This is a genomic window from Marinobacter adhaerens HP15 (assembly GCF_000166295.1).
GTDB classification, from domain to species: Bacteria; Pseudomonadota; Gammaproteobacteria; order Pseudomonadales; family Oleiphilaceae; genus Marinobacter; species Marinobacter adhaerens.
On record NC_017506.1, the window covers coordinates 1,018,322 to 1,133,664 of the forward strand.

General features: G+C 56.2%; 96 protein-coding genes, 1 tRNA gene and 2 pseudogenes (2 of these 99 running past the window's edge). 63 read left to right on the plus strand and 36 right to left on the minus strand.

The features are described from left to right. From HP15_RS05020 to HP15_RS05035, 4 genes are all read left to right on the plus strand, one after another. Positions 1–242 carry the 3' portion of a 3-hydroxyacyl-CoA dehydrogenase gene (locus tag HP15_RS05020; RefSeq protein WP_014576485.1) on the plus strand. The gene continues 520 nt to the left of window position 1, outside the view, so 242 of the gene's 762 nt are visible here — the last part of the coding sequence; the start codon falls outside the window, past its left edge; it ends in the stop codon at positions 240–242. A 24-nt stretch (positions 243–266) separates the two neighbouring features. Continuing rightward, positions 267–1,418 carry an acyl-CoA dehydrogenase family protein gene (locus HP15_RS05025; RefSeq protein WP_014576486.1) on the plus strand — a complete coding sequence of 384 codons (1,152 nt, stop codon included), beginning with the start codon at positions 267–269 and terminating at the stop codon, positions 1,416–1,418. Between the two features lie 16 nt (positions 1,419–1,434). After that, positions 1,435–2,616 carry a thiolase family protein gene (locus HP15_RS05030; protein WP_041645081.1) on the plus strand — a complete coding sequence of 394 codons (1,182 nt, stop codon included), beginning with the start codon at positions 1,435–1,437 and terminating at the stop codon, positions 2,614–2,616. Positions 2,617–3,035: 419 nt separating this feature from the next. Then, positions 3,036–4,373, plus strand: coding sequence for a sodium-dependent transporter (locus HP15_RS05035; RefSeq protein ID WP_014576488.1), 1,338 nt, complete (start codon positions 3,036–3,038; stop codon positions 4,371–4,373). On the opposite strand, the gene HP15_RS05040 is transcribed toward HP15_RS05035, so the two are convergent. Beyond that, complete coding sequence (locus tag HP15_RS05040) at positions 4,360–6,276, minus strand: sigma 54-interacting transcriptional regulator (RefSeq protein ID WP_014576489.1); 1,917 nt, start codon at positions 6,274–6,276, stop codon at positions 4,360–4,362. The two genes, HP15_RS05035 and HP15_RS05040, sit on opposite strands and share 14 nt — an antisense overlap. Before the next feature lie 312 nt (positions 6,277–6,588). Here HP15_RS05040 and HP15_RS05045 point away from each other — a divergent pair, with 312 nt between their 5' ends. The 4 genes from HP15_RS05045 to cynS are packed head-to-tail and all read left to right on the plus strand — an operon-like array spanning position 6,589 to position 10,275. Further along, positions 6,589–8,010, plus strand: a complete 1,422-nt coding sequence (locus HP15_RS05045; protein ID WP_014576490.1) for an ABC transporter substrate-binding protein — start codon at positions 6,589–6,591, stop codon at positions 8,008–8,010. Between the two features lie 2 nt (positions 8,011–8,012). After that, positions 8,013–8,840, plus strand: coding sequence for a nitrate ABC transporter permease (gene ntrB, locus HP15_RS05050; RefSeq protein ID WP_008170590.1), 828 nt, complete (start codon positions 8,013–8,015; stop codon positions 8,838–8,840). Positions 8,841–8,895: 55 nt separating this feature from the next. Continuing rightward, positions 8,896–9,804 carry an ABC transporter ATP-binding protein gene (locus tag HP15_RS05055; protein WP_014576491.1) on the plus strand — a complete coding sequence of 303 codons (909 nt, stop codon included), beginning with the start codon at positions 8,896–8,898 and terminating at the stop codon, positions 9,802–9,804. Between the two features lie 27 nt (positions 9,805–9,831). Beyond that, the gene (cynS, locus tag HP15_RS05060) at positions 9,832–10,275 is read left to right on the plus strand and encodes a cyanase (RefSeq protein WP_012138527.1); all 444 of its coding nucleotides are present in this window, start codon (positions 9,832–9,834) and stop codon (positions 10,273–10,275) included. A 395-nt stretch (positions 10,276–10,670) separates the two neighbouring features. Here cynS and HP15_RS05065 read toward each other — a convergent pair whose 3' ends face one another. Next, positions 10,671–10,949, minus strand: a complete 279-nt coding sequence (locus tag HP15_RS05065; protein ID WP_014576492.1) for an ACT domain-containing protein — start codon at positions 10,947–10,949, stop codon at positions 10,671–10,673. Next, positions 10,946–12,646 (minus strand): acetolactate synthase 2 catalytic subunit, encoded by a 1,701-nt coding sequence (gene ilvG, locus HP15_RS05070; protein WP_014576493.1) that lies wholly within the window; start codon positions 12,644–12,646, stop codon positions 10,946–10,948. Before ilvG ends, HP15_RS05065 begins: the two co-directional genes overlap by 4 nt. A 310-nt stretch (positions 12,647–12,956) precedes the next feature. On the opposite strand from ilvG, the gene HP15_RS05075 reads away from it, so the two are divergent. Then, positions 12,957–14,039, plus strand: a complete 1,083-nt coding sequence (locus tag HP15_RS05075; RefSeq protein ID WP_041645083.1) for an efflux RND transporter periplasmic adaptor subunit — start codon at positions 12,957–12,959, stop codon at positions 14,037–14,039. A gap of 5 nt (positions 14,040–14,044) precedes the next feature. After that, the gene (locus tag HP15_RS05080; RefSeq protein WP_014576495.1) at positions 14,045–17,128 is read left to right on the plus strand and encodes an efflux RND transporter permease subunit; all 3,084 of its coding nucleotides are present in this window, start codon (positions 14,045–14,047) and stop codon (positions 17,126–17,128) included. On the opposite strand, the gene HP15_RS05085 is transcribed toward HP15_RS05080, so the two are convergent. Then, entirely contained in the window at positions 17,125–18,750 is a 1,626-nt protein-coding gene (locus tag HP15_RS05085; protein WP_014576496.1) for a methyl-accepting chemotaxis protein, read from the minus strand. The two genes, HP15_RS05080 and HP15_RS05085, sit on opposite strands and share 4 nt — an antisense overlap. A 154-nt stretch (positions 18,751–18,904) precedes the next feature. On the opposite strand from HP15_RS05085, the gene HP15_RS05090 reads away from it, so the two are divergent. Then, positions 18,905–19,648 (plus strand): pseudouridine synthase, encoded by a 744-nt coding sequence (locus HP15_RS05090; protein WP_014576497.1) that lies wholly within the window; start codon positions 18,905–18,907, stop codon positions 19,646–19,648. On the opposite strand, the gene HP15_RS05095 is transcribed toward HP15_RS05090, so the two are convergent. Together HP15_RS05095 and HP15_RS05100 are read right to left on the minus strand one after the other, a co-directional pair. Next, positions 19,633–21,489, minus strand: coding sequence for a putative bifunctional diguanylate cyclase/phosphodiesterase (locus HP15_RS05095; RefSeq protein WP_014576498.1), 1,857 nt, complete (start codon positions 21,487–21,489; stop codon positions 19,633–19,635). The genes HP15_RS05090 and HP15_RS05095 overlap by 16 nt on opposite strands. Before the next feature lie 125 nt (positions 21,490–21,614). Beyond that, positions 21,615–23,111 carry an amidase gene (locus tag HP15_RS05100; protein ID WP_014576499.1) on the minus strand — a complete coding sequence of 499 codons (1,497 nt, stop codon included), beginning with the start codon at positions 23,109–23,111 and terminating at the stop codon, positions 21,615–21,617. Between the two features lie 162 nt (positions 23,112–23,273). Here HP15_RS05100 and HP15_RS05105 point away from each other — a divergent pair, with 162 nt between their 5' ends. After that, on the plus strand, positions 23,274–23,882 hold the full coding sequence (locus HP15_RS05105; protein WP_041645084.1) for a methyltransferase family protein: 609 nt from the start codon (positions 23,274–23,276) through the stop codon (positions 23,880–23,882). Positions 23,883–23,902: 20 nt separating this feature from the next. Here the strand turns inward: HP15_RS05105 and djlA are convergent, their stop codons facing one another. Then, positions 23,903–24,682, minus strand: a complete 780-nt coding sequence (djlA, locus tag HP15_RS05110; protein ID WP_014576502.1) for a co-chaperone DjlA — start codon at positions 24,680–24,682, stop codon at positions 23,903–23,905. A 49-nt stretch (positions 24,683–24,731) separates the two neighbouring features. Continuing rightward, positions 24,732–27,557, minus strand: a complete 2,826-nt coding sequence (locus HP15_RS05115; RefSeq protein ID WP_014576503.1) for an HD domain-containing phosphohydrolase — start codon at positions 27,555–27,557, stop codon at positions 24,732–24,734. A 111-nt stretch (positions 27,558–27,668) separates the two neighbouring features. On the opposite strand from HP15_RS05115, the gene alkB reads away from it, so the two are divergent. Continuing rightward, entirely contained in the window at positions 27,669–28,319 is a 651-nt protein-coding gene (gene alkB, locus HP15_RS05120; RefSeq protein WP_014576504.1) for a DNA oxidative demethylase AlkB, read from the plus strand. Between the two features lie 4 nt (positions 28,320–28,323). On the opposite strand, the gene HP15_RS05125 is transcribed toward alkB, so the two are convergent. Next, positions 28,324–29,604, minus strand: coding sequence for an MgtC/SapB family protein (locus HP15_RS05125; protein ID WP_014576505.1), 1,281 nt, complete (start codon positions 29,602–29,604; stop codon positions 28,324–28,326). A 164-nt stretch (positions 29,605–29,768) separates the two neighbouring features. Between HP15_RS05125 and HP15_RS05130 the strand changes: the two genes are divergently transcribed. After that, positions 29,769–31,256 (plus strand): SulP family inorganic anion transporter, encoded by a 1,488-nt coding sequence (locus tag HP15_RS05130; RefSeq protein WP_008170564.1) that lies wholly within the window; start codon positions 29,769–29,771, stop codon positions 31,254–31,256. A gap of 1 nt (position 31,257) precedes the next feature. Beyond that, positions 31,258–32,184, plus strand: a complete 927-nt coding sequence (locus tag HP15_RS05135; protein WP_014576506.1) for a universal stress protein — start codon at positions 31,258–31,260, stop codon at positions 32,182–32,184. Here the strand turns inward: HP15_RS05135 and HP15_RS05140 are convergent. From HP15_RS05140 to HP15_RS05155, 4 genes are all read right to left on the minus strand, one after another. Continuing rightward, positions 32,181–33,047: a patatin-like phospholipase family protein gene (locus HP15_RS05140; RefSeq protein ID WP_014576507.1), complete on the minus strand. Its 867-nt coding sequence runs from the start codon at positions 33,045–33,047 to the stop codon at positions 32,181–32,183. The two genes, HP15_RS05135 and HP15_RS05140, sit on opposite strands and share 4 nt — an antisense overlap. A 92-nt stretch (positions 33,048–33,139) precedes the next feature. Continuing rightward, positions 33,140–34,321 carry a BaiN/RdsA family NAD(P)/FAD-dependent oxidoreductase gene (locus HP15_RS05145; RefSeq protein WP_014576508.1) on the minus strand — a complete coding sequence of 394 codons (1,182 nt, stop codon included), beginning with the start codon at positions 34,319–34,321 and terminating at the stop codon, positions 33,140–33,142. A gap of 150 nt (positions 34,322–34,471) precedes the next feature. Next, positions 34,472–35,527, minus strand: a complete 1,056-nt coding sequence (locus HP15_RS05150; protein ID WP_041645086.1) for an NAD(P)-dependent alcohol dehydrogenase — start codon at positions 35,525–35,527, stop codon at positions 34,472–34,474. A 105-nt stretch (positions 35,528–35,632) separates the two neighbouring features. After that, entirely contained in the window at positions 35,633–36,436 is an 804-nt protein-coding gene (locus tag HP15_RS05155; RefSeq protein ID WP_014576510.1) for a PhzF family phenazine biosynthesis protein, read from the minus strand. Positions 36,437–36,677: 241 nt separating this feature from the next. On the opposite strand from HP15_RS05155, the gene HP15_RS05160 reads away from it, so the two are divergent. Then, positions 36,678–38,093 (plus strand): aminotransferase-like domain-containing protein, encoded by a 1,416-nt coding sequence (locus HP15_RS05160; protein ID WP_041645088.1) that lies wholly within the window; start codon positions 36,678–36,680, stop codon positions 38,091–38,093. 6 nt (positions 38,094–38,099) lie between these two features. Here HP15_RS05160 and HP15_RS05165 read toward each other — a convergent pair whose 3' ends face one another. Then, positions 38,100–38,756: a response regulator transcription factor gene (locus HP15_RS05165; RefSeq protein WP_014576512.1), complete on the minus strand. Its 657-nt coding sequence runs from the start codon at positions 38,754–38,756 to the stop codon at positions 38,100–38,102. Beyond that, a complete protein-coding gene (locus HP15_RS05170; RefSeq protein ID WP_014576513.1) occupies positions 38,749–40,263 on the minus strand; it encodes a PAS domain-containing sensor histidine kinase in 1,515 nt (504 codons plus the stop codon). The genes HP15_RS05165 and HP15_RS05170 overlap by 8 nt, the downstream gene beginning before the upstream one ends. A gap of 152 nt (positions 40,264–40,415) precedes the next feature. Between HP15_RS05170 and HP15_RS05175 the strand changes: the two genes are divergently transcribed. The 6 genes from HP15_RS05175 (at position 40,416) to HP15_RS05205 (ending at position 47,537) form a co-directional block, all read left to right on the plus strand. Continuing rightward, positions 40,416–42,044 carry an acyl-CoA synthetase gene (locus HP15_RS05175; RefSeq protein ID WP_014576514.1) on the plus strand — a complete coding sequence of 543 codons (1,629 nt, stop codon included), beginning with the start codon at positions 40,416–40,418 and terminating at the stop codon, positions 42,042–42,044. Positions 42,045–42,141: 97 nt separating this feature from the next. Next, the gene (locus tag HP15_RS05180; protein ID WP_041645090.1) at positions 42,142–43,518 is read left to right on the plus strand and encodes a solute carrier family 23 protein; all 1,377 of its coding nucleotides are present in this window, start codon (positions 42,142–42,144) and stop codon (positions 43,516–43,518) included. Between the two features lie 255 nt (positions 43,519–43,773). Next, positions 43,774–44,607: a metal-dependent hydrolase gene (locus HP15_RS05190; RefSeq protein ID WP_014576516.1), complete on the plus strand. Its 834-nt coding sequence runs from the start codon at positions 43,774–43,776 to the stop codon at positions 44,605–44,607. A 110-nt stretch (positions 44,608–44,717) separates the two neighbouring features. After that, complete coding sequence (locus tag HP15_RS05195; RefSeq protein ID WP_014576517.1) at positions 44,718–45,668, plus strand: DegV family protein; 951 nt, start codon at positions 44,718–44,720, stop codon at positions 45,666–45,668. Positions 45,669–45,807: 139 nt separating this feature from the next. Further along, positions 45,808–46,842 carry a hypothetical protein gene (locus HP15_RS05200; protein ID WP_041645094.1) on the plus strand — a complete coding sequence of 345 codons (1,035 nt, stop codon included), beginning with the start codon at positions 45,808–45,810 and terminating at the stop codon, positions 46,840–46,842. A 56-nt stretch (positions 46,843–46,898) separates the two neighbouring features. After that, positions 46,899–47,537 carry a LysE family translocator gene (locus HP15_RS05205; protein ID WP_014576519.1) on the plus strand — a complete coding sequence of 213 codons (639 nt, stop codon included), beginning with the start codon at positions 46,899–46,901 and terminating at the stop codon, positions 47,535–47,537. Between the two features lie 71 nt (positions 47,538–47,608). On the opposite strand, the gene fdxA is transcribed toward HP15_RS05205, so the two are convergent. Then, a complete protein-coding gene (gene fdxA, locus HP15_RS05210) occupies positions 47,609–47,932 on the minus strand; it encodes a ferredoxin FdxA (RefSeq protein WP_008170541.1) in 324 nt (107 codons plus the stop codon). A 150-nt stretch (positions 47,933–48,082) separates the two neighbouring features. After that, a complete protein-coding gene (mutS, locus tag HP15_RS05215) occupies positions 48,083–50,713 on the minus strand; it encodes a DNA mismatch repair protein MutS (RefSeq protein ID WP_014576521.1) in 2,631 nt (876 codons plus the stop codon). 81 nt (positions 50,714–50,794) lie between these two features. Here mutS and pncC point away from each other — a divergent pair, with 81 nt between their 5' ends. Together pncC and recA are read left to right on the plus strand one after the other, a co-directional pair. Beyond that, positions 50,795–51,295, plus strand: a complete 501-nt coding sequence (pncC, locus tag HP15_RS05220) for a nicotinamide-nucleotide amidase (RefSeq protein WP_014576522.1) — start codon at positions 50,795–50,797, stop codon at positions 51,293–51,295. Positions 51,296–51,459: 164 nt separating this feature from the next. Then, positions 51,460–52,506, plus strand: a complete 1,047-nt coding sequence (recA, locus tag HP15_RS05225; protein WP_014576523.1) for a recombinase RecA — start codon at positions 51,460–51,462, stop codon at positions 52,504–52,506. Here the strand turns inward: recA and HP15_RS05230 are convergent. Next, entirely contained in the window at positions 52,503–52,952 is a 450-nt protein-coding gene (locus HP15_RS05230) for a hypothetical protein (protein ID WP_041645096.1), read from the minus strand. The two genes, recA and HP15_RS05230, sit on opposite strands and share 4 nt — an antisense overlap. 51 nt (positions 52,953–53,003) lie before the next feature. Here HP15_RS05230 and HP15_RS05235 point away from each other — a divergent pair, with 51 nt between their 5' ends. Further along, on the plus strand, positions 53,004–53,474 hold the full coding sequence (locus tag HP15_RS05235) for a flavodoxin family protein (RefSeq protein WP_014576525.1): 471 nt from the start codon (positions 53,004–53,006) through the stop codon (positions 53,472–53,474). Positions 53,475–53,489: 15 nt separating this feature from the next. Here HP15_RS05235 and HP15_RS05240 read toward each other — a convergent pair whose 3' ends face one another. Continuing rightward, positions 53,490–53,867, minus strand: a complete 378-nt coding sequence (locus tag HP15_RS05240; RefSeq protein ID WP_008170530.1) for a PilZ domain-containing protein — start codon at positions 53,865–53,867, stop codon at positions 53,490–53,492. A 217-nt stretch (positions 53,868–54,084) separates the two neighbouring features. Between HP15_RS05240 and HP15_RS22985 the strand changes: the two are divergent. From HP15_RS22985 to HP15_RS05255, 3 genes and pseudogenes are all read left to right on the plus strand, one after another. Beyond that, positions 54,085–56,492: pseudogene (locus HP15_RS22985) on the plus strand (AAA family ATPase). 39 nt (positions 56,493–56,531) lie between these two features. Next, entirely contained in the window at positions 56,532–57,158 is a 627-nt protein-coding gene (gene fixJ / locus HP15_RS05250) for a response regulator FixJ (RefSeq protein WP_008170525.1), read from the plus strand. A gap of 45 nt (positions 57,159–57,203) precedes the next feature. Further along, positions 57,204–58,781, plus strand: a complete 1,578-nt coding sequence (locus tag HP15_RS05255) for an ATP-binding response regulator (protein WP_014576527.1) — start codon at positions 57,204–57,206, stop codon at positions 58,779–58,781. Here HP15_RS05255 and HP15_RS22560 read toward each other — a convergent pair. Together HP15_RS22560 and HP15_RS05260 are read right to left on the minus strand one after the other, a co-directional pair. Beyond that, a complete protein-coding gene (locus HP15_RS22560; RefSeq protein ID WP_227499703.1) occupies positions 58,778–59,104 on the minus strand; it encodes a MaoC/PaaZ C-terminal domain-containing protein in 327 nt (108 codons plus the stop codon). The two genes, HP15_RS05255 and HP15_RS22560, sit on opposite strands and share 4 nt — an antisense overlap. Beyond that, positions 59,032–59,652 carry a hypothetical protein gene (locus HP15_RS05260; protein ID WP_227499704.1) on the minus strand — a complete coding sequence of 207 codons (621 nt, stop codon included), beginning with the start codon at positions 59,650–59,652 and terminating at the stop codon, positions 59,032–59,034. Before HP15_RS05260 ends, HP15_RS22560 begins: the two co-directional genes overlap by 73 nt. A gap of 285 nt (positions 59,653–59,937) precedes the next feature. Between HP15_RS05260 and HP15_RS05265 the strand changes: the two genes are divergently transcribed. Together HP15_RS05265 and HP15_RS05270 are read left to right on the plus strand one after the other, a co-directional pair. Then, positions 59,938–60,969 (plus strand): AraC family transcriptional regulator, encoded by a 1,032-nt coding sequence (locus HP15_RS05265; protein ID WP_008170520.1) that lies wholly within the window; start codon positions 59,938–59,940, stop codon positions 60,967–60,969. A 138-nt stretch (positions 60,970–61,107) separates the two neighbouring features. Continuing rightward, positions 61,108–61,184, plus strand: a tRNA-Asp gene (locus HP15_RS05270). Between the two features lie 251 nt (positions 61,185–61,435). On the opposite strand, the gene HP15_RS05275 is transcribed toward HP15_RS05270, so the two are convergent. After that, positions 61,436–62,485: an AraC family transcriptional regulator gene (locus HP15_RS05275; protein WP_014576530.1), complete on the minus strand. Its 1,050-nt coding sequence runs from the start codon at positions 62,483–62,485 to the stop codon at positions 61,436–61,438. Between the two features lie 154 nt (positions 62,486–62,639). Between HP15_RS05275 and HP15_RS05280 the strand changes: the two genes are divergently transcribed. From HP15_RS05280 to HP15_RS05380, 21 genes are all read left to right on the plus strand, one after another. Then, positions 62,640–64,709, plus strand: a complete 2,070-nt coding sequence (locus HP15_RS05280; protein ID WP_014576531.1) for an NADPH-dependent 2,4-dienoyl-CoA reductase — start codon at positions 62,640–62,642, stop codon at positions 64,707–64,709. A gap of 267 nt (positions 64,710–64,976) precedes the next feature. After that, complete coding sequence (locus tag HP15_RS05285; RefSeq protein ID WP_227499705.1) at positions 64,977–66,161, plus strand: hypothetical protein; 1,185 nt, start codon at positions 64,977–64,979, stop codon at positions 66,159–66,161. Between the two features lie 111 nt (positions 66,162–66,272). After that, entirely contained in the window at positions 66,273–67,157 is an 885-nt protein-coding gene (locus HP15_RS05290; RefSeq protein ID WP_008170512.1) for an NAD(+) kinase, read from the plus strand. A 2-nt stretch (positions 67,158–67,159) separates the two neighbouring features. Beyond that, positions 67,160–68,173 (plus strand): metallophosphoesterase, encoded by a 1,014-nt coding sequence (locus HP15_RS05295; protein WP_008170510.1) that lies wholly within the window; start codon positions 67,160–67,162, stop codon positions 68,171–68,173. 43 nt (positions 68,174–68,216) lie between these two features. After that, positions 68,217–69,080 (plus strand): rhomboid family intramembrane serine protease, encoded by an 864-nt coding sequence (locus tag HP15_RS05300; RefSeq protein ID WP_041645099.1) that lies wholly within the window; start codon positions 68,217–68,219, stop codon positions 69,078–69,080. Positions 69,081–69,245: 165 nt separating this feature from the next. Beyond that, positions 69,246–69,536, plus strand: coding sequence for a YeaC family protein (locus HP15_RS05305; RefSeq protein ID WP_008170505.1), 291 nt, complete (start codon positions 69,246–69,248; stop codon positions 69,534–69,536). Continuing rightward, on the plus strand, positions 69,533–70,372 hold the full coding sequence (locus HP15_RS05310) for a DUF2797 domain-containing protein (protein ID WP_008170503.1): 840 nt from the start codon (positions 69,533–69,535) through the stop codon (positions 70,370–70,372). The genes HP15_RS05305 and HP15_RS05310 overlap by 4 nt, the downstream gene beginning before the upstream one ends. Positions 70,373–70,454: 82 nt before the next feature. Beyond that, positions 70,455–73,097, plus strand: a complete 2,643-nt coding sequence (pepN, locus tag HP15_RS05315; RefSeq protein WP_014576535.1) for an aminopeptidase N — start codon at positions 70,455–70,457, stop codon at positions 73,095–73,097. Between the two features lie 136 nt (positions 73,098–73,233). Further along, entirely contained in the window at positions 73,234–74,622 is a 1,389-nt protein-coding gene (locus HP15_RS05320; RefSeq protein ID WP_014576536.1) for a DUF1329 domain-containing protein, read from the plus strand. A gap of 148 nt (positions 74,623–74,770) precedes the next feature. Further along, positions 74,771–75,919 (plus strand): WD40/YVTN/BNR-like repeat-containing protein, encoded by a 1,149-nt coding sequence (locus HP15_RS05325; protein ID WP_227499706.1) that lies wholly within the window; start codon positions 74,771–74,773, stop codon positions 75,917–75,919. A gap of 46 nt (positions 75,920–75,965) precedes the next feature. After that, complete coding sequence (locus HP15_RS05330; protein WP_014576538.1) at positions 75,966–78,350, plus strand: efflux RND transporter permease subunit; 2,385 nt, start codon at positions 75,966–75,968, stop codon at positions 78,348–78,350. Between the two features lie 184 nt (positions 78,351–78,534). After that, a complete protein-coding gene (locus HP15_RS05335; RefSeq protein ID WP_008170494.1) occupies positions 78,535–79,518 on the plus strand; it encodes a TAXI family TRAP transporter solute-binding subunit in 984 nt (327 codons plus the stop codon). Between the two features lie 81 nt (positions 79,519–79,599). Then, positions 79,600–82,203: a TRAP transporter permease gene (locus HP15_RS05340; RefSeq protein WP_014576539.1), complete on the plus strand. Its 2,604-nt coding sequence runs from the start codon at positions 79,600–79,602 to the stop codon at positions 82,201–82,203. Positions 82,204–82,357: 154 nt separating this feature from the next. Then, positions 82,358–84,283 carry a threonine--tRNA ligase gene (gene thrS / locus HP15_RS05345; RefSeq protein WP_014576540.1) on the plus strand — a complete coding sequence of 642 codons (1,926 nt, stop codon included), beginning with the start codon at positions 82,358–82,360 and terminating at the stop codon, positions 84,281–84,283. Continuing rightward, positions 84,280–84,825, plus strand: coding sequence for a translation initiation factor IF-3 (gene infC / locus HP15_RS05350; protein WP_081449820.1), 546 nt, complete (start codon positions 84,280–84,282; stop codon positions 84,823–84,825). The genes thrS and infC overlap by 4 nt, the downstream gene beginning before the upstream one ends. 95 nt (positions 84,826–84,920) lie before the next feature. Beyond that, a complete protein-coding gene (rpmI, locus tag HP15_RS05355; RefSeq protein ID WP_007151842.1) occupies positions 84,921–85,112 on the plus strand; it encodes a 50S ribosomal protein L35 in 192 nt (63 codons plus the stop codon). Positions 85,113–85,162: 50 nt separating this feature from the next. Then, complete coding sequence (gene rplT / locus HP15_RS05360) at positions 85,163–85,516, plus strand: 50S ribosomal protein L20 (protein WP_008170485.1); 354 nt, start codon at positions 85,163–85,165, stop codon at positions 85,514–85,516. 151 nt (positions 85,517–85,667) lie between these two features. After that, positions 85,668–86,666: a phenylalanine--tRNA ligase subunit alpha gene (gene pheS / locus HP15_RS05365; RefSeq protein WP_014576543.1), complete on the plus strand. Its 999-nt coding sequence runs from the start codon at positions 85,668–85,670 to the stop codon at positions 86,664–86,666. Between the two features lie 60 nt (positions 86,667–86,726). Further along, a complete protein-coding gene (gene pheT, locus HP15_RS05370; protein ID WP_014576544.1) occupies positions 86,727–89,099 on the plus strand; it encodes a phenylalanine--tRNA ligase subunit beta in 2,373 nt (790 codons plus the stop codon). 3 nt (positions 89,100–89,102) lie between these two features. Next, positions 89,103–89,405, plus strand: a complete 303-nt coding sequence (ihfA, locus tag HP15_RS05375) for an integration host factor subunit alpha (protein ID WP_007151838.1) — start codon at positions 89,103–89,105, stop codon at positions 89,403–89,405. Continuing rightward, positions 89,386–89,751: a MerR family transcriptional regulator gene (locus tag HP15_RS05380; protein ID WP_008170477.1), complete on the plus strand. Its 366-nt coding sequence runs from the start codon at positions 89,386–89,388 to the stop codon at positions 89,749–89,751. Before ihfA ends, HP15_RS05380 begins: the two co-directional genes overlap by 20 nt. A 66-nt stretch (positions 89,752–89,817) precedes the next feature. On the opposite strand, the gene HP15_RS05385 is transcribed toward HP15_RS05380, so the two are convergent. Then, a complete protein-coding gene (locus HP15_RS05385; protein WP_041645105.1) occupies positions 89,818–90,006 on the minus strand; it encodes a YgaP family membrane protein in 189 nt (62 codons plus the stop codon). Positions 90,007–90,136: 130 nt separating this feature from the next. Between HP15_RS05385 and HP15_RS05390 the strand changes: the two genes are divergently transcribed. The 3 genes from HP15_RS05390 to HP15_RS05400 all read left to right on the plus strand — a co-directional run bounded on the left by HP15_RS05390 (position 90,137) and on the right by HP15_RS05400 (position 93,514). Beyond that, positions 90,137–90,757 (plus strand): Crp/Fnr family transcriptional regulator, encoded by a 621-nt coding sequence (locus HP15_RS05390; RefSeq protein WP_227499707.1) that lies wholly within the window; start codon positions 90,137–90,139, stop codon positions 90,755–90,757. A 276-nt stretch (positions 90,758–91,033) separates the two neighbouring features. Then, entirely contained in the window at positions 91,034–92,383 is a 1,350-nt protein-coding gene (locus HP15_RS05395; RefSeq protein ID WP_014576547.1) for a tyrosine-type recombinase/integrase, read from the plus strand. Next, positions 92,384–93,514, plus strand: coding sequence for a hypothetical protein (locus HP15_RS05400; protein WP_014576548.1), 1,131 nt, complete (start codon positions 92,384–92,386; stop codon positions 93,512–93,514). A gap of 38 nt (positions 93,515–93,552) precedes the next feature. Here the strand turns inward: HP15_RS05400 and HP15_RS21645 are convergent, their stop codons facing one another. The 5 genes from HP15_RS21645 to HP15_RS05425 all read right to left on the minus strand — a co-directional run bounded on the left by HP15_RS21645 (position 93,553) and on the right by HP15_RS05425 (position 96,440). Next, the gene (locus HP15_RS21645; protein ID WP_014576549.1) at positions 93,553–94,515 is read right to left on the minus strand and encodes a YagK/YfjJ domain-containing protein; all 963 of its coding nucleotides are present in this window, start codon (positions 94,513–94,515) and stop codon (positions 93,553–93,555) included. Between the two features lie 165 nt (positions 94,516–94,680). Continuing rightward, complete coding sequence (locus HP15_RS22820) at positions 94,681–95,184, minus strand: DUF3987 domain-containing protein (RefSeq protein ID WP_041645108.1); 504 nt, start codon at positions 95,182–95,184, stop codon at positions 94,681–94,683. Continuing rightward, complete coding sequence (locus tag HP15_RS22825) at positions 95,159–95,707, minus strand: DUF3987 domain-containing protein (protein ID WP_041645109.1); 549 nt, start codon at positions 95,705–95,707, stop codon at positions 95,159–95,161. Before HP15_RS22825 ends, HP15_RS22820 begins: the two co-directional genes overlap by 26 nt. Next, positions 95,688–96,188, minus strand: coding sequence for a DUF3987 domain-containing protein (locus HP15_RS22830; protein ID WP_041645111.1), 501 nt, complete (start codon positions 96,186–96,188; stop codon positions 95,688–95,690). The genes HP15_RS22825 and HP15_RS22830 overlap by 20 nt, the downstream gene beginning before the upstream one ends. Positions 96,189–96,212: 24 nt before the next feature. Then, a complete protein-coding gene (locus HP15_RS05425; protein ID WP_014576553.1) occupies positions 96,213–96,440 on the minus strand; it encodes a helix-turn-helix transcriptional regulator in 228 nt (75 codons plus the stop codon). Between the two features lie 277 nt (positions 96,441–96,717). Here HP15_RS05425 and HP15_RS05430 point away from each other — a divergent pair, with 277 nt between their 5' ends. The 5 genes and pseudogenes from HP15_RS05430 to HP15_RS05455 form a co-directional block, all read left to right on the plus strand. Further along, positions 96,718–97,062 (plus strand): hypothetical protein, encoded by a 345-nt coding sequence (locus HP15_RS05430; RefSeq protein WP_014576554.1) that lies wholly within the window; start codon positions 96,718–96,720, stop codon positions 97,060–97,062. Between the two features lie 141 nt (positions 97,063–97,203). Further along, entirely contained in the window at positions 97,204–98,166 is a 963-nt protein-coding gene (locus tag HP15_RS05435; RefSeq protein WP_014576555.1) for a DUF932 domain-containing protein, read from the plus strand. An 86-nt stretch (positions 98,167–98,252) separates the two neighbouring features. Further along, the gene (locus tag HP15_RS05440; RefSeq protein ID WP_169702136.1) at positions 98,253–99,254 is read left to right on the plus strand and encodes a YqaJ viral recombinase family nuclease; all 1,002 of its coding nucleotides are present in this window, start codon (positions 98,253–98,255) and stop codon (positions 99,252–99,254) included. Positions 99,255–99,316: 62 nt separating this feature from the next. Further along, positions 99,317–100,225 carry a recombination directionality factor gene (locus HP15_RS05445; RefSeq protein ID WP_014576557.1) on the plus strand — a complete coding sequence of 303 codons (909 nt, stop codon included), beginning with the start codon at positions 99,317–99,319 and terminating at the stop codon, positions 100,223–100,225. A 117-nt stretch (positions 100,226–100,342) separates the two neighbouring features. Then, positions 100,343–101,338: pseudogene (locus HP15_RS05455) on the plus strand (IS3 family transposase); the annotation flags it as partial. A gap of 219 nt (positions 101,339–101,557) precedes the next feature. Here the strand turns inward: HP15_RS05455 and HP15_RS05460 are convergent. The 7 genes from HP15_RS05460 to HP15_RS05490 form a co-directional block, all read right to left on the minus strand. After that, complete coding sequence (locus HP15_RS05460; protein ID WP_014576560.1) at positions 101,558–102,790, minus strand: benzoate/H(+) symporter BenE family transporter; 1,233 nt, start codon at positions 102,788–102,790, stop codon at positions 101,558–101,560. A 704-nt stretch (positions 102,791–103,494) separates the two neighbouring features. Next, positions 103,495–104,493, minus strand: a complete 999-nt coding sequence (locus HP15_RS05465) for a hypothetical protein (RefSeq protein WP_041645112.1) — start codon at positions 104,491–104,493, stop codon at positions 103,495–103,497. A 95-nt stretch (positions 104,494–104,588) separates the two neighbouring features. Then, the gene (locus tag HP15_RS05470) at positions 104,589–105,302 is read right to left on the minus strand and encodes an ABC transporter ATP-binding protein (RefSeq protein WP_014576562.1); all 714 of its coding nucleotides are present in this window, start codon (positions 105,300–105,302) and stop codon (positions 104,589–104,591) included. Next, complete coding sequence (locus HP15_RS05475) at positions 105,299–106,066, minus strand: ABC transporter ATP-binding protein (RefSeq protein ID WP_014576563.1); 768 nt, start codon at positions 106,064–106,066, stop codon at positions 105,299–105,301. The genes HP15_RS05470 and HP15_RS05475 overlap by 4 nt, the downstream gene beginning before the upstream one ends. A 2-nt stretch (positions 106,067–106,068) precedes the next feature. Further along, positions 106,069–107,025: a branched-chain amino acid ABC transporter permease gene (locus HP15_RS05480; protein ID WP_014576564.1), complete on the minus strand. Its 957-nt coding sequence runs from the start codon at positions 107,023–107,025 to the stop codon at positions 106,069–106,071. Between the two features lie 12 nt (positions 107,026–107,037). Next, positions 107,038–107,901, minus strand: a complete 864-nt coding sequence (locus tag HP15_RS05485) for a branched-chain amino acid ABC transporter permease (protein ID WP_014576565.1) — start codon at positions 107,899–107,901, stop codon at positions 107,038–107,040. Between the two features lie 106 nt (positions 107,902–108,007). Next, on the minus strand, positions 108,008–109,177 hold the full coding sequence (locus HP15_RS05490) for an ABC transporter substrate-binding protein (protein WP_041645113.1): 1,170 nt from the start codon (positions 109,175–109,177) through the stop codon (positions 108,008–108,010). A 272-nt stretch (positions 109,178–109,449) separates the two neighbouring features. Between HP15_RS05490 and HP15_RS05500 the strand changes: the two genes are divergently transcribed. Beyond that, a protein-coding gene (locus tag HP15_RS05500; RefSeq protein ID WP_167352725.1) for an IS3 family transposase occupies positions 109,450–110,585 on the plus strand; the annotation gives its coding sequence in 2 pieces (ribosomal slippage) (positions 109,450–109,693 and positions 109,693–110,585; 1,137 coding nt in all). A gap of 597 nt (positions 110,586–111,182) precedes the next feature. Next, on the plus strand, positions 111,183–111,458 hold the full coding sequence (locus HP15_RS22295; protein WP_141697243.1) for a hypothetical protein: 276 nt from the start codon (positions 111,183–111,185) through the stop codon (positions 111,456–111,458). On the opposite strand, the gene HP15_RS05505 is transcribed toward HP15_RS22295, so the two are convergent. Beyond that, complete coding sequence (locus HP15_RS05505; protein WP_014576569.1) at positions 111,430–112,395, minus strand: AraC family transcriptional regulator; 966 nt, start codon at positions 112,393–112,395, stop codon at positions 111,430–111,432. The two genes, HP15_RS22295 and HP15_RS05505, sit on opposite strands and share 29 nt — an antisense overlap. Before the next feature lie 299 nt (positions 112,396–112,694). On the opposite strand from HP15_RS05505, the gene HP15_RS23120 reads away from it, so the two are divergent. Together HP15_RS23120 and HP15_RS05515 are read left to right on the plus strand one after the other, a co-directional pair. Beyond that, the gene (locus HP15_RS23120; protein ID WP_439531896.1) at positions 112,695–113,279 is read left to right on the plus strand and encodes a hypothetical protein; all 585 of its coding nucleotides are present in this window, start codon (positions 112,695–112,697) and stop codon (positions 113,277–113,279) included. Positions 113,280–114,427: 1,148 nt separating this feature from the next. Further along, a protein-coding gene (locus HP15_RS05515) for a Rieske 2Fe-2S domain-containing protein (protein ID WP_014576572.1) crosses the window boundary here: on the plus strand, positions 114,428–115,343 show its 5' portion. Its footprint extends 329 nt past the window's final position; only the first 916 of its 1,245 coding nucleotides appear in the window; it begins with the start codon at positions 114,428–114,430; the stop codon falls past the right edge of the window.

Here is a 115,343-nt window from a genome sequence, read left to right on the forward strand (position 1 = left end):
CTCGTGAGCTGGCTCGCGAAGGCATCCGTGTAAATACGATTGCACCGGGCCTGTTCATGACGCCCATGATGGCGGGTATGCCCGAGGAAGTTCAGGAAAGCCTGGCGGCCACGCTGCCGTTCCCGAAGCGCCTCGGCAAGCCGGAAGAATTCGGCATGATGGTTGACCAGATGGTGCGCAACCCGATTCTCAACGGCGAAGTGATTCGTCTGGACTGCGCGCTTCGCATGGCGCCCAAGTAAAGCATTCAGTTGCAGGAGACATACATGACCGTGTCTGTTGATAAAGAAGAACTGGCGATGTTCCGGGATTCCGTTATCAAGGTCCTGGAAAAAGAAGTGACGCCGCACTACGAAGCCTGGGAAAAATCCGGGCTGGTTCCCCGCGAGCTCTGGAACACCCTGGGCAACGCCGGGATGCTCTGCGTGGATGTACCCGAAGAGTGGGGTGGCATAGGTGCGCCTTTCCAGTTCTCCGTGGTGGTGGGTGAAGAGCTGGCCCGCATGGGATTCGGCGCGCTGTCCACCAACGTGATGGTGCACTCGGACATCGTGGCTCCCTACCTGAGCCACATGGGTAATGAAGAGCAACGGCAGCAGTGGCTGCCCAAGCTGGTCTCCGGCGAAGCCGTTGGCGCCATTGCCATGACCGAGCCCGGCGCAGGCAGTGACCTGCAGGCGATCCGCACCAGCGCGGTGAAAGATGGCGATGAGTACATCCTTAACGGCTCCAAGACCTTCATCACCAACGGTCAGCATGCCGATATGGTCATCGTTGCCGCGAAAACCGATCCGAAGGCTGGCGCCCGGGGCATCAGTCTGTTCCTGGTGGATACCTCACTGCCTGGCTTCAGCAAAGGCCGCAATCTGGACAAGATCGGCCAACATTCCGGGGATACTTCCGAGCTGTTCTTCTCCGACATGCGCATCCCGGCTTCCGCGCTTCTTGGCGAAGAGGGGCAGGGGTTTGTGTACCTGATGAAGGAGCTGCCCCGGGAGCGGCTGGTGATTGGCGCCCTTGGCGTGGCTGCCGCCCGTGGCTCCCTGGATCTGACCATTGCCTACGCCCAGGAGCGGGAACTGTTCGGACAGAAACTGGCCCAACTGCAGAACACCCGCTTTGAAATCGCGCGCATGGAAACCGACTACCGGGTGAACAAGGCGTTCGTGGACCAGTGCATCGACCAGTACGACCTGGGCGAACTGGACGCGCCAACCGCCTCCATGGCCAAGTACAGCGCCACAGAAATGCAGTGCCGCGTGGCCGATGGCTGCCTGCAGCTGTTCGGCGGTTACGGTTACACCACCGAGTACCCGATTTCCCGAGCCTTTATCGACGCGCGGGTGCAGCGAATCTATGGCGGCACCTCGGAAGTCATGAAAGAAATCATTGCCCGCTCTGTGCTGGGCAAAGCCTGATCAAGTGAGGAAAACCATGAGCAACAACGACGTAGTGATTGCAGGATCAGCGCGCACCCCCATGGGTGGCATGATGGGCTCCCTCAGCTCCGTGCGCTCCCCGGATCTGGGCGCCATCTCCATCAAGGCGGCCATTGAACGCTCCGGCCTACAGCCTGCGGATGTGCAGGAAGTGATCATGGGCTGCGTGCTGCCAGCAGGCCTCGGCCAGGCCCCGGCCCGCCAGGCTTCCCGCGCCTCCGGCATTCCCGATAGCTCCGGCTGCACCACCATCAACAAGATGTGCGGCTCCGGTATGCAGGCCGTGATCATGGCTCACGACCAGATCAAGGCCGGTACCAATAACATCATGATCGCCGGCGGCATGGAAAACATGAGCCAGGCGCCGTACCTGCTGCCCAAGGCCCGCGGTGGTATGCGCATGGGCCACGGTCAGGTAATGGACAGCATGTTCCTGGATGGTCTGGAAGACGCCTACGAAGGCGGCCTGATGGGTGTCTTCGCACAGCGCACCGCTGATAAATACGACATCAGCCGCCAGGCCATGGACGAATTTGCCATCGGCTCCCTGCAGAAATCCCTGGCAGCCATCGAAAACGGCTGGTTCCGGGACGAGATTGTCCCGGTCACCGTTTCTGGTCGTGGCGGCGACACCGAAGTCGACACCGACGAGCAGCCGGGCAACGCCAAACCGGAGAAAATCCCGCACCTGAAGCCGGCCTTCGCCAAAGACGGCTCCGTGACTGCCGCCAACTCAAGTTCCATTAGCGATGGCGCCTCCGCCCTTGTGCTGGCCTCCGCCGCCGAAGCCGACGCCCGTGGCCTGACACCCCAGGCCCGCATCGTGGCCCACGCCACCCACGCACGTCTGCCGGCCGAGTTCACCCTTGCGCCCATCGGTTCCATCGAGAAGGTGCTGAAGAAAGCCGGCTGGAGCGTGGACGACGTGGATCTCTTCGAGATCAACGAAGCCTTTGCTGTGGTGACCCTGGCAGCCATCAACGAGCTGAAACTGCCGGCTGACAAGGTCAACGTCCACGGTGGCGCCTGTGCCCTGGGGCATCCGATCGGTTCTTCCGGTTCGCGGATTATCGTTACCCTGATCAATGCCCTGAAGCAGCGTGGTCTGAAGCGCGGTGTGGCTTCGTTGTGTATTGGTGGTGGCGAGGGGACTGCCGTTGCCATCGAGTTGATTTGATCGGTTCTTGTTGTAGCCTGCCCGGCTAGGGGCGGGCTGCGGGGTGGCCGGTGAATTTTTCTTGGAAAAAGAACTCGCTTCGCTCAGACACCTTTTTCCGGCGAAAAATCCACCGGTCACCCCGCGCCGAGATACTCTCGAGATATCGCGATTTTCAAAATCTTGCTTTCTCTTTTTTGAAGAAGTGCATTCCTTAGTCCGAAGGACGGTGGTGGGGGTACCTTTTCTGGCGGGAAAAAATGTCTGAGCGAAGCGAGTTGTTTTTCCCAGAAGAAAAGGTACCCCCACTTCCGGCCATCCCCCAAGGCAGAAGTCTCACCATCCCAGAAAGCCTGACTTGATATCAGTCATGCGACCAACTCGATGATTTGCTAGCCTTCAATGCATTGAAATTCCCCGGCATTGGAGAAAGACCCCCCGTGCGAAAGCGCCACGAGTTTATTGAGGAATCCCGCAAACAGTGGAGTTCCGAGCCTGCGTTTGTGGCTTCGATGGCCGCAGCGGCTGTGGGGCTCGGGAACCTGTGGCGGTTTCCGTACATGGTGGGGGAGAACGGTGGTGGCGCTTTTGTGGTGGCTTATCTGCTGGCGCTGATTGTGGTGGTTTTGCCCATCATGATTCTGGAAGTGTCGGCGGGGCGTCTTTCCAAGGGTAGTACGGTTCAGACCTACCGGCAGGTGAACCGCTTCGGCGTGGTGTATGGCTGGTTTGTGGTGCTGATCACCGTTGCCATTACCAGCTATTACCTCGTGATCACCGGTTGGACCCTGGGTTATGCAGTGGATGCGGCAACAAACAACCTCCAGGTTTTTGATGACTTTACCGCGGGGTACAACTCGCTTTGGTATTTTTTCGCGGTCACTGTGGTGGGGGCGATCATCCTGGCCAAGGATGTAACAGCGATCGAGCTGTTGTCGAAGATCCTGATGCCGGTGTTGATCGTTGTGATGATCGGGCTGGTGATTCTGGCCAGCCGCACATCCGGCTGGGAGCAGACCAAGGATTTCTTTTTCCAGGTGGACTGGAGTCGCCTCACGGACGGCAAGCTCTGGGCGTTTGCCTTCGGCCAGGCGTTCTATTCTCTGGCGATTGGCCAGGGTTACCTGGTGACCTATGGCAGCTTTATTCCCCGACAGACTCACGTGCCCCGGGCCTGTCTGATTGTTGCTGGCACGGAGACCAGTGTGGCGCTGCTGGCGGGCTGGATGATCTTTCCGTTTGTGTTCAGCCTGGGTATGGAGCCGACCGAGGGCAGTCAGCTGGCGTTTGTGACCATGCCGCGGGTGTTTGAGGATATGGCTGGCGGCTACTGGGTGGGTACGCTGTTTTTCAGCCTGTTTTTCATGGCGGCATTCAGTTCGAGCCTCGCCGGGCTGAAGGTGATGATTGCGGCGGTGGCGGAAGAGTTTCGGCTCAGCAATGGCAAGGCTGTGAGTCTTGTTACCCTAATGATGCTGGTGCTTGGAACGGCATCCGCACTGAGCTTCACGCCGCTGGAATGGAATATTGCCGGTGAGCCGGTGCTGGATGTGATCGACCGGGTGGCCGGGGGTAATGTGATTATTTTCTCCGGGGTGTTGGGCGCCGCTTTGTTCTGCTGGTTTATTCCGCCCGAGAAAATCCGGACGGTGTTGGGTACCCAGAGCCGTTGGTGGGAGTGGCGGATCTACCTGATTGGCCGCTATCTGCCGCTGGTGATGCTGTTCTGGATTGTGGTGACCTACGCCCTGAACCAGGTGGGCATTACTCCGGCCTGACCTGGAATTCTCTCGGTTCGATCTTCAGCTTTTTCAGGCGCGAGGTCAGCGTGGTTGGTTTGATGCCAAGCATGGCGGCCGCGCCGTCGTCACCAAAGACCCGGCCACTGCTCATGGTAAGGGCCCGGGTGAGGTTCTGTTTCTCCAGCTCCCGCAGCTCCTGTTCCGTCATCAAGTCACCGCTGTAATGTCTCGCCGGGGCCACTTCTGCCGGGGTGGTTCGTGCAGCGGATTCCGGCCCCGGCAGGTCCAGATCCAGCCGACCGTCTGAGGTGATTACCTGGCGCTCGATCACGTTCTCCAGCTCCCGCACATTGCCGGGCCAGTGGTAGGCTTTCAGAGTTTCAACGTCACGCTCTTTCAGGGCCAGCTGCGGTCTGTTGAACTTCTGGCAGGCCCGGTTCAGAAACTCCTGGGCGAGGATGGGAATATCCTCCAGGCGCCGGCGCAAAGGCACGGACTCGATGGGGAACACGTTCAGGCGAAAATAGAGATCTTCCCGGAACGTTTTCTCCTGGACTTCCGATTTCAGGTCCCGGTTGGTGGCGGCAATCACACGAACATCCACCGCCCGGGTGTTGTTTTCGCCCACACGCTCGAATTGCTGATCCTGCAGCACCCGGAGCAGTTTGCCCTGAAGTTCCAGCGGGATTTCACCCACTTCGTCCAGGAAGAGCGTGCCGCCATCGGCCAGTTCAAACCGGCCCACGCGGTCGCTGACGGCACCGGTGAAGGCGCCCTTGATGTGGCCGAAGAACTCGCTCTCGAACAGATCCTTGGGGATGGCCGCACAGTTCACCCGAATTAGCGGGCGGTCTCTGCGGCTGCTGGACTGGTGGATGGCACGGGCGATCAGCTCCTTGCCTGTGCCGGATTCACCGGTGATCAGCACGTTGGCATCGGTGGGCGCCACCATGCCGATCCGTCGCACGATGGCTTTGATTGCCTCGCTCTGGCCAAAGATTTCGTGGAAATGATACTCGGCGCTGAGCTCCTCCTGTAAATAGGCATTCTCCATTTCCAGCCGGTGTTTGAGGGTCTCCACTTCCTCCAGCGCTTTCTGCAGCTCCTTCTGGGCCTCCTGCCGTGCCGATATGTCCCGGAATACCACCACTGCGCCTACCGGATGCCCGTTATCCAGAATCGGCGTGCTGGTGTATTCCACCGGGAAGCCGCTGCCATCCTTGCGCCAGAACCAGTCTTCGCCCACGCGCTTCACGCTGGCATCGCGGAAGGCGGCGTAGATCGGGCAGTCCTTGAGTGGGTAAAGGCTGCCATCGGCATGGGAGTGGTGCACCACGCGATGCAGAACCCGACCCATAAGCTCGTCAATTCGCCATCCCAGCATGCGCTCGGCGGCGGGGTTTGCGAAGGTGCCGCGCCCCTCGGCATCCACCCCGTAGATGCCTTCCCCGACAGCATGAAGAATCAGCTGGTTTTCCCGCTCCATGTCCTTGAACAGCTCTTCCACCCGCCGCCATTCAAGCAGGCCGCCCCGATGGTAGTGGTTGGCATCGTGGCGTTCCCGAAGGGTTCGCAGCTGCCGTCTGTCCCTCAGTAACAGCAGCACATTCTGGGTTTCCGCCTCGCCAACTCTGGATGAGGAGATCTCCAGTTCCACGGTATGGCCGTCCCGGTGCTGGAGAAAGAAGTCGCGGCTCCAGCCGTGGCTGCGAAAGAGGGTTTCCTCGGTGAAGGCAATCAGTTGGGGGCGCTGGTCGGTGAACAGGTGGGTGCATGGCGTTCCGACGAGGGATTGCCGGTCGGAGCCGATCATTCGGCCCATGGCGCTGTTGGCGGACAGAATCAGGTCCCTGCCTGCATCTACCAGCAGGGCAGCCTCTGGCAGGTGGTCGATCCAGTTTCCGGTAAGTTCCGGGGCATTGATGGCTTCTGTAATCATGGCGATGTCCTGGGGTCAGTCCGGGAAAACAAAACAAACCCTGTGCCAACTACGAAAAATCGCAGTTAAGACTACGAGAAATCGTGTATTACGAAAGTTCGTAGTCGTTCCGTTTGCAGGTGTTTTAATTTTATTTAAATAAAAACAGTCAGTTAAAAAATAACCGGACTTGGCACAAACCGTGCGATAGCTCTCTCAGAACGCGGAGCCGACCCGACCATTTTCAGCCTCGGGCCCGAGCCGCACCTTTGTTGCACCGTGAGAGTGCAGAAATAACCCAAAACTTAGGTCCCAAACCCAGGAGAGTGCGCCATGACTACGAAAAGCCTTGGAAACCCGTTCGACGGTGACAAGTCCCTGATTCATGCCAAGACCTGCGGCTGCCCCGAGTGCAAACCCGGCGACAGCACCCCGTCGATTTCCCTCGATCTAAAGCCCTCTACCGGCCAGCAGGCAGTTGCTGACGAGCATCTGGATTCAGAAGCGATGATGGATCGCGCCATCGAGGGCGCGGTGGTGCGCTCGGTGTTTGGTCACAACGAACACAGCCGGCGCGCCTTCATGAAAATGATGGGCGCGGGCACCGCGGCGGCGGTTCTGGGCAGCGTGTTCCCGATGGAGAAGGCCAAGGCCGCAGTGAAGGAGTCGCTGGGCAAGCTCGAGAAGACCAAGCTGAACGTTGGTTTTGTGCCGATCACCTGCGCCACGCCTATCATCATGGCCCACCCGATGGGCTTTTATGAGCGTTACGGCCTGGATGTGACCGTTACCAAGACCGCAGGTTGGGCGGTGGCCCGGGACAAGTCCCTGGCCGGCGAATACGACGCCTCACATATGCTTACTCCGATGCCCCTGGCCATGACCATGGGCGCGGGCTCCACACCGGAGCCGTTCATCATGCCGGCCGTTGAGAACATCAATGGCCAGGCCATCGTGCTGCACGTCGACCACAAGGACAAGCGCGACCCGAAACAGTGGAAAGGCTTCAAGTTTGGCGTGCCGTTCGAGTACTCCATGCACAACTTCCTGTTGCGTTACTACCTGGCCGAGAACGGTATCGACCCGGACAAAGATGTGCAGATCCGAGTGGTCCCGCCACCCGAGATGGTTGCCAACCTCCGCGCCGGTAACCTGGATGGCTACCTGTCACCGGATCCGTTCAACCAGCGTGCTGTTTGGGAGAAGGTGGGCTTCATCCACATGCTGACCAAGGACATCTGGGAAGGCCACCCTTGCTGCGCCTTTGCCTGCAGCAAGCAGTTCGCGACCCAGAACCCGAACACCTACGGCGCCCTGTTGCGCGCCATCATCGACGCGACGCAGTACTCCAACAATCCGGATAACCGTAAGGAAATCTCCGAAGCTATCGCACCGAAGAACTACCTGAACCAGCCGGTACCGGTGATTCAGCAGGTGCTGACCGGCTACTACGCCGATGGCCTTGGCGAGGTAAAAGACGTGCCGGACCGCATCGACTTCGACCCGTTCCCGTGGCACTCCATGGGCGTGTGGATCCTCACCCAGATGAAGCGCTGGGGTTATATCGAGGGTGATGTGGACTACAAAGGCATTGCCGAGCAGGTCTACCTGGCGAGCGAGACCGGCAAGATCATGGAAGAACTGGGTTACACCGCTCCGGACAAGACCTACAAGACCCACACCATCATGGGCAAGACGTTCGATTCTGATCGTGCCGAAGAATACGCACGCAGCTTCGACATCGGGAGGGTGTAACCATGGCTTCCCTGAACGTCCGGGCAGCACTGCTGTCGGTGTCGTTCCTGATTCTGGCCCTGGGGCTCTGGGAAATGGCAACCCAGCCCCCGGAGGCCCAGACAGGACTGACCGAATACGAAATGCTGATGGGTGGTGTGGAGCAGGAATCCCGCGTGCCGCCACCCTCGGCGGTGATCAAGCTGGCCTGGGCGGAGTTGTCCGATCCGTTCTATGACGCCGGCGCCAACGACAAGGGTATCGGCATCCAGCTGGCCTATTCGGTGTACCGGGTACTGACCGGCTACTTGGCGGCCATGGCCATTGCGCTGCCCGTCGGGTTCCTGATCGGCATGTCGCCGCTGATGTACAAGGCTCTGAACCCGTACATCCAGGTGTTGCGGCCGATTTCGCCGCTGGCCTGGATGCCCCTGGCCCTGTTCATCATCCAGGACTCGGATGCCTCGGCGATCTTCGTGATCTTTATCTGCTCGATCTGGCCAATGCTTCTGAACACCGCCTTTGGCGTGGCCAACGTTAGGCAGGACTGGGTCAACGTGGCCCGCACCCACGAACTCGGGCCCCTGCGCACCGCTATTACCGTGATCCTGCCGGCCGCCGCACCCACGATCCTGACCGGTATGCGGATCTCGATCGGCATCGCCTGGCTGGTCATCGTGGCCGCAGAAATGCTCGTGGGCGGTACCGGCATTGGCTATTACGTGTGGAACGAATGGAACAACCTGGATCTGGCCAGTGTGATCTTCTCCATCCTGATGATCGGGGTGGTGGGCATGCTGCTCGACCTGGCCCTGGGCAAGGCCCAGAAACTGGTGGAATACAAAGAATGAGCGGTCCGGCACCGGTTTCCGGTGCCGGCCTCAACCCTCCGAACGGAGACCTGTTATGAGTAAATCATTCCTGGAAGTTGATGGCCTGTCCAAAGTCTACCCGGACGGCCAGGGCGGTGAGCTCACCGTCTTCGAGGATATCCGCTTTGCCCTGGAGAAAGGTGAGTTTGTTTGCATCATCGGCCACTCCGGTTGCGGTAAATCCACCATCCTGAACGTGCTGGCAGGCCTGGACGAAGCCAGCGCCGGCAACGTGGTGATGAACGGCAAGGAAATCAAAGGCCCCGGCCTTGAGCGCGGCGTGGTGTTCCAGAACTACAGCCTGCTGCCCTGGAAAACCACCCTGAACAACATCGTCTTCGCCGTACGTGCCCGTTGGCCCGAGTGGTCCAAGGAAAAGGTGAAAGAGCACAGCGAACGCTACCTGAAGATGGTCGGCCTGGACCACGCACTGAATCGCAAGCCGTCCCAGCTGTCCGGCGGTATGCGCCAGCGGGTAAGTATCGCCCGCGCCTTCGCCACCCAGCCGGAACTCCTGCTGTTGGATGAGCCGTTCGGTGCGCTGGATGCGCTCACCCGGGGCGTGATTCAGGACGAACTGGTGAAAATCTGGGAAGAAACCCGCCAGACCGTGTTCATGATCACCCACGATGTCGACGAAGCGATTCTGCTGTCCGACCGCATTTTCCTGATGTCCAACGGCCCCAATGCACGAATCGCGGAAAGCGTGAAAGTGGACATTCCGCACCCGCGGGCCCGTGCCACCATCTTCCAGAACCCGGCCTATCACAAGACCCGGGACTACCTGGTGGACTTCCTGGTCAACCGCAGCGGCTCGGCCCTGCCGGAAAAAGACGGTACCCCGAAAATCGTGGAACCCGCCCAAGGCGTTGCCCAGTCAGGGCCGGCGTCTGACGAATCTGAAACCGAATCCGAAACTGCCGCCCGTGCGGTGAATGCCTGACGTCAAAACCGAAGAGAGGAAACAGCCATGATGAACAAAGAACTGATGACCGCAAAAATCCTGGAAGCCAAAGTTTCCAAGGGTATGACCTGGGAATCCATCGCCGAAACCATCGGCATGTCTCCGGTATTCACCACCTCAGCAGCCCTGGGTATGAACAGCCTCACCGAAGACAAGGCCTTCGCCCTGTGCGAAATCCTCGGTCTTGATAAGCCGGTGGCAGAGGCCCTGCAGGTATGCCCCAAAAAAGCCTGGGACGGTGCCGTTCCGCAGGATCCGCTGATCTACCGTTTGTACGAGGTGGTGGGCGTTTACGGCGATACCATGAAAGAACTGATCCATGAAAAATTCGGCGACGGCATCATGAGTGCCATCGATTTCACCATGGACATCGAGAAGGAAGAGAATCCGAAGGGCGACCGTGTTGTGGTTACCATGAACGGGAAGTTCCTGCCTTACAAAGCCTGGTAATCATTTCGCCAGAAACTTCGGAGGGCCCGCCTTTGTAGCCTGTTGGTTGAGGGGCGGGCCTGCGGGGTGGCAGGTGGAGTTTTTCTTGGAAAAAGCAACTCGCTGCGCTCAGACATCTTTTTCCGGCGAAAAATCCACCTACCACCCCGCGCCGACGTGCAACTCAGGTTCACCGGCTTAAAGACGTTGTGTTTTCTCTTTTCTGCAGAAATATCGTTGCTGCCCGTCGGTAGGGGGTGGGGGTATTTTTTCTGACAGGGAAAAGGTGTCTGAGCGCAGCGAGTTCTTTTCCCCGAAGAAAAAATACCGCCACCCGCGTACCTGCCCGCCAGACCGAAGGCTACAAAAAGACTCTGCCCGCCAAATCTCAGGCTGCACGGATCACAACTCCGAGCTTAGGCCGAACGAGAACGAGCGACAGAACCAGCCGCGAGGGCAACCTCGGCAACGGTGTGAAGCTTCTCCAGTTGCGACTGCAACATGGCAATCGGCCGCGTACCCTCCAGCGTCAGCGCGATATTCAAATGCTCGCCGGCGGTTTCGACGGCCATGGTGGCAATCCGGAAGCCGCGGATGCGGACTACCTGGCAGAGCCGCTCCAGGGCGGCGGCTTCGTAGGTCATCCGGCAGTTGATGGTATAGCTGGGTGTCGAAGGTTGGCTCTGCGGGTTCATGCAACTTGCTCCTTGCTGGTTTTGGCGGTGCGGGCGGTTTCGTCGATCATGTCGGTATTGCTGGCGCCGGGTTTTACGATGGGCCAGACGTTCTCTTCACGGCTGATGGCAACGTGCAGCAGCATCGGGCCGTTGTAGGCCAGGATGGTTTCAATGCCGCGGCGGATCTGGTCGGTGCGTTCGATGTACAGGGCCGGGATGTCGAAGGCCCGGGCCATGGCAACGAAGTCGGGGTTGTCGTCCAGGTTAATCTGGCTTTCCCGGTTGTTGTAGAACAGCTCCTGCTGCTGGCGGACCATGCCCAGGCACTGGTTGTCCATGACGATCAGTTTTACCGGCAGATTGTAGCGGCGGATGGTAGCCAGTTCCTGAGCGTTCATCATGAAAGAGCCATCGCCGGTGACGTTGATGACGGTGCTGTTGCGATCCGCAAACTGGGCGCCGATGGCAGCAGGCAGGCCGAAGCCCATGGTGCCGAGGCCGCCGCTGGTCAGGTGATGGCGCGGGTGATCGAAGTCGTAGTGCTGGGCTACCCACATCTGGTGCTGGCCAACGTCGCAGGCGATCACGGTGTCGTCCGGGGCAATCCGGGAGAGTTGGCGGATAAACGCTGGGCCAGTTATTGGCGCCAGGGGCTCTTCGTTGTCGGCGGCGTGGAAGCCGCCTGTGGTGTACCAACTGCGGCACTGTTTCTGCCACTCACTGATGGCCAGTGGGTCGGCGTGCAATTCGCCCGCCAATGATTTCAGGATGTGGTTCAGATCACCGCGGATGGCCAGATCGGCATCGCGCAATTTGTTGATCTCGGCGGCATCGGCATCAATGTGGATCATCCTGGCATTGGGTGCAAAGCCGTCCAGTTTGCCGGTGGCGCGATCGTCCAGGCGGGCGCCGATGACCAGCAGCAGGTCGCACTCGTCGACGGCCTTGTTGGCGGCCCGGGAGCCGTGCATGCCCAGCATGCCGAGGTTGTAGGGGTTGTGTTTGCCGGGGTTGCCAATGCCCTTCAGCGTGACAACCGCCGGCAGGGCTGAGGACTCCGCAAAGGCCCGGAAGTTCTCCTCGGCGTGGCCCAGGCTGATACCTCCACCACTGTACAGCAGGGGCTTGCGAGCGGCGCGCAGCATCGCCAGGGCTTCCTTCAGGTCTGGCGAAGCCGGCTCATAGGGCTGAGCCTGGGGGAAGGGTGCATCGGCCACGTCGCTCAGCAACAGGTCCTTGGGGATATCAATCCAGACCGGTCCGGGGCGACCGCTCTGGGCCAGCTCGATCGCCTCTTCCATGATGATTGGCAGGCTGTCCGCATCATTGATCAGGTAACTGTGCTTTACGATACCCAGGGTCATGCCCAGTACGTCGGTTTCCTGGAAGGCGTCGGTGCCGATCAGGCCAGACGGCACCTGGCCGGTGATGACCAGCATGGGAATGGAATCCCGGTGGGCATTGGCAACACCGGTGATCAGGTTGGTGGCGCCGGGACCGGACGTGGCAATGCATACGCCCAGCTTGCCGCTGGCCCGGGCATAGCCATCGGCCGCCAGGGCGCATCCCTGCTCGTGGCGGCACAGCACGTGCTCCACGCCCACATCGTCCACCAGCGCGTCGTATAGCGGCATGATGCAGCCGCCCGGATACCCGAAGACCGTGCTGATGTTATGGCGGTGGAACGCTTCAAGAATGTGCTGTGCGCCGTTCATGGTCGTTTTTCCCTTTTCTTTTGCCGTAAAAAAGAAACCCCCGGGACCTTTCGGTGCCGGGGGTTTCTGGTGTCTTGTCAGGTTTGTCGCTATCTCACCCGCTTGTCCACGCAGAAGCCCCCGGACGGTACCACGACCACCAGGACTAGCTTCACAAGGACAATCACTGCGTTGAGATTCATAAAATCGACAGTCTGCTCTGAATTCGTAAAAAGATTCTGTGTAGAATCTACCCCACGTTTTTAGCCGGATGCAACCGTTAATTGCCGGTTTTTTCTGCCACCCTCGATTCAGGAACAGTGAGCATTCAATGACGAAAGCAAAATGGGGTTCTCTCGGACTGTCACTTCTGATCGTGATTGCGCTGGTAATCTGGATGGCGACTGGCGAGGTGAAGGTGGCCAGTGACGAGGCGCCGGAGCGTCAGGACAGCGGCGATGACCAGCTCACGACCGTGCAGGTGGAAACGCTTTCGGCACGGCTCCACGAGCCGGGGCTTATGCTCCAGGGCCAGCTGGAACCCTGGAGTTCGGTGATGCTGAGCGCCCAGGTGCCCGGGCGGGTGGAGTCCCTGGCAGTCGGGCTTGGAGAGCAGGTCCGGGAAGGCCAGACATTGCTTACGATTGCCGATGAAGGAAGGAGTGCAGCCGTTTTGCGCTGGCAGTCCCGGGTTCGGAAACTGGAGGCGGATCTTGCAGCCGCTCGCCGGCTGCGGGCCAGCAATCTTGCGGCGGAATCCGAGGTCCTGGCTCTGGAAAGCGAACTGGCTGCGGCCAATGCCGAGCTGACCAGCGCCCGCCAGGCAATCAGCCATCTCACCCCGGAGGCGCCATTTGACGGCACCATTAATCGCAAGTCGGTGGATACCGGTGATCTGGTGCAGGTGGGGTCACCTTTGTTTCAGCTGGTAAGGGTGGATCGCCTGAAAGCCACGGCGCAGATTCCCCAGCAGTCGGTGGGTGATGTGGCAACCGGCCAGGCGGTTCGTGTGGACCTGCTGGATGGCAGCCGTCTCTCGGGCATCGTGACTTTTGTGGCCAGCGCCGCCTCTCCGGAAACCCGGAGTTTTGCCGTGGAAATCGCGGTGGAGAATCCGGATCGCAAACGAGTGGCTGGCGGCAGCGCCAGCCTGCGGGTGGCACTGCCCGAGGTTAAGGCGATGTTTATCTCACCTGCCTATTTGTCACTGGGTGACGACGGTCGTCCCGGAGTGAAGTACGTGAACGGCGAGAACCGTGTTGAGTTCGGCGAAGTGAAACTACTCAGCGTGTCTACCGATGGTGCCTGGGTGACCGGTTTGCCGGATGAGATCCGTCTGATTACCCGGGGCGGTGGATTCGTGAGCACCGGCGAGCAGGTCGTGCCGGTCGACGCCGCTGAAGACAGGGGCTAGACCGCATGCGCGCACTGATCTTTGCCGCCATCGACCGCAGCCGGACCACCTTGCTGACGCTGCTGTTCCTGATTCTCGGGGGGATTGCCGCGTTTCAGACCATCCCCAAGGAAGCCAACCCCGACGTCACCATTCCGATGATCTATGTCTCCATGACCCTGGACGGAATCAGCCCGGAGGACGCCGAGCGCCTCCTTGTCCGTCCCATGGAGCAGGAATTGCGTTCCCTGGAAGGCATCAAGGAAATGCGGGGTACGGCCTCTGAAGGGCATGCCTCGGTGATGCTGGAGTTCGATGCCGGATTTGATCCGGACAAAGCGCTGCAGGACGTTCGCGAGAAAGTGGATACCGCTCGCACCAAGCTGCCTCAGGAAGCAGATGAGCCGAGGGTGAACGAAATCAACGTGTCCCTGTTCCCGGTGTTATCCGTCGGTCTGTCCGGGCCACTGTCGGAGCGCGAGCTGATCACCATCGCCCGCCGGTTCCAGGATGCCATTGAGTCCATTCCGGAAGTGCTTGAGGTGGAGATTGGCGGCGATCGGGAAGACCTGCTGGAAATCGTGGTCGATCCCCAGGTTCTGGAGAGCTACGGCATCGATTTTGACCAGTTGGCGTCCCTCGTAACCCGCAACAACCAGCTGGTCGCTGCAGGCTCCCTCGATACCGGCAACGGCCGCATGGCCCTGAAAGTGCCCGGCGTGATCGAGACCATCGAAGATGTGATGTCCATGCCGGTGAAGGTGGATGGCGACACGGTCGTTACGTTTGGCGACGTGGCCATGCTCCAGCGCACCTTCAAGGATCCGACCGGTTTTGCCCGCATCAATGGCGAGCCGGCGCTGGTGCTGGAGGTGTCCAAGCGTTCGGGCGCCAACATTATCGAGACCATTGCCCAGGTTCGCGAATTGATCGATGAGGCCAGGCCTCAGTTGCCGGACTCGCTGGAAATCCGCTACATCATGGATCAGTCCGAAGAGGTGCGCGATATCCTCAGTGATCTGCTGAACAACGTGCTTACCGCCATCGTGCTCGTTCTGATTGTGGTGATCGCCGCCATGGGACCGCGTTCTGCGGTGATGGTCGGGCTGACCATTCCGGGGGCGTTCCTGACCGGGATCCTGGTGATCTGGAGCATGGGGCTCACGCTCAATATCGTGGTGCTGTTCAGCCTGATTCTGGTAGCGGGCATGCTGGTGGATGGCGCCATCGTGGTCTCGGAGCTGGCGGACCGGAACCTGTCGGAAGGGCAGACGGTCAAGCATGCCTGGGCCGAGGCAGCCAGCCGTATGGCCTGGCCCATTATTGCCTCTACGGCAACCACGTTGGCGGTGTTCGTGCCGTTGCTGTTCTGGCCGGGCGTGGTGGGGGAGTTTATGAAGTTCCTGCCACTCACGGTGATCATCTGCCTGATTGCTTCCCTGGCCATGGCGCTGGTGTTCCTGCCCGTCCTGGGCAGCACCAGCGGCGGGCGCCGGGCGCGGCAGGGGAATTCGTCGGGGCGCCTGATGGAGGGTTATCGACGGGTACTGGGACTGCTACTTCGTTCACCGGGGCTGACGTTGATTGGTGTGCTGTGCGTGATCGCCGTGATCTACGCCGCGTATGCCCGCTTTAACCATGGGGTCGAGTTCTTCCCCAGTGTTGAGCCGGATTCCGCCCAGGTTCAGGTGAGGGCGAGGGGTGATCTCTCAGTGTGGGAGCGGGATGCCATTGTGCGTGAAGTGGAGCAGCGGTTGCGTGGCATGCCCGAGGTGAAGGCCCTGTACGCCCGCTCAATGGTACAGACCAGCTCGCAACTGGCGCCAGATGTCATCGGCGTTCTGCAATTCCAGTTTACCGACTGGTTCACCCGGCGACCCGCCAGTGCGATTCTCGACGATTTCCGCGACATGACCTCCGATATCGCGGGCGTTGAGCTGGAATTTCGCAAACAGGAAGGTGGGCCTGCCGAAGGCAAGCCGATCGAGCTGCAGGTGAGCAGCCGCGAAGCGAACAGTCTCAATGGCTACGTGGACGAAATCAAAGACCGCATGCGTGAGCTCGGTGGGTTCGTGGACATCGAAGACGACCGCAGCCTTCCGGGGATTGAGTGGCGGCTGCAGGTTGACCGGGAAGCCGCCGCTCGCTTCGGTACCGATGTGCTGGGTATCGGCAGTGCCGTGCGCTTGGTGACCAACGGGTTGAAACTGGCCACCTATCGCCCGGAAGACGTGCGGGATGAAGTGGACATCGTGGTGCGCGTGCCGAACAACTGGAGGGAGCTGGATCATCTGCAGCGCCAGACCATTCATACCTCCCGGGGCCAGGTGCCGCTCTCTGAATTCGTCGATCTTCGTCCGGGCGACAAAACCAACAGTATTGTCCGGGTGGACGGCCAGCGCACGGTAACCATCAAATCCGATCTGGCTCAGGGTCGCCGCGTGGATGAGCTGCTGCGGGCCCTGCAGGCCGAGATGCCGGAACCGCCAGAGGGAATTTCGGTGAAGTTTGCCGGCGAGAACGAGGATCAGCAGCAGGCATCCAACTTCCTTGCGACGGCCTTCCTGGTAGCCATCGGTCTCATGCTGTTGATACTGGTGACCCAGTTCAATTCGTTGTACCAGACCTTCCTGATTCTCTCGGCGATTGTGCTCTCCACCGCCGGGGTGCTGCTTGGCCTTCTGGTAAACGGTCAGTCGTTCGGCATTGTGATGGTGGGCATGGGTACGATTGCCCTGGCAGGCATCGTGGTAAACAACAACATCATTCTGATTGATACCTACAACCAGATGCGCAAGGACGGGGTTGAGGCCTACGAGGCCGCCCTGGAAACCGGTTGCCTTCGCCTGAGGCCGGTGCTGCTGACGGCCATCACCACTGTGCTGGGATTGATGCCCATGGTCCTCGGCGTCAATGTGGACCTGCTGACGCCCTCCCTGGGCCTTGGTGCGCCATCAACCCAGTGGTGGACCCAGCTGTCCAGTGCCATCGCGGGGGGATTGGCGTTTGCTACGGTGCTGACGCTGTTGCTCACACCTGCATTGCTGGTGCTGGGTAACCGGGCCGGTCAGGCTTTCGGGAGACTGACCAGCCGATTCCGAACTACTTAATGCTTGATCCGGCCCGCCAGTTCCTGGGCCCGGGCAGCCATGGCTTCCAGTTCAGGTACCGTGCGCAGGTTGTTTTCAGCAGCCTGGTGCATGGCTTCGGAGGTTTCGGCCACATCCGTGACATTGCGGTTGATGTCTTCACAGACACTGGTCTGTTCTTCGGCCGCTGTAGCGACCTGGGTTGTTGCGTCGTTGATGCTGCCCATGCGCCGGTTGATTTCGGCCAGGGTGGCGCGTACGGCTTCAACGGCCTCGCTGCTTTCCTGGGCTACAACGCCTGAGGCCTGCATGAACTCGGTGGCGTCCCGCGAAGCCCCACTGATGGCGCCGATGATCTGGTCGATTTCCACGGTGGCTTCCTGGGTCTTGGCAGCCAGGTTCCGGACTTCATCGGCAACGACCGCGAATCCGCGACCTGCGTCGCCGGCCCGGGCCGCCTCAATGGCGGCGTTCAGGGCCAGCAGGTTGGTCTGGTCTGCAATTTCCCGGATAACCTGCATAACGTCGCCGACCTTTTTACCATCATTGGCGAGTTGGTTGACGGTTTCGGCCGAGTTCCGGATCTGGTCGGTCAGACGCCGCATGCTGTCTACCGCCTTGTTGATCTGCGAATCCGCTGTAGCCGTCTCGTCGGATGTCTGGCTCACTTCGGTGGCTACCGAGGCAGCATGACTGGCCACATCTTCCGCGGTGGCAGACATTTCGTTCATGGCTGTCGCAATCTGCTCGATGCGCTGGTGGGCCAGGTCAGACTGGCTGACGACACTGTCGGCGTTCTGGCGGATCAACTCGCCGGTATCGTTCAGTTGCCTGGCGTTCTCGCTCAGTTGGCTTCCGGTATCGCTGAGGAAGCGGTGCAGGCTTCGGGCGGCGTCGGCCAATTGCCCCAATTCGTCAGCCCGCTGCATGGTTACAGGATCCGAAAGATCACCGTCGCCCAGTCGGGAGATCTGCGAGGTGAGCTTCTGTGCGGGCCGGACCACACCTGACAACAGGATCATTATCAGCGCGATGGTACCCAGAATGATGGCGGCGATCAGAAGACCCGCCACCAGCCAGCTACGCTCGGTGACAACGGTGTTCAGGGTTCGGGCCCGGTCAAGGCTATCTTCACGGACTGCGGTTGCGGCATCTACAATCAGTCTGGCAGGTTCACGGTCGATCCCCTGTACCGCGGCATCGCCTGCGTTCGGATCAAAGCCTGAGCGTGTGAACGCCTCGAATCCCTCACGATAGGCACGCCCCATCGTCTGGTGTGCCTGTTTGAAGTCGGACATCAGTGACTTTGCCTGTGGCTCCTGAATTCGGGGAATCAGGTCATCAAGCTGGCTCTGTATTGATGCTTCGCGCTGCTGAAATCGGCCCCAGTATTTGTCCAGTTGTTCCGGGTCGGCTCCGCGGATCAGGACGTTCTTCCACTCCTGGACCTGGGTCTTGAAGTCAGACAGCACGTCCTGGGCTTCCAGGGCGTTAACCATTCTGGTGCTGACAAGACTGTTAAAGTCATCTTTGACTTTCAGAGAGAAATTCAGGTAAACCACCGCCACCGCAGCGACGATAAGGTTCGCCGTTAAAACGACGAGAAGAACCCGGTTAAGAATGCTTTTCGAGTACCAGTTCATCAGCTATTCCTGGGAGCTATCGATGGTAAGGGTGTGTCGCTAGTGTATACGTAGCGTTAGTTGATTAGGTTATCTACTTTGGTATCGGCTAGAGAAGCGGGCTCTTGAATGCAATTGGCCGACTTGAATATGAAGCTTTTATGACATCTACATTATGAGCAACCCACTAACCGTTCTTTACCGGGACGAACACCTTCTGGCTGTCCACAAACCAGCCGGGCTGTTGGTTCACCGGAGCCCTATCGACAAACACGAAACCGAGTTTGCCCTGCAATATGCCCGGGCGCTGAATGGTGGGCAGCACGTTTACCCGGTGCACCGCCTGGACCGTCCAACCTCCGGCGTCCTGGTGTTTGCCAGGGACAGCGACACTGCCCGCACGCTGGGTATGGCGCTGATGGCCGGTGAGGTGACGAAAACCTATCTGGCGATGGTGCGTGGCTGGCCGCCGGAACACGGGGAGATTGATCATCCCTTGCGAGAGGAACCGGAGGATCGACGGCTGAAAGGGGAAGAGCAGCCGGTGCGGGACGCTCTCACTTATTACCGCACGCTGACGACGACCGAGATACCAGTGGAGATCGAGAAATATCCGAGCAGTCGCTACGCCGTTGTTGAACTGAACCCGAAAACCGGCCGAAAGCACCAGTTGCGCAGGCATATGAAACACATCAACCACCCGATCATTGGCGATGCCAATCACGGTCGGGGCCGCCACAACCGCTATTTTGCAGAGCGATTCGGCCAGGGGCGGTTGATGCTGGCCGCAACCCGGATGGCATTCCAGCACCCGGTTTCGGGTAAACCACTGACCATTAGCGCCGCGCCTGAGGCGAGCTTTCTGGAGGTGTTATCGCTTTTCCCGGGATTTGACGTACGGGATCACTCGGAAAAGTAGCGCTTGATAAACTCTGGGTAGGGAAGCGGTTTACTGTAACGGTAGCCCTGAAGGTAGTCGCAGCCTTTCTCGAACAGCCAGCTTTCATGGGCTTCGCTCTCCACACCTTCTGCAACGACAGAAAGGCCAAGCCCCCTGGCCAGGCCAATGATCGACAGGGTGATAGCGCAATCGTTTTCGTCATCCGGAAGGTTGTTGATGAACGAGCGGTCGATCTTGATGCGGGAGAAGGGCAGGCTTTTGAGCCGGGACAGCGATGAGTACCCGGTGCCAAAGTCGTCGATAGCGAGCTCGGCGCCGGCGTGTACCAGCTGTTCCAGAACCCGACCGATGACACTGAAATCACCCTGGATGGAGTCTTCGGTCACCTCAAACTGCAGGGCACTGACCGGCATGCCCTGGTTGCCGCAGATCTCTTTTACCAGCTCTGGCAACTCTGGGACCAATATCTGCTCTGCCGACAGGTTGACGGATATCGTTGGTAATGGCGTATTCCGGTCTTTTGCCTCACGCCAATGGGCGCAGACGTTTTTCAGCACACAGGCGCCCAGCTCATACATCAGGCCGGCGCTGCGCGCCACGTCCAGAAATTCAATCGGTGACAGCCAGCCACGTTGCGGGTGCTGCCAGCGAACCAGGGCCTCGGCGCTTTCCAGCTGTGTTCCCGTGCGGTCCATGATTGGCTGGTAGAAGACATCGAGGCCGCTGGTTCTGAGTGTTTCCCGCAGCTCGCTCTCGAGCGCAAACCGGGAGCGGGCTGTCATCTGGATTTCCGAATCGAACAGGGTCGAACGGTCCCCGCCCTGCCGCTTCGCGTGGTACATCGCAGCCTCTGCACCTCTGAGCAGTTCTTCTGACTCGTGGCAATCGCCCGGGAAGTGACAGATGCCCACACTGGCACTGACATTCAGATCCTGATCGGACACCCGGATCGACTGGCGAATACGGCTGTGGATCTCCCGGATCACCTCGTCCAGAAAGCTCGGCTGGGTGTAGTTGCGAATAACCAGGGCAAATTCATCCCCTCCAATGCGCGCCAGAAAGTCCTTACCCGCCAACTGGATTTCTTTCAGGCGCTGTCCGATATCGGCGATGACCTGATCCCCCGCCTGAGGGCCAAGGCCATCGTTGATGGTTTTCAGGCGGTCAACGTCAATCCAGAGCAGTGCAAGACTGCCGGTGCCCCGGCCTTTGATCTTGCGCACCAGGTGGTTCAGCCGGTCACGCAGTGAATCTATGTTGGCAAGTCCGGTTAGAGAATCGTAGCGACTGACGTATTCCAGCGCCCGCTTGGATCTCAGCCATGCCTCGTGAGTGTTCATCAGGCTTATGGTGTCTGCAATGGCAGCTGACAGAGAAATGTCCGGGACCGACCAGTCACGGCGCACACTTGATTCCAGGCAGACAACCCCGCTGAGTTGTTCGCCGTCGAAAATCGGCGCGTCTAACATGGAATGAATGTTCTGCACGGACAGATAATCGCGGTCGAAGGAACGGGTACGGATATCATTGCGGGCGTCCTCCACGGCAATGACTCGTTCTTCGGTGATGGCGCGGAAGTAGTCAGGGTGGTCTGAGCGAAACAGGTTGAACTCTGAGCCATTCTGCGCGATGCAGCTATTGCGGCCGGGCAGCTCTTTGTCGTGAAGCCACTCGCAGGTGATCCGGTCCCGTTCCGGAGGGAAAAGCCAGACACTCGCCCGTTTCACGCCCAATAGCCGGGTGCACAGCTCCATGAGGGCTGCCAGCTTCCGGGGGCGGGGCATCTCGATAAAGCTGGTATTGTGGCTCAGCTCCATCAGTGCCTTGTGGTGGGTCACGAGGACTTCACTGTCACGCATGGCCGGGCTCAATAAATTGTCCTTCTTAGAATTACGAACGGCCTTGGCTCTCGGTTTGGATACTTGATCAGGTTACGTCTAAGTTCTTTAAAGAATATGGCAGCTGTTTTTATAAGTGTCCAACTTCAAACGGGATTGGCCAGTGAGTCCCTGGTGTTTTGTTCCCTACTGCCAAGATTGTTCCGGTTGAAATCGCAAAGCAGCGGCCAGGGATGGTTGGCTTCCAGAGTGAAGGCGATATCCAGCAACGTGCGTTCGCCTCCGTGCCGCCCCATAAACTGAACGGACACGGGCAGTTGATCGGGCGTGTGGCCCATGGGCAGTGAGATTGCCGGTGCGCCCGTGGCGTTTGCCAGAGGGGTGAAGCTCACATACTCGCGCAGCCGTTCGAACAGGGTGTCAAAAGGCACAGCGGGGCTCAGATGGCCAAGGGCGGGTGTGGTGTGGCCGAGTACCGGCGTGAGCACGGCATCAAATCCGGCCATGGCATGTGCATAGTCGTGCCAGGAACGCTTGAGCCGCCAGAGAGCAGTTGGCAGGCGCCAGAACTGTCGCCGGAACATCCTGTCGAGGCCGTTGGTCAGGCCGTCCGTTTTGTGTTTGTCGAAGGCCGGGTGAAGCAGTTTCCTGCCGTTGGCCCTGATGCCGAAGGCAAGCAGTGCCCAGTACAGGGCAAAGTCATCAGGGAAGGTGCTGTGCACCGGAACGGGCACTGGCTCAATGCGGTGGCCCATTTTTTCCAGCCTGAGCGCCGTTTCTTCGACAGTCCGTCGGGTGATGTCATCGGTTTTGTGACCATTGATTGAATCCAGCACCAGTCCGATTCTCAAAGGACGACCGGAGGGGCCCTCCATTTTTCCAATGGCCGGCAGGCCGGGATTGCGGAAATAGGTCTCGGCCTGCTCGAAAAAATTAGCGGTATCCCGTACCGAGCGCGTCACCACGCCCTCGCTGATAATGTTGATCGGCAGGGAGGCCGCCGCTTCGTTGTCTATCAATCGTCCTCGTGTGGGCTTAAGGCCGACCAGGCCGCAGCAGGCGGCCGGAATCCGTATGGAGCCTCCGCCGTCATTCGCGTGGGCAATGGGTACCACGCCGGCCGCCACCAGGGCCGCTGAACCGCCTGAGGAGGCTCCAGAGGAATAGGCCAGGTTCCACGGGTTACAGGTTGCCGGCGCGTGTGCTGGCTCGGTTGTGGCGTTGAATCCGAATTCCGGGAGGGTGCTTTTACCTAGGCACAGAAAACCCTGGGCAAGCAACTGGCGGGCAAATGGACTGGTATCGGATGCAGGAACGCTGGGCACGGCCAGGGAGCCGTGCCGCGTGGTCATGCCCGACACGTTGGTGTTGTCTTTGATAAGTGTTGGAACACCGCGGAACAGGGGAAAGGAACCGGTCTGGTCGGCGGCATCAAGCTTTGAAGCAGTCCGGATCGCCTGGTCGTAATTCGCCGAGGCCAGACCGTGAAGGAGCGGTTCGACCGCCTGTGCGCGAGCGATAGCGGTTTGAGTGAGTTCGGTGACCGATATTTCCCGGCGGCGGACCCGTTCGGCAAGGGCAGTGGCGTCATCGCAACCTATCGCGTCGTTTCTGAAACTGTGGCAGGACTGCGGGGCGCTCATGGCCAGACTCTCCTTGAAAGTGATTCCACGACTCTACTGCATTTGAAAACGTGATGACATGTCATTTTAGGTAGGGTGAGTGGTCGGCGGCTAGCACAGGGCCTTTTCACAGACCTCTTCAAATAATAAGCTGTCGGCCTGAAAACGTTGTAAGCGATCCTGATGGAATTTATTGAACCCCTCGTACGCCACTTTCTCGGCATTTTCTTTCTGATGATCGGTCTGCAGTTTGCTGGCCGAAGCCTCGGGCTGTATCAGAGAATGCGCTTTTCGCACATTAACTATGGTGAGCGAGGGAGTGCGCCCTGGTGGCACCGGCAAACCTTCAATGTGTTTCGGGCGTTCATTCTCGGCGTCTGCGTGGTGCGGATTTTTGCGGATATCGACCCCTGGCTGGGCGTGTTCGGCCCGCTCTATGTATGGCCGATTTTGCTGGTTGGTATGCTCCTCCTGATTGGCTCATTTACTACGGTGAACTATCTGCAGGCCTACATGCATGAGGACTGGCGCTCTGGTATCGATCCTCGGAAGGATGAGCGCAAACTGCTCACAGGCGGGCCATTTGGCCGTTCCCGTAATCCCCTGTTCCTGGCTGTGATGGCTGGGCAACTCGGTTTTTTCCTGGCCTTGCCCAGTGTGTTTTCCCTGGTATGCCTGGTGGCCGGTGTACTGGTGATCACCCGCCAGGCCCGGGAGGAGGAGAAGGCGCTGGCGGATAAATTTGGCGAGGACTACGAGCGTTATCGCGTGCGGGTACCGCGCTGGTTCTGACCCGGTGACGGCAGAGGGCCTTACGCAGATTTTTTCCGGGCTTCCTTGATCACATCGTAGGCATGACTGATTTCGCGGGTGCGTTCCTCTGCCATCTCCCGCATGCTCTCGGGCAATCCCCGGCCCGCAAGTTTATCCGGGTGGTTCTCACTCATCAGCTTACGGTAGGCCTTCTTGAGCTCATCATCACTGGCGGAAGGCGATACCCCAAGAACCTTGTAGGCATCGCTGATCTGATCAGCGGAGGAGGGCTGGCCAGCACCGGCCCGGTTGGTGTGGGCCCCACGGAGCATGGCTTCGAGCTGGTCCACCTGGCTCTCCGGTAACCCCAGCCCACGGGCGATTTTTACCAGCATTTCGTGTTCGGCCGGGTGCACCTTGCCGTCCGCAGCTACGGCTGATACCTGAACCTGCAGGAACATCTGGAGAAACGCGGGTTGGCGTCCGCTGGCCTGGAGGAACCGGTTAAGTTCGGCATCCAGGTCGAAATCCGGCTCTTTACCACGGTTGAAGGCGGTTTTGGCTTTGGCTTTCTGTTCTTCATTCAGGCGGAAGCGAACGAACATGGCTTCGGCCATCTGGATTTCATCCCTGGATACCACGCCGTCTACCTTGCACAGGGCACCCATCACCGCAAAAACCGATTCAATAAAACCGGACTGAATGCTCTGGAGCTTGCCAATCAGGCGGCGCTTGAGAAGGTTCAAGAGAAAGGCGCCAATCGCCGCACCTATGAGAAAGCCCGGGAATTTGCCAAAGGCGTAGCCAATCAGACCGCCAATTATGATTGCAAACAGCATTAATAAGTCCTTAACAGGAATGAATCAGCCCATAGAATATACGTGTTTTTCAGCCCGGCTTCATGAACAGGCTTTCATCGACGTGATCGATCTGCCCGGGCTGCAGGTGCTGACGGGCATAGCGCTTATAGGTCCCTGACCGGATGAACAGCTCGAATACCGCGCGATCAATGTGTTCTTCTTCAACCATCCGACCCATGATGGTGAGGGATTCTGTGAGGGTTTTGCCTTGCTTGTAGGGGCGGTCGACAGCCGTCAATGCCTCGAACACATCCGCTACCGCCATGACCTTCTCGGGGATTCCCATCTCGGCCGCCGTCAGGCCGCAGGGATAGCCCTGGCCGTCCATGCGTTCGTGATGGGTGCCGGCCAGTCTCGGAACATTGGCCAGCCGGTCTGGCAGTGGCAGGGCGTCGAGCATGCAGATGGTTTGCACGATGTGTTCATTGATCTTGAAGCGCTCCTCGTCGGTCAGCGTCCCTTTGGCCACGGTTAGGTTGTGTAGCTCGCCACGGTTATAGGCGAACTCCGGCAATTCCATATCGAACCCCCAGCGGTTTCTCGGGTCTTCCTTTCTGACCGGGGGAATATGCTCTCCCCAGGGCCGGAGGTGTTCCGGTTTGTCGGCAAGCAGCGTTTCGGTGCAGGGCAGTGGCCGTTCCGGACAACCCTCAAGGGCATTTTTCTCGTCCGGAGACAGGCCGAGGCGGTCGCTGAAATGCCGCACCCAGGTTTGCTCGCCAATGCTGCGGATCTTCTCGATACTTTCGTCGGCCATGAACTCACCGCCCTGGTTGGCCGTTGCTATAAAATCGAATTCCTCCTGCAATCGGGCCTGGGTAGCCTGGCGTTCCTCGTCGGCGGGCGCCTCGTCGTCGCCAGCGAGTCTCCGTTTGAGAAAGCGGATTTCGGCATCCCGGTGCAGCACTTCGAATCGGGTGCGGATCTCGTGGATGCGGTTATGAATGGTCTCCAGCTTGACCGCCTTGTCGACCACATACTCCGGGCTGGTGATCTTGCCACAGTCATGAAGCCAGGCCGCGATATGGAATTCCTGCAGCTGCTCTTCAGTCATGGTGAACGAATCGAAGGCCTGGTCGTTGCTGGCGATGGCCTCATCTACCAGCATCTGGGCGAGCTTGGGTACCCGCTCGCAGTGGCCGCCGGTATAGGGGGATTTTGCGTCAATGGCATTGGCCACCAGCCGGATGATGCCTTCGAGAAGTGCTTGCTGGCTTTCGATAAGTTCCCGTGTTTCGATGGCCACGGCGGCGGAACCGGCAATTTCATCCACGAAGACGATCAGATCGTCACTCAACTGGGTGTGGTCGCCCACCTCCATCTCGATCGCCAGGACGCCGATCAGCTGTTTCCGACGGTTGCGAAGAACGGCGAACACCGGGTGCCCCGGGATGTGCTGCCGAAGCAAACGGATGATGTCGTTGTCATCTTGATTCGCTTGCACATTCGAGATGGTGTCCGGCAGTTGCAGATCCTGTTTGACAGCAAGAGAAAGCTGGTTCTTCTGGCTCGTGAACAGGTAAATACCGCCGCGCTCCTGTCCGACTATGTGGATAATCTGTTCGAGGATGTCCCGAAGCAGATGGTTCAGATCCTGGCCCCGGTTCAGCACGGTGGCGATGCTCTGGAAACTGCGGATGGTTTTCGCCATGTCATCCAGCGCAACACTCAGTTGGCGGGCTTCCCGGATGTTCGAGTCAGATTTGACCGGCGTGTCGAAGCGGAACCGCGACAACCGGCTCACCTGATCGGTCAGGTGCTCCAGTGGGCGACCTACCTGCCGCCCGAGGAACCATCCGATCACCAGCAACACAATAGCAATGAGTCCGGCGATAACCGTTTGTCTGGCCAATGCCGCCCAGACCTCGGCCAGCAGTTCGTCCGAGGGTATTGCCACGGCGATGGTCAGCCCCTCCTGTTCCAGTGCACCGAGGGGCTCGGTCATTGCATACCAGTCTTTTCCGTCAACGCTGAAGCTTGTGACAGGGCTGCCCTCCTTGCGATCCCCGACCCGATCCAGAGCTTTGGAAATTGCCGGTCCGGGCTCTTTTGCATCGCCCGAATCGGCCAGCACTTCCCGATCCCGGTTAACAATGGCTATCCGGGTGTTCGGTGTCTGGCGGAGTTCTGCCAACTGGGTGCTCAGGTCGGTCACGGTCACATCAATGCCGAAAATCGTACCCTGCTCCCCGGTTTCTTCCGATGCCCGACGGGACAGCGTGATGCCGGTTTCCCGGGTGGTAAAGAACGCGTAGGGCGCGGAAAGCTCCGTGGCATCCGATGCCTGGGCAGCATTGAACCAGGGCCGGGTACGCGGATCGTAGTTGTATTCCGGTACCGGGCGTTCTTCAATCACTTGCATGTCGGCATTGAAGAAATACCATTGACCCGGTGTTTGATTGCCCCCGTGGGTAATCGTCTGCAGCAGAAAACGGGTTTCTTCGGGGGCATCAGGAAACTGCAGTATTCCGGAACTGCGAACCTTGCGCAGGAGAACAAAGTCTCCGTTCTGGTAACCGGCATAAACGGCGCTGACAATGTCGCTGCTGGTAAGTATGTCGGCCAGAACCGGCAGCCGGTCAAGGCGCCGGGGCAGCGTATTGGCGCCTGCGAGGCTGTCGTGGCTGAGCACCGCAAGGGCAGTGGATGGTGGCGCGGTGATGGCCTGTATCCGGTCGTCAACACTGATAGCCAGTTGGCGGGCGGTGGCGCCAGCCGCGGACACTTTGGCTGCCTCCATGCCCCGGAAACTCTGACCGATCAGCACAATGGTAAGAACCAGCATACCGAGCGTAATGGCTGATGCAATCAGAAGGGCCAGGGAAATCTGGGCAGCCTGGCGTTTTCGATGCATGAATGATCCTTACCGGTGTGGATTGGCGTAAGACGGCGGAGAAGACCTGTTTAGTAAAAGACTAGTCGCTGCCTGGCACTTTTTCCGTTTATTCAGGGGGAATCGGTAGTTATGACTCAGGACCTGTTTGGCGAACAGCCACCGGAACAGACAGTCGAGCCTCTGGTGGATGGCGCGGTGGTGCTGCGGCAGTTCGCGCTCCCGAACGCCGAATCACTCATGGCCGACATTGAAACGGTTACCTCAGAAGCGCCGTTCAGACACATGAAGACCCCCGGTGGCCATGCCATGTCTGCGGCCATGAGCTGCTGCGGGGATCTTGGCTGGGTTACCGATAGACGGGGTTACCGGTATCAGGCGGAGGATCCGGAATCCGGCCGGCCTTGGCCCGCCATGCCTGCGGCTTTCCGGGAACTGGCCAGAAGCGCCGCCGAAACCGCTGGTTTTGAGGGATTTGAACCGGACGCCTGTCTGATCAACCGATACCAGCCCGGGGCAAAAATGGGGCTGCATCAGGACAAGGACGAGCAGGACTTCACGCAGCCCATCGTGTCGGTTTCTCTGGGCCTGCCGATGGTGTTCCAGTTTGGTGGTCTCAAACGCAGCGAACGCCCCATCCGCGTGCCACTTGCCCATGGTGACGTTGTGGTCTGGGGCGGCCCGGCCCGGATGCGTTATCACGGCGTGCTGACCCTCAAAGCGGGGGAGCACCCGCTAACAGGCGGGTATCGTTACAATCTGACGTTCCGTCGGGCCAGGTAAGGGATTACTGCAGCCAGGCGACCAGAAGCCCGGCTGCCAGAGAAAGCACCATCGGCCCCCCGACCAGCAGCCCGATCTGGCGATTGCCGACAAACCCGGCCAGCGCCGATTTCACGAGGTTGTTGGTGGCAGCGGCGATCACAATGCCGATGACTGCTGTTCCCATGGCCAGGCTGTTGTTGGACATGCGGGTCAGGGAGAGGGTAATTGCGTCCACATCCGCGATACCCGAGGTGGCTGCCAGGAAATAGATGCCCGCATCACCCAGCCAGTTGCCGAGGAACTCGCCCATCAGCAGGATGGCTGTAAGCAACGCGCCAAAAACCAGGGCCGAGCTTAGATCCAGCGGGTTCTGGTTGAGGGTTGGTTGGCTTACCTGGAGCTCTCGATCATTTTTCCGCCAGATAACGAGCGCGGGCCCGTAGAGCAGGGCGGTCATCACAAGCACGGGCCAGATCAGACTGGGCAACAGATCGGGATTGATCACCAGGCAATAAACCAGGATGCGGGGGAACATAGTGCCGCACGCAATCAGGATACCGGTGGCGAACTGGGCGTTGAGCTGCGGAGTTTTCGAGGCCTGGCGGGCAAAGTGCAGGGTGAGGGCAGTGGACGAGCTCAACCCGGCGAACAGACTGGTAAACAGGATGCCTTTGCGGGTGCCGGCGACCCGTATGGCGAAATAGCCGACAAAGGAAATGGAGGCGATCATCACCACCATCCACCAGATTTCCCTGGGGTTGAGAACGCCGCCAGGGCCCATCTTTTCGTTCGGCAATAACGGCAGCATGACCACGGAAATCAGCAGCAGTTTCAGGGCGGCATCCAGTTCATGTTCCTTCAGTTTGTTCACCCACCCATGAATTTCCTGCTTGTTGTCCAGGATGATAGCGGTCACAACAGCGGCTGCTGTGGCGATAACCGGGTCCACAGCCACCGCCACTGCCCCGAAACAGAAGGTCAGAACCATGCCAACCATGCCTGTAATACTGAAGTTGCGGATATGCTCCAGCCGCTCGCTGTAAGCCACGATGGCCATGGCCACCACACTGACCAGGAGCACGGGAAATGCCCACTCCGTGATTTCCCGGGCCAGTAACGCGGAAATACCGCCAAGCAGGCCCACCAGAGCAAAGGTGCGGATACCGGCAATTCGCTCGCCGGATTTCTGTTCCCGGGCGTCCCAGCCCCGCTCGAGGCCGATGATGGCGCCAAGCAGAAGAGCAACGGCGAGATTCAGGGTGGTCTGGTTTCCAGCGAGAAACTGGGCGGCAACGTCGTCCATGGGGCGATGCAAGCTCCTGTAAATCAATGATGTTCTGATAATAGCAGTAGAGGGCGCCGGTCGTTAGACGTCTAAGAACTTACCGCTAGCGACCTTACTTTCCTGTAAGGGGGCTGATAAGCTTCGCGACCTTTGAATTCGTAGCAAGCTGGAACCCCGAAATCATGGTGAATTCCCTTAAAGCCAACTGGCTTTCGAACATTCGTGGCGATGTGCTCGCCGGTATCGTTGTGGCGCTGGCACTGATTCCCGAGGCCATTGCCTTCTCCATCATAGCCGGAGTCGATCCCAAGGTGGGGCTGTATGCCTCCTTCTGTATTGCCGTGATCATCGCTTTCGTGGGCGGGCGCCCCGGGATGATTTCTGCCGCAACCGCAGCCATGGCGGTGTTGATGGTGACGCTGGTGAAAGAGCATGGCCTGCAGTACCTGCTGGCCGCAACCCTGATGACAGGCGTGCTGCAGCTGATTGCCGGTTATCTGAAGCTTGGCAGCCTGATGCGCTTCGTCTCTCGCTCGGTGGTGACCGGTTTCGTGAACGCCCTGGCCATTCTCATCTTTATGGCACAGTTGCCCGAGCTGACCAACGTCACCTGGCACGTTTACGCAATGACAGCCGCGGGTCTGGGAATTATCTATCTGTTTCCCCTGCTACCCGTTGTGGGCAAGGTTCTGCCTTCGCCCCTGGTGTGCATCGTCGTTCTGACAGCCGTTGCCGTGGTTACCGGAATGGACATCCGGACGGTTGGGGACATGGGCGATCTGCCGGATACCCTGCCGGTATTCCTGTGGCCGGACGTGCCTCTGAACCTGGAAACCCTGATGATCATCCTGCCGTACTCGATTCCGCTGGCCATTGTGGGGCTGTTGGAATCCATGATGACGGCCACCATCGTGGACGACCTGACGGACACTACCAGTGACCGTAACCGTGAATGCAAGGGTCAGGGCATTGCCAACATCGGCTCCGGCCTGATCGGTGGTATGGCCGGCTGTGCCATGATCGGCCAGTCCATTATCAACGTGAAATCCGGCGGCCGGACCCGGCTTTCCACCCTCACGGCCGGTCTTTTCCTGCTGGTTATGGTGCTGCTATTGGACAGCGTGTTGGTCCAGATCCCCATGGCGGCCCTCGTAGCGGTGATGATTATGGTGTCGATTGGTACCTTCTCCTGGGATTCGATTCGCAATCTGCGTGAGCATCCGCTTTCCACCAACATCGTGATGCTGGTAACCGTTATTGTCGTCGTTGCCACCCATAACCTGGCCTTCGGTGTTCTGGCCGGCGTGCTGCTGGCGGCGTTGTTCTTTGCCAACAAGGTGGGCCACTACATGCTGGTGACCTCCGAGCTGGATGAAACCACCGACACCCGCACCTACCGCGTTGTGGGTCAGGTGTTCTTCAGCTCCTCGGAAAAATTCATGGAATCCTTTGATTTCAAGGAAGCAGTCGATAATGTGGTGATCGACCTGAGTCGCGCGCATTTCTGGGATATCACCGCAGTGGGTGCCCTGGACAAGGCCGTGATCAAGTTCCGCCGTGAAGGCTCGGAGGTTGAGGTGATCGGTCTGAATGAAGCCAGTGCCACGATCGTTGACCGCTTCGGCGTGCACGACAAGCCGGACGCTGTCGATCAGCTGATGGGGCACTGACATGACACAGACCAGGGAATCCAACAGCGATCGCAGTCAGAATAAAAATCACAAGGATCATGAAGGCGAGGTTGAGATGTTACGATTAGTTGCCTGTATTGATGGCTCCCAGGCCGCTCCCGCAGTTTGCGATTACGCCAGCTGGGCCAGCAAGCACATGGAAACCCCCATGATGCTGTTGCACGTGCTTGATGAAGAGCGTTATCCGGCAGAGCCGGATCTGGCCGGAAGCATCGGCCTTGGCAGTCGTGAACAGCTGTTGGAGGATCTCGCAGAACTGGATCGAAAACGCGCCAAACTGGCCCTCGAACACGGGCATCACATGCTGGATGAAGCCCAAAAGCGGGTTGGCGAAGCTGGCATCTCAGACGTGGTGCAGAGGCAGCGACATGGGGACCTGACCGAGTCCCTGCTGGCGCTGGAGAATCAGACCCGGCTGCTGGTCATGGGGCTGCACGGTGAGAGCAGCTCGGAGCGTGACACTCACATTGGCAGCCAGCTGGAGACGGTGATTCGCAGCATGCATCGCCCGATTCTCCTGGTGCCGGATGAGTACACCCAGCCTCGCAGTGCCATGCTGGCATTCGACGGCAGTGCCACGGCTTTCAAGGGTGTGGAATTGCTGGCCGGCAGCCCGGTTCTCAAAGGCATGCCATTGCATCTGGTGATGGTTGGAGCGGATACCAATGACCGTTGGGAGCAGCTCAAAAAAGCCGAGAAAATGCTGGCAGGGCTGGAATCCGAGATCACTCTGGCGATCCGCGCCGGTGATGTGGAACCCACATTGCACGCTTACCAGGAAGAACATGATATCGACATTCTGGTGATGGGCGCCTACGGGCACTCTCGCATCCGTCAGTTCCTGGTGGGCAGTACAACCACCAGGATGCTGGAAACCGCCAGAAAGCCCCTGGTCGTCCTTCGCTAGGCCACTTCCTGGGCCAATTCCGCAAGATAGGCCATCGCGGCGCGGTGGCCTTGCTGATACCCCAGATCCAGTTTGTTGAGATCGGTCGTCAAACGGCTTACCGGAAAATCTTCCGGTGGCGCAATGATCCGAAGCCGGCAGTCGTCTGGCGGATTTTGAATGAACGACAGCGTCTCGTTGTATCGTTCGCCCCGATGGATCAGTGCCTCGGCAAGTCCCGGTTGCTCCCGAAACATACGCCTGGTGAGCGCCGGAAACGCCAACGGCTTTTTCTCATAGCCCAGCGGCCGGGATAGCACGACGGTGATGTCCCGCGCACCCCGGCGGTAGGCCTCTACAACCGGAATGGAATCAGCGATTCCGCCATCACTCATGGGCTCGTTGTCGACGCTCGGATAGTCACGGTAGGCCAGGGGAATGGAGCATGAGGCCGTGAGCACATCGTGGATGTTGTGATCGTCGACGCAAAAATACCGGGCCTCGCCCGTCATGACCGATGTGGTTGCTACCCAGAGTTTGGTGCTGCCAGACAGGTAATGGGCCAGATCAAGTGGCACCTCCTGGTAGGACTGGTGCCAGAGCCAGTTAACATCGCACAAATGCCCGCCCTGGAAGAATCGCCCCCAGTTTATAAACTCCGGCCGACAGGCGTGGTCTGTAATCACCCTGTGATTCCGGCCGTGATGGCCGCAGAGGTAACCAATCAGGTTGGTTGAACCGGCGGAGACGCCCCAGGCTTCGGTGAAAGGCTGGTACCGCTTTTCGAGAAAGGCATCAAGTACACCCGCGGCGAAGATGCCGCGCATGGCGCCGCCTTCGACGACAAGGGCGTTGCTGGTGGTGTTATTGGTATTCTGGAGCATCCGTTCCCCCTGTCTGTCGTGTTCTCCGGTAAGGCCAATACATGGACTCAGGTTACCAGTTCTACGGCCGGATTGTGGAGTCGGATGAACGTTCAGGCGCTGCTGCCGGCCGCCACACCGGATGCCCAGGCCCACTGGAAGTTGTGCCCACCGAGGTGTCCGGTGACATCGACTACCTCACCGATAAAATACAGGTTTGGACGTTCCAGCACCGCCATGGTCTTGGATGACAGCTGGCGCGTATCGACGCCACCAAGGGTAACCTCTGCCGTTCGGTAGCCTTCGGTTCCAGCCGGCTTGATCGACCATTGGCCCAGAACGTCGGCAACCTGTTCAATATCGCTGTTCTTGTAGCCCTGCAACGGGCCGGTCCAGCCGTGTAGTTCGTTAAAGGCCTGGGCAAACCGTTTTGGCAGGTGCTGGGCCAGGTAGTGCCCAACGGTGGATTGTGGCCGGGTTTTCCGCAGATTCAAAAGGTCGTCCTTGATCTGACAGGCCGGCAGCAGGTTGATGGCCAGGCTGTCGCCCGGCTCCCAGAAACTGGAAATCTGGAGCATGGCCGGGCCGCTGAGCCCGCGATGGGTGACCAGCATGGGTTCCCGGAAGTGCTGGTCGTGGCATTGGACATCGACAGGGCAGCTGACACCGGACAATGGTGCGAGCTGTTCTTTCAATTCCGGCTGCAGGGTAAAGGGCACAAGTCCAGCGCGGGTAGGAAGGATTTCCAGGCCGAACTGCTCGGCTACCCGGTAGCCAAACGCTGTGGCGCCCATGGTAGGAATCGACAGGCCTCCGGTGGCGATCACCAGGGATTCACAGGTGAGGTCACCGGAGCCGACGCGCAAGCGGTAGCCGCTGTCGGTTTCGGTGATGCGGTCGACCGCTGTCTTCATTCTCACGTTCGCGCCCGCCCACTCACATTCGGTTAGCAGCATATTGAGGATGTCCTTGGCGCTGTCCTTGCAGAACAACTGACCCGGGGCTTTTTCCTCATGCTCTATGCCGTGGCGATCCACCAGTTCCAGAAAGTCCTGGGGGGTATAGCGCTTTAACGCAGAAATGCAGTAGTGCGGGTTATCCGAAAGGAGGTTGGCCGGCGTACTGTTCAGGTTTGTGAAATTGCAGCGCCCGCCGCCGGACATCAGGATTTTCTTGCCGGGTTTATTGGCGTGGTCCAACACCAGCACGCTGCGGCCGCGATAGCCAGCAGTGGCCGCGCACATCAGGCCTGCTGCGCCAGCGCCGATAATAATGACATCGTAGTGTGAAGGCATGGGGTAACCACAAACCGGGTACGAACATTGAGTGGGCGAATTATACGGATATGGGGGGCTGGCGTCTGTGGTGCCGGGGTAACCACGTATGAAGTGGCGGGATGAGAAGGAGTCGGAGACCGGGCCCGTGAGGCCCGGTCTCCTGTGCAGTTACCCGTTTTTCAGGGTTTGCATATCGATCACGAAGCGATACTTCACATCGCCTTTTTTCATGCGCTCGTAGGCCTCATTGAGGTTGTTTATGTCGAGCATCTCGACGTCGCAGCTGACGTCGTGCTCTGCGCAGAAATCCAGAACTTCCTGGGTTTCCGGCATGCCACCGATCAGCGACCCGGCCAGAACTCGGCGCTTGAATACCAGGGCGCCAGCCTCTACCGGTGGCTCTACCGGCTCCAGCAGGCCAACCAGTATGTGAGTGCCATCGTGCTTCAGGCAGTTGAGGTAAGGGTTCAGATCGTGCTGGACTGGAACCGTGTCCAGCATGAAATCAAAGTTTTCAGCGGCTGCGGCCATCTGATCTTCATCGGTGGAGATCACTACATGATCGGCACCCTGCTTTTTCGCTTCCGGAACCTTGCTCTCGGAGCGGGTGAAAATGGTCACCTCCGCGCCAAGTGCCCGGGCGAATTTAACACCCATGTGACCGAGACCGCCCATGCCGATGACACCGACCTTATGGCCCGCTTTGACGCCATAATGGCGCAGCGGCGAGTAGGTGGTGATGCCGGCGCAAAGCAGAGGCGCAGCGGCCTTGATATCCAGCTTTTCCGGAATGCGAACGACAAACCGTTCGCTGACGGTGATACGCTCGGAATAGCCGCCAAAGGTGATGGAGTGATCGTGGCGGTCCTGGCCGTTGTAGGTGGAAGTCATGCCTTCGCTGCAGTACTGCTCCAAACCTGCTTCACAAGCTGAGCAGGTACGGCAGGAATCCACCATGCACCCGACGCCGACGACATCGCCTACGTTAAAGCTTTTGACCTCGGGGCCAACGGCCGTGACCCGCCCCACAATTTCGTGGCCGGGGACAACCGGATACTCGGTGATCCCCCAGTCGTTTTGTGCAAAATGAATGTCGGTATGGCAGACCCCGCAGTAGTCGATCTCGATCGCAACGTCATCGGGACGTGGATCCCGGCGGTCTATGGTATGAGGTGCCATGCCGGACGTTGGTGACTGTGCTGCAAATGCTTTGGTCGCTGTCATCACTTCGCCTCTGATTAAGAATTGAGGATAAGTTTACGAAACTGACCGTCAGAGCTATCACCGGCGACCATGTCGGTTTTTTCATTTGCACTCTGCAAGTGTGCCTCACAAATGAATGGCGCCTTCCATAAAGAAGGCTGCCTGGCCGGCAATGTCGACGCGATCCCCCTTTGACTCGCAGCGAAGTACACCGCCCCGGGCAGAAATCTGCCGAGCCTCAAGCTCGGTTTTGCCCAGTTGTTCGGACCAGTAAGGCACCAGCACGCTGTGAATGGAACCGGTAACCGGGTCCTCATCAATGCCGGCGCCAGGCGCGAAATAGCGGCTGACAAAATCGCAGTTGTTGCCAGGTGCGGTGATGATCAGCCCCTGGTTGCCCAGTTGCTTTAATTTGCGCAGATCCGGTTGCGCAGACCGCACAGCGTCTTCGTCCTTCAGGACCACCATGTAATTGGTGTCGTTTGGAACAAAAAACGCTGTATCAGGCGCGCTTTCCAGAGCTTCCCGAATCAGGGCCGGCGTGGGCTGTTTCTCGTAGGCCAGATTCGGGAAATCGAGTACCAGCCAGCCGTCGTCGGATTGCCGGACGGAGAGTGGGCCGCTTTTGGAACGTAAACGGATTTGCTCTCTGTCCCAGCCGAGTTTGTTGAAGATGATCCAGGCGCTGGCCAGGGTGGCATGGCCGCACAGTGGTACCTCTGTGCCCGGAGTAAACCAGCGGATATGGAAATCCGCGTCCTCGCCGGCCGGAAGAGGCACGAAAAAGGCTGTTTCGGAGAGGTTGTTCTCCGCGGCAAGCGAGAGCATGAGGTTATCTGGCAGCCACTGGTCCAGCGGCATGACCGCGGCCGGGTTGCCACCGAACACCTCGCTGGTGAACGCATCAACCTGATAGATGGGTAAAGTCACGGTCTCTTCTCCTATTTTAAAGCGCTGGCCTGTTTGGAAATATCATCTGATTTCGAGCCTATTGTAGGAAAAGATCTGACTGCCATAACAGATTCAGATAATCTGGTTTTGAACCGGTACAGAATGCATTTGGTGAGATCTGTATTGGTCATATCGGAAGCAATCTGTACTGCACCGAACAGCTCGGGTTCTGGTGCAATAGATCATTATCACGATGAAGCTTCGCAGGCGAGGGCGGGCAATGGGCATTCTCTACAACCAGGTCGCGGATCAGCTTCAGGGGCTGATTCATGAAGGCGTGTACCGGGACGGCGAACGGCTACCGGGCGTGCGACAGTTGAGCCGGCAGTTCGGGGTTAGCATCTCGACCATCCTCCAGGCACACCAGACGCTGGAGGCGCGGGGTTTTCTGCAGGCCCGTGAACGTAGCGGCTACTTCGTACGGCTGCCCACTGTGGACGCCCCCGAGCCTGTTATGCGCCGGCACCGAAGCCGTCCGGTTCCAGTCAGTGCCAGGGAGATGGCCCTGGACCTGTGCGCGGACGAACAGAAGCGCATGGTACCGCTGGCCACGGCGATCCCCCACCCGGATTACCTGCCGCTCCGCCAGATCCAGCACAGCACGCTCTGGGCGGCACGCCGGGGTCTGGAAACCCTGGACTATGCCTTTCCCGGCAAGGAATCGTTCCGCCGGCAGATCGCCCAGCGGATGGCCACCCTCGGTGTGCCGGTGACGCCAGACGACGTACTTGCCACCAATGGCGCCCAGGAGGCGATCATACTGGCGCTGAGAGCGGTAACCCAGCCCGGAGATATTGTGGCCGTAGAATCGCCGTCTTTCCCGGGCATTCTTCAGGCTCTGGAAGTGGTCGGGCTGAAGGTCATTGAAATTCCAACGCATCCTTCCGAGGGTCTGAGCCTTGAAGGCCTGCAACTGGCCCTGGAACAGTGGCCCCTGAAAGCCTGTGTGGTCGTGACCAATCACAGCAACCCCATGGGCGCGCAAATGTCCGACGAGCGCAAGAAGCAGCTGGTCTCGATGCTGGCGGCAGCGGCTGTTCCGCTGATCGAGGACGACATCTACGGCGACCTTCATCACACCGGGGACCGGCCGAAACCGGCCAAGGCCTTTGATCGGGCGGACAATGTGATTTATTGCAGTTCGTTTTCAAAGACTATTTCACCGGGCCTCCGGCTGGGCTGGATGGTGCCGGGGCGGCATATGGCCAGCGCCAGGCAGCACAAGTATTTCGTTAATCTGGCCACGTCATCGATTCCACAGATGGCGGTAGCGCATTTTCTGGAGCAGGGCGGCTATGATCGCTACCTCCGTTCAGCCCGGCAGCACTATCGCGAAGCCACCGAACGGATGCGGACTGCTGTGGCCAGGGCCTTCCCGGAAGGTACGGCAGTGAGCCGTCCCCAGGGTGGGTTTGTGCTATGGGTCCAGTTGCCCGACGGCGTTTCCGGCACCGAGGTTTACCACAGGGCCAGGGCGGAGGATATCAACGTGGCGCCGGGGCTGATGTTCTCAACCGCCGACAAATACGACAATTGCCTGAGACTGAACAGCGCCAACCCCTGGAGTGAGCGCATCGAGCATGCCGTGGCCAGGCTGGGTGTGCTGGCGCACGACGTCCAGTCTGAGGCGCGTTAGTGCCGTTCAGGTTTTCTCGCCACGCATGTCCAGCGGATCGAGAAGGCCGGCGGCAATGGCGGTGCCGGTCACATCCGGCAAGCGATCGGCGCCCAGGCGTTTCATGACTCGTGCCCGGTAGAGATCAATCGTCTTGACACTGACATCCAGCTGTTCTGCGATTTCCCGGCTCGTGTAGCCCTGGGCCAGTGGCAGGAACACGTCCCGTTCACGGCGGGTGAGGGTGGCCAGCAGGGCTTCGGTTGCCTCATCACCCTGCAACTGTGGAGCGGACTGCTGATGTTCCTGCAGCGCCTGTTGGACGCTGTCCAGGAGCAGTTGTTCATTGAACGGCTTCTCGATGAAATCGAAGGCCCCGGACTTGAACGCCCTCACCACAATGGGAACGTCGGCGTGCCCGGAGACAAAGATGATCGGCAGGTCCAGCCCCCGCTTCTGAAGCTCCTCCTGAACGTTCAGGCCGCCCAGCCCGGGCATCCGCACATCCAGAACCACGCAGCCCGCTTTCTTGTTGCCAACCGCATCCAGGAATTTCCGGCCGTCGCTGTAGGCTTCCACGTTCAAGCCGACCGATTCCAGCAACCACTGGGTGGATTCCAGCATGCCGGCGTCGTCGTCAACCACATAGACGGTGGTGGCTTCCGGTGTCGCTTGATCACTCATCTGGCTGCATCTCCGTGTTCGGGGTTCTGTTCTTGTGGCCCGGGCTGGCCGGGAAGCGGCAGATCAGGGAGAGTCCGCCCGTTGCTGCCGGCCTGGCGTCCAGGAAGCCTCCAAAGCCTTCGATAATCGAACGGCTCATCGAGAGCCCCAGGCCAAGCCCCTGGGGCTTGCTGGTATAGAACGGCTGGAACATCTGGCGAATGCCCTGCGCGTCGAGCCCCGGGCCTTCGTCGATGACCTCAATCAGGGTTTCGTTCTGATCGTTAATGCAGGTCGTTATGGCGATCTGCGAGTGTGGGCCGGGGTTATCCTCACCGCGAGCCTCAACAGTGGCTTCGATACCGTTGCGGATCAGATTGATCAGCACCTGTTCCAGCAGCACCGGGTCGGCGGTGATGACGGGCGCACAACAGGCCAGATTCTCTCGGATCTGCACCTTGTTTTTCTCGGCCTCCCATTGGCAAAGACGGGCGACATTGCTGACGACTTCGTTCAGTGCGATTGGTGCGGTCCGCTTCTGGCCCTTGCGCAGGAAGGCTCGCAAACGTTTGATGACCTCCGAGGCCCGGTTGGCGTGGTGAACAATCTTCTGGAGGCCGTCGTCCACTCGATCGAGGCATTCGGGATTGGTTCGGGCGCTTTTGAGATAGCGCTGGCTGGCGCTGGCAAAGTTCACGATGGTGGCCAATGGCTGGTTCATCTCGTGGGCAATGCTTGAGGCAAGCTCCCCCAGAGTGGCGAGCCTGGCGGTGTGGGCGAGTTCGTCGGCCAGCCTGCGGTTGTTCTCCTCGGACTCTACCCGGGCGGTGATATCCCGGGATACGCTGATGACCTCAATCACAGCGCCAGTGTAGGTTTCCCGAATGGCCCTGCTGGCAATCTCGAACCAGCGGCGGGAACCGTCCCGGTGAATAATCTCCAGAGTCATGGTGGCGTAGCCGTCGTCCCGTAGCTGGTTGCGGGTTTCAGCCAGCTTCTGAACCACCTGATCGCCCCGGAAAATTTCTTCCAGGGGCTTACCCCTCAGTTCTTCCGGCCAGTAGCCCAGCAGCCGCCAGGATGCGGGCGTGGCATCGATAAACCGTCCGTCCGGGGCATGGCGGGAAATGAGGTCGGTGGTGTTCTCGGTAATCAGCCGGTAAAGACGGTTGGAGCGGGTCGCTTCTTCCCGGTTGATGATTTCGTCTGTAGCGTCTTTGGCCCGCGCCAGAACCGTCGAGCTCCCGATATCGGGGACGAACGTCCACACCAGGAAACGCTCGGTGGTGTCTGCCGGAATTCTGGCTTCCACATTCTCGATCGATCGTTCCTGCTCCAGGGACGACTTCACAAGCGCCTGAACGTTGACCGGCAGCAGATGGAACAGCGAGGTCAGGTTGGCGTTCTGGCAAAGATGATGGCTGGCCAGGTTGCCCTCCAGAACGCTGCCTGTCGCATCCAGGATCAAACCGGGTTGCGGGTCGGCGTCATGCAAACTAAATACACTTGGAGTGGAAAAATCGTTCATGGCTTATCTTTATAGTAAAATAACTATAATACGTTGGTATAGTTTCTAGTGTTTTTGCTATCCAATACTATTCTGACCAGCCCGAAGTATAGCTAGTTTAGCGATATTCCTGAATACGCCATAAGAACAACAGTACTCAAGAGGACCACGCAATGACCTCGATATTTGATCAAGGCCTGGCGCCCGTCGACGCCAACTACGCCGTCCAATCTCCCGTTGATTTCATCGAACGTACCGCCACGGTTTACCCGGAGTATCCCGCCGTCATTCACGGGGCCATCCGTTACAACTGGGCGCAGACCTACGAACGTTGCCGCCGTCTGGCATCAGCCCTCAAAGGGCGCGGCATCGGACGCGGTGATACCGTTGCCGTCATGCTTCCGAATATTCCCGCGATGGTGGAAGCCCATTTCGGGGTGCCCATGATTGGCGCGGTGCTGAACACCCTGAACGTTCGCCTGGACGCTGAGGCCATCGCCTTCATGCTGGATCACGGTGAGGCCAAGGTTGTGATTGCCGACCGGGAGTTCGGTGAGGTGATCAGGGACGCCGTCAGCCGGCTGGACACCAAGCCGCTGGTGATTGATGTGGACGATCCCGAGTATGGCGAGGGTGTTCAGGTCAGCGATCTGGACTACGAGGCGTTCCTTCAGGAAGGGGATCCGACATTCCAGTGGAGCTTCCCGGAGAACGAGTGGGATGCGATCTCTCTGAACTACACCTCCGGCACTACCGGCAATCCAAAAGGTGTGGTCTATCATCACCGTGGCGCCTACATCAATGCCATCGGCAACCAGACAGTCTGGTCCATGGACATGCACCCGGTGTACCTGTGGACCTTGCCGATGTTCCATTGCAACGGTTGGTGTTTCCCCTGGACCATCACCGCCATGGCCGGCACTCACGTCTGCCTGCGCCGGGTTGATCCCGAGAAGATTCTGCAGCTGATCCGGGATCATCAGGTTACCCACATGTGTGGCGCCCCGATTGTGCTTAACGCATTGCTGAACGTGCCGGAATCCGCCAAGGCCGGCATTGATCACGACGTGAAGTCCATGACAGCAGGCGCGGCACCCCCCGCCCAGGTCATTGGTGCCATCGAGGAAATGGGCATCCAGGTGACTCACGTTTACGGTCTGACCGAAGTCTATGGCCCGGTAACCGTTTGTGCCTGGAAATCCGAGTGGGATGCGCTGCCACTGCATGATCGTGCCCGGAAAAAGGCCCGTCAGGGCGTTCGTTATCACACTCTGGCAGGCACGATGGTCGGCGACCCGAACACCATGGAGCCAGTGCCCAAAGACGGCAAAACCATCGGTGAGATTTTCCTGCGCGGCAATACGGTGATGAAGGGCTATCTGAAGAACCCCAAAGCCACCGAAGAGGCCTTCCGGGGTGGCTGGTTCCACACCGGGGACCTGGCTGTATGGCACGAAGACGGCTACATGGAGATCAAGGACCGGCTGAAGGACATCATCATCTCCGGTGGTGAGAACATTTCCACCATTGAGGTTGAGGATACCCTTTACCGCCACCCGGCTGTGCTTGAGGCAGCTGTGGTTGCCCGGCCGGACGAAAAGTGGGGCGAAACCCCCTGCGCCTTTGTGACTCTGAAGCCGGAAGCCGGTGATGTCAGCGAAGAAGACATCATCAACTTCTGCCGCGAGCATCTGGCCCGGTTCAAGGTACCGAAGACCATCGTCTTCTCGGAGCTGCCCAAAACCTCCACGGGTAAGATCCAGAAGTTCGTGCTGAGGGACCAGGCCAAAGAACTGGACTGATTCCCCGATCGGCTGCGCCGGCCCCGGCGCAGCCGAATTAAACCTGAAAAAACAACGCTGTCAGGCACACGCGCCGCGTGAGCCCGGAGACCTTTTTATGCAAATGTTTCACCGAAAGAACGGGGAAGAGCAGCCGTTCTGGCCGGCCGGTCCCTTCAAGGTTCGTCTGCCGTTCGTTCATTACCGCTGGGAGTTCGCGGAGATGGTGCAGGCTCTGATCATGTTCGTGGTCAGCCTGGCCATGATTCCCCTTCTTGAGAAATACCTGGGTGTGCCCTACGACGTGGCTCTGGCCTACGTGGTGATCTGTGGTATCGGTTTCATGCTGCCGGCACTGCTGGGTGTTCCCCTGGTGCCGGGCTGGATTACGCCAGGGATTCCTGTGGTTCTGCTGTTCCTGAGCGACTACGAGCCGGGCCCCGAGGCGATTCAGGCGCTGTTCGCGCTGCAGTTCCTGGTGTTCATTATCTTCCTGGTTCTGGGTATTACCCGCCTGGGCAGCAAACTGGTGGAGCTGATTCCCCGTTCCATGAAAGGCGGGATTATCATCGGTGCCGGTATCGCCGCCCTGATGGGTGAGATTGAGGCAGGCGGCCGCCTCGCCAACACGCCGATCTCCCTGATCATCGGTGGCCTGGTGTGCCTCTACCTGATGTTCTCGGTATCGTTCAAAGGTTTTGTGGAAAGCAATTCAATCGCCCGCAAGATTGCCAACTACGGCATGGTGCCGGGTATGGTGGTTGCGATCCTGGTTGGCTTTGCCACTGGCGAATACGAGGTGCCCAATGTGGAGTGGGGCATCACCAAACCCGCGTTTGACGAGCTGTGGAACTACCTGCCGTTCGCCGTCGGATTCCCGGATGCCAACGTCTTCCTGTACGCCATTCCCACGGCGGTGATCGCCTACGTGATTGCCTTCGGCGATATCGTGGTCGGCCAGTCATTGATGAACCGCGTTGATCATCTGCGCAAAGACGAAGATATCGATAACAGCATCGACCGGGTGCATCTGGTAACCGCTATCCGCAATGGTGGCCACGCGTTCTTCGCACCCTATCCGGGGCTGGCGGGCCCGATCTGGACGGCTGTCACTGCCACCATGGCCGAGCGCTACAAGTACGGTCGTAACGCCATGGACTCCATCTACAGTGGCGGCGGTACTTTCTGGATTACGGGTTTTATTGCCCTTTTCGTTCTGCCGCTGGTGAGCTTCTTCCAACCGGTGCTGCCGATTGCCCTGTCACTGACACTGCTGCTGACCGGCTATATCTGCCTGATGGTAGGGCTGGAGCAGCTGGAGAATAACACCGAGCGTGGCATTGCCGGCACCATGGGCGTTGTTCTGGCCGTCTATGGCGCTGGCTGGGGCCTGGCCACCGGCGCCGTCCTCTATTTCCTGATTGAACGTACCAAATTGCTTGGCTTTACCGCCGACCCGGAAGCGCCGGGCGTGAAAGCCGCGGAAGAGCACTAAACCTGCGTCTTCCGGCTCTGCACCGGAAGGCGTTGACCCCCTGTGTGTCCTTGGGAGGCCTCGTGCCTCCCTTTTTTATGCCTGAATGTTTCCCTGAGGATGGGCGTTGACAGAATGTCATTTCGTGACAATTTGTCTAATTTTTCCTCCCGAAGTATTCCTTCCGCGCGGTTTCCGGGTTTAAACTGCCAGAACTGATGAAATTTTGTCCGCTGTTCAATACTGATAACAACACTACAAAAACAGGAGGCAGTCATGACCATCAGCTCCACGCCCGAGGGGGTGTCCGTTGAGCCGAGACATCTGAGGTTCGATGTCAGCGAGGATCTGAAAACGCTCTGGCATGGCAACGATGCTTTCCGGACCGCGTTCTTCAACGCCCTTTCCCTGCAATTTCCCGATGGCGAGCAGCAGTTCATCAATGCCGTAAGGCTCTATCGGGACAAGATCGAGGATCCAAAGCTTAAAGCGGAGATCCGCGGATTTATCGGCCAGGAAGCCCTGCACAGCAGGGAGCACAAGGATTACAACGAGGCCCTGAAGGCCCGGGGCTACGATATTGATGCCCTGGACCAACGGTTCCGCAAGCATATGGAGTGGGTGGGCAAACTGCCACGAAGCCGCCAACTGGCAGGTACCTGTGGCGCCGAGCACTACACCGCCGTCCTGGCCAATGCCATCCTGAGCCACCCGGAGTGGATGGAAGGCGCCACGCCGACCATGGCAAAGCTCTGGAGATGGCATGCGATTGAGGAAACCGAACACAAATCCGTCGCCTTTGATGTTTACCGGGAATGTGTCGGCAATGAACGGCTTCGCCGGATCGTCTTCCTCTTTGTTACCTGGAATTTCTTCAAGTACACCTTTTTGAATACCTGTAGCCTGCTGAAGGCCGATGGCAAACTCTGGAGCCTGCGCACCTGGGTTGGTGGGTTTAATTTTCTCTGGGGCAAGCCCGGAGTGCTCCGCAAGTGTCTGCCGGAATTCCTGGCGTATTTCCGTAAAGGCTTTCACCCCTGGCAGCAGGATAACCGCGAGCTGCTCGAGCAGAATCTCCGTGAGCTGGATATGACATCGGCAGCACGATAGGGCCGGGTTGCTGAAATTCTGATCGCGGTGTGTAAAACTGTGCGGCACAAAGAATAACGACAATAAAGGGGGCTTCCGTTCGAGAAGCTACCCGGAGCTGGAGGCCCACCATGCGAGTTGGTTTGATCGTCGATTCTGCGTGCGACTTACCCTATGAGTTCAGCCGCAAGCACGACCTGTTCGTGCTGCCGGTAACCGCTGTAATCGATGGCCAGACCTACATAGACAAGCATGATCCGGTTCGGACCCAGGAGTTCTATCAGAGCGGCCTGTTGCAGAAAGGACATCAGGCGGAAACCCGCGCCTTCACCGCAGAGCAGATACACGACCTGTTCATGGAGAAGATCGTCACCCAGTTCGATGTTGCTATCTGCGAGACGGTCACGAAATCCCGAAGCCTGATTTTCCAGAATGCCACCGAGGCTATGAACAGTGTCCTGGCGAATTACGAAGGTGCGCGGGAGGCCGCCGGTCGTGATGGCCGGTTCTTTATGCGTGTGATCGACAGTAAACAGATCTTTGCCGGCCAGGGCCTGCTGGCAGCCCACACGCTCAAGCTGATCGGCCAGAATGTGTCCAAGAATGCCCTGCGCCATGAGGTGGAAACCTTCAGCGACAAGATCTACACCTGCGTCATTCCGAGGGATCTGCACTACATCCGTGAACGGGCACGGCGTCGTGGTGACAAGAGTGTGTCGGCGCTGGTTGCCTTCCTGGGCAAAGCACTGAACATTACGCCGGTTATCTTCGGGCAGGGGGCCGAGGGCCAGCCTGCGGCCAAAACCCGGAGTTTCGACGTGGCCGTGGAAAAGGTGATGAACTATGCCGCTGCCCGTGTCGAAGCCGGGCTTCTGACACCCTATGTAAGCCTGTCCTGTGGTCTTACCTGGACGGAGATCGAGGATTTACCCGGGCTCAACCGACTGCGCGATGCTTGCGAACGCAATGGTGTGGAACTGCTGCTCTCCCAGATGGGGATTACCAGCAGCATCTACGTTGGCCCCGGCAGTCTTTGCCTCGCACTTGCTGCGGAACCCCACACCTTCAACGATTTTCAGTAACTCCTTCTCAGGGTGCGTGACTGAATCATACTGGCCCGGCCGCGCCTCTCCACCTGTAGTTTTGGCAAACCTGCCAGCGTTTCGTTCGTGTTAGCCTCTGGCCTGTGTGTTTCATTTCTTCAACAGGACAACTGACGCCATGACCAAAGGCAAAACGGATCTCGCCAACCAACTGCTTGAGCAGCATGTGAAACATGAGCTGGCTTCGCTAAAGGGCGCAAAGCTGCGGAAGTTCCTGGAGCAGGAGCTCGATGAGCTCTGGCATTATGCCGGCGAGATAACCCTTGGCCGGATAACCTCGGAAGAGCAGGTGATGGGCGTTATCCAGCGTATCGTTATGGACATGGAACTGGATGCAGGCATTCCGGAACTGGCCGCGGAGATGGCCACCGAGGTGCTCAATGCCGATGTGCAGTCAAAGACCACCCTGGGCGAGATCATCACCCGCGAACAGGCCACGGGCTTTCTGGAGGAAGCTCTGGAGCTCCGGCAGCAACGTGAACGGGTGATCAGCGAGATCATGGCGCACCCGGTCTATCAGGAGCTGGTGTCCAATGTCGTGTACCACGGCCTGGTGAACTACCTGTACGAGGATAACCTGATCACCAAGTCTGTGCCGGGCGTTGGTTCGATGATGAAATTTGGCAAGCGGATGGCCAACCGGGCGGTGCCGGGGCTGGATGAAACCTTTGAGCGTCGACTGAAAGCCTGGTTGTCTGACAGCCTGCCCGGTTTGATCAGCCGCAGTGAGCAATTCCTGCACAGTGCCCTGTCTGATGAGGAGCTGCGCGACAGTGTGATGGCGGCCTGGGTGTCTCTGGAGGATCGCACCATTGCCGAGCTGCACGAGGGTCTCGGAGACGTGCAGCTGCAGGAGTTTGTGGTGCTGGGCTATGAGTTCTGGCTGCAGTTTCGCAAGACCGGATACTTTGAAAGCTGTGCCCGGGCCGTGGTTTCCCACCTGTTCGACAAGTATGGCGAGCGTCCGCTTACAGACCTGCTGGGCGATATGGGGGTAAGCCGTGAGGTTGTTATGGCGGAGATAGATGCCTACGCAATTCCGGTTATAGACGTGTTGCGTGAAGAGGGCTATGTTGAGGCCCTGATTCGTCGGCGGCTTGCACCATTTTACAAGTCCGCCGCTGCGCGTAAGATTCTCCAGCAGGAGGCCTGAGTCTGAGATTGTCGGCAGGGCCCCGGGGAAGGTTTCGTTAAGGATTTTGAGAGGGCATGACGTTGATATCGGATCTGTTCTGGGCCTATCTGGTTGCCATTACATTGCTCACCATCACGCCCGGTGTGGATACCCTGCTGGTGATGCGTAATACCGGCCGGGGAGGTTTGCGGGATGGGTGCGTGACCAGTGTCGGCATCTGTAGCGGCCTGTTCATTCATGCCACGCTCTCGGCACTGGGCATCTCCCTCCTGTTGGTGGAAACCGCCTGGGCATTTTCTGCATTGAAGTGGGCCGGCGCTTGCTACCTGGTCTGGCTCGGCATCGGTTCGTTGCGCCAGGCCCTTCGCCGGGGTGACGCGCCTGCGGCAAAGGACGTAACGGTTGCCCGCCGGAAGGTGGGCTTGGCGGTGTCGTTTCGTGAGGGCCTGCTGTCCAACGTTCTTAATCCCAAAACCGCCCTGTTCTACATGGCTTTGCTGCCACAGTTTGTGGATCCGGCAGGCAACGCCTTTCAGCAGTCGCTGATGCTGGCCGGTGTGCATTTTCTGCTGGCAATGCTCTGGCAGTGTGGTCTGGCATGGGTGGTGGTTACGTTTCGGAGTCTTGGTGTAAACGCGCGTGTGAAGCGAACGCTGAACGGCCTGACGGGAGGGTTTTTCGTGGCCATGGGCGCCAAGCTGGCCAGCACCTGACGCAATCACGGAACTTCAGGCAAAGAAAAAGGGAAGCCTCGGCTTCCCTTTTTTGTTCCAGTTCCGGATGCTTACTTTTCCAGATACTGAAGCTTGTTCGGCTTGCCATCCCATTCTTCAGCGTCTGGCAGCGGATCTTTCTTTTCGGTGATGTTCGGCCATTTGGCGGCCAGATCGGCATTCAGCTCCACAAACTGGACCTGATCGGCCGGCAGCTCGTCTTCCGAGAAAATGGCTTCGGCCGGGCACTCTGGCTCGCACAGGGCGCAGTCGATACATTCGTCCGGGTCGATTACCAGAAAGTTCGGTCCCTCGTAGAAGCAGTCTACCGGACAGACTTCCACGCAGTCTGTGTACTTACACTTGATGCAGTTATCAGTAACGATAAACGCCATAGTCAGATCCCTGGTCCAGTGGTCGGTCAGTCTCATCAGGAGCGCCGTCGGGCGCTGCCGTTATATTTTGGTGCGCGATATTGTAGGGAGCGACCCGCACAGCCGCAAGCGTTCGACTGCTATAACCTTATTACACAGATCAATTCTTCGCTATTTCTTCATCAACGCCTTCAGTTCGTAAAGCTGATTCATGGCATCCCGGGGGGTTAATCCGTCGAGGTCCATGTCTTTAAGTGCCTCTTCCACGGCGCTGGGCTCCAGGCTGGCGAACATATCGCCCTGGTAAACGGATTCATTTACCTTGGTTGCCGGCTTGGCCAGGGATGCGTTGTTGCCCTGTTCAGCGGCCGAAGCTGCCGGCGCCGCTGGCGAAGCGCTGCCCTCGAGGTGGGAGAGCTGGGTTTTGGCGTTACGGATCACATCCTGTGGAACGCCGGCCAGCTTTGCTACCTGCAGACCGTAGCTCTGGCTTGCCGGGCCATCATGCACGTTGTGCAGGAACACGATGCTGTCATCGTGTTCGGTGGCCGTCAGATGGACGTTTACGGCATGTTGCAGCTCATCGGCCAGCTGGGTCAGCTCGAAATAGTGGGTGGCAAACAGCGTGTAGCAGCGTATCTCCCGGGCAAGGTGTTCGGCAGTAGCCCAGGCCAGGGACAGGCCATCAAAGGTGCTGGTGCCACGACCAACCTCGTCCATCAACACCAGGCTGTGCTCGGTGGCGTTGTGCAGGATGTTGGCGGTTTCGGTCATTTCCACCATGAAGGTGGAGCGGCCGCCGGCGATATCGTCAGAGGAACCCATGCGGGTAAAAATCCGGTCCACGGGGCCGATCACTGCCCGGTTGGCGGGCACGAAACTGCCGGTGTAGGCGAGCAGCGCAATCAGCGCGGCCTGACGCATGTAGGTGGATTTACCGCCCATGTTCGGGCCGGTTATCACCAACATGCGGCGCTGGGTGTCCATTAGCAGATCGTTCGGTACGAAGGGCTCGTCCAGCAACTGTTCAACCACCGGATGGCGCCCTTCTTCAATGTCAAAACCCGGGGATTCGCTGAACTCCGGCGCGGAAAAGCGCAGGGAGGTGGCGCGCTCGGCAAAATTACTCAGCACATCCAGTTCTGCCAGTGCCTGGGCGGCATCCTGAAGTGGCGCAAGTTGCCCGGCGACGGTTTCCAGTACGTCATCGTACAGGCCTTTCTCACGGGCCAGGGCCCGGCTCTTGGCACTCAGGGCCTTGTCCTCGAACTCCTTGAGTTCCGGCGTGATGAATCGCTCGGCGTTTTTCAGGGTCTGCCGGCGAATATAATCCACCGGCGCCTGATCGGACTGGGCCCGGCTTATTTCGATGTAGTAGCCGTGGACCCGGTTGTAACCTACTTTGAGGGTGCTGATACCGGTGCGATCCCGCTCCCGGGTTTCCACATCCAGCAGATACTGGCCGGCGTTTTCGCTGATGTTGCGCAGCTCGTCCAGCTCCTCGTCGAAGCCTTCCCGGATGACCCCGCCTTCACGGATCACGACCGGGGGATTGTCGATGATGGCGCGCTCCAGCAGATCCGCCAGTTCCGGGTATTCCCCAATGATGGTCGCCAGCCTGACGACGTGGTGGGAATTGACCGGTTTCAGGGTTTCCTGCAGGTCCGGCAGGGCCTGGAAGGCATCCCGAAGCCGCGCCAGGTCTCTTGGGCGGGCCGAACGAAGGGCGACCCGTGCGAGCACGCGCTCAATGTCGCCAACGGCTTTCAGTAGATCGTGCACCGGCTCATAGTGGAACCCGTCCAGCAGTGCCGATACCGCCTGCTGACGCTGGCGGACGATCTCCACATCCCGAAGCGGCCGATTCAGCCAGCGCCGGAGTTCCCGTCCACCCATGGATGTGGCAGTGCGGTCCATGACCCAGGCGAGGGTGTACTGGTGGCCGCCCATGAGATTGGTGTCAATTTCCAGATTGCGACGGCTGGCCGCGTCCAGGATGACTGCTTCATCGCGCCGTTCACGGGTCAGCTTGCGAATATGGGGCAGGGCGGTACGCTGGGTTTCCTTGGCATACTGCAGCAGGCAGCCCGCGGCACAGACGGCGAGATTGAGTTCCTCGCAGCCGAAACCTGTCAGGTCCCTGACCTGAAGCTGATGGGTAATAACCCTGCGGGCCGTATCGGATTCGAAGAGCCAGGGCCCCTGACGGCGTATTCCGGTGAAACCCTCCAGAACGTCCTCGTAGGGAAAATCCTCGCTGATCAGGATTTCCGCCGGACGCAGGCGCTGCAGCTCGCCCTGCAGGGCCTCCAGGTTTTCCAGCTCCGACACGGCAAAACGACCGCTGGAAATATCGAGCGAGGCAAAACCGAACTGCTCCCGATGGTTATAGATAGCCACCAGCAGATTGTCCCGTCGATCCTCCAGGTAGGCGTCGTCGCTCAGGGTGCCCGGTGTGACAATCCGCACCACCTGTCGGTCAACCGGACCCTTGCTGGTGGCAGGATCTCCGATCTGTTCGCAGATGGCGATGGATTGACCTGCCCGAACCAGCCGGGCAATGTAGCCCTCAGAAGAGTGATAGGGGATGCCGGCCATGGGGATCGGATTGCCGCCAGATTGGCCCCGGGCGGTGAGGGTAATATCCATCAGCTCGGCCGCTTTCTTGGCATCTTCGTAGAACAGTTCGTAAAAGTCCCCCATGCGGTAAAAAACCAGTTCATTGGGGTGCTGGCCCTTGATCTTCAGGTACTGCTGCATCATTGGGGTGTGCTTGGAAAGATCGGTCTGAGCTGCTGACATGAACGGGTCCGGTAGCCTTGCTTTGGATGAAGGCGTGAATTGTAAGAAAATAACCGCCGTGATGAAACGAAGGAGGTCATTATGCTGGCCAGCGATCAGGAATTGGAAGAGGCAGGCAACCGCCTTGGTGAACGACTGCTGACAACCGGCCGTACCGTTGCGACGGCGGAGAGTTGCACCGGCGGCTGGGTTGCGAAGGTACTGACCGATCGTGCCGGTTCTTCGGCCTACGTGCTGGGTGGCCTGGTCACGTACAGCAATGAGGCCAAGCAGGGGCTTCTGGGCGTAACCCGGAAATCGCTGGATGAACACGGTGCGGTCAGCGAACCGGTGGTGCGGGAAATGGTTGCCGGTGCCCTGGTGGCGACAGATGCTGACGTTGCCGTGGCTATCAGTGGTGTTGCCGGGCCCGGCGGTGGCAGCGAGGAAAAGCCTGTGGGCACTGTCTGGTTTGCCTGGGGTAGCAGCCCCGCCTTCACCGTGGCGGTGGTAAAACACTTTGAGGGTGATCGTGATCAGGTTCGCAGGCAGGCCGTTCTCTTTGCCCTTCAGGGGGTTAACAATTTTGTGGACGAAGTCTGACGGCTTTCACATCCGGAGGGGTTGGTCTCCTCTGCGGGTTATGTTTTAATACTGTTCAAATATACAGGGAATTGGCTGTTCGAGCTGTACAGATTCCCGATTCACTATTTCGCTGCCAGCCTTTTTCTGAGGGTGGCGGCCCGGGCGACAGAGGGTTTGCACTGATGGAAGACAACCGCAAGAAAGCATTGAGCGCAGCACTTGGGCAGATTGAGCGCCAGTTCGGCAAGGGCGCCGTGATGAAAATGGGCGATCAGCCCCGCGAAGCCATTCCTGCGGTCTCCACCGGTTCCCTTGGCCTGGACGTTGCCCTGGGTATTGGCGGTCTTCCATATGGTCGAATTTGCGAAATCTACGGTCCGGAAAGTTCCGGTAAGACGACGCTCACCCTCCAGGTAATTGCCGAAGCACAAAAAGCCGGCAAAACCTGTGCATTCGTGGATGCCGAGCACGCGCTCGATCCGGTTTACGCCGAAAAGCTGGGCGTCAATGTGGACGACCTTCTGGTGTCCCAGCCGGATACCGGTGAGCAGGCCCTGGAAATTGCCGACATGCTGGTTCGTTCCAATGCGGTAGACGTGATCATCGTAGACTCCGTGGCGGCCCTGACCCCGAAAGCGGAAATCGAGGGTGAAATGGGCGACAGCCACGTAGGTCTGCAGGCGCGACTGATGTCCCAGGCGCTTCGCAAGCTGACCGGTAATGTCAAACACGCTAACTGCCTGATGATTTTCATCAACCAGATCCGTATGAAAATCGGGGTTATGTTTGGCTCGCCCGAAACCACCACCGGTGGTAACGCGCTGAAATTCTACTCCTCCGTTCGCCTTGATATCCGCCGCATTGGTGCCGTGAAAGATGGTGACGAGGTGGTCGGTAACGAGACCCGCGTGAAAGTGGTCAAGAACAAAGTATCGCCGCCGTTCAAGCAGGCCGAGTTCCAGATTATGTACGGTAAGGGCATTTACCACATGGCGGAAGTGCTGGATATGGGCGTCAAGGAAGGCTTTGTCGACAAGTCCGGAGCCTGGTACGCCTACAATGGCGACAAGATCGGTCAGGGCAAGGCCAACGCCTGCAAGTTCCTGGAAGAAAACATGGACATTGCCAACGAGATCGAAGCCAAGGTTCGGGACAAGTTGATGCCCAAGCCTGAACCCAGGAAAGACGCAAAAGAAGAGCCCGCAGAAGCCAACGGCGAGCTGCTCTAAACCTTACCAGGCGAAGACGAAAGGGGCGGCAGGCGTAAATTAAGGCCTGTCGCGCCCTTGCTACCTTCGCTTTTCTTTTCAGGTATTAACTTTTCTTCCAACTCCCGCCGAAAGTGACCCGGTTCAGCGCCAATATCGACCTCGAGCCGCTCCAGGTAATCTGCTCCGCCTGCCTGCTGCAACTGGCTTTTGATCCAGCTCCTGTATCTTAGTCGACGATAGAGTGCCTTTAGTTTTTTTCCGTTGAGATAACGCATCGACTTCTCCTCCTTTCGCGGTTCACCTTGTAATCCATGGTAAGCAGAAGTCTTTGCAAGGTATCGGTTCAGATCGTTTAAAAGTCCTAGTAACAGATCGACTATTTTTGCCTCTGTGCTGCTCAAATAATGAGCATCTGTGCTTGCTGCGTCTTCCTCCGGTTTGAGCTGGCCTAAGAATGAATCCATACTCTCCAGGTGCCCAAATTCTTTGCTCTTCAGCTACAAATCAGGGTCTGTATGGAAGCAAGAAAGAGATTATTGATAGTCGCTCATGCACCTTCCCCAAATACTCTCAAGCTTCGGGAGGCGGCCGAGCAGGGGGCGCACCATGAAGACATCGAAAGCGTAGAGGTAAAGGTGCTGGCGCCCCTGGACGCCGGTCCCGATGACGTTCTGGCCTGCGACGCCATTATTCTGGGCACCACTGAGAATCTCGGGTATATGAGTGGTGCTTTAAAAGACTTCTTCGATCGCAGCTACTATCCCTGCCTCGAGAAAACCCAGGGGCTGCCTTTTGCCTATTACATTCGCGCCGGCCATGACGGCACGGGCACCAAGCGGGCAATAGAAAGCATTACCACCGGGCTGCGCTGGAAGCTGGTCCAGGAGCCTTTGATCTGCCGGGGTGAATACCGGGAAGAGTTTGAAGATCAGTGTCGGGAGCTGGGGATGTATGTTGCGGCCAGCCTTGACGCCGGGCTGGTTTGATTCCGAAGGCCTGGCTCAGCTGGCAAACCGGTTGTAGAAGCCTTCAATCCGCGACAGGGCATTGTCGACAGTTCGTGAATAGCCCTTCTTGTCCAGGCAATAGCTGAACTGGACACTGACGCGATAGCCGGTCTGGAAGGGCTGGCATTCCACCACCCGGGCACAAACCCGCGATTCGCTGATGTACTTGCCGTCAAAATCCATGAACAGACGGGCGCCCGGCTCTACTGGTCGGGGGCATAGCACTGCCATTCCGTACCGGTTGAGGTCCAGGCAGGTAACCGGCGTGGGGTGTTTGCCACGACCAAGGAAGCTACGCTCCCGGAGCTGGACCTTCAGGCAGGAGGCGGGGTAACGATCCTTGATTCTGCGCTCTGCGGAATCATTGGTCATACGCTGGCGTCCGTTGCGTGCAGTGTTTTTATGGTTGGGACATGAAGTGTAGTTCTGGAAAGGCTGGCTGAAAAATGAGCGGCGGCGGAATTGTGAACTGCCTAACAAAATCCCGCGCACTGTGCGCAACTCCAGAAATCTTCGTGCTGAACGCGACAGAGCCGACCGCAGAATCTACAATGACCGGCCAATGTGTTAACCGTTACAGGACCAAACCTTGAAGTCACTGCCTCTGCACCAGCTTTACAAAGCCTGTGTTCTGAAAGATCTGCCGTTCAAAACCACCAAGCAACTGGAGCCCCTGGCTGAAATCGTTGGCCAGAACCGTGCCCAGGAGGCTGTGCGTTTTGCTCTGGCAATGCCCCATGGCGGTTACAACGTCTATGCCGTTGGTCGTAATGGCCTGGGTAAGCGCACCATGATGCTGCGTTACCTCGAGCATCATGTGGATACGGATCAGCAGAGCCATGACTGGTGCTACGTGGCCAACTTCGAGGAGCCGCGCATTCCGAAGCTGTTGCAGCTCCCGGCCGGGAAGGGTACCCAGCTCAAACAGGATATGGAAAAGCTGATGAGTCGCCTGGTCAAGGTTATTCCCCAGACCTTTGACAGCGACAGCTTTCTTGAGCGCTCGGAACAGTTGAAAACGAATACGGCAAAAAGCAGGAAGACGAGCTGGAGAAGGTGGCGGCCCAGGCCAAGCGCAAAAAAGTCAGCCTCACTGTGACAACCCCGGGCGGTTATCGGTTGGTGGCCATGAATGGCGACGAACCCCACACTGCCGAATCTTTCCAGGCTCTGACCGATGAGCAGCGCGACAAGTTCGAGGATGCCATCAACAAGCTTGAGAAAAAGCTCCGGCAGGCGCTTCGCAAACTGGCGGACTGGGAGCAGGAATACGCTGATAAACAGCAAGCCCTGAACCAGGAGACCCTCGAGAGTATCTCAGGCCATCAGATCGATGAGCTGATCGAGAAATACAAGGATCTGCCGGACGTGGTCGCCTTCTTTGAAGCGGTTCGGGCGGACCTGGTTGAAAATCTCGAGATTTTCCTCGACGACAACGAGGAACAGGCAGCGATTGCGTATGCGTCCCTCGACAAGAAGATGCCCCGCCGTTACCTCGTCAATGTTCTGGTGCATCAGAAAACCAACGAAGTGCCAATGGTGGTGGAGGATAACCCCACTTACCACAACCTGTTCGGTTACGTTGAGAACGTCACCTACAAGGGCACCGTGTTCACGGATTTCTCCCTGATTCGCCCTGGCAGCCTGCACAGGGCCAACGGTGGCTATCTGTTGATGGACGCCATCAAGGTTCTGGAGCAACCGTTCGTATGGGATGGCCTCAAGCGTGCGCTGCGTTCGAAGTCCATACAGATAAATTCCCTGGAACGGGAACTGACGCTGTCCGGAACCATCTCAATTGAACCGGAATCGGTGCCCCTGGACGTCAAGATTGTTCTTTTCGGCGACCGTGAAACCTGGATGTTGCTGCAGGAATACGATTCTGAATTCGCCGAGCTGTTTCGAGTCACGGCGGATTTCGAGAACGAAATGTACCGTTCCGATGACAGTCAGCTGCTATATGCCAAGTTCATCGCCAGCCTGGTGAGCGAGAAGAAGCTACTGCACTGTTCGAACAAGGCGGTTGCCCGGGTGATTGAACACAGTGCCCGTATGGCCGAGCATCAGGATCGACTGTCCCTGCACGCGGCCGATATTGCCAACCTGCTGCGGGAATCCGATTTCTGGGCCCGTCAGGCCGGTGCCAAGCTGATCCAGGACCTGCACGTTGAGCGAGCGCTGGAAAGCGCGAAATACCGCAGCAGCCGGATACGGGATCAGTTCTATGATTCCATCCGTGACGGCACAACGCTCGTAACTACAAGTGGCACGTGTGTTGGCCAGGTTAATGCACTCTCGGTGCTGTCCACGGGAGGATTTGAATTCGGTCTTTCCAACCGTGTCACCGCTACCTGCTATTATGGAGATGGCGCGGTCATGGATATTGAGCGAGATGTAAAGCTTGGTGGCAATCTGCACTCCAAGGGCGTGATGATCCTGAGCTCCTGGCTAGCCTCCCATTTTGCGGTCAACGATCCGATGCACCTGTCGGCCAGTCTGACCTTCGAGCAGAACTACGGTGAAGTGGACGGAGACAGTGCTTCTCTGGCAGAGCTGTGCGCGCTGATTTCGTCCCTTTCCGGTATACCGGTTCGGCAGGATCTTGCGATTACGGGGTCGGTCAACCAGTTTGGTGAGGTTCAGCCCATCGGCGGTGTCAATGAAAAAGTGGAAGGCTTTTTTACCACCTGCCAGCTCAAAGGTGGGCTTTCAGGCAGCCAGGGTGTCATCGTGCCATCCACCAATGTGCAGAACCTGATGCTTGACAGCGAAGTGGTGCAGGCAGTGCGCGGGGGGCAGTTTGCGGTTTACGCGGTCGCCCGTGTTGAAGAGGCCATAACGCTGCTGCTTGGAAAGCCTGCGGGCAAGGCTGATGACAAAGGCAGGTACCCGAAGCAGAGCGTTTTTGGCATTATCCAGCAACGGCTAGAAAAAATGCGGGAACACGAGCGTCAGGAACATGCCCGTGACGACCATAAAGACCCGTCAATTCACTGACCGGCGATCATAAGAAAACGGACAGGAGAGAACACACCCATGACTGATATCCAGCAAACCGTGTACGTTGTTGAGGACGATGAAGCAGTCCGCGATTCCCTGGAGCTGCTGCTGAAATCCGACGGCAAGCCGGTAAAGACCTATGAGAGTGCAACCGCTTTCCTGAAGGACTACTCCGACAAGATGGCAGGCTGCATTGTGCTGGATATTCGCATGCCGGGCATGGACGGTATGGAGCTCCAGAAAAAGCTCAATGAAAAACACTCTATATTGCCGATTATCTTTGTGACGGGTCACGGTGACGTCCCCATGGCCGTCGACGCCATGAAAGAGGGCGCTGTGGACTTCATCCAGAAGCCCTACCGTGAGGAGGCACTGCTGGAGAAAATTGAGGCAGCCCTCAAACAGGATCTTGAGCAGCGCAAGTCTCTGGACGAGAAGCAGGAGATCATTCGCCGCATCAAGAGCCTGACCCCCCGGGAACACGAGATCATGGACCGTATGATTGCCGGTCAGGCCAACAAGGTGATTGCCATTGAGCTGGAAATCAGCCAGCGCACGGTCGAGATCCACCGTTCCCGCGTTATGCACAAGATGGGAACCCATTCCCTGGCACATCTCGTTCGTATGGTCCTGTCCGTAAAGGACCTTATCGACGCAGGGTGATCCCGGCGGCATCATACGGTTACTTTTCTAACCGGCCCGACATTTATGACTGAAGCTGTCAGCGAGAACTCGGAGGTGACGGTTCTGCTCGTGGATGACAATCCGCAGAACCTCAAAGTCCTCTATGAGACCCTGAAGGATAAAGGTTACCGGCTACTGATTGCCAACGAGGGCGAAAAGGCCCTCGACCTTGCCCACCGCCATCAGCCCGAAGTGATTCTCCTCGATATCATGATGCCGGAGATGGACGGTTATGAAGTCTGCGAGCGCCTCAAGGCCGCCCCGCAGACGGCCGACTGTGCCGTCGTCTTTCTGTCTGCGCTGGACGACCTGCAGGCAAAGGTGAAGGGCTTTTCACTCGGCGGTGCCGACTACATCTCCAAGCCGTTCCAGTCCCAGGAAGTGATCGCTCGCGTGAAAACCCACGCCAGCGTTATTCGTCTTGAAAGAGAGTTGCAGGCCCGCAACCGGGAGCTGCAAAGTGACCAGGCCCGGATTCTGAACTCCATCAGCGAAGGCATCTACGGCCTCGATGAGAACGGCATTATTGAATTTGCCAATCCGGCGGCGGCATCAATTGTTGGCTGCCCGGTGGAAGAGTTGATAGGTCGTGATTTCTTCGAAACCCACTTCGCGACTGCCGGTGACAATCCGGACGGACTGCCGGTGAAGGCGACCTGTCAGCAGGGTGTGGCCGAGAACCAGCGGGATATCCGAATGCTGAGGGCCGACGGAACCGGCTTTCCGGCGGAGTACCGCTCAACCCCGAAACTGGACTCTGACGAGCTCCACGGTGCCGTTGTTGTATTCCGGGATATCACCGCCGAACTGAACAATGAAAAGGCGCTGGAGGATGCCCGGCAACTGGTTCAGGAACAGCGCGACCAGCTTGCCCATACCTCGCGCCTGACCACCATGGGTGAAATGGCCGCCGGCGTTGCCCATGAGGTGAACCAGCCGCTGACCGCCATCACCAATTATGCCCGGGTCGCCAAGCGGATGATGGCAAAGGAAAGCCCTGACATGGGGCTGCTCCAGGAGACCCTCGACAAGATCGAGGCACAGTCCCATCGCGCCAGCGAAATCATCCGACGCATTCGTCGATTCATGAAAAAACCGGCGACGGGCAAGGAAGTACTGTCGGTGCCTGCGTTGCTGGAAGACACCCGGCAGTTTGCCGAGGTGGATATGCGTAATAACAAGGGCGCTATTGAGCTGTCCGTGCCTGAGGACATGCCTGAGGTTCTGGCCGATCCGGTTCAGGTACAGCAGGTCGCCCTGAATCTGATTCGCAACGCTCTGGAAGCGACCAGCAGTATTGATTCCAGCGCGCCGGTAGAAGTGAGTGCCAGTGCGCAGGGTGGCACCTGTGTTCGAATCCAGGTGCGGGATCACGGCATCGGCCTCTCGGAAGATGCCGAAGAGAAACTGTTCCTGCCGTTCTTCACGACCAAGGATGAAGGGATGGGTATTGGCCTTTCAACCTGCCGTTCCCTCATCCAGGCGCAGGGTGGCGACATCGGTTTCGAGCGGCCGGAAGGCGGTGGTGCCTGTTTCTATTTCACGTTGCCCGTTGCCGGCGCCCAGGGTTCCCCCTGCGCACCGGATGGCAAGCCTGCCTAAAGCCAGTCGACGCTCCCGGTCAGATGGGGCGCGTCGCCTTTGGCATTCAGCACCTGGTAGTCCCACCCCGTTTCTCCGGTTTTCCAGTTCAGCTGGGCTGTACCGGGCAGAAACAGCGGTTTCTTGAACTGGCAGCTGATGCTGAGGGCACTGGCTTGCCAGCCTTCCTGTTGTTCCAGTAGCGCCAGTGCGTGGGCTTTGGTCCACATACCGTGGGCGATTGCCCGTGGAAAGCCGAACGCTTTGGCGCTCAGGGCATGCATGTGGATCGGGTTGCTGTCGCCGGATACCCGGGCGTATTGCCGGCCAATCGATTCGGGCACCTTGAAATTTTCGGTGTTCGGATAACGTTCCAGCTCTGGCGGTGTTTTTTGCCGGACGACTTGCTCTCGCCATCCGGTTGTCGGAACAACGTCGTGCTCGCTTCTTCCCAGACCAGTTTGCCAGCCGAGCGAGCCTCGGTGATGAGATCAAACTCCACGCCCCGGTCACTTTTTACGGTATTCCCCAGTCGTACAGATAAATCCAGGTTCTCCCCGGTGCCGATCGGCCGGTGCTGGGTAATGGTGTTTCGCAGGTGCACCAGGCCCAGCAGCGGCAGGGGAAAGGCCTTCTCGGTGAGCAGTTTCAGGTGCAGTGGAAAAGCCAGCACATGGGGCCAGGTAACGGGCAGATGACTAACTGCCGCGAAGCCACAGACCTGCTGGTAGCGCTTGAGGTTCTTGCCGGCAGTACTGACGCCAAGCAGGCTGGCAGACAACTTCGGGATGCTGACGTCACCGCCGGTTTGCTTTTGTTTCGGCAGCAGTGTTCTGCCATACATGGGCAATAAGGCGGGTGGTGTCGTGTGGTAAACGAGGGTCTCTGGCATGGATGTTCTCCTTTATAGCCTCGACCGGAAATGCCGGCGCTGCCTGAGTAAAAGCGTAGTAGCAGAGGATATGCTTTTTTTTACATTTTGGTACAACTCGGCGTTCGTGGCCTGATATGCTCTAATATAAGACGATTGTCTAACAGGGTGCCTTTTCTGGGCCCTCTGGATCTGACAAACCTCTGGAGTGTGGCAAACCCTGCCAGATCAGGCATTGACCTGGCGAGCCCCGGCGACTGTCCGGCCGGCCAAAGTAGAAGTCAACAAATAAGAAAACGGGATCTTATGCAGGAACTTCGTGACGCGGGAGTGATGTTGCGCCTGATTTATGAGGCGATGAAAAAGAAGGGAATCGATACCAATGCGATTTTCAGCCGTCTGGGTGTGGATGAAAATTACGTTTATACCGAACAGCTTCGAACTCCCCACAGTGCACAGATGTACTTCTGGCAGGCTGTTGAGGATGTTTCCGGCGATCCGGATGTTGGCCTGCATCTGGGACAGTTGCTGCCAGCGTATAAGGGGCAGGTGCTGGAATACCTCTTTCTGAGCAGCCCAACCTTCGGCGAGGGCCTGCGTCGGGCCCAGAACTATCAGCGTCTGCTGAGTGATGCTGCCAACACCGATTTCTTCATTGAGGGCGACGATGCCTGCATGGTTCTGGATGCAGCGTCTGATGATGTACGTCGTTTACGGCATTTCAATGAATGTTTCGTGCTGGGACTGATTACCTTTTTCCGCTCCATCACCGATGGCAACTTTTACCCGTCACGCATCGAGTTCGAGCATGAGCGTGCCGAGGGCCAGGATCATGTTCGCGAGGTGCTGGGGTGCGACGTCACCTTCGGTGCGCCGGAAAACCGGCTGTATTTCCCGGCCAAGCTGCTTTCCCATGCTTCGCCGCATGCCGAGCCGGAGCTGCTGGATCTGCACGAGCGGTTTGCCAGCGAACAGGTTGCCCGGTTGGAGAAGAAAGACATCGTTGGTCAGGTGGAGCGGATTGTCGCAGAGCTCCTCGATAGTGGAGAGGTCACCCTCGATGCCGTGGCCGAGCGGCTCGGCATCAAGCCGAGGACCCTGCGTACCCGGTTGACAGAGGCCGAGACCAGTTTCAATCAGGTGCTCGCGGACTTTCGCTATCGCCTGGCCCGCCAGTTGCTGGCAACCACCGATGAATCTATTGATGAGATTGTCTATCTGACCGGCTTTTCGGAGCCCAGCACTTTTTATCGCGCATTCAAGCGCTGGTCCGGAATGACACCTATCGAATACCGCAAAACCGCCCAGGGCAAGGACGCCATGGTCGATGCCATGTAACAGAACGCTTTTTCTGAAAATATTTAAGAAAAAGCGTTGACATAACAGGGCGCCTCTTTATAATGCGCCCTCGTTGTCACGGAGCAATCACACCCTTGATTGCCAAGCCTTTTCGAGGCGAGCTGTGATGACCCGCACGGAGCGGTAGTTCAGTTGGTTAGAATACCGGCCTGTCACGCCGGGGGTCGCGGGTTCGAGTCCCGTCCGCTCCGCCATTTTTTCCCCTCGTTTTACCTTTCACGTTAATCCGACTTCTCCAGTTGCATTACATTCAACGCCAAGCTTCATTGTCATCGTTCTGTCATTGAGAACTTCTAGGCTATTTCTGAAAATTCAGGAATCAGGAAGGCTGTGATGCGGGATTACGAAGAAGAGTTGATTGAAAACCAGTTCGAAGAATATGAAGACGATGATGGCTGGGACGACGCCATGGAGTTATAGGCAAGGGATGAAACCATCACCGATGTCACCCATGCCTGATCTGCTTTCGGTGCTCCCCGGGGCTCAGGTTGAACCAGCGCCGGTAGGCCTTGTGGAAGGCCGCAGGATTGGCAAAACCCAGAAGCCAGGCAATCTCCGCCAGTGATGTCTCTGTCTCCCGAATATAATCCCGCGCCAACTGTTTTCGCGTTTCATCCACCAGTTCCCTGAATCCGGTTCCCTCGGCGGCCAGTTGTCTCTGGAGCGTCCATGGCGCAATCCCCAGTTTAACTGCAATGGTTTCCAGGCTGGGTGTCTCGCCCCGAAACAGGGGTGTGAGAAGGTTTTTTACGCGGTCGCCTGTGGTCCACCCCCGTCGTATCTGCTGCAGTTCCCGTTCGCAGAGATCCGAAAGCTTTTCATGCATGGCGGGCTGAGCCTGCTGGCTGGCGCTTTCCCAAATGTCCTGACGAACGGTAAGGCTGTTGTTCGAAGCTCCAAATTGCACGGGGCAGCGGAACCAGCTCTCGAACAAATCATCCTGGCCGATTGATCGGTATTCGATAGTGACCTTCTCCAGAACGTCATAACGGCCCGTAACGGTCCTGAGAAACTGGGTCCACGCGGCAAGAACAGAATCCACCACGAAGTAGTTGAAGCCGTTATAGGGACGAATCGAGTAGAACTTTGCTTGCCGGGTTTCCGGTTGGACCGTTGGAACGCCACGGCTATTGCGGCTGGTTAGCAGAGCGTATCGAATCAGCGTGGCGAGTGCCGCGCCAGCGGTGCCGGCGGTTTCTCCGGCCAGCCCTGCAATACCTGCGTCGACAGGGCGTGATAGCGCACCCATCCTCAGCCCGAGAGCCGGGTTGCCGGTCTCGTTGATCGCGGCATGCCCCAGACGCATAAACCGCGGGATGCTGATGCGCGCTTCCGGTGATGTCAGGGTCTGATGGTTAAGCTGGAAACGGGATGCCAGTTCTGCGCTGCTGGCGCCTTCGGCTTCGGCGGCCCGCAAAAGAGCCGACACATAGAGAACACTGATGTCCCCGAGTGAGTTTCGGTTTTTTGACGGGCTGGAGAGGTGGGCGTTCATTGAAGCCTTTGTCTGACATGTTATGCAAGGATAATAAAATGTTATCCCTGGATATTGTCGATGGCAAGATGCGCGGGTAGTTTAAGGCTCAACAATGAACGGAGCCCTGTCATTTACAGGCGTTCCGCCCGAGATCACGATGAGGAGAGCAAACATGACCGCGAGCACGACGCCAGGCGTTGCCAAGTACCCGAACCTGCTTGAGCCACTGGACCTTGGTTTTACCAAACTGCGTAACCGCACCCTGATGGGCTCCATGCACACCGGCCTGGAAGAGGCCAAAAATGGCTTCGAACGCCTTGCGGCATTCTATGCAGAGCGTGCCAGAGGCGGTGCCGGCCTAATCGTGACTGGCGGTATTGCTCCGAATGTGGAGGGGGGCGTTTTCCAGCACGCCGCCAAGATGACCACCGAAGAGGAAGTCGAGAAGCACAGGGTCATTACCGATGCGGTGCATGGAGCTGATGGCAAGATCTGCATGCAGATCCTCCACGCTGGCCGCTACGCCTATTCTCCGGAGCTGGTGGCACCCTCTGCCATTCAGGCGCCAATCAATCCGTTCAAGCCCCGGGAGCTGGATGAAGACGGCATCGAGAAGCAGATTCAGGACTATGCGGAGTGCGCCGCACTGGCACAAAGCGCCGGTTATGACGGCGTTGAAGTGATGGGGTCAGAGGGTTACTTCATTAACCAGTTCATTGTGTCTCACACCAACCATCGGACTGACCGTTGGGGTGGCAGTTACGAAAACCGCATTCGTCTGCCCATCGAAATCGTTCGCCGGGTTCGTGAACGAGTGGGCGAGAATTTTATCCTGATTTACCGCCTGTCCATGCTGGATCTGATTGAAGACGGCAGTACCTGGGAAGAGGTGGTGCATCTGGCCAAGGAAATCGAGAAGGCGGGTGCAACCATCATCAATACGGGTATTGGCTGGCATGAGGCCCGCGTACCTACCATTGCCACCTCAGTTCCCCGGGGCGCATTTACCAAGGTGACCGCGCGCTTGAAAGGTGAAGTGAGCATTCCTCTGGTCACCACCAACCGGATTAACATGCCGGACGTGGCCGAGAAGATTCTGGCCGAGGGCGATGCCGATATGGTGTCCATGGCCCGGCCGTTCCTCGCAGACGCCGATCTGGTTCTGAAAGCGGCGGAAGATCGCGCGGAGGAGATCAACACTTGCATCGGCTGTAATCAGGCCTGCCTTGATCACACCTTCAGTGGCAAGCTGACGTCCTGCCTGGTCAATCCCCGCGCCTGTCATGAAACCGAGCTGACCTACGTGAAGACCGCGAAGCCCAAATCGATCGCGGTGGTTGGTGCCGGCCCGGCAGGACTGGCTTTTGCTTCCGTGGCGGCAGAGCGTGGCCATAAGGTGACACTGTTTGACGCCGGCAGTGAGATTGGTGGCCAGTTCAACGTTGCCAAGCTGATTCCGGGCAAGGAAGAGTTTTACGAGACGTTGCGTTACTTCCGGGTGATGCTCGAGAAGCATCAGGTCGATGTACGCCTGAACACCCGGGTAAGCGCTGACGACCTGAAAGCCGGTGGCTTTGACGAAGTGATTCTGGCCACGGGCGTAAAGCCGCGTACGCCGGAAATCGAGGGTATCGATCATCCCAAAGTGATCGGTTATCTGGACGCGCTGCTGGAGCGCAAGCCGGTTGGCCAGAAAGTGGCCGTGATCGGCGCCGGCGGTATCGGTTTCGATGTCTCCGAGTTTATCGTCCACAAGGGCACGTCAGCTGCTTTGGATACCGATCACTTCATGCGTGAGTGGGGTGTGGATCTCAGTGTCGAGCATCGTGGTGGCATCCAGGGCGTTGAGCCCCGGGTACCGGAGCCGGCCCGGGAAGTCTACCTGCTTCAGCGCAAGGCCTCGAAAGTGGGCAAGAACCTGGGCAAGACCACCGGCTGGATTCACCGGACTTCCCTGAAAAACCGTCAGGTTCAGATGGTGCCCGGTGTGACCTATCGTAAAATCGATGATGAGGGGCTGCATATAACGGTCACGCCGAAAGGTGCAGAGCAGGGCGAAGATCGTGTGCTGCCCGTGGATACCATTATCGTCTGCGCGGGCCAGGAGCCGCTGCGCGAACTGCAAAGCGAGCTTGAGGCAGCGGGCCTGCCAGTTCACCTGATTGGTGGCTCGGATGTGGCGGCTGAACTCGATGCCAAGCGAGCGATCAACCAGGGCAGTCGCCTGGCAGCAGAGCTTTAAGCGCAAACGCGATCACAAATCGTTGCACTTTTTCCCTGTGCAGAAACGATTGTCTGGCTAGACTAATAGCTTTGAGTCTGTCAGCTTGCGTCTTCGCCCCGGCTCCGGGAGGCTGGGGTTGAAGAGGCCGGCACCACGATCGGATGGAACATCTCTCAGTGTTCTGTCGTGTGGTGTCGAGTCGTTGAACTTTGGAGAACGTGCAATGGTGTCTGCCGACCAGGCAACCGATGGTTATTCGGCGGTATTTTTGTGGAAGGAAGCCAGGTGGCTCGCGAAATGCGGGCCACGGAATTCGGCGCTTTCCTGGATGGCTACGTTGGCCTGTCCGATCTTGCCGAAACCGATGTCAGGGCTGTTCTGGTTGAGTTGAGTCCCGATCTTCGTGTTCAGGCACTCGTGTTCTTCCGAATCTGGTTTGATGAGGAGGGCAGGGCAGACAGTCACTGGAACCTGCCGATTGAAGAGCTCGCCAGGCAGGGCGCCAAGGGGCCGGACATGGGCGGTGGTCCGATCCGGCTGGTTTGCCGAAGCCAATGCCCCGATCCCAAGTTCAAGGAGGATCTTTGGGACCCGGACATGACCCCGGGTAATAATCATTTCCAGGCCATTCGCAAGGCAGTAGAGGCCAATAGCCTTAAATTCCGCAAAGTTGAGCCGGTACAGGAAGAGAATATTCCGGTTCTGAGTGAGCAGGCAGAAGATTCTTCGGAGCGCGAAGAGGCCGCAGCTGCTGCCGACCGTTCCCGCCTGGCGCAGTTGATTCGTGAGCAACGCCTGCGGATCAAGACCCTCCAGAGTGTTCACCGCGACGCGCTTTCGGATATCCAGCGAGAGCACCGGCTGGAGGTCCAGGGTTTACGCAGTGATATTGCGGATCTCGAGCAGAAATACGAACGCCAGCGCCTCAGTAATGAGCAGCTCAAGAAGCGACTTTCCGAAAGAAACGAGCAGTACCTCGCCATGCAGGAGCAGATGGCCGCGGTAGGTGAGGAGAAACAGCGGGAGGATTCAAACGCGGGTGCCGAGCTCCTGCTCCTCAGGGAGCAGCTGGAGCGGCGTCAGCGTGAACTCGAGCTGAGAGACGAGAAGATTGTCGCTCTCGAGGAAGAGAACCACGAGCTGAGAAACCGCGAACCTCCGGAAGACTCCATCATGGACCACCTGCAGCGCCAGACGGTGTTCCTGGTGGCCTACCAGCCAGGCGTCGGTCACGTAACGCTGCCCTTCAAGGACATTGAGACCTACTTCAGCAACCCCACCGCCTACGCCGCGGAACGCTGCGGCATGAATGAGCCCGCCTATCGTGAATGGCTGGATCACTATGAAAATCCTGTGTGCACCCACAAGGGCAACGATGGCAAACCCTGTGGTGAGCCGATCCTTCGGGTAAGCCAGCCCTCGGAATTCCGCCCGGGCGTTGACGATCGGTGTGAGAAACACCAGGCCTGAGGTTCGAACTTTTTCAGTATCGGGGTGACTTTCGTTAAACTGTACGCCAGATTGTCACCGGGGTAACGGTTTCGTTGGTCCCCGCCGCATCCCGACATCACAGGAAACTTCATGGATCAGTTCAGGAACATTGGTGTAATTGGCCGAATGGGCAGTGTGAAAGTGGTTGAATCACTGCGCCAGCTCAAACAGTACCTGATCACCAACAATTACCACGTCATTCTTGAAGAAGACACAGCCAGCATGCTGCCAGGGCATGGCCTGCAGGTGGCCAGCAAAAAGCTTCTGGGCGAAATCTGTGATCTGGTCATCGTGGTTGGCGGGGATGGCAGCCTTCTGGGCGCCGCCCGGGAGTTGGCCAAGTCCAAGATTCCCCTGCTTGGGGTGAACCGTGGGCGGTTGGGCTTCCTGACTGACATTTCGCCGTCCGATCTTGAGGAACGCCTGGGCAAGGTTCTGGAAGGCGAGTACATGGAGGAGACGCGGTTCCTGCTGGATGGCAATGTTGAGCGCAACGGCCAGCCCCTGGGGTTTGGTACGGCCCTGAACGATGTCGTACTGCATCCCGGTAAATCCACCCGGATGATTGGCTTTGACCTCTTCATCGACGGCCATTTCGTCTACAGCCAGCGTTCGGATGGCCTGATTGTCTCTACGCCGACAGGGTCTACCGCCTATTCGCTGTCTGCCGGTGGTCCGATTATGCACCCGAAGCTGGACGCCATTGTTCTGGTGCCCATGTTTCCCCACACTCTCAGTAGCCGGCCGATCGTTGTCGATGGCAAGAGTGAGATCAAACTGGTGATCGGGGAGACCAATGAAACCTATCCGCAAATCAGCTTTGACGGCCAGATGAACATTGCCTGCGCGCCGGGCGATATCATTCGCATTACCAAAAAGCCGTTCAAGATCCGGTTGATTCACCCCACAGACCATAATTTCTACGCCACCTGCCGTGACAAGCTTGGCTGGGCTAGTGAAATATCAGCGAGTTGATCATGGCTGCTACAAAACCGACCGCAAACCGCGGTTACGACATCATTGGCGACATTCACGGCTGTGCCAATACCCTGGCCAGATTGCTGGACCAGATGGGCTATCGGAAGATCAACGGGGTCTACCAGCACCCCCGTCGTCAGGCGATCTTCATCGGCGATATCATTGATCGTGGCCCACGCATCCGTGAAGCCCTGCACCTTGTGCGCGATATGGTGGAACATGGTTCGGCCCGAATTGTCATGGGCAACCATGAGTACAATGCCCTGGGGTACTGTACGCGGGCGCGCCCGGGCAGCGGCAAAACCTTCCTGCGCGAGCACAACGCGCGTCACGACCGCCTGATCCGCGAGACTCTCGAGCAGTTCGAAGCGCACCCCTACGAGTGGAATGAGTTTCTCGAGTGGTTCTACACCATACCGCTGTTCATCGACGACGAGGATTTCCGCGTTGTGCACGCGTGTTGGGATGGCGACCTGATCGAGAAATTCAAGCAGTCGCAGGGTGGTGCTTGCATTGATGAGGATTTCCTGCACGCTTCTGCCGCCATCGAGTCTTTTGCCGGGCAGGTCATGGATACTCTTTTGAGGGGGACGGATCTGCGGCTCCCCCGGGGAATGACCATCACTGGCCGGGATGGCTATGTGCGCGAGTTTTTCAGAACCAAGTTCTGGGCCGACGATCCCCATACCTATGCCGATGTTGTCTTCCAGCCGGACCCGTTGCCACCGGAAGTGGCAAGCCGCGTATTGACGGAAAGCGAGCGAAAGCAGCTGATCAGTTATCCTCTCGATGCGCCCCCGGTTTTTGTCGGGCATTACTGGATGGAAGGAGAGCCGGCGCCGCTCAAATCCAATGTCGCGTGCATCGACTACAGTGCCGTGAAGTACGGGCGGTTGGTCGCTTACCGAATGGATGGTGAGCGGGCACTTTCCCGGGACAAATTTGTCTGGGTTGATGTGGAAAGACCGGAGCAAGCGGATTATCCCAATAGCGAGGACAGTCTTGCACGCTAGACCGAGCGTTGTGGCTGAATCATTTCCGGAGGCGGAGTAAGCGGTGTACCGAGTCAAGCAATTGGATACCACGGTAAACCTGGCGGGCTTCAGCCGTTGGCTGAACGGCCAGGGTGTGACCCACCGCATCACGGAAGAGGGCGGGTTCCAGGTGCTCTGGCTGGAAGATCCCGCCCATGCGGAACCCGTGCTCTCGGCCCTTGACCGTTTTATGGCGGAACCGGAAATCAGGGAAGCGGTGGACCGTCAGAACCGCTCGCCAGTGTTTGTTGGTGGCCGCTGGCAACCTTCTCCGCGTCATGCGCCGCTAGTGCTGGGGATTATCGTGTTTGCCGTAGCCATGGTCTGGCTCACGGCCATGGGGCAGAATGAGCTGGCGGCCAGCCTGATGGTGATCGACCCCCGGGATTACGACTGGAGCACCATGGCCGGCCGCATTGAAGCGCTGACAGCGACGCTGGCAAGCGGCCAGGTCTGGCGGCTGCTGACGCCGGATTTTCTGCACTTCAGCTGGACCCACATCATTTTCAATTCGGTCATGCTCTGGTTTCTGGGTAGCCAGATCGAGTGGTTTGATGGTCGCGCCCGGCTAGTCACGCTGTTTGTGATGACTAGCCTGATTTCCAACGGCCTGCAGTATTTTGTCTCGGGCCCGCTGTTCGGTGGGCTCTCGGGAGTGGTTTATGGGATTCTGGGCTATTGCTGGCTCAGCCAGCGATCGGCACCGAGGTTTCAGTTTCCACCTGCGTTGGTAACCTTTGCCGTTGCGTGGATGGTCATCGGGTTTACCCCGCTGCCGGAAATGATCGGGCTCGGGCGTATGGCCAACGAGGCGCACCTGGGCGGGTTTGTTGCCGGCCTGGCCCTTGCGGTGGTTTTGCCCGTAAAAGGCAGAAGGGGCGCATAAAAAAGCCCCGCCAGAGGCGGGGCGTTAAAAGAGCTTTTAGCTCCTGATGAGAGAGACCAAATGATACGACCGTCGTCATTTGGTGAAGTAATGATAATCATTATCGTTTGATGCTGTCAAACGGTTCCGCCATATTTTTAATGAACGTTTTTTCAGGAGAGCGGGATGACTTACGAAGAACTGATCGAGCGACTGGATCCCAATGTCTACCGGAGCCTCCGGCAGTCAATTGAACTCGGCAAATGGCCTGATGGCCGAAAACTGACGCCCGAACAGCGTGAAATCAGCCTGGAAGCGGTGATCTACTACGAGAACCTTCACAACATTCCTGAAGAAGAGCGCACTGGCTACCTGGATCGGGGCAGCAAAGCCGGTACCGCCTGCGATCCTTCGGTGCAGCGCAAGCAGGATAAAGACGATATGGACCCCAGCCAGTTTGTCGAGGTCAAGTCTTGAGCGAACTGATTGATGTCACCGGCCGGCTCCGGAAAATGCCGGCGGAGGCCGGAAACCCGGTGGCCTACTCCATTGCCGTTGGCGATACCCGCATTCCTCTGAATGATCTGATCGGCAGGCCTTTGCGCCTGGATTTTGATGGCGTGATTCGCTGTATTCATTGCGACAGGAAAACCAACAAAAGCTTTAATCAGGGCTTTTGTTACCCCTGTTTCCGCAAGCTTGCCGCTTGTGACAGCTGCATCATGAGTCCGGAGAAGTGCCACTATCATCTTGGTACCTGCCGTGAGCCCGAGTGGGGTGAAACCCATTGCATGGTGGAGCATGTGGTGTACCTTGCGAACTCGTCGGGTCTCAAGGTTGGTATTACCCGGGCGTCCCAGGTGCCAACACGGTGGATTGACCAGGGGGCTGTTGACGCTATCCCGATGGTGCGCGTTGCAACGCGATACCTCGCAGGCCTTGTGGAAGTTGCCTGTAAGGCTCACGTCGCCGATCGGACCAACTGGCGGGCCATGCTCAAGGGCGATGTCCCGGAACTCGATCTGGTGGATGAGCGGCAGCGGATGCTTGGGCTGATATCCGACGACCTTGAGTCGCTCAGGCAGGCCCACGGTCAGGACTCCATTCGGGAAGTTGACGAGCAGGGGCTTGGCCTGAGCTATCCTGTCCAGGTCTGGCCAGCCAAGATCAAAACCCATAACCTCGACAAATCGCCGGAAGTCGAGGGCGTACTTGAGGGCATCAAGGGGCAGTACCTTATTCTGGATACCGGTGTGATCAATATTCGGAAGTTCACCGGTTATGAAGTCCGCTTCCGGGTCATGGAAGGCTGATAGCGCCTTTCCCGGCAAATCTTGTCATGCCTGTGGGTACTGTATGCCAGTGCCCGCCGGCCGCGAATTCTGGAGAAAACCCATGCGTACCAGCCAGCCACAAACCATTTATCTGAGCGATTACAAGGTACCTGCCTATCTGGTCGACACTGTAGACCTGCGATTTGAGCTTTTTGAGGATGGAGCGCGGGTGCACAGCACCCTCGAACTCCGCCGGAACCCAGAATCGGATGAGACGGCGGCGCCTCTGGAGCTCGATGGTGACAGCCTGACTCTCGAATCCGTCGCTCTGAACGGCGCTGCGCTGGCCGCGGGTGATTATGAAGATCGGGGCGATCAATTGGTGGTTCGCTCGGTGCCGGAACAGTTCACTTTGACGGTCGTCACCTGGATCGAGCCGCAGAACAATACCCGTCTGGAAGGGCTTTACAAGTCCTCGGGCATGTTCTGCACCCAGTGCGAGGCTGAAGGGTTCCGCTGCATCACATTCTTCCCGGACCGCCCGGACGTGATGGCGCGTTTCCGCACTCGCATAGAAGCCAACAAGGACGCCTATCCGGTTCTCCTCTCCAATGGTAATGACGTTGAAAAAGGCGAGCTGGAAAACGGCCGTCATTTTGTTACCTGGGAAGATCCGTTCCCCAAGCCCTGTTACCTCTTCGCCCTGGTGGCCGGAGATCTGGTTGAGAAACGGGACACATTTTCCACGTGCTCTGGCCGCGACATCGATCTGCGCATGTATGTGGAGCCCCGCAACGCCGAGAAATGCGATCACGCCATGGACTCGCTGAAGCGTTCCATGCGCTGGGATGAGGAAGTCTATGGTCGTGAATACGACCTCGATATTTTCATGATTGTGGCGGTAGACGACTTCAACATGGGCGCCATGGAGAACAAGGGGCTCAACATCTTCAACTCGTCCTGTGTTCTGGCCAGCCAGGAAACCGCTACGGACTTGGCGTTCCAGCGCATTGAGGCCATCGTCGCCCACGAATATTTCCACAACTGGTCAGGTAACCGGGTCACCTGCCGCGACTGGTTCCAGCTCAGCCTGAAAGAGGGCTTTACCGTTTTCCGGGATTCCCAGTTCTCGGCAGACATGGGTTCGCCGACTGTGAAGCGGATTGAGGATGTCACGCTGCTGCGTACCGCCCAGTTTGCTGAAGACGGAGGCCCGATGTCGCATCCGGTGCGGCCGGCTTCCTACATGGAAATCTCCAACTTCTACACCCTGACCATTTATGAGAAAGGTGCAGAGGTCGTACGCATGATCCATACCCTGCTGGGTCCGGACATGTTCCGCAAGGGCAGTGACCTGTATTTCGAGCGCCACGATGGCCAGGCCGTCACAACCGATGATTTTGTAAAAGCCATGGAGGATGCCTCCGGTCGGGATCTGAGTCAGTTCCGCCTGTGGTACGAACAGGCCGGCACGCCGGTGTTGGCCATTTCGGACGATTTTGACGCGGAGACAGGCGTGTACCGCCTGACCATTGAGCAAAGCATTCCGGATACCCCGGGCCAGACCAACAAAAAGCCCCAGCACATCCCGTTTGCGCTGGGTCTGCTTGGGCAGGATGGCCAGCCCCTGCCGTTGCAGCTTGAATCCGGAGATTCGGGTGCGCCGACGGAGCGGGTGCTTGAGCTGACCGAAGCCGTCCACACGTTCGAATTCCATGGCGTCGAATCCAGACCCGTGCCATCACTTTTGCGGCACTTCTCCGCGCCGGTTCGGGTTCGCTACAACTGGAGCCGAGAACAGCTGCTCTTCCTGATGAGCCATGATCCGGACGGGTTCAATCGTTGGGATGCGGGTCAGAGACTGGCGGTCGATGTTATTCAATCGCTGGTTAATGCGCCCGATGATGCCGAGATTGACCCGAGACTGGTTGAGGCCTATCGCAAGCTGATTTCCGACGCCGATCTTGACCAGGCACTGGTTGCGAAAATGCTGCAGCTGCCATCTGAAGCCTACCTGATTGAACTGACAGACAAGGCCGATGTGCCGGCTATCCATCGTGCTCGCGAGGCCGTGCTGCGGCATCTGGCGGGTGCCCTGAAAGGCGAGTTGCTGGGCTGTTACCAACGGCATCAGGGCAGTGGCCCTTACGAGGTGACACCGGAAGCTATTGCCCGCCGTAGCCTGCGCAACACCGCGCTGGCCTGGCTGCTGATGATTGATGATGAGGAAGGTCGGAGTCTGGCTGTCAGTCAGTTGAACGCCGCTGACAATATGACCGATCGCATGGGTGCCTTGCGAGCACTGGTCAATTCAGGCTTTGAGTCTGATCGCCAGGAGGCGCTGGACGACTTTTACAATCGGTTCCAGGACGACCCCCAGGTTGTTGAGCAATGGTTCTCCGTCCAGGCGGCGAGTGATCAGGCCGGGCAGCTCTCCGATATCCACAAGCTTCTGGAGCATCCGGCGTTCGACTGGAAAAACCCCAACAAGATCCGGTCTGTGGTTGGCGCGTTTGCGGGCCAGAATCTGGCAGCTTTCCATAATCCGGACGGATCCGGTTACCAGTTCCTTGCCGACCAGGTGTGCCGCCTGGACGACAGCAATCCGCAGATTGCCGCGCGTCTGGTAACGCCACTGACCCGTTGGAGAAAGTTTGCACCCTCGTACAGCGACCGCATGAAATCGGCCCTGGAGCGTATCCGGGACAAAGCCGGATTGTCCCGGGATGTCTACGAGGTAGTGCACAAGAGCCTTGCCGATTGAAGTCAGATACAAAATCGCACTTTCGGTCGATAGACTTTAGTCTGGGATCGGTTAATCTGGAATAAGGTCTGTAATTCCATCAGACGACAATAAAAAAGCCTCCAAAGAGGCTTCCAGACGCACTTAAGGTTTCACAATGATGTATAACAAAAATGCGATTCTCGGCGGCCTCTTGGCTCTCTCCGTGGCATCAGCGCCTGCGTGGGCGGCTGTTTCAGCAAGTGAAGCGGCCCGTCTGGGTCAGGAGTTGACACCCTTTGGTTCGCCCAAGGCCGGCAACAGCGCCGGAACCATTCCGGCCTGGACCGGAGGCTTGACAGAGCCGCCTCCCGGCTATGAGGGAAGCGGCCAGCACCACATCAATCCTTTTCCGGATGATGAAGTCCTGTTTACCATCACGCCTGCCAACATGGATCAGTACGGGGAGTACCTCACTGATGGTGTGAAGGCGTTGCTGGAAACCTACCCGACAACGTTCCGGGTGCCCGTTTATCAGTCCCGTCGTACCCATGCGGTTCCCGATTGGGTGGCTGAGAATACTCGCGAAAACGCTGTGAACGCAGAAATTGTTGGGCAGGGCGAAGGCCTGGATGGCGCGTTTGGCGGCTACCCGTTCCCGATTCTGCATGGCAATGACGAGCAGAAAGCCTGGCAGGCGGTGTGGAATCATCTGACACGCTGGCGCGGTGTGTCTGTAACCCGGCGCTCCAGTGAGGTGGCGGTCCAGACCAACGGTGACTATTCGCTGGTTACCTCCCAGCAGGAAGCCTTCTTCAATTACTACAACCCGGAAGGCGGTGAAGAAGATCTGGATAACGTAATCTTCTACTACCTGTCGTTTACCCAATCACCACCCCGTCTGGCCGGTGGTGCCATCCTGATCCACGAAACCCTGAACCAGATCATCAATCCGCGGAATGGCTGGGGTTATAACGCCGGGCAGCGTCGCGTTCGACGGGCGCCAAACCTTGGTTACGATTCGCCGATTGCAGCGGCAGACAACCTTCGTACTGCAGATGATACCGATATCTTCAACGGGGCTCTGGACCGTTACAACTGGAATTACGAGGGCAAGCGGGAGATCTACATCCCCTACAACAACTACCGGATTGGTGAAAAAGGTCTTCCTTACGAGGAAATCCTGGGTATCTCACACCTGAACCCGGACCTCACCCGCTGGGAGCTTCACCGCGTTCATGTGGTTGAAGCCACGCTGAAAGACGGGGAGCGCCATATCTACGGCAAACGTCGGTTCTATATTGACGAGGATAGCTGGAACACCGTTCTGCTGGATCAGTACGACGGTCGTGGCGAACTCTGGCGGGTAACCATGGGCCTGCCCAAAAATTATTATGAACTTCCGGGTGTGTGGACGGTTCTTGACGTCTATCATGACCTTCAGGCCCGTCGTTATCATGTGCTCGGTCTGGATACGGAAGAGCCGAATACCCGCGTGTTCACCGACGAGGTCCCGAACAAGCGTTACTTCTCGCCGGCCTCCCTGCGCCGCAGGAGTGTTCGCTAACGCGCTGTTGGCTGAGGGATGCGTCCCCCCGCCCACAGGAAGTGGCGACCCGACATACCGGCAATCGTAAGGTTGCCGGTATGTTCACAGTTATTCCCGGCTTTGCCGGTCAGAGACACAGTTCAATACAACATAATAGGCAATCTGAATGGCTAAAAGGTTGATGTGCAAGACTCTGGGCGCTGCCTGCCTTGGACTTTCCATGGTCTGGTCTGCCCCTGCAGCGTTTGCGCTTGCAGATATCATCGAAACCCCGGCCCGGCCGACGGATCTGGCCCCGGACAATCTTCTCACCGATGCGACCCGGGTTGGGGATCGCATTGTGGCTGTGGGAGAGCGCGGCCATATCATCTATTCGGACGATGAGGGGAAAAGCTGGGTTCAGGGTGAAGTTCCTGTTTCTGTGACCCTGACAGCGATCGATTTTGGCTCCGACACCCATGGCTGGGCAGTGGGCCACAGCGGCGTTGTTTTGCATACCAGTGATGCCGGGGCAACCTGGAGCCTTCAGATTGATGGTATCCGGGCCATGGAACTGGCCATCGAGAGCCGGGAAGAGCAGATTGCCGCCATGGAAGAGCGCATCGAAGAAGCGCCCGAAGAGGAAAAAGAAGATCTCGAGTGGGCGCTGGATGACCTTTACTTTGCCCTTGAGAACATTCAGGCGGATATGGATATTGGTCCGGTCAACCCGCTGCTGGATGTCTGGTTTGAAAACGAGAACCGCGGTTTTGTGGTTGGCGCCTACGGCATGTTCCTGCGCACGATGGACGGTGGTGAGACCTGGAAAGACTGGGCGCCAAGAATTAATAACCGGCAGAACTTTCACCTGAACGGCATCACCCGCATCACGGGTGGCGCCCTCGTTGTTGTCGGTGAGGCCGGCCAGATACATGTTTCCGTTGACGGTGGAGAGACGTTTGAGCGCCGCGAGGCACCCTATGAAGGCTCCCTGTTCGGTGTGATCGGTACAGGTCAGGTGAACGAGATTCTCGCGTTTGGCCTGCGGGGGAATATGCTGTTTTCCTCGGATCTCGGCAAGAGCTGGCGGATGGTTCCCAACTCAGCGGGTGCGACACTCAACGACGGCGTGGTTGCCGATGATGGTCGCATCACCCTGGTGGGTAACGGCGGTGCCGTCCTGATGAGTACCAATGGTGCCGAAACCTTCCGAGAGCATTTCCGTAGTGATCGGGAAGGCGTCATGAGTGCGGTGCCTATCTCAGGAACAGACCTGCTGATTGTCGGCGAAGGTGGCGTAAAGATTACAGACGCCCGTGGCAGAAACCTTCAATAACGCCCTGATGTGGCAACAACCGAACGAACAATAGAGGGGCTTTTGAATGTCCAACCCTAAGCATGACAAGGGCGAGCACTACCTGACGACGCCCAAGGCGGAACCCTTTCTCGAGAGGCTGATTTTCAACAATCGGGCAGTTATTCTCATTGCCTTCGCCATTTTGACGATGTTCCTCGGGTACAACGCCGTCAAGATTCAGCCCGATGCCAGTTTCGAGCGCATGATTCCGCTCGAGCACCCGTACATCGTAAATATGCTTGATCACCGGGACGATCTGGAGAATCTCGGTAACTTCGTTCGTATCGCCGTTGAGTCAAAAGAGGGCGATATTTTTACCCAGGAGTACATGGAAACCCTCAAGCAGATCACTGACGAGGTTTTCTATCTCAACGGTGTGGATCGCTCCGGCCTGAAATCTCTCTGGACGTCGAACGTCCGGTGGGTTGAGGTTACCGAGCAGGGTTTCCAGGGCGGTACTGTCATACCGGACGGCTATGACGGCTCCCGGGAAAGCCTAGAACAACTTCGTCAGAACGTTCTGCGTTCGAACGAAGTGGGGCGCCTGATCTCTGACAACTTTAATTCGACGATCGTTTACGCGCCGCTCTACGAAAAGAATCCCGAAACCGGTGAGGCTCTGGATTACGGTGATTTTTCCCGTCAGCTTGAGGAAAAAATCCGCGAGAAATACGAAGAGCAGAACCCGAACATCAAGATTCACATCGTCGGCTTCGCCAAGAAGGTGGGCGATCTGATCGAGGGCATTGGCTCCATCGCATGGTTTGCGGGGATCACCATTCTCCTGACCACGCTGTTGCTGTTCTGGTACTCCCGCTCCATTACCGGAACCCTGGTTCCCGTATTCACGTCGATCATCGCCGTGTTCCTGCAACTGGGCACGCTTCGGCTCCTGGGCTATGGCCTGGACCCTTACTCGGTTCTGGTGCCGTTCCTGGTGTTCGCCATCGGCATCAGTCACGGTGTGCAGATTGTAAATGCCATGGCTGTGGAAGCGGCCAAGGGCTTTGACGCAGTGACCGCAGCCCGTCTGGCGTTCCGGGCACTCTACATACCTGGCATGCTGGCTCTGATCTCTGACGCCTTCGGTTTCCTGACTCTGTTCTTTATAGAGATCGATGTAATCCGCGATCTGGCGGTGGCTGCGGGTATTGGTGTGGCGTTTGTTATCCTCACCAACCTCGTTCTGCATGTGCTGATCATGTCTTACATCGGGATTTCCAAAGGTGGCATCCGCCATGTCCAGAACCACGGTGAGAAGCAGGACCGGAAGTGGCGAGTGCTGTCCTACTTCTCCCATCCCGGTGTGGCACCGATCTCGTTGCTGATCGCTGTGATTGGCCTTGGGCTTGGTCTCTACTACAAGCAAAACCTCAAGATTGGTGACCTCGACCAGGGCGCACCTGAGTTGCGAGCGGATTCCCGTTACAACAAAGACAACGCCTACATCATCAACAACTACTCAACCAGTGCAGACGTATTGGTGGTGATGGTTAAAACGCCGGAAGAGCAGTGCACCCAGTACAACGTGCTGCGTGCCATGGATTCCCTGCAGTGGGAGCTTCAGAACACGCCGGGCGTGCAGTCATCTGTTTCTCTGGCCGATGTTTCCAAGATGGTCACCAAGGCATTGAACGAGGGTAACTGGAAGTGGTTCGAGATCTCCCGTAACCAGACGATCATCAATGCGTCCATTCGTGAGGCTCCTGCGGGGCTGATCAATACCGACTGCAGTCTGACGCCTGTCCTTGTCTTCCTCGAGGATCACAAGGCGGAAACGCTGGAGACCGTTGTTGATCGGGTGGAAGAGTTCGCCCAGAACAACAGCACTGAGGAACACAGGTTCCTTCTGGCGGCCGGTAACGCGGGTGTGGAGTCCGCGACCAACGAAGTAATCTCTGCTGCCAAGGACAAGATGCTGATCCTTGTCTACGGAGTGGTGAGTTTGCTGTGCTTCGTGACCTTCCGCTCGATCCGTGCGGTGCTGTGTATCGTGATACCTCTGGGGCTGACTTCGGTCCTGTGTGAGGCAATCATGGCGGTATCTGGCATCGGTATTAAAGTGGCCACCCTGCCGGTGATTGCCCTGGGGGTTGGTATCGGTGTCGACTACGGCATCTATATCTACAGCAAGCTGGAGAAATACCTGCTGGAAGGCAAGACCCTTCAGGACGCGTACTATGAAACCCTGCGCTCGACGGGCAAGGCCGTTATGTTTACTGGCGTGACCCTGGGTCTGGGCGTTGTGACCTGGATATTCTCTCCGATCAAGTTCCAGGCTGACATGGGCTTCCTCCTGTTCTTCATGTTCCTCTGGAATATGGTGGGGGCTATCTGGCTGTTGCCGGCTTTGGCCCGGTTCCTTCTGCGGCCGGATCAGATGCTTGCCAAGGCCCGAGCTGCGAAATAACATTCGTACCGACCTGCAAAAAAGCCCGCACTGCGGGCTTTTTTGTTGTCTGGTCAACCGGTTAGCGAGCTAATCCGTGCTTTATTTATGACGTGAAGTGGTCTATGTTTTACCGTGACCGTATGTCTTGCCCGCCCTACCGGCGGTCATCTAATTACAACGAGCAGAAAAAGGAAGAACTCACATGACACTGAAACTGAAAGCCTCCGCATTTGCTGTCGCTGCCGCAGTCAGCCTGGGTGCTGCTTCAACCTCTGTTTCCGCGCAGGAGCAGCGCTTCGTGACCATCGGCACCGGCGGTGTAACCGGTGTTTACTATCCGGCCGGCGGTGCGATCTGTCGTCTGGTGAACATGGACCGCAAAGAGCATGGAATCCGCTGTTCCGTTGAGAGTACCGGTGGTTCCGTATACAACCTGAATGCGATTCGCCAGGGCGAACTCGATCTGGCCGTAGCCCAGTCCGACTGGCAGTACCACGCGTACAACGGCACCAGCCAGTTCAAGGACGATGGCGCGAACAAGGACCTTCGGGCGGTGTTTTCCCTGCATCCGGAACCGTTCACCGTTGTTGCCAGCAAGGGCTCGGGCATCAAGACCTTTGAAGACCTGGAAGGCAAGCGGGTATCCGTTGGTAACCCGGGCTCTGGCCAGCGCGCCACCGCCGAGGTTTTGATGGATGAGATGGGCTGGACGCTGGACAAGTTCTCCCTGGCTGCCGAAATCAAGGCCGCGGAGCAGTCCCAGGCCCTGTGTGACGGTAACATTGATGCCTTCTTCTACACGGTTGGCCACCCCTCTGGTGCCATCAAGGAAGCGACCACTTCCTGTGACAGTGTCCTGGTCAACGTTGATAACGCTGCCACACAGAAGCTGATCGACGAGAACCCGTACTATCGTAAGGCAGTCATCCCTGGTGGTATGTATCGTGGCAGTGACGATGACGTTACCACCTTCGGCGTTGCGGCAACCTTCGTGTCATCCACTGATGTGCCCGATGACGTTGTCTACGCGGTTGTGAAGGCTGTTTTCGAGAACTTCGACAGCTTCAAGCGCCTGCATCCTGCGTTTGCCAACCTGAACAAGGAAGAGATGGTCTCTGATGCCCTGAGTGCGCCTCTGCACCCGGGTGCTGCCAAGTACTACAAGGAAGCTGGTCTGATCGACTGATCTGCCTGCACTCCGTCACAGCGGGCTCAAGCCCGCTGTGACGCCCTTTCAGAGATTGATTTTTACGTACGGGACTAATTTATGGCGACGAGCGATCCGGCTAACGGAGCTGGTGCTGGTGGTAGCAGTAATGTAGACCAGATCCTGCAGACTGAAACCGGGGGCAGGGCGACCAGTGGATACGCTGCGGTTATTCTCTTTATCGTTCCCCTGGTGTGGTCACTGTTTCAGCTCTGGATTGCGTCACCGCTGCCCTATATCTTCAATTTCGCAATCTTTAATTCCACGGAAGCGCGCTCAATCCATCTTGCGTTTGCTGTTTTCCTGGCATTTTCTGCCTTCCCGATGATCAAGGGGCGGCATGTAAATATCGTCCCCATCTACGACTGGATTCTGGCGCTTGTTGCTGCTTTCTGCGCCTCATACCTCTACGTTTTTTACGAAGAGCTTTCAACGCGACCCGGCGCGCCAATCACTCAGGATTTGTGGGTTGCGCTTATCGGCCTCGTGCTTTTGCTGGAAGCAACGCGTAGGTCGCTCGGGCTCCCGCTGACTATCGTTGCTGCGGTCTTCATCACATACTCGATTGCCGGCCCCTACATGCCGGATGTGATTGCCCATAAAGGCGTGAGCCTCAGTAAACTGGCGTCTCACCAGTGGCTGGGCACCGAAGGCGTGTTTGGTGTTGCACTTGGGGTTTCCACCAGCTTCGTTTTCCTGTTTGTGCTTTTTGGTGCGTTGCTTGAGCGGGCGGGTGCCGGTAACTATTTTATAAAAGTTGCCTACGCCATGTTGGGGCATATGCGAGGTGGCCCTGCCAAAGCCGCCGTGGTCTCCAGCGGTCTGAGCGGCGTTATTTCCGGTTCGTCCATCGCGAACGTTGTCACAACCGGCACGTTCACTATTCCACTGATGAAGCGAGTCGGCTTTCCGGCGACCAAGGCCGGTGCTGTAGAAGTTGCCGCATCCACCAATGGCCAGCTCACGCCGCCCATCATGGGCGCTGCCGCCTTTCTGATGGTCGAGTACGTTGGTATCTCCTATCTGGAAGTGATCAAGCACGCGATTCTGCCGGCGATGATTTCCTACGTGGCGCTGATCTATATCGTCCATCTGGAAGCCTGCAAGCTCAACATGCAGGGCATTGAGCGCCTCAACAAGCCAACCCTTGCCCAGCGCCTGTTGAACTGGGTCGTTATCCTGATTGGCCTGAGTGTCCTGACCCTGGCGGTTTATTACGGGGTCGGCTGGACCAAGACGCTTTTCGGCGAGGCGGCGATGTGGGTATTGGCCCCGCTGCTTGTACTGATCTATGTTGGTCTGGTTGGCTACGCCACCCGATTCCCTGAGCTCGAGGAAGACGATCCGGAAAAGGACATGGGCGAATTGCCGCCTGTTGGTCCGACGGTAAAGACCGGTCTGTACTTCCTTCTCCCCGTTGTGGTGCTCGTGTGGTGCCTGACTGTTGAGCGTTTTTCACCGCAGTTGTCGGCGTTCTGGGCCACGCTGTTCATGATTTTCATCGTCGTGACACAGCGACCGTTGAAGGCCTTTTTCTACAAGCACGGTAATTTCCTCGGTGAATTCAAGGACGGTGTGTTCGATCTGGCGCACTCGCTCGCCACCGGTGCCAGGAACATGGTGGGTATCGGCGTGGCAACTGCCACCGCCGGTATCGTGGTGGGCACGGTCACCCTGACCGGTATCGGCCTGGTGATGACCGAGTTTGTCGAGTTCTTGTCGGGCGGTAACCTGCTGTTGATGCTTATCTTTACGGCAATCATCAGCCTGATATTGGGCATGGGCCTGCCAACCACTGCCAACTATATTGTTGTATCCACCCTGATGGCACCGGTAATTGTCACTCTGGGGGCCCAGAACGGCCTGATCGTGCCCCTGATCGCCGTCCATCTGTTTGTTTTCTACTTCGGCATTCTGGCGGATGACACGCCGCCCGTGGGGTTGGCGGCTTATGCCGCCGCCGCCATATCCGGAGCTGATCCCATACGAACGGGTATTCAGGGCTTTACCTACGATATCCGGACAGCGATCCTTCCGTTTATGTTCATCTTCAACACGCAGTTGTTGTTGATTGGTCTGACGGGCTGGTTCGATCTGCTGGTAACGATCTTCAGCGCGGTAACCGCCATGTTGGTCTTTTCCGCGGCCACTCAGGGCTTCTGGTTTACCAAGAGCTACAAGTGGGAATCACTGCTGTTGCTGTTGATTACCTTTACCATGTTCCGGCCGGGTTTTTGGTGGGACATGATCTACCCGCCAACAGAGGATCAGCCGGGTGCGCAGATCATGGAGTACGTCGAGGATGTGCCCGCTGACAAGCCCATTGTGCTGAAGGCATCCGGAATGACAATCGACGGCGACGAGGTGACCACTTACGTAAGGCTCGAGATTCCGGCTGGCGATTCGCCTGAGCAGCGTCTGATGGACGCGGGGCTGGAGCTCAGCCCGGATGGCGAAAAGATGGCCGTCGACTTCGTCGGGTTCGGTAGCCCTGCAGAGGATGCCGGTATCCAGTTTGGCTGGACCATCGACGCTGTGCAGGTTCACCTCGAACGCCCGCCCAAGGAGCTGATGTTCATTCCCGCGCTGGCTCTGCTTGGGCTTCTGGCGTTTGGTCAGTTGCGTCGACGGGCCCGGGAGGAGGCCGCTGGCCAGCCAGCCTGATGTCATGTCTGTGTCTGTGAAAACCCGGCATTAACCTGCCGGGTTTTTTTCTGTTAGACTTCCGCTCGAAACGGCCCGCGGTTTGTATCGCGCCGTGCCGTCACCATGTGGTCTCTGGTATAGATCACCGCTGAGTAACCAACAGGAGTCTTTCATGCCCGTCGTAACACTGCCCGATGGCAGCCACCGCAGTTTTGCCGAACCCGTAACCGTCCATGATGTTGCCGCCGACATTGGCGCCGGTCTTGCCAAGGCCGCCCTCGCCGGGAAGGTGGATGGTCAGCTTGTGGACACCAGTTATCGAATCGAGAACGATGCCGAACTGGCGATCGTTACGGAGCGTGATGAAGAGGGCGTTGATGTCATTCGCCATTCCACGGCTCACCTGATGGCTATGGCTGTCCAGGAACTGTTTCCCGGTGCCCAGGTTACCATTGGCCCGGTGATCGATAATGGCTTCTACTACGACTTCAAGTACGACCGCCCGTTTACCAACGAGGATCTGGCGCGGATCGAGAAGCGCATGGAAGAGCTCTCCAAGCAGGACTTGCCGGTTTCCCGGTCTATCATGTCCCGTGATGAGGCAATCAAGCTTTTTGAAGATATGGGCGAGGAATACAAGGTCCGTATCATTCAGGATATTCCCGGTGAAGAAGACCTGTCTTTCTACAGTCAGGGCGACTTCATCGACCTGTGCCGTGGTCCCCACGTTCCGAGCACCGGCAAGCTCAAGGCCTTCAAGCTGACCAAAGTTGCCGGCGCCTACTGGCGTGGCGACACGAGCAATGAGCAGCTGCAGCGTGTCTACGGCACCGCCTGGGGCAACAAAAAGGATCTCAAGGCCTATCTGCATCGCCTCGAAGAGGCCGAGAAACGCGACCATCGTAAGGTTGGCAAGAAACTGGGCCTGTTCCATATGCAGGAAGAAGCGCCGGGTATGGTGTTCTGGCACCCGGATGGCTGGTCCCTGTATCAGGAAATTGAACAATACATGCGCCGCAAGCAGCAGGAGCATGGCTACAAGGAAATCAAGACGCCACAGGTGGTGTCGCGGAACCTGTGGGAGAAATCAGGGCACTGGGACAAGTTCAAGGACGACATGTTCACCACCGAGTCGGAAAAACACGACTACGCCATCAAGCCCATGAACTGTCCGTGCCACGTGCAGGTGTTCAACCAGGGGCTGAAAAGCTACAAGGATCTGCCGCTGAGACTGGCGGAATTCGGCTCCTGTCACCGCAACGAGGCTTCCGGAGCGCTGCACGGGTTGATGCGGGTTCGCGGGTTTACCCAGGATGACGCCCACATCTTCTGCGAAGAGGACGCTATCCAGCAGGAAGTGTCGTCATTTATCGAAATGCTCCACGAGATCTATACAGACTTTGGGTTCACTGAAATCCTGTACAAGCTTTCAACCCGCCCGGAAAAGCGGGTTGGCTCTGACGAAGTCTGGGATAAGGCAGAAGCTGCTCTGGAAGAAGCACTCAACCGTGAAGGAGTAGACTGGGAATTGCTTCCGGGTGAAGGCGCCTTCTATGGCCCGAAAATCGAGTTCTCTTTGAAAGACTGTATCGGACGGGTGTGGCAGTGTGGCACTATTCAGGTGGACTTTTCGATGCCAGGTCGTCTGGGGGCGCAGTATGTTGCCGACAACTCAGAGCGGAAGACCCCGGTTATGCTTCACCGGGCTGTATTGGGTTCCTTCGAGCGTTTCATTGGTATTCTGATCGAGGAATACGAAGGCGCTTTCCCGACCTGGCTCGCGCCGACTCAAGTGGCGATTCTCAATATTACCGATAATCAGCGTGATTATTGTCAGAATCTGGCGAAAAAGTGGGATTCTTTGGGGTATAGGGTTAATGCTGACTTGAGAAACGAGAAGATCGGCTTTAAAATCCGCGAGCATACTCTTAACAAGGTTCCCTACCTTGTCGTTGTCGGCGACAAAGAAGTCGAGAACAACGCCGTTGCGGTGAGAACCCGCAAAGGCGAAGATTTGGGAACACTATCGCTTGAAGCGTTTGAGCAACTTTTGCAGAAAGATGTTGAACGCAAAGGCAGAACCAAGACGGAGATCTGATTATTAAACAGCGAACGAATCGGGGTGGGCGTACTCCTAAAGCGCCTATCAATGAGAATATTGACGCAACTGAAGTCCGCCTGATCGATGCCGAAGGCAACCAGGTCGGAATTGTGCCAATTGAGGACGCACTGAAGCAGGCCGAAGAGGCCACCCTTGATCTGGTACAGGTTACGGATTCCGATCCGATCGTCTGTAAGATAATGGACTACGGCAAGAAGATCTTCGAAGAGAAGAAAGCGAAGGCGGCTGCCAAGAAGAAACAGAAGCAGACGCAGGTCAAAGAGCTTAAGTTCCGTCCCGGAACTGAAGAAGGGGATTATCAGGTCAAACTACGCAACCTGATACGTTTCCTTGAAAACGGGGACCGCGGCAAAATCACGATCCGTTTCCGTGGCCGTGAGATGGCACACCAGGAAATTGGTATGCAGCTCATGCAGCGTATTGAAACGGATATTGAAGAGCTTGCCCAGGTAGAGATGCGGCCGAAGATGGAAGGCCGGCAGATGACCATGGTAGTGGCGCCCCGCAAGAAGAAGTGAACCTGATCGGGTGCTTGTCCCCCGCGCATGCGGGGGATTTGTCGTTCAGGGACACATTATTGTTTATTTAAAAATAGAATGCGGAGTTTTAAAAAATGCCTAAGATGAAAACCAAAAGCGGAGCCACCAAGCGGTTCAAGAAGACCGCCACCGGCTTCAAGCACAAGCAGTCCTTCACCAGTCACATCCTGACCAAGAAGAGCCCGAAGCGTAAGCGTCAGCTGCGCGGCACCAAGCTCATCGCCAAGTCAGATGTTGCATCTATCAAGCGTATGACCGCGTGCTGATCCAGCCGCGAGAATCATTCCTTAGAAAGTAAAGGTAGAAGGATAAAAGTATGGCTCGTGTAAAACGTGGTGTGGTCGCACGCCGTCGTCACAAAAAGATTCTCAATCAGGCCAAAGGTTACTACGGCGCTCGTAGCCGGGTATTCCGTGTAGCCAAGCAAGCGGTTATCAAGGCCGGTCAGTACGCTTACCGCGACCGTCGTAACCGCAAGCGCGCTTTCCGCGCTCTGTGGATTGCCCGTATCAATGCTGGTGCCCGCGCTAACGGTCTGTCTTACAGCCGTCTGATCGCTGGTCTGAAAAAGGCTAACGTTGAAATCGATCGTAAGGTTCTGGCCGATCTGGCCATGAACGAGCAGCAGGCGTTTGCCGCTGTTGTTGAGAAGGCCAAAGCATCCCTGTGATCGCTTAGCTCTTTCATCGATTGCTGATCGATATGGGCGCCCCATGATTTCATGATGGCGCCTCCTGATAGGGGAAGGGCACGCTCTTCCCCTATTTTTGTTTTTGAAGTTACGTTTTAAGCACTTCCATTTCTGGTTTGGAGCAGGGTCAATGGAAAACCTGGAGCAACTGGTTCAGGACGGTTTGTCGGCTGTTGAGAGCGCTGACAGCCTGCAGGCACTCGATCAAATTCGTGTTGAATATCTTGGCAAGAAGGGTGTTATTACCCAGCAGGCGAAAACACTGGGCAAGCTTTCTGCTGAGGAGCGCCCTGCCGCCGGCCAGAAGATCAATGAAGCCAAAGGGCAGGTAGAGCAGGCCATCAATGCTCGCCGAAACGATCTGGAACGTGCCGCCATCGAACAGAAGCTTGCCAGCGAATCCATTGATGTGACCCTGCCGGGCCGAGGCCAGGACCTGGGCGGTTTGCACCCGGTCACCCGCACCCTGCAGCGAATCGAACATTTCTTTGCGCGCGCCGGCTACACCGTGGAACAGGGGCCCGAGATCGAAGATGACTACCACAACTTCGAAGCCCTGAATATTCCGGGCCACCATCCCGCCCGCGCCATGCACGACACGTTTTATTTCAACCCGGGCACGCTGTTGAGAACCCACACCTCACCCGTACAGATTCGTACCATGGAAGCCGGCAAGCCGCCATTCCGAATGATCTGCCCTGGACGCGTGTACCGCTGTGATTCGGATATGACTCACACCCCCATGTTCCATCAGGTGGAAGGGCTTCTGGTCGAGAAAAACGTCAGCTTTGCGGACCTTAAAAGCACTGTTGAGGAATTCCTGCGGGTGTTTTTCGAGCGGGACCTTCAGGTCCGTTTCCGGCCATCGTATTTCCCTTTCACCGAACCCTCCGCGGAAGTGGACATCGAATGGGGACGGGAAGCCGATGGCAGCATCAAGTGGCTTGAGGTTATGGGTTGCGGAATGGTGCACCCGAAAGTATTTGAATACTGCGGAATCGATGCTGAGGAATACCGTGGCTTTGCATTCGGTCTTGGTGTAGAGCGCCTGGCCATGCTTCGTTATGGCGTTAACGATCTGCGCATGTTCTTTGAGAACGACCTGCGCTTCCTGCGACAGTTCCGTTAACAGGCAAGATCAAGGCATCCAACCAAACAGGCATAACCGCATCAGGACAAGGCAATAACCATGAAATTCAGTGAACAGTGGCTGCGCGAGTGGGTTAATCCGCAAATCGATACCCAGGAATTGATGGATCAGATCACCATGGCGGGGCTGGAAGTGGACGGTTTCGAACCGGTGGCCGGTCAATTCAGTGGCGTGATCGTTGGCGAAGTCCAGTCGGTGCAGCCCCATCCGGACGCAGACAAGCTCCGGGTATGCCAGGTAAGTGATGGTTCCTCAGAGGTTCAGGTGGTCTGCGGTGCCCCGAATGTCCGCGAGGGCATGAAAGTACCTTTTGCAGTGGTTGGCGCTGTCCTGCCGGGCGATTTCAAGATCAAAAAGGCCAAGCTTCGCGGTCAGCCTTCCGAAGGAATGCTTTGCTCAGAGTCCGAGCTCGGGCTTTCTGAGAACCACGATGGCCTGATGGAGCTTCCTGCGGACGCTCCGGTGGGTAAGGACGTGGCGGATTATCTGAAGCTGAACGACGTCACTATTGATGTAGACCTGACTCCGAATCGCGCCGACTGTTTGTCTATCAAAGGCATCGCCCGGGAAGTGGGTGTTCTGAACAGCATGTTGTTCAACAGCCCCGCAATTGAGCCGGTGGAGTCTGTGCACTCTGAAGTCCCTGATATCCGGGTGGAAGCGCCGGCAGGATGCCCGAGATATCTCGGCCGTATTCTCCGAAACGTGAACCTGCAGGCGGAATCGCCATTGTGGATGCAGGAAAAACTACGTCGCTCCGGTATCCGTTCCATTGATGCCGCCGTGGACGTCACCAACTACGTCATGCTGGAACTTGGCCAGCCGATGCACGCCTTTGACCGTGATGAAATCCACGGCGGGATCGTCGTTCGAATGGCGCGCATCGGTGAAAAGCTTGTTCTGCTGGATGGCCAGGAAGTTGAGCTCACCCAGGGCACGCTGGTGATTGCGGATCACGAAAAGCCAATCGCTATTGCCGGTGTCATGGGCGGCGAGCATTCCGGTGTCAGCCCGAAAACCCGGGATCTGGTACTGGAGTCTGCCTACTTTGATCCGATTACCCTCGCGGGCAAGGCTCGTCACTATGGCCTGCACACTGACGCTTCGCACCGGTTCGAGCGCGGCGTTGACTACAAGTTGGCACGCGACGCCATGGAGCGGGCCACAAGCTTGCTGATGGATATCGTGGGCGGTGAGCCTGGCGAGATTGTCGAGGTTGCCAGCGATGAAGACATGCCCAGGGATCGGGTTGTCGACCTGCGTGCCGGCCGGCTAAACGATGTTCTGGGTATGGAAATCGACCGGACAACGGTTGAGGAAATCCTGACCCGACTTGGTCTGCGGGTCGAGAAGCTCCTGAAAAACGGTTGGCGGGTCAGTGTGCCCAGCTTCCGCCCGGACATCTCCATTGAAGAAGACCTGATCGAGGAAGTGGGGCGGATCTATGGCTACAACAATCTGCCCGTCACCGAGCCCAACGGGTCACTCGGTCTTCGCCCGGAGGAGGAAGCGGTTCGGCCAGTCTCGGCCATTCGAAACTTCTTTGTGGATCACGGCTACCAGGAAGCGGTGACCTACAGCTTTGTTGATCCGAAAGTCCAGCAGTTGGTTGATCCCGACCGTCAGGGCATTGCCCTGGCTAATCCGATTTCCTCGGATCTGTCGGTGATGCGCACCAGCCTCTGGAGTGGGCTGCTGAAGACCGTCGCCTACAACCAGAATCGTCAGCAGCCGCGTATCCGGCTGTTCGAAACCGGCCTGCGGTTCCTTCAGGAAGGCGAGCGGATTGATCAGCAACCGATGCTTGCCGGCGTCGTGGTAGGCAATCAGTTTCCTGAAAATTGGGCGAACGGTCGCAGAACAGCGGATTTCTTTGATGTAAAAGGGGATTTGGAAAGTCTGTTCCGTTTGCTGGGTATCGAGATACGTTTTGTTGGCAGCCAGCATCCTGCGCTGCATCCGGGACAGACCGCAGAGCTCATGCGTGACGGCGAGCATGTGGGCTGGCTGGGGACTCTGCATCCACAAGTTCAGAAAAATCTTGAACTTAATGGCACGATCCTGATGTTTGAGCTATTCTTGAATTCAATCGTTACCGGATATGTGCCTAATTTCAAAGAAATTTCGAAATTCCCGGAAGTTCGTCGGGATTTGGCTATTATTATCGGGAGCGAGGTAGCGTTCGCCGATGTGGAGCGTGTAGCGAGAAAGCATGCCGGTGAGCAGCTGACAGCGTTGCGTGCGTTCGATGTCTATGAAGGTGAGAGCTTGGGCGAAGGTAACCGGAGCCTGGCTTTGAGCCTGTTCTGGCAGCACCCCGAACGTACATTGAACGAGGATGAAGTGCATTCGCTCTTCAACGGTGTGATCGACGCATTGAAAGAAGAGCTGGGGGCAACACTGAGGAGTTGAGAAATGGCGGCTTTGACGAAAGCGGAAATGGCAGAGCGGTTGTACGAGGAATTGGGCCTTAACAAGCGCGAAGCCAAGGAAATGGTAGAAGCTTTTTTCGACGAGATCAGAGGCGCTCTCAGCCACAACGAGCAGGTGAAGCTTTCGGGTTTCGGTAACTTCGATCTGCGGGACAAGAAGCAGCGGCCGGGACGGAACCCGAAGACCGGCGAAGAGATTCCGATCAGTGCACGGCGAGTTGTTACGTTTCGCCCGGGACAAAAACTAAAGCAAAAAGTAGAAGCGTATGCTGGAACCCAGTCATAACAACGAACTTCCCACGATTCCCGGGAAGCGTTACTTCACCATCGGTGAGGTGGCGGAACTATGCGCGGTAAAGGCGCACGTCCTGCGGTATTGGGAGCAGGAGTTTCCGCAGCTTTCGCCCGTAAAGCGTCGGGGTAACCGGCGCTATTATCAGCGCGCAGACGTTATCACGATCCGCCAGATTCGCAGTCTGCTTTATGATCAGGGCTATACCATCGGTGGTGCCAAGCAGAAGCTGAGCAGTCACGAGGTAAAGGACGATACTTCCCAGTATAAGCAGCTGATTCGCCAGATGATTACGGAGCTTGAGGAAGTACTTGAGGTGCTGAACGCGCCGGTCAAATAGGGCTTCCGAAAGTCATAAGAAAAGCCGGGGCAGCGACGTTGCCCCGGTTTTTTTATGCCTGCAGGTTTATTGCTTCTTGCAGGTCTTGATGCCCAGAATTGAATAGGCGGGGCAGTTGCCCACTGCGGCAGTGGCCAGAGGAACGATGCCAATCCAGCCCCAGGCGGTTTGTGGGCCCACAAATACGAGCGCCAGAAGTACGATGCCAACAATGGCCCGAATGATACGGTCCGCAGGTCCCATATTAATGCTCATGATCCATTCTCCTTGGTTGATTTGAGGCAGTAAGGCCACTCTAACGCCTGCTCCCGGGCTGTTCAGTGATAAAGTCACACAAGGAAAAGCACTGGATAAGCTAGTCTCGTTAACTATGGAAAAACTGACGTTGCAACACAGCATTCTTGAAACATTGCCGGAATCCCTTCGGCGGGACGCTCTGAACGGACTGCAGGCGATTCAATTTGAGCATGGAAAGGTGCTCTTTAGAGCGGGAGATCCGTGTCAGGGCCTTCCACTGGTGCTCCATGGCAGTGTAAAGGTTCAGATGACAGGGCTGTCGGGGAATAGCATCGTCCTGTACAGGATGGGCGCGGATGACATTTGCACGCTCTCGATCGGGTGCCTGATGACCGGTGACGGCTTTCGCGCAGAGGCCGTGGTTGAGGAGGATGCCAAAGTGTTGATGGTGCCCAGGGGGTTGTTCGATCGGCTCATGGACCAGTCCGCCGATTTCCGGCTGGGCATAATGGAGTCTTACGGTCGCCGCCTGAATGATCTGATGCTGCTGGTGGAGGAGGTTGCGTTCAGGCGAATGGACGAACGACTTCTTCACTGGCTTGAGGCAAGAGCCGGGCAACGTGCAATCACCATCACCCACCAGGAGCTTGCCATTGAGCTAGGCACAGCGAGAGAGGTGGTAAGCAGGCTGCTCAAAGAGCTTGAGCGAAAGGGCAGGTTGCGTCTCGCGCGCGGCAAAATTGAATTTACGGGTTCGTTTGCCGAGTAAGTGCCTATAACAAAAAGCCCGGACCTTTCGGCCCGGGCTTTTTTGTCGGAATCTGGTCGGGACGGTAGGATTTGAACCTACGACCCCTTGCACCCCATAAAGGTTTATAGCCATCCAACAGAGTCTAACCCAATCTAGCCTAAAACTCTTTCCCACTGATTTAATTGATTTTTCCATTTTGTGTTTTCCAACGGAATCCAATACCATCCAGTTTAAGCGATCGAGAAACGGTGACCAAACGGTGACGAGAATCCGGTCTTCATTGAGTGGGTGGTAATGGGAACGATTACAGACAAACAAATGAACTCAAAGCCAGGGAAGTCGATCTGGTTGACTGAGGATGCTCCGAGGGGATGTGGGCGTTTCATGGCCCGCATTCTGAAAAGCGGGGACAGACTGTTTTACTTCCGATATACCAATTCCCAGGGTGAACGGGTCTTCCTTCCTGTAGGTAATTACGATCAGTCTGGTAAGGACGGCCTAACCCTGCGAGAGGCGCGAACGAAGGCCGGTGAGCTATCCCGCTTATACCAGGCTGGCATTCGGGATCTGAGGGAGTATCAGGAGGCAGAGGAGGACGCACGTAAGGCCACCCATGAGGCAGAGATGGCCAGGTTACGGGCTGAGCGAGAGGCTGCAGAGGCAGAAAAAGCACGCCAGGCCGCCCGTAAGACCGTGACGGAGCTTTTTGAGCATTGGGCGGACATCGATCTTAAAAACCGGAAAGATGGCGGAGCAGAGGTTCGTAGGCTCTTTGAAAAGGATGTGCTTCCTAAAATTGGTCAGCTTGCGGTTGAAGATGTCAAAAAGGGCCATGTCACAGAGGTCGTCGATGCGCAGCTTAATCGCGGTGTGACCCGCATGGCAAAGCTGACGCTGAGCCTCATCAGGCAGATGTTTCGTTTTGCAGTAGACCGGGATTTGATCGAGTACGACCCCACGGCCAGTATCCGGAAGTCAAAAATTGGTGGTAAAGACGTTGAGCGCGACAGAGTATTGAATGACGGGGAAATTAAAGCGCTTGCCAATCAGATCCCCGATGCGCAGATGTTGCCTTCCACATCCATCGCTATCTGGATCATGCTGACAACTTGTTGCAGAATCGGAGAGCTGATTAAAGCGGAGTGGGTCGATGTGAATTTAAAGCAGGGTGCTTGGAAGATCCCTGCGGAAAACAGTAAGAATGGTAAGCCGCACGAAATTGCTTTATCCAGCTTCGCTGTGGCTTGGTTTAAAGACCTGGAGAAGCTATCCGGGGATTCTCGATGGTGTTATCCGAACTCATCAGATACTGGCTCAGTCTGTCCCAAATCAATCACCAAGCAAATTCGTGATCGACAGCTTCCCACCGGTAAAGAGCCAAGCAAAGGGCGAAGCTCAAAGGCTCAAGCACTCGTTCTTTCAGGTGGAAAGTGGACCCCACATGATCTCCGGCGAACTGGGGCAACAATAATGACCGCGCAGGGTGTGATACCCGAGGTGGCTGAACGTTGCCTCAACCATACTGAAGAAAATAAGGTGAAGCGAGTGTACCAGCGCCACAGTTACGGCCCTGAGACGAGAGAAGCATGGGATTTGCTGGGTGCCCATGTGCGAAAACTGTTTTATATGGGCATAGGTAATTGAATGATGAGTTCTACAGCTGATGCCCTCAACCGCAAAAGCCAAGAAGATCTGGCTGACGTTGAATATCTCAAGAAATTATGGGACGAAGAAAAAGGTAGTTTCTTCGATGCACTGGTTAAGGCCGAGACGGGAGTTTGGACCTATTGTCCTCCGCAACACCAAGTCTATGTGAAGACTCTTTACCTTGATCGACATGATAAGGTTATTACTTGCACTTACACCCCTTTGGACGTGCTCAGCCCTCTGATTAAAATAGAGAACTCCACACTCAAGGAAATTGAGAGAATCGGTAAAGCGAAAATATCTTGTGCTGAAAATGTTGCAGAAGCGAATAACAACAAAGTTATTGTTCATTTCGATTACGATGATGATGACGATAAAAAAACATCGGTTGAAATAACTGTCCCAATGCCCGGAATTACTGGACGGGGCGCTGACTCGCTGAATATTCGGTCATTAGGTAATCGATACTGCTCATCAGAACAGCTATATGTTTTTTCGGTATTTAAGGCGGGAGAGCAGCCTAGAAGTGTTGTGAGGACATTAGATGAGTTGTCTTTTGATGTTACTTTGGCAGACCTGTGGGTGGCAGATCGCGAGGCTGAGATTTTAACCGAGGGCTCCTACTTTAGCAAAAATAAGTTAAAAGAAATACTTGATAAAGATTGGGTTAGTAGTTCGCTGGAATGTTTAAATAATGTTGCTTTTGAGTATAAGGGATATAGAAAAGAAAATGATAGAGATGAAATTTTGAAAGCAGAAATAATGACAAAGCTTTTAAATACTCTTCGCTTAAGCAAGGGTCAGAAATTAAATAGCGCTTTCGATATTTCGGTTGGTCGCTGGTCTGCCTATCGTGACGGAATTTTTGGAGATTCTTCTGGTGGCGAAATCAAGTTGCTAGAGATCGTGAACAGGTTGGCTGAAGTCGATCATGATGCGAAGTTAAATGACCGCAGTCGTTCGCATTATACTTTAAAAAGTTCACCTCTGGAATTTGAAAGGGCATTTAATAATAGAGGTAACAGTTCTGTAGATTTCTGGATTTGGGTTGAAAAAGAAGTCGAGATTTTTAAAAGTAGGAAGTGGGGAGCGCTTTCAAAACACATAAGCGAGTTCATAAGAAACTAATTACTTTAACAGCCCAAATTTAAATATAAGAATCCACATTAAAAAACTGGATTGCATTTCCTTTTTCTGCCTCGTCTCTCCTTTTTCTTTGGTATCGTTCCCCGAAAGAAAGTCCGATTAGCCGAAATATTTAGAGAATTTAAAGAGTAGTCTGTTTTTGCTAAATAGCAGGCCGCAAATTTCAGATTCTCGATCTTTTCGATATCCCAATGCTCTACACGCCCAATTCCATAGTATTTGTATTTTGCAGGGTCCGTTGCATTACAGTTATGATAGTCTCCTCGACCCTCCGTTACCTCGTTTTTCCAGTGTTCTCCAATCATTCTGGCTAAGATGACATCTTTCTGGTGCTTGGACCCGTCGAAAAAAAGCATAACGTGGAAATGATAACCACGATAATGTCCATGTTCCAGTTTCCCGATAAAGCCTTCCGGCTTGGGTATTTTTTCAGATTCTCTCAAATCTCTTCGGAGTCGGCGCCAGAATCTTGCCATGTCGATAAATAAATCACTTAAAAAGTTGACCTTGTCAGGGTCGATTCTAAGACGTAGGTCAATTCTCACAACGATGAGTCTTGCATAATTTTCTAGGTGAGCATCAATATATCGGGAACAGCTATTTTCTCTTTTTAATTCTGATTTTCGGTTGATTCTGATAGTGCGCTTAAACTCTGGGGTGGAGGTATATTTCTGCAATGATTGGCAGAAGTCTTTGAGCAGTTTGTTGTCACCTAGATCCCCTGAAATGAGTTTTCCTACATCTTGGTCTATGGCGTGTGGTGATATGACTGTGTTTTTTGCTGAGAAGAAGGCCTCTACATAGGGATTCATTCCATAGAGTGGGGCGTCAATAGATAATCCCTCTTCTGAGATACCAAGAAGTCTTATTATTTCTCGCTTGCTTGATCGTGATAACGATTCTACTTTGGCTATCTTTTTTGATAGTGTTGCTATAGCATCTAGATCCTTGATAGTGTCTAATGATTCATATACGTATGTCATATGCCCTCTATCTCTATATATTTATATATCTATATATTTATATATCTCTATATCTTTATAGCTTCTACAGACGTAATAGGATAAGTACCAGAATTAAATCCGCTTGTTTTCTGATGATCCGGCCTGAACCCCGGGGAATTCAGGCCGTTAAGTTAGGCGTCCATACTATGCTGGAAGATGAGGCATCGTATCGATTAGATGCCTGTTCTTTTCATTTACGAAAACTCGAATGTATCCGCTACATTCAAGGTATTCTAGCGCGTCCCTGAATTGCGCTGGTTTCCTCACTGCTGAAGGACAGTACTGCCTGGTGTGCCTCTTTGGGATATATCGCTGATTCCGGCCACGGACATTACTTGTCAGCCAATCGTTAAGAATCATGGCATTGACGACGTGATTCGGGGTGTGATCGAAAACCATCATATATTCGTTTGAGAAAAATACGCATATATGAACGGCAGCATCCAAGGTGTCATAGCTGATATTACCGCTCTCGTTGTTCACAACGTGTAATATCCCCGCCACTCTGACTATATTTTCCAAGAGCTTGGATGCGTGATCCGTTGCATTGGCATAGATACCGCCAGGCCTCATATTGACCTCAATCTCGTTGCCGACAGCGATACAGTGGTCTGCCGCACGATCACTTAATTTCAGAAGGTTCTTCATATTCAGTCTCCTCAGATTCGAAGGATTTTTCGATCAGCTCGCGGATTCGCGCAAAATATTGCGTCGAGTCTGACCTAGTGTTTTCGTGACGGGATATCTGTCTGAACCCGATCGTTGAAAGCGGTCCGCACACCAAAGTCCGTGCCCACAAACCTGCCGCTTTGGCCAGATCGGATTTGCGGTCTCGATATTCTTGGAATGGGCCGGGCTGAATTGAGAGTAGGAAAGCCATCCGTTGCCCCGTGAGCGTGAAGGACTCTGAGGTTTTTCGTTCGACTTTGATGGGCATTCCGCTCCAAGAAGAGTTCAATGTCGACATCCCTGGAGTGACCAACTGGTTGAGGGTGCCTGTTCCCTCATCGGCCAGGACGCAAACGTTTTTTGTGTTCTGATGCATGCCCTGAAGTAACCCCTGCACGGTTGTGTCGTCGTAGATGGTCTGGCGCCCTTTCGGTTTGGGTGGTTTATTTTTTTCGTGTTCGCTGTATAGACGTTGAGCTTTTTTAGTCTTTGGGCTCGTCATCGCTGTCATCCTCCTTCATTGCCAGGGCAATATCGTATTCGATGGCTTTGCTGAGTTTTTTCTGCAATTCCTTGCGATGGATCTCCCAAATCTGGATGTCCCGTAGCCATTGCAGTAGCTGTTCTTGGTGCTTCTTTTCGGCCGCGATCTCCGCCTCACGAATTGGTTTGAAAAAGTAATTGATTAAGCTTGATTTCCTTTCGCCAGAGTCTGCGATCAACAGTCCATAAAGCGACAGAGATGTTCGGCCTCCCGCCGGTCGTTCAACGTCGTAAAGGGATTGAGTCGCGGTTGAGGCCGCAATGAGGCATGCAAGAAGCGTTAGGGGATGGGGAGCTTGTATCTCCTTGAGCGCTTTATCGACCGCATCTCCGATCAGGCCCAGCCGCGTCAGGTCTGGTAGTTCACTGTAACGTTCAAGCAGACTTTGCTGCCCCGGTATCGCTGCTAATCGTCTTGGGAATCGTTCATTCTGTTGCATAGACATCACCTCGATTTTTGAGAGTCATTCACATCTTGATTTCTCAATCTGGAGCTCCATCCAATCTTCAATCTCATACTCTATCCACGCCACTGCTCCACCTCCGATCCGGATTTGCTTCGGAAAAGCTGCGTCGTAGTACTTGGAGCTCTTCTTGAGCCGGTTATAGATTGATGCGCGAGACAGGCCGGTTTTTTTGATCACCACCTTTAACCGAATGAATTTAATTTCTCGTTTGGGTGTACCGGTCATGGAATGCCTCCTCAACAATCTGAGTAAAAGCATAAATCGATCAGGTTCGGTAACGCATTGTTATTCCAGGTATATTCCAGAATATTCCAGGAGGGCTGGATAGCTAAAAGCAAGTGATAAGCGAAAGTGCTGAAAGGCTTGAAACCCTGCTACGACTGCTACACGTAGCATTCGTAGCAAGGAAACTGCCTATCCGAAAAATCTTCGGACCTATATCACCCCTGTGAACCGGGGCACTGACAGTGCCTTCCTTCCCAATTCACAGAGGTAATTTCCAATGTCTGAACAATGCCCCAACTGCCAGTCCCGGCGGATTGGCAAAAACAACTACGGCAAGAAAACTGCTGGTGTGGTTGGCGCGTCTGCCGGGACCTATGGCGGCTATTCGGCTGCCACGGCCGGTGCCCAAGCGGGTGCTGCCCTGGGAATTGTTGCCGGTCCCGCAGGAGCAACCGTGGGTGGTATCGGCGGTGCCGTCATCGGTGCGCTACTGGGTGGCGCCACTGGCGCTTCCGCTGGCGTGATACTGGGTGATGTCCTGGATGATCGTGTGCTTGATAACTACCGCTGCCTAGACTGCGGCTATTCCTTCGGCGATGACCCTGGCTCCCGTGGGGGATGACGCATTCGCCCAAGGGAAGCCCCGAACTCCCACGGGAGAAAATTCCCACGCCCAAGGGAGCGATCGGTCTCCCTCGGGTGAAAAGATAACTCACACCGGAAAGACGTTAATTTTCTTAATAAATTTCAAAGGAGAGCAACCATGGCTCATCTCATCGAACAAATGGCCTACGTGGGCCAAACCCCTTGGCATGGCCTGGGGAACGAACTGACTTCGAATCAGCCCCTGGGGGTCTGGGCAAAACAAGCGGGCTTGGATTGGCAGATTCAGGAAAGCCCTGTCCGCTTCGTCACCAATTCCAGTGGCAGTCTGAGTGAAATCCTCTCTTACCCGGATTCCAAAGTGCTTTACCGCTCGGATACCAAGGCTCCGCTGTCGGTCGTCGGTAACCGCTTCAAAGTGGTTCAGCCTGAGGAGATCCTGGAGTTCTATCGGGATCTGACCGAGGTGTCTGGCTTCGAGCTGGAAACCGCTGGCGTGCTGAAAGGTGGCCGTAAAATGTGGGCACTCGCCCGTACCGGCCAGTCCGGCATGCTCAAAGGCAACGATCAAACCAATGCCTATGTCCTGCTGGCCACCGCCTGTGACGGCACCATGGCCACGACTGCTCAGTTCACCAGTATCCGCGTGGTGTGCAACAACACCCTCGCGGTTGCCCTGAAAGGCTCCGCCGCCAATGCCGTGAAGGTGAAGCACAACACAGCATTTGATGCGGACCTGGTTAAGAAGCAACTGGGCATCTCCGTCTCCGCCTGGGATGACTTCATGCACCGCTTGAAGATCCTGAGTGAGCGTAAGGTGAAAACCACCGAAGCCAGAAACTACTTCCTCAAGGTGTTCACTGACGATTCCGGTGCTGGCGTGGGCAAAACCAACGAACGCTCCATGGCGAAGGCTCTGGGGTTGTATGAAGGCGAGGGCATGGGTGCCAGCCTGGCATCCTCAGAAGGCACGGCCTACGGCCTGCTGAATGCTGTAACGGAATTCATTGATCACCAGCGCCGGGCCAAAACCGTTGACCACCGGCTTGATTCCGCCTGGTTCGGAACCGGTGCCGCCGTCAAGAACCGCGCATTAGAGCAGGCCATGTCACTTGTGGCCTGAGCCAATCCTACAAATCGCTAAACCGCCATAAAGCCCACCGGAGCCTGATGCTCTGGTGGGCTTTTTTATGTCTGGAGGAAAACACCATGGGCATGAGTGCAAACACAATTCAGAAACAGCGACCGGCCTTGCGCCTGGTCTCCACCAAGGGGCTGAGCCGTGATGAATGGCTGAAGGTACGCAAGCAGGGCATTGGCAGCAGCGATGCCGCTGCAGCCGTCGGCATGAACCCTTACCAGTCCCAACTGGAGCTCTGGATGGTCAAGACAGGCAGAGATGCGGGCCTGCCCAAACCGGATTCCGACGATCCCGAGTCCCCCGTCTACTGGGGCCATATCCTGGAACCGATTGTTGCGGAGCAATACAGCCAGCAAACGGGCCGCAGGGTGCGCCGGGTGAATGCCGTGCTCCAACATCCAGATCCGGAAAAGCACTGGATGCTGGCCAATCTGGATTACTCAGTCGTTGCCGATGAAGACGTCCAGATCCTCGAGTGCAAAACAGCCGGGGAATTCGGGGCACGACTCTGGAAAGAGGGCGTGCCGGACTACATTCAGTGCCAGGTCCAGCATCAGCTGGCTGTTACCGGCAAACAGTCGGCAGATGTGTGCGTGCTGCTGTGTGGTCAGGAGTTGAAGATCTACCGCATTGAACGGAATGAGGAACTCATCGAGGCACTGTATGTGCTGGAGCGCCAGTTCTGGGATTTCGTGGAAACAGATACGCCGCCACCCGTTGACGGTACTGATTCCGCCGAACGCGCCTTGCGTCACCTGTACCCGGTGGACCAAGGCGAGACACTGGACTTCAGCCAAAGCAAGGAGCTGTCGGAAGCGTTCGATGAGTTGCTGGCCATCCGTTCGGAAATGGAAAGCCTCAAATCCACTGAATCCCACCTGAAACAGCGCATCGAGAGCCAGATGGGCGAAGCGTCAAAGGCAACCTTCCCCAGTGGCAGCGTCAGCTGGAAGCGGAGCAAGGACTCCGTTGGGCTCAACGTGAAGCAACTGCTGAAGGATCGGCCAGGGCTTCTGGATCAATACCCACTCACCAAGCCGGGCAGTCGGCGGTTTCTCATTCAAGCATAAAACCCCCATTGGCCACGCGGGCGTGACGAGTGCCCCGTGGTCCTTTTTTCAGGAGAGACATCATGATTAAAGGTTTAGCCATTACGCCTCCCGTACTGGGGCGTATCAGCATTGGTCGGGTCGTTGAGAAGAACGGCATCCGGCTACCTCAAAAAGACGATCAGTTCACTATCACCTCCCAAATCCAGGAGAAGGACGCCGGGTGGGTGGCACATCCCATGGACGAGGAGCTCCGGAAGGATGCGCCAAACGGCAAGCTGCGGACCATTCCTGTGCGCATGCTGTTCAACGACGCGGATCTCAACCTGCGGGCCGAGTACACCATGTTTGACCGTAAAAGCGGACGACCCGTGTGTGTCGGTAATGGCGACACATGCAAGCGCCTGACGCAGTCAGGAGTGCAGTCTTTGCCATGCCCGGGGCCAACGCTGTGTGAGTTCGGCAAAGGTGGCCTGTGCAAGCCCTATGGTCGCCTGAACGTGAAGGTCGGTGACGATGATGACCTCGGCACTTTCATCTTCCGAACGACCGGCTACAACAGCATCCGGACCCTTGCGGCCAGGCTGAGCTACTACCAGGCAGTCTCTGGTGCTCTGCTTGCGTACATGCCGTTGGAATTGAAGTTGCGAGGGAAAAGCACGACTCAGACCCATCGAACGCCGATTTACTATGTGGATTTGGTGGTCAAGGAGGGAATGTCACTGCAGGAAGCGGTGGCTGAGGCAAGGGAAAAGGCCAGGCAGGTAAAAGAGGAGGGCGTTGATCAGGCTGCATTGGATGCCGCGGCTGCGAAGGGATTTGGGAATGCGCTGTTTGATTATGATGAGGATGAGATGGGGCAAGTGGTCGAGGAGTTCTTTCGGGTACCCAATCCGAATGGTAGTCAATCGAGCTTTTCTTCGATCTCGAAGTTGAGAAAGAAGTTGGATTCAGTTAGCAGTGTAACTAGCATAGGGGAGTTTACGGTTTGAATGCTGAGCGGGTGATCATTGTTTGGTTGCTCGCTCACATTCTATCGGTAATCCCCCCGAAAAACCAAGGTGCCCAAAAGTAGAATTTTCCGTAAGCTAAACGCAAGGAGATTCTGCATGAAGAAGTCACGTTTTTCCGACAGCCAGATTTTGTCGATCCTCAAGCAAGCCGAGAACGGCGTGCCGGTGCCTGAGCTGTGCCGCGAGAACGGCATGAGCAGTGCCAGTTTTTATAAATGGCCGGCTAAGTTCGGCGGCATGGACACGTCCATGATGAAGCGCCTGAAAGAGCTCGAAGATGAAAACCGGCGCCTGAAAAAGATGTACGCCGAAGAGCGCCTCAAGTCTGAGCTGCGCAAGGAAGCCCTGGAGGGAAAGTTGTAAAGCCATCTCTCCGCCGCGAGATGGCGCACAAAGCGATTGCTGATGCCCGTTGTAGCATTCGCCTGGCCTGCGTTACCTTCAGCGTCAGCGAGTCTTGTTATCGCTACCAGGCCAAGCTCAGCAGCGAAAATGCCGAGATTGCGGACCTACTGGTGCGATTAACTCATAACCAGCGCAATTGGGGCTTCGGTCTGTGTTTTCTGTATCTGCGCAATGTGAAGGGCTACCCCTGGAATCACAAACGGGTTTACCGGATTTACCGGGACCTGGAACTGAACCTGCGGATCAAGCCACGCAAGCGGTTGGTGCGTGAGAAACCGGAACCCCTGGCGGTGCCGACGGCCATCAACAGCAGTTGGTCCATGGACTTCATGCACGACCAACTGGAGGATGGCCGCAGTTACCGGCTGTTCAATGTGATCGACGATTACAACCGGGAAGGTCTGGGTATTGAGGTAGATCTGTCACTGCCCTCTGGGCGAGTCATTCGTGCGCTTGAGCAGATCATCGAGTGGCGGGGGGAAACCCGCTCAGATCCGCTGTGACAACGGTCCGGAATACATCAGCACTCTCTTGTCCACTTGGGCTGAAAAGAATGGGATCACGCTGGTGTTTATCCAGCCGGGCAACCCGCAGCAAAACGCGTATATCGAACGTTACAACCGAACGGTGAGATACGATTGGCTGGCCCAATACCTGTTCGATTCCATCGAAGAAGTGCAGGAATATCCACCGCCTTGAAAACTTTTGCATTGGTAGAAAAGGTCTCATTGGTCTAGCCTTTTGAAAACGCAATGTCGGAGGAATTGATCAACTCACGACCAGTGACGCCTATCATTCATAGATCATGAGCATCCAGAAGTCTCCTCCTCACCCTGGTTTTGCGAAAGCAAGCTGGACCGCCCAAAATAGCTGTTTATGGATGGGCACTAGCTATGACTTGTAGTACTAAGTACCGACGGCGCGGCGCAGGCTTTCCCGCTCTAGCAACCACGAAGTGGCAAAGGCGAACACAAGCCCCCAAAAAGGCGCGCCGACGCTGAAAATTGGCACGCCTGCTGTGGAGACAACAAAAGCCACTAGGGCGCCCAAAGGACATTCTCCACTAAAGGCCGCTTGAAAAGCTCCCTGTAACACACGGATCATGGCCAGACCACCAATCAGGGCGATCAGGCTCGCGGGCAGGGCGAGTGCGAAGCTGGTGGCCAAGGGAGCAAACAGGCCAAACGCGATCATTGCACAGGCAAAGAGAATTCCGCCGATCCATTGCCGCCTCCGCTCGCCGCTTGCAACCAACAGCGCATTGGTGGGGCCGGTGAGGCAGGCGGGCACGGAACCGACCAGCGCGAACAGCATCGTGCCCAACCCCGAGCCGACTGTAATCGCTTTTATCGGTGGTGCGTGCGCAGCTTGCCGCAATACCGCGAAGCCTTGAGCGTTTTGAATGCCCAGCACAGTCACGGTCAGAGGTATGACCAGCTCCAGCATCGCCGTGAGCGAGAATACCGGCATGTAGAGGTTTGGCCGGACCAGCACGGCAGCTGCGTCTGGCAGCGGCGCAATCGCACCGGTCACCCAAGCGGCGATGCCACCGGCCAGGACCGCTGCCAGTACCGCCGGCAGCCGCCGACCCAGTGCGGGCAGCGCCGAAAACAGGATAAAAGCCGCTAGACTTACGCTGGCAAGCAGTCCGTTGTCTGTGAACGCGGTAACCACCTTGATGCCCAGAGGCAAGAACACACCCGCAACCATACCCATGACGATAGGCAGGGGTGTCCGCTGCATGACCCAACTGATCACACCGCTCCAACCCAGCACGACTATAAGCAATCCAGTCACCCAATAGGCTCCTATGACTTCGGCAAAGCTCAAATGACTAAACGCGGCAGGTAGCAACAAGGCGCCGGGGATAGTCCATGCCATGGCTAAGGGCTGACGGTAGCGCCAGCAGAAATACAGAGTCAGCACGCCGCTCAGGCCGTAGGAGCCAAATATCCAAGATGCCAGATCAGCCTCGGAAAGCCCTCCCGTCTGACCGACAGTCAGAAGGATCGCTAGCGGCCCGGTAACTCCGAACAGGAAGCCTGTGATGGCGTTGCTCAGTAATTGGCGATCCAGCCTCGTTGACGGAGCGTCTACCTCCGCATTACCTGCTTGCGCGTCTGAATTTTTTATTGTCATGCATCTTTTCCTTTTTTCGCCCGGTGGCGCTGGGTGACTCGATTGTTCATGTGTCCCGTATGCTTATTGAGAGCAGGTGACTTGGAGTTCTTATAAGACTCATCCACCAGTTCCTTTCGCCTTCGGAGGTAAATCTTTCCGGACGCGGAGTCCAGTGACGGCAATTCGGCGCCCTGTTGAGCATTGATTGAGATCGGCTGTCTTGAATTCAGCCACTCGGTGATCAGCTGCCTGCTTCCCTTCTAGACGGTGGCCGAAACGGTTCTGTCTGTTTCCTAGTTGAGCCGGGCGAGGGCTTTATAGCTTATATTGAATGGTTTTGATGCGCCTAAGAGAGCGGCACTTAATGGGGGCAGGCTGGAATTGCCCGGAGGGTACCGGGCTTAGTATACCTGATTGATTTGTCCCTCTCTGTGCAAACTGAAGATGTATTTGTGGGCACAACCGGGTGAGAGATCCAGGGCCAATGAAAGCTCCTAGATAGTGGGCGGCCTGGAAGCCACGGAGATGTAGTTGAGGATATACAATCTGATTTCCTGCGAACCGGATAACTGCCTGCTGCCGGTTTCGGCTTTCCTCTGCCATGGGCGTTACCGTTTTCAAATGACTAGTGCTATCTTGTACACGGAACAAACAGGGGCCCTCGAGACGGCGGGCACCTGTTTTGCGGGTTGTGGCACGGAACCCAATTCTATAGACCGGGATTAGAATTTGTACTTGGCCATGATTTCAATCTGCTGGCCTTCGGGCAATAGTGGGCCGAAGGCGAGATTGTACTTTCGCCACTCTACCCCGGCTTCTAGATCTTGGGTGATGTTGTGGATCAGGTTGACGCGATGTTCCTCGTAGTTCGTATCGGCGTCGTCATCCACTTCAACGTTTGTATAGGCGACGTTTGCCCGCCACTTGTTGTTGATCACGTACCGGAAGCCAACGTCAAACCCTGCCTGACTGACAGCGTCATCGTTTTCGACATCCGGTGACGCCAAGCTGTTGTTTACGCCAACACCGGTGAAGGCGCCAAGCCCCTCACCGTAGTGGGCGTTCACATTAAGGCTGTGAGGACCAATCATGAACTTTGAGCCAATGGCACCGCCACCCACGAAGTCGCCGTTTTCAACTTCGCGCCCAGACACGGTAAGAATGACACGGTGACCGCCGTCGAGGCTCAGGTTGTAGTTAACGGCAAGATCAGGCATGTCGGCGTCGTTGTTGACAGGGTCCTGTGCGGTAAAGCGGAAGCCGGCAGCCTCGTGGCTAATCAGGTTAGTGCGGAAGTTGAGCCCGCCTAGCGTGCCGCGCGGCCCGCCGAGGAAGTCCAGGTAGTCGTGATAGGCAACGGCCCAGAACTGGCCGGTCCAAGTTTGCCCAACTGTGGTCTGGTCAACCTTGATGAACGCATGGCGAAGCCGAAAGTCGTTGTTCTCGCCAGGGTAAGTTCCACCGTAAAAGTCGCTTTCCACAAAGCCGACAATAGTGTGGCCTTCTTTCTGGGTGACGGTTTTAAGGTTAACCCGAGACTGGTTTGAGCGACCAAAAATACGGGAATCTCCATCCTCGACTTTTTCATAGAGGGCTTCGGCTTTGAGGTAGCCACCGATGCTGAACTTGGTATCGTTGAACTTGCCAAGTTCGAGGGAATAAGCGGCTGGGGACACGCTGAGGCTGCAGGCGAGCGCTAATAGTGAATGTCGATAGTTCATTCGTCTTCTCCTTATTATTCGGAAATAGAACTATAGATTTTTCAAGATCGGGAAAATATCCGGTTAATGAACATCCCTATCCGTTTTTTGTACATTTAGACACTGAGTGCGGTTTCGACTGTTTCCAAGTTTTCATCCAGCTCTTTCGAGCTGCCGTCAAAGTGAATTTTTCCCTTTACGATCACCACATGGTAGTCACACAGCTTTTTTAGGGCCTTGATATTTTTGTCCACTACCAATGTGGAAATGCCGGACTCCCGAATGGTCGCAATAACCTTCCAGATATCAGCACGAATTAATGGCGCCAACCCTTCGGTCGCTTCATCCAAGATCATCAGCCGTGGGTTGGTGACTAGGGCTCGGCCGATCGCCAGCATCTGCTGTTCTCCCCCCGAGAGTTCCGTGCCCAGGTTGGACAGGCGCTCCTGCAGGCGAGGAAAGGTGTCCATAACACGCTCGAAGTCCCAGCTGGTTTTGCCATTACTATCGGGGCGGGCGGCCATTTGCAGGTGTTCCTTGACTGTTAGGTTGTGGAATATCCCTCTGCCTTCCGGGACATACGCGATATCACGGCGCATACGCTTCCAGGTCGGTAGTTTGCTGATGTCTTCACCGTCAAAATGCACATGACCACTGCGTGGCGGCACGATGCCAAGGATGGACTTCAGAGTGGTGGTCTTGCCCATGCCGTTGCGGCCCATCAGGCTCATCGACTGCCCTTTTCCAAGACGGAAGGACAGGTCGTGGAGAATGTGGCTGCGGCCGTACAGGGTATTGAGGTTTTTTACTTCGAGAAGGCTGTTTCTCATGCCGCTTCCTCCTCTTTTTCTTTGCCCAAGTATGCCTCTTTGACACGAGTGTCATTGCGTACTTCATCCACCGTACCAGTGATCAGGTGAGTGCCATTATCCAGTACGGTCAACTGATCTGAGAGTTCGAAAATGGCGTCCATGTCGTGCTCTACCAGAACAATACTGTAGGTTTGCTTGAGTTGGTTCATCAACTCAATGATGCGTTGGGATTCCTCATGACCCATGCCCGCCATAGGCTCGTCCAAAAGTAGAATGCAGGGGTCAGTCGCCAATACCATTGCCAACTCCAGTTGGCGCTGTTCTCCGTAGGATATTTCCGCTGCGACCGTGTGTACTCGGTTCTCAAGGCCCACCTGACAAAGCGCTTTTTCCGCGCCTTCTCGAACCAGCTTGTTGGAATGGCGCGATGCAAACAGGTTGAAACTGCCGGTGAACCGCCGTTGGGCGGCGATGGCGCAATTCTCCAAGCAGGTAACGTCGACGTAGATATTGGTTTTCTGGAAGCTGCGACCTATGCCTCGGTGGACGAACTCCCAGGGCTTCATGCCCTCAATCTGATCTCCCTTGTGAAAAATGCAGCCACTTGTGGGCTTCAATGTTCCGCACAGCATGTTCAGCAATGTGCTCTTGCCGGCACCATTAGGGCCCACCACACCATGCAGATGCTTGTCTTGAAACTGCAGGGAAATGTCATCCAGTGCCTTAATGCCGCCCCAGTGCTTGCTGAGGGATTCGGTTTCCAGAATGATTTCGTTCGCCATAATTATTTCTCCAGCAGCTTTTCAAGGTAGCCGGCCAGGCCTTTGCGAAGCAGCAGGACCATCAGGATGATGGCGCCGCCCATAAACAGCATCCAGTCGTCGCTCATGTGCTCGAAGATAAACAGCAGGCCTTCGTAGGTAATGGTGCCCAGAATCGCGCCATAGATCGTACCCATACCACCGAGGATTGACATCACCAGAGCGGTGCCGGACATTTCCCAGGTCAGGAATTGTGGATTCACGTAACCGTATTGCAGGGCGAACAACAGGCCTGCATAGGCTGCAAGGGTACTTCCGATAATGTAGCTGATAAGTCGGAACGCGAAAATGTTGTAGCCCAGTGCTTCTGTACGCTCGGGGTTCAGACGGCTGGCTTCCACGATGCGGCCGAACCGTGAATGAAGGATGATCTTGATAGCAACTAGGGTAATCAGAACCGCCAACAACGCCAGATAATAAAAGTGCGCTGGGTTGTCAAGGTCTAGGAAACTTAGGCCAAAAATGCTGGTCTCCGGCTTCATGAAAATGAACAGGCCATCGTCACCACCGAACTCCAGCGAATCAAAGAAGAAGTAGTAGACCATCTGCGATATGGCCAATGTGATCATAATGAAGTAGATCCCGGAGGTACGCAAAGCCACAACACCAACAACCAATGCGACCAGGGCACTGATGCCCATAATGTAAATGGCGTAAACCCAGAAGTTGACCGCTTCGTACTCTGGTGTGAGGAGCACGAAGAGATACCCCCCCAGGCCGTAGAACAGCGCGTGCCCAAGGGTGACAAGGCCAACACGACCGACCAGAAAATCCAGGGACATCACGAATACCGAGAGGATCAGGATGGTGGTAGTTTTCCCCACAAAGAAGGAATTGGCTTCCAGGAACAGTGGGATACAGAGGGCGATAATAAAAAAGAATGCTAGGACAATGCGTTCAGTGCGCTTTTCGAAAATCATGTTCGGCTCCGCTTACTTGGCGAACAGGCCCTGGGGCTTCACCAGTAGCACCAGGATCATAAAGAGGTAAATAACCATGTTGGACATGGTCGGCGTTAAAACCGCGGCGAAAGTGGTGATAACACCAACCCACAGCGCACTCACGAAAGCGCCCTTGATGGACCCCATGCCACCGATAACCACCACTACGAAACAGGTAATCAGCACGCTCTCCCCCATGCCCGGAACAATCGAACGCATGGGCGCGGCAATGATTCCTGAAATGGCGGCCAGCATCACGCCGATGGCGAACACGATGGTGTAAAGGCTTTTAATATTGACACCCAGGGCTTCCACCATTTCGCGGTTGGATTCCCCGGCACGGATCAGCATGCCCAGGCGGGTTTTACTCACCACGAGATACAGGGCAGCGGCGATGGCGATGCAGATCAGCGCCGCAAAAATGCGATACACCGGGTAACTGGAATTGTCAGTGAAAGGCACGGAGCCGCTCAGCGCCTCCGGAACAGAGACGCCGTAGGGGTCGTTGCCCCAGAGAATGCTTTGCACTGAGTTGAACACGAAGATCATGCCGATTGTCAGCAGAACTTGGTCCAAGTGATTACGTTTATACAACCGCTGTATTAATAGACGCTCGATCAGTATGCCCAGAGCAAGGGCGATAACCGCTGATAGAATGGCAGATACCGTAAAGCTTCCGGTGACGCCCACGAAGTACCACATCAGATAGGCGCCCACCATATACAGGGAGCCATGAGCTAGGTTCAGGATGCCCATGACGCCAAGGACCAAGGTTAGGCCGGAAGCGATCAGAAACAGAAGCAACCCATACTGAAGGCCATTAATAAGTTGCACGAAGAAAAGTTCGGTAGACATAGTGATACCCAACGGTGTTGCCGATAAGTCAGTTCAGGTGTGGGCAAGGGAGAGAGCTTCAGTATACCCCCCCCCCCGCTTTCAACGGGGGAGGCAGAGCCCGCGCTTAGAGCTTGCAGCCACGGGCCGGGTCTTCTAGGGCTTCGGCGGCTATGCTCTGCACCACGTTTACGCCATCTTTCACTTCCCGCAAATAGATGTTCTGAATCGGGTTGTGAGCCTTGGAGAAGGTGAACTTTCCCCGAGGGCTGTCTATGACCAGCTTTTCCATGATGTTGATAGCAGCCTGTTTGTTGCTGAGATCACCGTTGAGCTGGTTGACAGTGTTGACGATAGCTTGGCCAGCGTCATAGCCTTGGACCGCGTATATATCCGGGTAGTGGCCGTACTCGGTATGAAAGGCTTCCCGGAAATCTTGATTCTTTGGAATATCCAGATTTTCGGAGTAGTGTAGACCCGTTATTATACCCTCGGCTGCTGCACCTTGGGATTCCAATGTGCCTTCGGTGAGAAAGCCAGATCCCATTAATGGGATTTTGCCGCGCAGGCCCATGGCGTCGTAGTCTTTCACAAATTTGGTAGCTCCGCCGCCTGCGAAGAAAGTGAATACTGCATCGGGGTTCTTGTCCGCAATGTCGCTGATGTTGGGCTGGAAGTTGGTGGATGGGAAGGGTAGAAGAACCTTTTCAATTATTTCACCACCGCCGGCTGCAAAGGATTCTTCGAAGGCATCCAGGCTTTCACGGCCCATGCCGTAGTTCCAACTGATGACGTAAACCTTTTTGTAGCCTTTGTCGAGCGCCACGGTGCCCATGGGATAGGACGGTTGCCAAGATGAGAAGGAAGTGCGAAATATGTTGGGAGCACATAGGGGGCCCGTTGCCGCTGCGGCACCCGCGTTCGGAATGATCATGATAATGTCTTTGTTTCGCAGCATCTTGATCATGCCCATAGCGACACCGGAGTGAGCGGGACCAACCACAAAGTCCACTTTGTGCTGGTTCAGCAAAGAAGAGGCAAGCTCCGGAGCACGTGAAGGCTTGGCTTCTGTGTCGAGTGTGATGACTTCAATTGAGCTTTGATGAGATTTGTGGGCATTTGCTTGCAGTGCTAATAATAGTCCGTCAAGTGCAGCCTGTCCTGGTCCTGCGTATATTCCACTCAATGGCAGCATCACTCCAACTTTTATATCGGTAGATGCGAAAGCTGTAGTGGCGGCTATGCTCAGGAAATATCCCGACACTAGTGTAACGAAACAATTTTTTATTTTATTCATTTGTACACTCCAAGTCTTATTTTCGGAGATGCTATTACAAAGCTTTATTGTACGAGGTTGATATCCCTTTTTTGCAGACAGTATCCATGCATTGCAGTTACATGGGGTAGCTCTGAATAAGTCTCCCTAGATATGATGTTCTAAACTGCCAGTCCTCAACGCACGTGGGTTGGGTTCTACCCCGTTTCCACGGACGGTTCTAAAACGGCGATGGACTTACCCCGGTCCACTAGACACTCCTGGCCTATGATTAGAGCATAGGAGGAACTGTCATGAGCAGCCAACGTTATCCCCCGGAATTCAAAGACGAAGCGGTCCGACAAGTGCTGGAGCGGGGCTATACTGTCGCCGAAGTCTCGCAAAGACTGGGAGTTTCGGCTCACAGCCTCTACAAATGGGTTAAAGCCGTGAAGCCGGACAAGTCTGATGAACAGGCTGCCGAATTGGTCGAAGCCAAGAGCGAGATCCTCAGGCTGCGTGCCCAGATGCGTCGGATTGAAGAAGAGCGGGATATCCTAAAAAAGGCCGCTCGGTACTTTGCCAGAGAGCCCGAGTAAAGTACCGGTTCATCAACGATCACCGACACGAATTCAACACAATGACCATGTGTCGCGTGCTCCGGGTGGCTCGCAGCGGGCTTTATCAATGGCTGCATAAACCATTATCTGACCGAGCTATCGATAACCAGCGGCTGCTGGCGCAGATCCTGGCGTCGTATCAGGGCAGTTCTGGTGTCTACGGTGCTCCACGCGTGTTTCTGGACCTTCGGGAAGCCGGTGAAACCTGCGGCAAGAACCGAGTTGCCCGGTTGATGAAAGAACATAAAATCAAAGCGCTACGAGGCTATAAAGCACCCAGGGTGATCGCCGGAAGACCGTCGATCCTTAACCCAAACAAGCTCCAATGTGAATTCACGGTAGGCTGCCCAGACAAGGCCTGGGTGACCGACATCACCTACATCCGCACCTGGCAAGGCTGGCTGTATCTGGCAGTGGTGGTCGACCTGTTCTCACGCCGCGTGGTGGGCTGGTCGATGAAACCGACACTGCATCGCAGCTTGGTCGTGGATGCGCTGCTGATGGCCGTCTGGCGTCGACGACCGAAGGAAAAGGTGCTCATTCATTCGGATCAAGGCACCCAATACGGCAGTGATGATTGGCATCGTTTCTGTCTGGCTCACAACCTGGACCCCAGCATGAGCCGACGAGGTAATTGCTGGGATAATGCAGTCGTGGAATCCTTCTTCAGCAGTCTGAAAAAGGAACGCATCCGCAAACGGATCTACAAAACCCGTGACCTGGCTAAGGCCGATGTGTTCGACTACATCGAAGTGTTTTATAACCGGGTCCGACGTCATACCCACCTGGGTGGCGTCAGCCCAGAGGCCTTTGAAATGGCCTCCGTTTGAGGCTGGGGTGTGTCATGTGTATCGGGGTAAGTCCAAACTACAGTCGCGGCCGTCCGCAGAAAAGACTGCAAATGAAATCGCCCTGGGATTACAAGGCGGAACTGGCATCAAACGAATGAGGTGGTGTCAGGTTTGGCGCGACAGGCCCAAACCAGGTGTGGAGTTGGGACATCAGCTATTGTCCGTCAGCGGTGCGTGGTCAAAATTGGAATCTGCACCTGATTATTGGCATTTAAAGCCGCAAGATCGTCGCCTGGTAAATCCATAAGGCCGAACTCGGAGAACTGGCTAGGCAACTGGCTGACCGCAGCATTGTTTTGCGAAGGCTGCGTGAATACCCCCCCCCCGTGACAACGGAGGGTCGATAACCTCGTACACGCTTAAAGCTCGGGTGGCCGATCTGGGCATTTTGATGTCGTAGAGCCGGTCGAGTGTCAGCAACGATAACCCATACTTGGAATTGTTGTTTCGGACCGTCAGATGTGGTCCGGAATGGCCCTTAACGGATTTTGAATCACCGCCGGAAGTGTGCAACTAGATGCCGGCGTTCGAACACGCCTACAACAAACGGGGCACCTACACAGCGGAATACGGTTCATGACCCCGACAGACCCGCATCGTGGCATTGATCAAGAGAGCCTCGGGAATCGAAAAATCATTCATGAAGAAGCGAAGTCCTGGAAATCACGGCGCTGGTTAAGAAGCACCCGAAACTGGGCTGTCACCGGAACGCTAGCGCTTAATCCTAGCAAGTTGCAAGAAGTTGATGCAGTAAGCCTGCCACTTAAATGCAGTAATTCGGACAACTGGGTTGAAAATCGACGTATTGCTCAGAGTACGATTTTTACGTTTTGTGGGCTGATCTTTTCTTAATGGTTTCCGAAGGCAACTCGCCAAACAACTCCTTATAATTACAAGAAAGTCGGCCTAAATGCATAAATCCATAATCGAGCGCAACCTCTGTAACATTCCTTGCGGCGCCACTCTGCAATTTTTCTCGAACTCGCTGAAGTCTTCTATTCTTTATATAATTTCCAGGAGTTGTTGATAATGAATCCGAAAACATATTGTAAATCGAACGAACGCTAACTTTTGAAATTGCAGCCAGCTCATCTACATTAATATCAGTTTTTAAATTATCATCAATGTATTGAGTGATATTCTTCATGCAATTGTTAGCGTTTGGATCCCCAATGTCTCGCTGAATGTTGCTGATAAATGTGCTGAGCAGTTTTCTTACGATTATTTCTTTGTATGGATCAAAAGAGAGAAAAGTGTCAGAGTTATAATCCTCAATTTCCAAAAATACAGTTTCTATCAGTTTTATCAGTGACGGGAAACGAAAAAGGTTCACTGGACGTCGCTTAAAACGAATGCCGGATTTTGGAATGCAACCCTGGTAAAAAAGAAGGGAAGATTGCACTGCACTTTCAGGTATATTGATAATTAGTTTTTCGCAATCAGAGGAGTAATCGAGTATAATTAGCTCGTTGGGATTTAACATTATTGCATCACCTGTCTCCAAAAGAGCTTTCGCGTCCTTAAAAGTGACTCTGCAGTTCCCTTTCATTATAACTTGCAAATGGAATGATTTTTCTAGCTCAGGGCTCCTAACTTTTACTTCGGTACCATAAGAAAGAGAGCTCACCTTAAGTTCAGAAAATTCTGCAAAGCTTAAACAAGACTGCGCTGCTTCGAATTTTTTTAGTTCAATCGTATGGCGACCTATTTCTTTGTTTACAAACTCCGATACTACCTCCGGATGAGCCGATTTGAAAACCGTTGATCGATTTAAAACATTAGTAAACATCTGTATTTACCCCTTTTGCATTTTATTTTTATACTACAAGCCAATTTTAGACTAGCTTGGTAGCGTGTAGTGGTCAACTATCTCCGAACAGTTTCCCGAATCGGTTACTTCAAAAGCCTCGAATTGACCCCAAAGTCTGCAACCGCTCGCAAGGCTTCAGACGGTTTAATCGCACCTGACATCGATTTGCCCAGTCATTGCATCGTCTATGCATACGTTCACTTTCCAACAATAAAAGACCAAAATGTACACATGCATAGTGGACTGACCCTATTAGCCATTGCCTAGACCGGCACGCCTTGCCATCAGAACCCGGTACCGTGGTCAAGCGTCACTGCTTCCCGAACATCGAGTTGATTCGGGCCTATCTGGGCCTGATCAAGTTGGTCAAATGCCGCTTCGAAGCATTGGGGTTGGTCGGCAACGATCCGTTTTTCAACTCTGCCGCGGGCAGTGAGCAGTCGCTATCCTCAGCCCGTTTTTCGCAGCGGTTTGATGAAGATGCCGAAGGTCTGACGCCCATTCTGGAAGAGGCCGCCTGCGCGTTTCTGAAGCTCCTCGAAGCGTCAAGCTCTCGGCTGGACATGTGCCATGCGGTACTGATCATCGATGTGTCTCCCATGGACAGCAGCAAGACCTGCAAGAAAAATGTCAGCGACATCTACAGGGGGCTACGTCGGCAATGCACCCATTGCCGGTTCAAGAGGGCAGGTGAATGGGATGTGAGATATGCCCCGGTAGCCAGCGTGACATTAAGCGATTTCTGGAGACGTTCAAACGCGTCGTGCCCGGAAGCCCCGGCGCTTGGCAGCCTCGCCGATTCTGTTGCCTTTGGACGGCGCCCACAATGTCCGAGAAAACCGGGACTCTCTGCTTCAGCATAGGCAAATCGATTTCCTAATCAACTGGAATCGTCGTAAGCAGGGTCCAATGACCGAGGCGGACAGGGCCCATAGACAAAAAGCCTGGTCATTGAGCGGTGTCGATAAAATGGCAGCCGTTCTATCCGAAGGTCTGCCAGAGGACCCTGGCGTTGGCCGAATCGCCAAAGTCAAGGTACGCACCAGAGATGCGCATTACCGGAGAGATTGGCAAGCGTCTAAGAGTTTATGGATTGGTACTTCTACCATGCCTTTAGAGAGTAATCCCACAGCGAGTTTATGGCCGACCTGGACTCGGACCGTTTACCTTTCGTTAAGTTCAACACCAGAAATCTAGTGATGGCATTCGCTACACTGAGCTACAACCTTCTGCGATTGAAGGGCCAGCGGCTCACAAAGGAACGAACGCGCCTTTACGCCACCAGCCAAGTGACGTCTCCTGAGAACTGTGACGCAGGAAATGATGAACAATTGCCTGCCCCCTGGTATACAGCGGCCGATAGTGGCTGCCGGGTTTTGGTCGAGACTGCTCGGGCTATGCTATGTTCCGCGACGCGTATCTAGGTCTTACTTCTTCCGGATAAGCAATTCGATAAAATTTGCCACGGAATACCACCTGATGACGTTGATCTGGTAGAGATGGCCCCTGTTGCTCGGATTACGCACTTCGGGCTCAAAATCGACTGAGCCCACCAGAAGCGGTGCGTGTGTGCATATTGGGAGCAGAGTCATTGACACAGGCACATGGGCGATCCCGGGTCCAAGTCTTCCACCACAGACATCTGGTCGAAATGTTTTTCGCAAGCCGTTCATTAGATCCGTTTGCCCATCAGCCTGCAGAACCTGGACAATAAATGCAGGCAGAGGATTTCGATCCATAACTCACTTGGAGAATATAGATGATGTCGTAGATTATAAATCTCTACTTACAATGTTTTTCCTTGCATTGTGAGGAGCCAAATTGAATGGGTCCAATTGGAGGCATTCTAGGTTCGTGCGAGGTTTTCATTGGTTGATGAATTGTATTGTGAGGCAAATATGTCAAACCGTATAAAAGAAAAATCGAATCAATTCTTATCGCAGATCGGGGAAAAGGAGTTTATAAATTACGGAAAGATGCATTTACCGATGAAGAAATTTTTGAGCTCGAAATGAAGTATATTTTTGAGGGGAATTGGGTTTATCTTGCACATGAAAGTCAAATTCAAGAAAATAACGACTTTTTTACAACCTATATCGGACGCCACCCGATAATTATAACGAGAGATAAGTCGGGAAATCTTAATGCCTTCCTTAATATCTGTACTCACAGAGGGGCGATGTTATGTCGATCAAAGAAAGGCAATAAATCCGTCATGACATGCCCCTTTCATGGTTGGAGTTTTAATAATTCTGGAAAACTAGTGAAGGTGAAAGACGAAAAAGGATCGGGGTATCCAGATTCTTTTAATTGTGAAGGCGAGCTAAATCTCAAAAATATTGCGAAGTTTGATTCCTATCGAGGGTTTCTTTTTGGAAGCCTAAATTCTGATGTTCAAGATTTAAACGACTATTTAGGTGATACAACAAAAATAATTGATATGATTGTCGATCAATCTGAAGATGAGATTGAGGTTCTTCGCGGTGCTTCTACATATACTTTCGATGGTAACTGGAAAGTGCAGGCAGAGAACGGTGTAGATGGATATCATGTTTCAGCTGTGCATTGGAACTATGTCGCCACAGTTGCACGGAGAAAGCAAGGATTATCTGAAGATAGTGCAAAGAGCGTGGATCTTAGTTCTTGGAACAAGCAAAAGGGAGGTTCGTATGCCTTCAAAAACGGCCATACTTTATTATGGATGGAGGCGCCAAACCCGCAAGATAGGCCATTGGCAGAAAAACGCGAAGAGCTATCTAGGAAGTATGGAAAGAATAGAGCTGATTGGATGATTTCGAATATAAGAAACTTAGGAATTTATCCAAATGTGTTTTTGATGGACCAAACAAGCACTCAAATTCGTCACTTTCGTCCAATATCAGTTAATAAGACTGAGGTCACGATATATTGTTTCGCTCCTAAAAATG

Excerpts from the sequence above, each read along its gene's own strand:
- HP15_RS05085 (WP_014576496.1), bottom strand. The coding sequence starts at position 18,750 with ATGAACTGGTACTCGAAAAGCATTCTTAACCGGGTTCTTCTCGTCGTT.
- cynS (WP_012138527.1), top strand. The coding sequence starts at position 9,832 with ATGATGAACAAAGAACTGATGACCGCAAAAATCCTGGAAGCCAAAGTT.
- HP15_RS05165 (WP_014576512.1), bottom strand. The coding sequence starts at position 38,756 with ATGAGTGATCAAGCGACACCGGAAGCCACCACCGTCTATGTGGTTGAC.
- HP15_RS05040 (WP_014576489.1), bottom strand. The coding sequence starts at position 6,276 with ATGATTACAGAAGCCATCAATGCCCCGGAACTTACCGGAAACTGGATC.
- rpmI (WP_007151842.1), top strand. The coding sequence starts at position 84,921 with ATGCCTAAGATGAAAACCAAAAGCGGAGCCACCAAGCGGTTCAAGAAG.
- HP15_RS05175 (WP_014576514.1), top strand. The coding sequence starts at position 40,416 with ATGACCTCGATATTTGATCAAGGCCTGGCGCCCGTCGACGCCAACTAC.
- HP15_RS05150 (WP_041645086.1), bottom strand. The coding sequence starts at position 35,527 with ATGACAGCGACCAAAGCATTTGCAGCACAGTCACCAACGTCCGGCATG.
- HP15_RS05095 (WP_014576498.1), bottom strand. The coding sequence starts at position 21,489 with ATGCGTGACAGTGAAGTCCTCGTGACCCACCACAAGGCACTGATGGAG.
- HP15_RS05190 (WP_014576516.1), top strand. The coding sequence starts at position 43,774 with ATGACCATCAGCTCCACGCCCGAGGGGGTGTCCGTTGAGCCGAGACAT.
- HP15_RS05480 (WP_014576564.1), bottom strand. The coding sequence starts at position 107,025 with ATGATTTTCGAAAAGCGCACTGAACGCATTGTCCTAGCATTCTTTTTT.
- djlA (WP_014576502.1), bottom strand. The coding sequence starts at position 24,682 with ATGCTGTTTGCAATCATAATTGGCGGTCTGATTGGCTACGCCTTTGGC.
- HP15_RS05290 (WP_008170512.1), top strand. The coding sequence starts at position 66,273 with ATGGATCAGTTCAGGAACATTGGTGTAATTGGCCGAATGGGCAGTGTG.
- HP15_RS05180 (WP_041645090.1), top strand. The coding sequence starts at position 42,142 with ATGCAAATGTTTCACCGAAAGAACGGGGAAGAGCAGCCGTTCTGGCCG.
- HP15_RS05485 (WP_014576565.1), bottom strand. The coding sequence starts at position 107,901 with ATGTCTACCGAACTTTTCTTCGTGCAACTTATTAATGGCCTTCAGTAT.
- pheT (WP_014576544.1), top strand. The coding sequence starts at position 86,727 with ATGAAATTCAGTGAACAGTGGCTGCGCGAGTGGGTTAATCCGCAAATC.
- pheS (WP_014576543.1), top strand. The coding sequence starts at position 85,668 with ATGGAAAACCTGGAGCAACTGGTTCAGGACGGTTTGTCGGCTGTTGAG.
- HP15_RS05200 (WP_041645094.1), top strand. The coding sequence starts at position 45,808 with ATGACCAAAGGCAAAACGGATCTCGCCAACCAACTGCTTGAGCAGCAT.
- HP15_RS05160 (WP_041645088.1), top strand. The coding sequence starts at position 36,678 with ATGGGCATTCTCTACAACCAGGTCGCGGATCAGCTTCAGGGGCTGATT.
- HP15_RS05055 (WP_014576491.1), top strand. The coding sequence starts at position 8,896 with ATGAGTAAATCATTCCTGGAAGTTGATGGCCTGTCCAAAGTCTACCCG.
- HP15_RS05030 (WP_041645081.1), top strand. The coding sequence starts at position 1,435 with ATGAGCAACAACGACGTAGTGATTGCAGGATCAGCGCGCACCCCCATG.
- HP15_RS05140 (WP_014576507.1), bottom strand. The coding sequence starts at position 33,047 with ATGCTCCAGAATACCAATAACACCACCAGCAACGCCCTTGTCGTCGAA.
- ihfA (WP_007151838.1), top strand. The coding sequence starts at position 89,103 with ATGGCGGCTTTGACGAAAGCGGAAATGGCAGAGCGGTTGTACGAGGAA.
- HP15_RS05335 (WP_008170494.1), top strand. The coding sequence starts at position 78,535 with ATGACACTGAAACTGAAAGCCTCCGCATTTGCTGTCGCTGCCGCAGTC.
- fixJ (WP_008170525.1), top strand. The coding sequence starts at position 56,532 with ATGACTGATATCCAGCAAACCGTGTACGTTGTTGAGGACGATGAAGCA.
- HP15_RS05265 (WP_008170520.1), top strand. The coding sequence starts at position 59,938 with ATGCAGGAACTTCGTGACGCGGGAGTGATGTTGCGCCTGATTTATGAG.
- HP15_RS05255 (WP_014576527.1), top strand. The coding sequence starts at position 57,204 with ATGACTGAAGCTGTCAGCGAGAACTCGGAGGTGACGGTTCTGCTCGTG.
- HP15_RS05330 (WP_014576538.1), top strand. The coding sequence starts at position 75,966 with ATGTCCAACCCTAAGCATGACAAGGGCGAGCACTACCTGACGACGCCC.
- HP15_RS05445 (WP_014576557.1), top strand. The coding sequence starts at position 99,317 with ATGATTAAAGGTTTAGCCATTACGCCTCCCGTACTGGGGCGTATCAGC.
- ilvG (WP_014576493.1), bottom strand. The coding sequence starts at position 12,646 with ATGAACGGCGCACAGCACATTCTTGAAGCGTTCCACCGCCATAACATC.
- HP15_RS05475 (WP_014576563.1), bottom strand. The coding sequence starts at position 106,066 with ATGGCGAACGAAATCATTCTGGAAACCGAATCCCTCAGCAAGCACTGG.
- HP15_RS05280 (WP_014576531.1), top strand. The coding sequence starts at position 62,640 with ATGACCGCGAGCACGACGCCAGGCGTTGCCAAGTACCCGAACCTGCTT.
- HP15_RS05385 (WP_041645105.1), bottom strand. The coding sequence starts at position 90,006 with ATGAGCATTAATATGGGACCTGCGGACCGTATCATTCGGGCCATTGTT.
- HP15_RS05395 (WP_014576547.1), top strand. The coding sequence starts at position 91,034 with ATGGGAACGATTACAGACAAACAAATGAACTCAAAGCCAGGGAAGTCG.
- HP15_RS05320 (WP_014576536.1), top strand. The coding sequence starts at position 73,234 with ATGATGTATAACAAAAATGCGATTCTCGGCGGCCTCTTGGCTCTCTCC.
- HP15_RS05505 (WP_014576569.1), bottom strand. The coding sequence starts at position 112,395 with ATGTTTACTAATGTTTTAAATCGATCAACGGTTTTCAAATCGGCTCAT.
- HP15_RS22820 (WP_041645108.1), bottom strand. The coding sequence starts at position 95,184 with ATGAAGAACCTTCTGAAATTAAGTGATCGTGCGGCAGACCACTGTATC.
- HP15_RS05400 (WP_014576548.1), top strand. The coding sequence starts at position 92,384 with ATGATGAGTTCTACAGCTGATGCCCTCAACCGCAAAAGCCAAGAAGAT.
- HP15_RS05230 (WP_041645096.1), bottom strand. The coding sequence starts at position 52,952 with ATGGATTCATTCTTAGGCCAGCTCAAACCGGAGGAAGACGCAGCAAGC.
- HP15_RS05170 (WP_014576513.1), bottom strand. The coding sequence starts at position 40,263 with ATGAACGATTTTTCCACTCCAAGTGTATTTAGTTTGCATGACGCCGAC.
- HP15_RS22825 (WP_041645109.1), bottom strand. The coding sequence starts at position 95,707 with ATGACGAGCCCAAAGACTAAAAAAGCTCAACGTCTATACAGCGAACAC.
- HP15_RS05205 (WP_014576519.1), top strand. The coding sequence starts at position 46,899 with ATGACGTTGATATCGGATCTGTTCTGGGCCTATCTGGTTGCCATTACA.
- fdxA (WP_008170541.1), bottom strand. The coding sequence starts at position 47,932 with ATGGCGTTTATCGTTACTGATAACTGCATCAAGTGTAAGTACACAGAC.
- HP15_RS05065 (WP_014576492.1), bottom strand. The coding sequence starts at position 10,949 with ATGAACCCGCAGAGCCAACCTTCGACACCCAGCTATACCATCAACTGC.
- HP15_RS05430 (WP_014576554.1), top strand. The coding sequence starts at position 96,718 with ATGTCTGAACAATGCCCCAACTGCCAGTCCCGGCGGATTGGCAAAAAC.
- HP15_RS05460 (WP_014576560.1), bottom strand. The coding sequence starts at position 102,790 with ATGACAATAAAAAATTCAGACGCGCAAGCAGGTAATGCGGAGGTAGAC.
- HP15_RS05295 (WP_008170510.1), top strand. The coding sequence starts at position 67,160 with ATGGCTGCTACAAAACCGACCGCAAACCGCGGTTACGACATCATTGGC.
- HP15_RS05260 (WP_227499704.1), bottom strand. The coding sequence starts at position 59,652 with ATGCCAGAGACCCTCGTTTACCACACGACACCACCCGCCTTATTGCCC.
- HP15_RS05435 (WP_014576555.1), top strand. The coding sequence starts at position 97,204 with ATGGCTCATCTCATCGAACAAATGGCCTACGTGGGCCAAACCCCTTGG.
- HP15_RS05325 (WP_227499706.1), top strand. The coding sequence starts at position 74,771 with ATGGCTAAAAGGTTGATGTGCAAGACTCTGGGCGCTGCCTGCCTTGGA.
- HP15_RS05145 (WP_014576508.1), bottom strand. The coding sequence starts at position 34,321 with ATGCCTTCACACTACGATGTCATTATTATCGGCGCTGGCGCAGCAGGC.
- HP15_RS05130 (WP_008170564.1), top strand. The coding sequence starts at position 29,769 with ATGGTGAATTCCCTTAAAGCCAACTGGCTTTCGAACATTCGTGGCGAT.
- HP15_RS05490 (WP_041645113.1), bottom strand. The coding sequence starts at position 109,177 with ATGAATAAAATAAAAAATTGTTTCGTTACACTAGTGTCGGGATATTTC.
- pncC (WP_014576522.1), top strand. The coding sequence starts at position 50,795 with ATGCTGGCCAGCGATCAGGAATTGGAAGAGGCAGGCAACCGCCTTGGT.
- HP15_RS22295 (WP_141697243.1), top strand. The coding sequence starts at position 111,183 with ATGACCCCGACAGACCCGCATCGTGGCATTGATCAAGAGAGCCTCGGG.
- HP15_RS05470 (WP_014576562.1), bottom strand. The coding sequence starts at position 105,302 with ATGAGAAACAGCCTTCTCGAAGTAAAAAACCTCAATACCCTGTACGGC.
- HP15_RS05440 (WP_169702136.1), top strand. The coding sequence starts at position 98,253 with ATGGGCATGAGTGCAAACACAATTCAGAAACAGCGACCGGCCTTGCGC.
- HP15_RS05135 (WP_014576506.1), top strand. The coding sequence starts at position 31,258 with ATGACACAGACCAGGGAATCCAACAGCGATCGCAGTCAGAATAAAAAT.
- pepN (WP_014576535.1), top strand. The coding sequence starts at position 70,455 with ATGCGTACCAGCCAGCCACAAACCATTTATCTGAGCGATTACAAGGTA.
- alkB (WP_014576504.1), top strand. The coding sequence starts at position 27,669 with ATGACTCAGGACCTGTTTGGCGAACAGCCACCGGAACAGACAGTCGAG.
- rplT (WP_008170485.1), top strand. The coding sequence starts at position 85,163 with ATGGCTCGTGTAAAACGTGGTGTGGTCGCACGCCGTCGTCACAAAAAG.
- HP15_RS05080 (WP_014576495.1), top strand. The coding sequence starts at position 14,045 with ATGCGCGCACTGATCTTTGCCGCCATCGACCGCAGCCGGACCACCTTG.
- HP15_RS05115 (WP_014576503.1), bottom strand. The coding sequence starts at position 27,557 with ATGCATCGAAAACGCCAGGCTGCCCAGATTTCCCTGGCCCTTCTGATT.
- HP15_RS05045 (WP_014576490.1), top strand. The coding sequence starts at position 6,589 with ATGACTACGAAAAGCCTTGGAAACCCGTTCGACGGTGACAAGTCCCTG.
- HP15_RS05195 (WP_014576517.1), top strand. The coding sequence starts at position 44,718 with ATGCGAGTTGGTTTGATCGTCGATTCTGCGTGCGACTTACCCTATGAG.
- ntrB (WP_008170590.1), top strand. The coding sequence starts at position 8,013 with ATGGCTTCCCTGAACGTCCGGGCAGCACTGCTGTCGGTGTCGTTCCTG.
- HP15_RS05275 (WP_014576530.1), bottom strand. The coding sequence starts at position 62,485 with ATGAACGCCCACCTCTCCAGCCCGTCAAAAAACCGAAACTCACTCGGG.
- HP15_RS05100 (WP_014576499.1), bottom strand. The coding sequence starts at position 23,111 with ATGAGCGCCCCGCAGTCCTGCCACAGTTTCAGAAACGACGCGATAGGT.
- HP15_RS21645 (WP_014576549.1), bottom strand. The coding sequence starts at position 94,515 with ATGACATACGTATATGAATCATTAGACACTATCAAGGATCTAGATGCT.
- HP15_RS05305 (WP_008170505.1), top strand. The coding sequence starts at position 69,246 with ATGACTTACGAAGAACTGATCGAGCGACTGGATCCCAATGTCTACCGG.
- HP15_RS05025 (WP_014576486.1), top strand. The coding sequence starts at position 267 with ATGACCGTGTCTGTTGATAAAGAAGAACTGGCGATGTTCCGGGATTCC.
- HP15_RS05125 (WP_014576505.1), bottom strand. The coding sequence starts at position 29,604 with ATGGACGACGTTGCCGCCCAGTTTCTCGCTGGAAACCAGACCACCCTG.
- HP15_RS05425 (WP_014576553.1), bottom strand. The coding sequence starts at position 96,440 with ATGACCGGTACACCCAAACGAGAAATTAAATTCATTCGGTTAAAGGTG.
- HP15_RS05235 (WP_014576525.1), top strand. The coding sequence starts at position 53,004 with ATGGAAGCAAGAAAGAGATTATTGATAGTCGCTCATGCACCTTCCCCA.
- HP15_RS05465 (WP_041645112.1), bottom strand. The coding sequence starts at position 104,493 with ATGAACTATCGACATTCACTATTAGCGCTCGCCTGCAGCCTCAGCGTG.
- HP15_RS22830 (WP_041645111.1), bottom strand. The coding sequence starts at position 96,188 with ATGCAACAGAATGAACGATTCCCAAGACGATTAGCAGCGATACCGGGG.
- HP15_RS05090 (WP_014576497.1), top strand. The coding sequence starts at position 18,905 with ATGAGCAACCCACTAACCGTTCTTTACCGGGACGAACACCTTCTGGCT.
- mutS (WP_014576521.1), bottom strand. The coding sequence starts at position 50,713 with ATGTCAGCAGCTCAGACCGATCTTTCCAAGCACACCCCAATGATGCAG.
- HP15_RS05380 (WP_008170477.1), top strand. The coding sequence starts at position 89,386 with ATGCTGGAACCCAGTCATAACAACGAACTTCCCACGATTCCCGGGAAG.
- HP15_RS05340 (WP_014576539.1), top strand. The coding sequence starts at position 79,600 with ATGGCGACGAGCGATCCGGCTAACGGAGCTGGTGCTGGTGGTAGCAGT.
- thrS (WP_014576540.1), top strand. The coding sequence starts at position 82,358 with ATGCCCGTCGTAACACTGCCCGATGGCAGCCACCGCAGTTTTGCCGAA.
- HP15_RS05075 (WP_041645083.1), top strand. The coding sequence starts at position 12,957 with ATGACGAAAGCAAAATGGGGTTCTCTCGGACTGTCACTTCTGATCGTG.
- HP15_RS05105 (WP_041645084.1), top strand. The coding sequence starts at position 23,274 with ATGGAATTTATTGAACCCCTCGTACGCCACTTTCTCGGCATTTTCTTT.
- HP15_RS05240 (WP_008170530.1), bottom strand. The coding sequence starts at position 53,867 with ATGACCAATGATTCCGCAGAGCGCAGAATCAAGGATCGTTACCCCGCC.
- recA (WP_014576523.1), top strand. The coding sequence starts at position 51,460 with ATGGAAGACAACCGCAAGAAAGCATTGAGCGCAGCACTTGGGCAGATT.